The following is a 115,343-nucleotide window of genomic DNA, read 5'->3' as shown; positions in this document are numbered from 1 at the left end:
CGGAGCGTCCAGGCCCGAGCCTCCAGGTCGGGGTTGTTCAGCCCGGAGCGTCAGGGCCGGGGTTGTTCAGGCCGGGTTGTTCAGGCCGGGGTTGTTTTCAGGACAGGGTGGTCCTGGCCAGCCAAGCCGGGACGACCAGGCCGGCCTACGGACGCCTCTCCCGCAGGTGCTTGCGTGGTCGCCTGCGTGGAAGTGCCTGGCCGGGGACGACCAGGCTGCCCTGTCAAGACGACCAGGCTGGCCCGCGGACGCCTCGCCTGGAGTCGTCCCGCGCCCGCCCCACCGTCACCCCGTGGGCGCCGAGCTCCCGCCGCGCGGAAACGCCCAGCCGGGCACATCTGGATCGTCCGGCGGTAGGCGTGATCCGCCCCTCCGGGTGTCCGAGCACATGCCGGGCCGGTCGACGACGGCCGGCCCGGTCGGTCGGCCGGCCCGGTCGGCCGGTGAGCGTGCCCAGAGCCGGGAGCCGGTGAGCGTGCCCAGAGCCGGGAGTCCGACGGCCGGAAGCCCGGCCGGGTCCGATCGCCGGAGGCGTCCAGGCGGCTCCGTTTTCCGTGGCGGGGCCAAATGCAGCGGACGTCCGCCTGGGTCCGCGCGGGACGGAAGTGCGCCGGCCCGGGCCGCGGCGTGCGCCGAAAGAAACGAGCGGGCAGGTCAGAGGTCAGGCGCGGCCGCGGTCCGACGGCCGGGAGCGCCCAGCCTGGTCCGGCGTCCGCGGCAGGCCCGGTGGAGTGAACGCCTGGGGCCGAGCCGGACGGATGTCCGTCCGGCTCGGGCCGCGGCGTGCGCCGAAGAAGGGCGAAAGGTCAGGCGCGGCCGGCGAGGACGGCGTCGTTGGGTTCGCAGACGCTGCAGGGGGTGAAGCCGAGCTCGACGGCCTCGCTGATCGGCAGTGGCTCGCTCTCCCGGCCGAGCAGGTGCACGCAGCCGCGCACGTGGTAGCGGGGGCGACCGTCGATGACCAGGACCTCGTCCTGCATCGTGGCGACGCGGGCCATGTCGGCGGGTGACGACGGCTGGATCGGGGGCTCGTCCTCCGGGTCCTCGTCGTCGAACTCCTCGCCGTCGACGGACCATTCGCCGTCCGGGGAGGCCGGGTAGTCGTCGTACGGCTGCTGCGGCACGACCGGCTCGTCGCGGACGGGCGGCGTGATCGCGGTCTCGTCGACGGGCGGCACGTTGGCGTCGGTCCGCCCACTGTCCGCGAGCCGGGCGGGACCGCCTGAGCCGGAGCCGGAGCCAGCACCGGAACCAGAACCGGCGCCGCGGCCGTACGTGGTGCCGCCGGTGGACCGGGTGCCGACGCCGACGGGCTGGCGGGCCTCGCGGACGCTGTCAGCGTCCAGGCGGGACTCGAACGGGTCGTAACGCTCGTCGTTGGGCACCTGCCGGCCGGTGCGCACGGTGCGGGACGAGCGGGCGGCGGCGGCCTGGCGGCCACCGACGATGAGGGCGACCGCCGCGAGGAGGCTCGCCCCGATCGACGCCACCAGCAGGGCGTCAGCGCCTTGCAGCAGGCCCACCACGAGCAGGCCCACGGCCACGACGATCAGCAGCAGACTTCCGACGATCACGGCCTACCCCTCCGCAAGCTGAGCCCGGCAGATGCTGCGCAACGGTCCCGGGCGAGTGTCTCTCAGCCCGTACAACGAACGAGACCCCGGATAGCGACCGGCGCCCCAGCCGAATTTCGACTGGGGCGCCGCGTGTCGCATTGACCGGCGTGTCAGTGCTCTGTGCTGGTCACCCTGATGAGCCGCCGAGGTTGCCGAACTGAAAGCGGAGGGACTAGCGTCCCGCGCCCTCGTAGCCACCCGAGAGGCCCGCCGCGGCGAGACCGGTGCCACCGGTCGCGGCACGGGGCGCGGCCTCGTTGCGGGCGGCCATCTCGGCCTCGAGGCTCTGCTCGCGGCCGGTGAGGTCGCGCAGCTGGCTCTCCAGGTAGGCCTTCAGGCGGGTCCGGTACTCCCGCTCGAACTGCTTGAGCTCCTCGATGTGCTTCTGCAGCGCGGTGCGCTTGGCGTCGAGACCGCCCATCGCCTCCTGGTGGCGCTGCCGGGCGTCGCGCTCCAGCGCGTCGGCCTTCGCGCGCGCGTCGCGGGTGACCTCCTCGGCCTTGGTGCGGGCGTCGGAGAGCAGCTTGTCGGCCTCGCGGCGGGCGTCGGACACGTGGTCGTCGGCGGTGCGCTGGGCCATCATCAGGACGCGGAGCGCCTGCTGCTCGCCGTCGCCGCCGGCCGGGCCGCCCTGCGAGCGGATCTGGTCCAGCTCCTGCTGCATGCCGCGAGCGGCCTGCTCGGCGGACTGCTTCTCCCGCTGGACGCGCTCGAACTGCGTCTTGAGGTCGGCCAGCTCCGAGGCCAGGCGCGGGTCGCCGCCGCCGCTGGGACCGGCGGGGGCGCGACCGCCACCACCGCGTTCGAGCTGCGCGCGCAGCTCGTTGTTCTCCTCGATCAGACGGGCGAGCTCGCGCTCGACCTCGTCGAGGAAGGCGTCGACCTCCTCCTCGTCGTAGCCCCGTTTACCGATGGGGGGCTTCTTGAAGGCGACGTTGTGGACGTCGGCCGGGGTCAGCGGCATCGAAACTCCTCGGGTCAGTTGCGGCCGCGTGGCCGCCGATCGGGGCGAGTCACGAGAACACCTCGATCAGTTGCCTTACCACGACGTTCATCAGCACGAACAGGATAACCAGCAGCACAAGCGAAGACAGGTCCACGGCCACGGTACCAATACGCAGCGGACGGATCACCCGCCTCAACGCTTTGAGCGGCGGATCGGTGACGCTCCACACCACTTCGAGCGCTGCCGCCGCGCCCCGGCCCGGTTGCCAGCGGCGGCCGAACTGCATCACATAGCCCATGACAAAGCGAGCGAGGAGCACCACCAGGAACAGGTAGAGCAGCAGATACACGATCTGCAGGGTGATGGACACCACGGCCGTTGAGTCCTCGCATCAGCTCTGGTTGAAGAACCCGCCCTCGGCGATCTTAGCTTTGTCCTCTGCGGTGACCTGGACATTTGCCGGAGAGAGCAGGAAGACCCGGTTGGTCACCCGCTCGAAGTTACCACGCAGGCCAAACACCAGTCCTGCCGCGAAGTCGACCAGTCGCTTCGCGTCGGCCTCGTCCATTTCGGTGAGGTTCATGATCACCGGGTGGCCGTCACGGAAGTGCTCGCCGATGGTCCGGGCCTCGTTGTACGTCGTGGGGTGCAGCGTCGTGATCGCGTAGCGGCGGTCGTCGGCCTCTTCCTCGACCACTGTCCGCTCCCTCGTCACCGGCTGCGGCGCGATCGCCAGGTTGTCTCGTGTCGGGTAGCTGACGGTCGTGGGCCGCGTGATCGAGCGCACGGTGCTGCGGCTCGCGGCGGCGGCGTCGCGCTCGGCCGCGGAGAGCCGCTCGGACGCCGTCAGGCGCTCCGAGGTCGTCATCCGCTCGGCGGCGGCGAGGCGCTCGGACGCGGTGAGCCGCTCCGAGGAGGAGGTGGAGAGCCGGTCCGACACCGAGAGCCGGTCCGACACGGAGAGCCGGTCGGACGTCATGCGGGCACGCGGCGCCGGCACCTCGTCGACGTCGTCCTCGTCGTCGGCGAAGTCGTCACCGTAGCCCCGGTAGTGACGGTCGTCGTAGCCCCGCTCGTCGTCGTCCTCGACGAGCCCGAGCCATACACCCGCCCTGCGCAGAGCACCCATGCGCGCTCCTCCGTCCACCGCCATGCGGCACTTCCCCCCGTTGTCGGTGCCACCGATCACGATGGTGTGACACCGCCCCGCCGGCGCAGAACCACACCCGTGTAGTTTTTCCGTTCCCGCGGTCAGGCTACCCCAGTGGGGGTCGATTTCCGAGCAATGCGCTACCGACACGGACATGTGTCGAGCCGTGCGAAATCGCGGATTCGAGGTCGTCGCTCATGCCGGCGGAAATCCAGTCCGCGTCCGGAAAGGAGATCCGCAGGCGGGCGGATACGGCGGCGAGTCGCTCGAATGCCGCGTCCGGATCCCATCCGAGCGGCGCGACGGCCATCACACCTTTGAGTGTCAAAGCGGGGCTCGCCGCGATTGATTCGGCCACCTGTTCGATAATTCCGGTGACGGCGCCGCCGCGGTGCTCGTCGTCGTCGAGGCTCACCTGCACGAGCGCGCCCAGCGGCGTGTCGCGTCCGGCCCGCACCGCGGCGTCCGTCAGCGCGTCCACCAGCCGCAGGCTGTCCACGGAGTGCACGACCGACGCGTACGAGGCGACCGAGCGCGCCTTGTTGCGCTGCAGCTGACCGATGAAGTGCCAGCGCAGCTCGGCGGGGCACGCGGAGGCCTTGGGGGCGGCCTCCTGGTCCCGGTTCTCCCCCACGTCCAGCACGCCCAGCGAGGCCAGGCGGGTCACGTCCTCGGCGGGGTACGTCTTGGTGACCGCGACCAGGGTCACCTCGTCGGCGGGCCGCCCGGCGGCCCTGCAGGCCGACGCGACCCGGGCGCGGACCACAGCCAGGTTGTGTTCGATCTCCGCGGTCCGTGCGTCGCCCACGTGGCCCTCCGAGCATGCGAAACGAATCGGGTGGGCCCCGGAGGACCCACCCGATTCTTTCAGGCGCCGTTCTTCAGGAAGTCCGGCACGTCGACGTCGTCGAACAGCACCCGCCGGGGCGGCGGCGGGGCCTGGCGCTCGACCGGGGCCGACTCCTTCGGCTGGTGGTGGTGCTGCGGCCGCGGGGCGCGGGCCTCGACCGGCCGGTAGGCCGGCGCGCCGCCGTCGAACCCGGCCGCGATCACCGTGACGCGCACCTCGTCGCCGAGCGCGTCGTCGATGACCGCACCGAAGATGATGTTGGCGTCGGGGTGGGCCGCGTCGGTGACCAGCTGCGCCGCGTCGTTGATCTCGAACAGGCCGAGGTCGGAGCCACCGGCGATGGACAGCAGCACCCCGCGCGCGCCGTCCATGCTCTGCTCCAGCAGCGGGCTGGAGATCGCCGACTCGGCCGCCTCGACGGCCCGGTTGTCACCGCGCGCGCTGCCGATGCCCATGAGGGCACTGCCGGCTCCGCTCATGACGCTCTTCACGTCGGCGAAGTCGAGGTTGATCAGGCCGGGCGTGGTGATCAGGTCGGTGATGCCCTGGACACCGGAGAGCAGGACCTGGTCGGCCTGCCGGAAGGCGTCCATCATCGAGATGCCCCGGTCGCCGAGCGCCAGGAGCCGGTCGTTGGGGATCACGATGAGCGTGTCGCACTGGTTGCGCAGCTCCTCGATCCCGGCCTCGGCCTGGACCTGCCGGCGCTTGCCCTCGAACGAGAACGGCCGGGTGACCACGCCGATCGTCAGCGCGCCGAGCTTCCGCGCGATGTTCGCCACCACCGGCGCGCCGCCGGTGCCCGTGCCGCCGCCCTCGCCACAGGTGACGAAGACCATGTCGGCGCCCTTGAGCACCTCTTCGATCTCGTCCCGGTGGTCCTCGGCGGCGTTCTTGCCCACGTCGGGGTTGGCGCCGGCGCCGAGCCCGCGGGTCAGTTCCCGGCCGACGTCGAGCTTGACGTCGGCGTCGCTCATCAGCAGGGCCTGGGCGTCGGTGTTGATCGCGATGAACTCGACGCCCTTGAGGCCAACCTCGATCATGCGATTGACGGCGTTGACCCCGCCGCCGCCGATGCCGACGACCTTGATGACCGCGAGATAGTTGTGCGGATGTGTCATCGGACTGCCTTTCCTTTCGAGGTTGGCGAGCGCCGATCCCTTCCCGGAGCCGTCAGACTGGTGTAGCCCGGCCCCGCGACGGGCGGCGTCCGCCATGCAGACGCACTGGATGTGGGTCCCGCAAACCCTCACCCTTTACTAGAGGCTTATAGTTATGTCAACTAATGCCTTATCGCAAGGTAAGGGCCCGACTGTCGCGATCCAAGGACCGCCGCCCGGCGTGTCGGCTATTCCCCGACGACGCCGTCGACCAATTCCCTAACGGCGTCGAGGTGTCCGTTGTGACGGGCGGTCTCCTCGATCATGTGCAGAAGCACCCAGCGGACCGCGACGGGCGCGCCGCGCCGCAGTCCCGCGGCCGTCCCGTCGAGATCGACGTCGCGCATCAGGGCGCGCGAGACGTCGCATTGGCGCCGGTACCGGCCGAGGTTGCCGGCCAGGGTGGCACCGGGCGTCCGGCGCCAGTCCGCGTCGGGGTCGCCATCGCTCCACGGCACCGGCACGTCCAGCCCCGCGACGACCCGCTCGAACCAGTACGACTCGACCGCCGTGAGGTGCGACACGAGCCCGGCGGCGCTGGTCAGCGGCGACGCCGGCAGCGGGGTCCGCCAGGCGTCCTCCTCGGCGAGCCCGGCGCACTTCACGTGCACGGTCTCCCGGTGCCAGTCGAGCCACCCGAGCACCATCGACCGCTCGTCGCCGGCGAAAGGGACGTCGACACGGTTCACCGCTCCAGCGACCGCTCGTCGCCGGCGAAATGGACGTCGACACGGTTCACCGCTCCAGCACCACCCCGGGGGCGCTCACGTCGAGCGTCTTGTCCGGCAGGATCTTCGTGACCTGCAACACCCTGACCTTCGCCTCGTTCTGGGTCGCGTCGCCCCACACGACCGTGCGGCCCTCGGTGAGCTCCAGCCGCACCCGCGTCGGCGCGTCGGCGGCCAGGGCCACCATCTGCGACCGCAGCCACGGCGGCAGCGCCGCCAGGACGGTCAGCGCGGCCCGGGTGGCGGGGTCGCCGGGGGCGGGCGAGGCGAGGCGCACCACCGGCAGCCCCGCCGGCGCGGAGCCGACCGGGAGGAACGCCACGCCGTCGGCGTCCAGCAGCACGAACCCCAGCGCCGCCGGCACCACGGCGATCCCCGTCCGCTCGCGCACCGCGAGGACCAGGGTGCGCGGGTAGTCCTTGGACGCGGTGACCGTCCGGACCGGCTTCAGCGTCCGCACCCGCCGCTCCACCGCGGCGAGGTCGAGCCGGGCCAGGGGCGTGCCGGTGGCGACCCCGGCCGCGTCCCGGACGTCCTGGGCCGTCAGCGCCGACACGCCGGTGACCCGGATCCCGTGGACCCCGAACACCGGCGTGGCGTAGACGACGGCGACGGCCCCGCCGAGCAACGCGACGACGCCGAGCCCGACCAGCCAGGACAGCACGACGCGGAGGCGGTGCCGCCGGGCCCGCTGCGCGAAGCGGCGCTGCGACGAGCCGGCGGGCGCCGAGCGGGGTGCCAGGACCAGCCGCCAGCCGCGCGTGGACGTCAAGGGCGGTCAGTCCCTGGTCATTCGCCGTCGGGGCGGTTGTGCCGGCCGACGTAGCCGTCGCCGGCGTTCTTGAGCGCGGCGAGCAGCTCGTCACCCATGAGGGAGATCGGCGGCGCGCCCATCGTGACGACCACGTCGCCCTCCCGGACGCGGGCGACGACCTCGCCCGGCACGTCGTCCCACGACGGCACGAACACCTTGCGGTCCTCGGGCAGGTCGACGGCGGCGGTCAGCGCGACCCCGCCCTCCCCCGGCTCCCGGACCTCGCCCGGGCCGAACACCTCCATGATGATCGCCTCGTCGGCCAGGGACAGCGCGGCGGCGATCTCGGTCAGGTAGTCGCGGGTGCGGTACATCCGGTAGGGCTGGAACACCACGATCAGCCGCCCGTCGCCGGCGACCTCGCGCAGGGTGCGCATCGCCGCCTCGATCGGGACGTGGTGGTACGCGTACTCGTCGTAGATCCGCACGCCGGCCTCGGCGCCCTTGAACTCGAAGCGCCGCCGCACCCCGGGGAACGTCGACAGCGCCTCGATCGCCGACTCGGCCGGGATGCCGAGCCGCAGGGCGGTGAGCAGCGCCCCCGCCGAGTTGAGGCCGAGGTGCGCGCCGGGGATCGGCAGGTGCACCTCGCCGAGCGGCACGCCCTCGTGGTGCGCCACGTAGCGCACACCCTGCGCGGAGGAGCGCACCTCCGTCAGGCGCAGGTCTGCGTCGGGGGCGGTGCCGTAGGTGACGACGTCGCCGCCGGCCTCGCGGACCCGCACGATCATCCGCTGGGCGCCGGGGTCGTCGGCGCAGGTGACCACGAAGCCGCCGGGCTCGACGCGGGCGCAGAACTCGACGAACGCGTCCTCGAGGCCCTGCAGGTCGCCGTACGTGTTGAGGTGGTCGGCGTCGATGTTGGTGACGACCGCGACGTGCGGGTTGTAGAGCAGGAACGACCGGTCGCTCTCGTCGGCCTCGGCGACGAACAGCTCGCCGCTGCCGTGGTGGGCGTTGGAGCCGACCTCGGAGATCTCCCCGCCGATGACGAACGACGGATCGAGCCCGGCGTGCTGGAGCATGAGGGTGATCATCGACGTCGTGGTCGTCTTGCCGTGTGTACCGGCGACCGCGACGCTCCTGCGCCCGACCATCGTGGCGGCGAGGGCCTCGGAACGGTGCATGACCCGCAGCCCCCGCTCCCGGGCCGTGACGAGCTCGATGTGGTCCTGCGGGATCGCGGTCGAGTAGACGACCGTGTCGACCCCGTCGAGGTTCGCCGGCTGGTGCTCGCGGAAGATCGTGCCGCCGAGTGCCTTGAGCGCCGCCAGCTGCGGCCACTCGCGCAGCTCGCTGCCGGACGTGGGGATGCCCCGGGTGAGCAGGAGCCGGGCGAGCCCGCTCATGCCGACCCCGCCCACCCCGACGAGGTGCACCCTGCCGAGGTCCTCGGCGGTCAAATCCGTCATGCTCCGACCACCTTCAGCAGGTACCGGCGAAGGGCCTCGTCGCCGTCGCGGCGACCGTAACCGGCGGCGGCGCGGCTCATCGCCGCGAGCCGGGCGCCGTCGCGCACCAGGGGCACCACGGTGTCGGTGACCCACTGCGGGGAGAGGTCGCCGTCCTCGACGATGAGGCCACCGCCGGCCTCGACGACCGGCAGCGCGTTGCGGCGCTGCTCGCCGTTGCCCCACGGCAGCGGCACGTAGATGGCCGGCATGCCGACCGCGGCGGTCTCCGCGCAGGTCATCGCGCCACCCCGGCACAGCGCCAGGTCGCCGGCCGCGTAGCCGAGCTCCATCTCCGACAGGAACTTGACCTTCACGTACGGCGCGGGCAGGCCGGTGGGGACCTCGACGTCGTCGTTGCGGGCGCCGATGATGTGCAGCACCTGCACCCCGGAGCCGGTGATCTGCTTCGCCGCGCCGGACACCGCCAGGTTGATCGAGCGGGCGCCGGCCGACGCGCCGAAGACGAACAGCGTCGGCAGGTGCGGGTCGAGCCCGAAGTGGGCGCGGGCCCGCTCCCGCAGCGCGGCCCGGTCGAGGGTGGCGATGCTCTGCCGCAGCGGCACCCCGACGACCTCGGCGTGCGCCACCGACGGGATCTGCTGCGCCTGGTGGGGGAAGCCGAGCACGATGTGCTTCGTGAAGCGCATGCCCATCTTGTTGGCCACGCCCACGGGCACGTTGACCTCGTGGATGATCGTGGGGGTCTTGCGCCGCCACGCGGCGAGGTAGGCGGGGACGGAGACGTAGCCGCCGAACCCGACCACCGCGTCCGCCTCGACCTCGTCGAGGATCTCGCGGGTCGCCTTCGCGGACTTGTACATCCGGTCCGGGGTCCGGACCAGGTTCATGTTCACGGAGCGGGGCAGCTGGAAGGCCGGGACGTGGCGCAGGTCATAGCCGCGCTGCGGGATGATCTCACCCTCCATCCCACGCTCCGAGCCGATACAGGTGATCCGCAGACCCGGGTCGTGCCTGCGGAGGCAGTCGGCGAAGGCGAGCAGCGGGTAGATGTGCCCGCCGGTGCCTCCGCCGGCCAGCACCACGGAGCGCAGCGCTGCCATCAGGAGCTCCTTCCGCGGGTCCGCCCTGGGCTGCCGCCCTGCGGCGTCAGTGGACGACCCGTCGCGCGTGTCGAGGGGACGTCACCGTCACTGTCGGCGCGGGCGCGCGGCAGCGGCGGCAACGGCGCCCAGAGTAGTCGCACCCACTTTCGCGGCGGACGGGCATGCATGGCTCTGGCGCAGTCGGGCTCGGCGCGGGCCGCGGAGCTGAGCATCCCGGCCGCGCCGAGGGCCACGACCAGCGCGGTGCCGCCGTCGGAGATGAACGGCAGCGGCAGGCCGGTGATCGGCATGAGCCCGACCACGCCGCCGATGTTGATGATCGCCTGCCCGACGAACCAGATGGTGATCGCGGCGGCGGCGAGCCGGCGGAACGGGTCCTCGACCCGGCGGGCGATGCGCAGCCCCGTGTAGGTGAGCATGCCGAACAGGACGAGGACGACCAGGCAGCCGACGACGCCGAGCTCCTCGGCGACGATGGCGAAGATGAAGTCGTTGTGCGCGTTGGGCAGCCGGCCCCACTTCAGCTGGCTCTCGCCGAGCCCGACGCCGAACCAGCCGCCGTTGCCGATCGCCCACAGCCCGCGCAGGTACTGGTAGCGCCCGTTGCGCGCCTCGGGGTCGATGGACGGGTCGAAGAACACCTTGATGCGGGCCAGCCGGTAGTCCTTCTCGGCCGGCAGGAGGATCAGCGCGAGCACGCCGGTGGCGGCGAGGCCGCCGAGCCAGGCGAAGACCGGCAGCCGCGCGCCGGCCGCCCACAGCAGCCCGGTGAAGAGGACCACGAGGCAGATCATGGAGCCGAGGTCGTTGTAGCCGACGAGGAGCAGCAGCGCCACCGTCACCGGCAGCAGCGGCATGAACAGCTCCCGCCACGACAGGATCGTGCGCCCCTTGCGCACCAGCAGGTCGGCGCCCCAGACGACGAGGGCGACCTTCGCGAGCTCCGCCGGCTGGACCTGGATGCCGCCGAGGTGCAGCCACAGGTCCTCGGCCCAGATCGGGCCGAGGTGGATCGGCTTCACCTTCTCGCCGGGCGGGGTGCGGCTGGCGGAGAGCCAGCCCATCAGGTCGACGAAGGCCATGAGCACGAACGCGGAGATGAGCAGCGGCACGGCGATGGCCCGGAACGTGCGCACCGGCAGCCGCTGGCAGACCCAGAACACGACGAGCCCGACCACGGCGAAGATCGTCTGCTTGAACACCGGGCCGAACGGGTCGCCGGACTCCGCGACGCCCTCGACGCCGGTGACGGAGAACACCATGGCCAGGCCGATGAAGACCAGCAGCCCGACGCTGGACAGCAGCAGGTAGTAGGAGGCGAGGGGCCGGTCGAGCAGGCCGCGCAGCGCGTCGAACCAGCCGAGGATCCCGCTGCCGGGCGCTGCGGGCACCGCCGCCTGGTTGGCCGGCGCCGGTGGCACCGACGCGGCCGCCGCTGGTGGCACCGACGCGGCCGCCGCCGACGTGTCCTGCTCCCCATCGCCCCGCATGGGGACCATCATGCCGCCGGGACCCGCGAGGTCTGGCGACCACGGGGTCCCGGCGTGTCGGACCGGTTCGATGTCCGGCGCGCCGTGATGCCGGCCGGACGCGCGGGGTCAGCCGGAGCCGCTCATCACCCGCAGGAAGTCGGCGGCGAACAGGCCGAGCGACGCGGCCATGCCCAGGCCGGCGATGATCCAGAAGCGGACCACGATGTTGACCTCGCTCCAGCCGGCGAGCTCGAAGTGGTGCTGCAGCGGCACCATCCGGAAGATGCGCTTGCCGGTCGTGCGGTAGGAGCCGATCTGCATGATCCACGTCACGACGATGATGAAGAACAGCAGGCCCATCAGCGGCAGCAGCAGGACGGTCTTGGTCGCCACGGCGAGGCCGGCGATGAGCGAGCCGAGCGCCATGGAGCCGGTGTCGCCCATGAAGATCCGCGCCGGTGACGTGTTCCACCACAGGAAGCCGACCAGCGCGCCGACGGCCGCGCCGGCGATGAGCGCCATCTCGAGGGGGTCACGGACGTCGTAGCAGTAGCTGGCGGTGTACTCCGGGTCGGCGCACCAGTGCCGGTACTGCCAGAACGCGATCGCCATGTAGCTGCCGATCACCAGGATCGACGTGCCGGTCGCGAGGCCGTCGAGGCCGTCGGTGAGGTTCACCGCGTTGGACATCGACATGACCACGAACACGAAGAAGACGACGGCGCCGATCTTGGTGATGTCGAGCCAGTCGATGTCGTGCACCCACGACAGCTTCGGGCTGGCGACCGTGGTGACGACGGCGTCACCGGTCTGCTTCGCCGGCACGTACAGGGCGATCGCGCCGAAGATCGCGCCGATCAACGCCTGGCCGATGAGCTTGCCGCGCTTGTTGAGCCCGTCGCTGTTGCGCTTGGCGACCTTGAGGTAGTCGTCGAGGAAGCCGAGCAGGCCGGTGAAGACGAACAGGCCCAGCAGCACCACCGCGGTCGCGGTCGGGCCGCTCGGGCGCAGCTGCTGGTCCGGCAGCGTGGTCAGCGCGATGTGCCCGCCGGTGTACGCGATGAGCGTGGCGAAGATGAACACCACGCCGCCCATCGTGGGCGTGCCCTTCTTGCCCAGGTGGCCCTGCGGTCCGTCGGCGCGGATCGGCTGGTCGGCCTTGAGCCTGGTGAAGTACTTGATCGCGATGGGGGTGCCGAACAGCGAGATGAGGAACGCCACGAACGCGGCGACGAAGACGGCCCTCACCTGACGCCCGCCCGCAGGGCGTCGGCGATGTCCCACGTCCGGTACCTGGATCCCTTGACCAGAACCACGTCGCGGGGCCGCAGCTCGGCGCGCAGCAGCGCGACGGCGGCCTCCTGATCGGTCACGAGCACCGGGTCTCCTCCCCAACTCGCCACGACGGACGCACCGTGCAGGATCGGCGCGGCCTGCTCGCCCACGGCCACGAGGCGGTCGACGCCGAGCTCAGCGGCGAGACGACCGACCTCCTCATGTCCGGTTCGCTCATACTCACCGAGCTCTGCCATGGAGCCGAGCACGGCGATCATCCGCCGCCCGCCGGCCACCGCGACGAGCGCCCGGAGCGCCGCCGCCATGGACGCCGGATTGGCGTTGTACGAGTCGTCGATGACCGTGACATCGTCGGCACGGTCGAAGACATCCATCCTTCGGCTCGACAAGCCCTCTAGATCGCCGAGTGTGGCGGCGATCGTGGCCGCATCCACACCGGCGTGCGACGCCACGGCAGCGGCGAGTAACGCGTTGCCGACCTGGTGCCGTCCGGCGACGTCGAGCCGCACCTGGACCGGGCCGGTGCCCGGTAGGTGCATCGTGAAGCCGAACCGGCCGCGGCCGAGGTCCTCGACGTCGGTGGCCCGGAAATCAGACACTTCCGATTCACCCGCGAAGCGCACCGGCGCGGCGCTGCGCGACGCCATCGACCGGACCCGCTCGTCGTCGGCGTTGAGGATCGCGAGACCGCCCGGGCGCAGCGCCTCGACGAGCTCCCCCTTGGCGAGGGTGGTGCCCTCCAGGGAGCCGAACTCGGCGATGTGTGACGTGCCGACGTTGACCACCACGGACACGTCCGGCGGCGCGATGCCGCACAGGTAGGCCAGGTGCCCGCCACCGCGCGCGCCCATCTCCAGCACCAGGAACCGGGTGTCGGCGGTGACCTTCAGCACCGTGTACGGGGTGCCGAGCTCGTTGTTCTCCGACCCGATGGTCGCCACGGTCGGCCCGGCGGTGCGCAGCAGCGCCGCGATGAGGTCCTTGGTGCTCGTCTTGCCCGACGAGCCGGTGATCGCCACGACGGTGATGTCGTCGCGTCGCTCCAGGGCGGCCCGCGCGAGCAGCCCCAGGGCGGCGCGCGGGTCCTCGACGACGATCGTGGGCACGCCGTCGACGGGGCGGCTGCCGAGGACCGCGACCGCGCCGTCGGCGACGGCCTTGGCGGCGAAGTCGTGCGCGTCGACCTTCGCGCCGGCGAACGCGACGAAGAGCCCGCCTGGCTCGACCTTGCGGGAGTCGTACTCGACGGGGCCGTCGACGACCGCGGCACCGGCCGCCGAGGGGTCGGTGGCGTGCAGGGTGCCGCCGACGACGGCGGTGATCTCGGCGACGGTGAACGGGATCACGACGTCACCGCCCGCAGCGCCGCGGCGAGCTCGACCCGGTCGTCGAACGGCAGGACCTCGCCGCCGACCTCCTGGCCGCGCTCGTGGCCCTTGCCGAGGACCGCCACCACGTCGCCGGGCCGGGCCTGGGCGACCGCGTGGTCGATCGCGGCGCGCCGGCCGTCCACCTCGACGACGGTGGCGGTAGCGCCCCGGGTGCCGGCGAGCACCTCCGCCCGGATGGCCGCGGGGTCCTCGGTGCGGGGGTTGTCGTCGGTGACGACCACCAGGTCGGCGCCCTCCGCGGCGGCCCGGCCCATCAGCGGCCGCTTGCCCCGGTCGCGGTCGCCGCCGGCGCCGACGACGCAGACGACGCGGCCGCCCCGGGACGCGGCGAGGGTCCGCAGCGCGGCGAGGACCTCGACCATCGCGTCGGGCTTGTGCGCGTAGTCGACGACGCCGAGCACGTCGCCGGGGGCGTCGACCCGCTCCATCCGGCCGGGTGAGCCGGGCGCCTCCGCGACGGCCTTCGCCGCGACGGCGAGGTCGACGCCGACGGCGACGAGCGCGGCGATCGCGAGCAGCGCGTTGGCGACGTTGTGCCGGCCGGGCAGGCCCACGCCGGACGCGACGGACACGTCCCGGCGGGTGACGGTGAACCGCTGGCCGTAGCCGTCGGGTGTGATGCCGGTGGCACGGACGTCGGCGGCCGGGTCGCCGGCCGCCGAGTAGGTCCACGACGCCGGCTTGCGCAGCCGCATGACCCGCTCGTCGTCGAGGTTGAGGATCTCGGTGGCGGCGCGGCCGTCGAACAGCTTGGCCTTCGCCGCGTAGTACGCCTCGACGTCGGGGTGGAAGTCGAGGTGGTCCATGCCGAAGTTCGTGTACCCGGCGGCGGCGAACCGGACCCCGTTGACCCGGCCGAGCTCCAGGGCGTGGCTGGAGACCTCCATGACGACGGCCTCGACGCCGCGCTCGAGGCCGGCGGCGAACAGCGCGTGCAGGTCCGTCGCCTCGGGCGTGGTGCGGGCGCTGTCGATGGTGAGGTCGCCGAGGCGGGTCTCGACCGTGCCGATGAGACCGGTGACCTGACCGGCGGCCCGCAGCCCGGCCTCGACGAGGTACGCCGTGGACGTCTTGCCGGCGGTGCCGGTGATGCCGATCGTGGTCAGCTGCCGGGTCGGCTCGCCGTACACGTGCGAGGCGATGCCGCCGAGCGCCGCGCGCGGGTCGTCGACGACGATCGCGGGCAGGTCGCCGGTCAGGCCGCCGATCTGCGCGAGGCCGGCCGGGTCGGTGAGCACGGCGACCGCGCCGGCCTCCTTCGCCTGACCGGCGAACTGGGCGCCGTGCACCCGCGACCCGGGCAGGGCCGCGTACAGGTCACCGGGGCGCACCGCGGAGCTACTGTGGGTCACGCCGGTGACGGCGACCTCGCCGTCCTGCGCCACCATGGGCGCACCGGCGAGGGCCGCCAGCTCGACGGCGAGCACGGGGCGGACACTCCTCGGTCGGGGATAGCCGGGCACGGGGTCAGACCCTACCCGTCCCGCCGGGAAGCGGCAGAGTCGGTGTCACGGGTAGATCGTCAGCTTCGGCGGCTCGGTGCCCGTCGGTGCCACCCCGAAGCTACTGAGGGTGACCGCCATCATGTCCTTGAACAACGGCGCGGCGACGGAACCACCCGCACCGCCGGGCACGTGCGCGGTGACGGCGACCACGTAGCGTGGCGCCTCCGCCGGCGCCATGCCGATGAACGACACCACGTCACCTGGCGCGTAGCCGCCGTCCTTGGGCAGCTTCGACGTGCCGGTCTTGCCCGCGATCCGGTAGCCGGGGATCGCCGCCTGGTGGCCGGTCGCGTCGTCGAGCGTCGTGACGCCCTCCAGCATGGTGCGCAGCTGCTGCGCGTACACCGGATCCAGGACCCGCCGGGTCGCCTGCGCGGGCGGCCTGGTCTCCGTGCCGTCCGGCGCGATGATCTTCCGGACCAGCGTCGGCTGCACCCACAGGCCGTCGTTGGCGATCGCGCCGTAGACGGCGGCCATCTGGATCGCGGTCGTCGCCACGCCGTTGCCGATCGGGATCGAGCCGGGGCTGGAGCCGGTCCACTCGCCCGGCGGCAGGAGCTGCCCCGGCGACTCGTTCGGCAGGCCGACGCCGGTGCGCTGGCCGAGGCCGAACTTGCGCTGGTACTCGTACAGCTTGTCCTTGCCGAGCATGTCCGCGACGGCGATCGTGCCGACGTTCGACGACAGCGCGAGGATGCCCGGGATGGTCATCGGCGTGCCGTCCCGCTGCGGCGGGTGGTCGGTGTAGGTCGTGTCGCCCTTCTTCACCTTCGAGTTGACGGTGATCGTCGACGACGGCGTGATCAGCCCCTCCTGCAGCGCGGCGCCCATGACGATCGCCTTGTGGATCGAGCCGGGGTCGAAGACCGTCGCCGTGCACTGGTCCTTGAGGTCCTCGGGGTCCGACTTGCCGGGGTCGTTGGCGGCGAACGACGGGTAGCTCGCCATCGCCATGACCTCCATGGTCCGGTTGTCGAGCACGATCGCGGTGCCGAAGGACGCGCCGAGCGCCGCCATCCGGTCGCCGAGCGACTTCTGCACCAGGAACTGCAGGTCGCTGTCGATGGTCAGCTCGACCGAGCTGCCGGGGCGGGCCGGCTTCAGCTCCTGCACGCCCTGCGGCAGCGGCTTGTTGAACTCGCCCTGGCCGCGCTCGTACGTGTGCATGCCGTCGATGCCGCGCAGCTGCGCGTCGTACGCCTTCTCGATGCCGAGCTGGCCGGACAGGTCGGACCTGCTGGTGTAGCCGACCACGTTGGAGGCGAAGTCGTAGCCGGGCACGTGCCGGCGCTCGTCACGGCCGATCTCCAGCGCGCCGGCGAAGCTGAGCTTGGCGATCCGCTCGCTGTCCTCGATCGAGATCTGGTGCGCGACGTACTCGTAGCGGATGTCGGTCTTGCCGTCGGCGCCCTTGTGCGGGGTCAGCTTGCGCACCAGGTCGGAGCGCAGCACCCCGTAGTCCGCGAGGATCGCGAACAGGTCGTCGGCCGCCTTCTCCGGGTCCTTGATCACCTGCGGGTCGGCGGCGACGTAGCGCGTCTCGACCGAGTGCACGATGATCTTGCCGTTGCGGTCGAGGATCGCGCCGCGGGACGCGGGCAGGACGTCGTGCACCAGCCGGGCCTTGAGCCCCTGGGCGGCGTACGCGCTGGCGTCGGTGAGCTGCAGCTGGACGAGCCGGATGGCGATCGCGGCGAACATCAGCAGCGCCAGCACCGTGGCCAGCCGCAGCCGGCGGCGCGGCTCGGCGAGCTTCGGCGCGCGGTTGGTGCGCGGCAGGCGCGGGACCCGGACCCGGCTCTGCTTGCGGGGTTTGCGCACCGGGGTGGTTCTTCTCGCCGGTGTGCGGGCGGCGCCGGTGCGCTTCAGCGGTAGCGCGCCGGACCTGGCCTGGGCCGTCCTCGGCAGGCCCGTCCGTGCCCGCGGGTCCGTGGCCCGCTCGTCCGGCGCGGTGTGCCCGTCCCGGTCGAGCGATCGCGGGCCGGGCTGCTCCCGGTCGATGCCGATCCTCGCGGCCCGCTGGTCCGCGGCGCGCGGACCGGCCGTCCTTCGCGGATCGGCTGTCCTGCGGGCATCCGCCGCGCCGCGCCGGTCGGTCGTCCTGCGTGGGTCGGTGGTGCCGCGCGGCTCGGCGGTGCCGCGCGGGTTGGCGGTCCTGCGCGGGTCGGTCGTGCCGCGCGGGTTGGTGGTCCGCCGCGGGTCGGTCGACCGCCGCGGGTGCTGGTCCGCGGCGGTGTCGGGATCGCGCGGGCTGTCGGCGGCCCGGCCGGCGGCGCGGCGGCCGGTGTCGGCGCGGCCGCCCTGCAGCACCTCCAGTGCCGGCCGGAACGGGTCGCCCCGCCCCGTGCCGCCGTGCTCGACCGACGCGTCACGGACGGAGCGCCCCCGGGGCGTGTAGCGGCGCGCCTCGGACATCGTGCCGCGCACCGGCGGCTCGGCCCCGGAGTCGGTCCCGGGATTGGCCCTGGGATTGGCCCTGGGATTAGCCCCGGTGTCGCCGGCACGGGAACGGGCGGCCGCACCGGCACCCCCCGCGCCTGCGCGACCGCCCGTCCGCTGTCGGCCGGCGTCACTGCCGCGACCGGCCTCCCGTCCGGCGCCCCCGCGCCGCTCGGTGCTGCTCCGCCGATCAGGAGTGTCGCCAGCCATCGTCCTGCAACTTCCCGTTGTTGAGTTTGGCTTCGTCGCTGTGCCTCGGATGTGCTTCGAGCTGCTTACTTGCCGGGGCCGGGCATCTCGAGCCGGCTGCCGTCGGGCAGCTGCAGGTACGCCGGCGTGCGCGACGGCACGAGGCCCAGCCGCTTGGCCCGCGCCGCGAGCGTCACCGGCGACTCCTTGTCGGCCAGGTCGCTGCGGAGCCGCGCCTCGTCACGGTCGAGGGTGCTCTGCTTCGTCCTGAGCGCGTCGAGCCGGAATGCGTTCTCGGCGATCCGCGTGTTGAGCACGAGGATGCCGATCACGCCGAGGAGCACCAGCACGAGCACGAGCGCCACGAACGGCGCGCGCGGCGCGGTGACCGGCGCCGGTGGCGCGACGCGCAGCCTCGGCCGCTGCTCGTCCCGGACCTTCTTCTCCTGCGGCGCCCGCCGCTCCCGCGCCGGCCTGTCCTGCGGTGCAGGCTGGGTGGTCCCCCGATCCGGCTGGAGCGCGGTCGCGCCGTCGATCGGCGCGTCGCTCCGCTCGTCAACCTGGCGCGCCGTGGTCCGGCCCCCCGACCGCGATGCACCCTGCTGACTTCTGCGCGGCCGGTCGGCCGGCAGTGTCGTCACGTTCATCTCACACCTCCCCCAGAGGTTGTGCCTTTGTTGCAGTTACTTGCTGTCCGCGGGTTGCTTGCGTTCGACGGCTCTGAGCCGCACGGACGCCGCCCGCGGGTTGGCCGCCACCTCGGCCGCGTCGGGGAGCTCGGCTCCCCTGGTGAGGACTCTCAGCTCCGGCTCGCTGCCCGCCGGCACGAACGGCAGCTCGACCGGCACCGTCGACCGCGACCGCCCGGCGATCGCCTGTTTGACCAGGCGGTCCTCGAGCGAGTGGTACGACAGCACGACCATCCGGCCGCCCGGCTTCAGCGCGTCGAGCGCCGCCGGCAGCGCCCGCTCGAGCACGGCGAGCTCGCCGTTGACCTCGATCCTCAGCGCCTGGAACGTGCGTTTGGCCGGGTGCCCGCCGGTCCGCCGCGCCGGCGCCGGGATCGAGTCCCGGACCAGCTCGGCCAGCCTGGCGGACGAGTTCAGCTCCCCCTTGCCGCGCTCCCGGAGGATCGCCTGCGCGATCCGGGAGGCGAACTTCTCCTCTCCGTACACCCGCAGGACGCGGGCGAGATCGCCGTGGCTGTAGGTGTTGACCACCTCGGCCGCGGTGACGCCCCGCGTCTGGTCCATCCGCATGTCCAGCGGCGCGTCCTGGGCGTAGGCGAACCCACGGTCGGCCTCGTCGAGCTGCATCGACGACACCCCCAGGTCGAACAGCGCTCCGTCGATCCCCTCACCGTCCAGCACCTCCTCGAGCTCGTCGTAGACGGCGTGCACGAGGCGGGTCCGGTCCGCGTACGGCGCCAGCCGCTGCCCCGCGAGGCGCAGCGCCTGGGTGTCGCGGTCCAGGCCGAGCAGCCGCACCTCCGGGTGCGCCAGCAGCACGGCTTCGGCGTGCCCACCGAGGCCGAGCGTGGCGTCCAGGTGCAGCGCGCCCGCGCGGTCCAACGCCGGGGCGAGCAGCTCGAGGCAGCGCTCGAGCAGCACGGGAACGTGAATGTCCCGCTCCCCCATCGTCGACCCCCTACCGCGGCGGGTTCGCGGCCCGCCGTCGTGCTGAACGTTGCTGTTCCCTGTGCTCCGGTGAGCTGAAACGTGATTCACGTCCTGCTTCGCGGGTCGGCGGCGGCTTCCGGTGCGCTGCTGCGCATTCCGTGCGGTGCTGTGCTCCGGCGCGCTGCTGTGCCTGATCGCGCGCCGCGGTGCGTTTCGGTGCGGTAGTGCACGAGCGCCGTACCGCCAGCTCCCCATCCGCTCGCTCCGCCCTGGCGCCGGGGAAGTGGCGTCAGGACCTTGGAGCGGCTGGAGAGCTCGCGGCACGGCGTCCGACTGGGTGCCTGCAGATGGACCTCACAGCCCGCCCGGCAGCACCCCCTCCTCGATCCCGGCGAAGTCGTCTTCGCTTTCGGCAAGGTAGGTGTCCCATGCCTGGCGGTCCCAGATCTCCACCCTGGTGCTCGCGCCGATCACGACGAGCTCGCGGTCCAGCCCGGCATACTCGCGGAGATGCGGCGGGATGGTGACCCGACCCTGACGGTCGGGGACCTCGTCGTGAGCACTGGCGAAGAACACCCGGCTGTAGGCCCGGGCGGCCTTGTGGGTCATCGGTGTCGCACGAAGCTGTTCGGCGATCCGGGCGAACTCGGCGCCGGGAAACACGTAGAGACAGCGCTCCTGCCCCTTGGTGATCACGACACCTCCCGCCAGCTCATCCCGAAACTTGGCCGGCAGGATCAACCGGCCCTTGTCGTCCAGGCGGGGAGTGTGGGTGCCGAGAAACATCGACATCCACCCCTTCCCACCGCGAACGGTCCCCCCGGGGCCGGCCGAGCCCCCCGGCTCCGCCATCGCGCTCCACTGTACTCCACTTCCCTCCACCGTCAACGAGAAAACACCGGAAGTGACATCGGCGTGCGTGAAGAAATCCCACGTCAAACGGGGTGCGCCGGGGTGGAGGGCGGTTGGCCGACCGGTCACCCGTACGGTCGGTTCGGCTGATCGTAAATGTGGACAAACCGCCTATGAGGTCGAACTTCGCCGGTGCTTTATGGCTCCGTTAAGGTCCTCCGCGGCGCTGTTGCGGATTCGGTGGAGGGAAGTGGAGCGTTCTGGGACGAGCGGTGGGGTGAGCCCGCGGTCGGTTGTCGGACGGTGGACGGCGTTGGGCGAGTGATCCGTGGCAGGTAGGGTCTGCGGCATCGCCGGAAGACAGTGGAAGTGAGATGACGGACCACAAGCTCCCGATGCGGGCGAAGCTCGCCACATCGTTGTCGCGCGGCGCTGCCGCACTGTCCCGCGCCACCGGCCGGGGTGACGGCTCCGTCATCGGCGGCCGGCTCGCCCTGATGGTCGACCCCAACCTCCTCGCCGAGCTCGCGGCGGGCCGGGAGATCGCCCTGATCTCGGGCACCAACGGCAAGACCACCACCACCCGGCTCACCGCGGCCGCCATGGGCGTGCTCGGCGACGTCGCCACCAACAGCCTCGGCGCCAACATGCCCACCGGGCACACCTCGGCCCTGGCGAAGGCGGGCGCCACGCCGTATGCGGTGCTCGAGGTCGACGAGCACTACCTGAAGCAGGTCCTCGACGCGACCCGCCCGAGGGTCGTCGCGCTGCTCAACCTCAGCCGCGACCAGCTGGACCGGGCCAAGGAGGTCGCGATGATGGCGGCCCTGTGGCGCGACGCGCTGCCCGGCCGCGACCTGCACCTCGTCGCCAACGCCGACGACCCGATGGTGGTGTGGGCGGCGGGCAAGGCGGTCGCCTCCGGCACCGGTGTCACCTGGGTCGCCGCGGGCCAGCGCTTCCACGACGACTCGTGGGTGTGCCCCGAGTGCGGCGCCTCCATCTTGCGCAACGGCGACCAGTGGGCCTGCGTCGCCGGCAACCTGAGCCGGCCGGTGCCGACCTGGGCCGTCTCCGGCGACGGGGTCGTCGACAGCACCGGCGCCTATCACCACATCGAGCTGCAGCTGCCCGGCCGGGTCAACCGCGCGAACGCCGCGACCGCCCTCGCCGTCGCCGCCCACTTCGGCGTCCCCCCGGCGAAGGCCGTGCCCGAGCTGGCGAAGGTCGCCTCGATCGCCGGCCGCTACGCGGTCGTCGAGCGCGACGGCAGGGTCGTGCGCCTGCTGCTGTCGAAGAACCCGGCGGGCTGGCTCGAGGCCTTCGACATGGCCGACGACGTGCCGACACTGCTGTCCATCAACGCCCGCGACCCCGACGGCCTGGACACGTCGTGGCTCTACGACGTGGACTTCTCGCCCCTGCGCGGGCGGCGTGTCCTCGTCACCGGCGACCGGGCCATGGACCTCGCCGTCCGGCTCGAGGTCAACGAGGTGCCGTTCGAGCACGTCAAGTCGTTCTCGCAGGCGCTGACGCTGATCCCGCCGGGCCGTCTCGAGGTCATCGCCAACTACACCGCATTCCAGGACATCCGAGCGGAGCTGGACCGTGTCAACTGAGTCGCGCCTGCGCCTGATCTGGCTGTACCCGGACCTGCTGTCCACGTATGGCGACCGGGGCAACCTGCTGATCCTGGCCCGCCGCGCCGACCTGCGCGGCCTGCCGGTCGAGTGCGCCGAGGTCCGCGCCGACCAGGCCGTGCCGTCCGACGGCGACGTGTACCTCATCGGCGGCGGCGAGGACGGCCCGCAGGCCCTGGCCGCCCAGCGCCTGATCGCCGACGGCGGCCTGCGCCGGGCCGTCGACCGGGGCGCCACCGTCTTCTCCGTGTGCGCCGGCTACCAGCTGCTGGGCAACTCCTTCTACGCCAAGGGCGCCAAGTGCGCGGGCCTGGGCCTGCTCGACCTGGACTCCGACCGCGGCGAGACCCGCGCCGTCGGCGAGCTGGCCGGCGAGTGCGACCCGGCGCTGGGCCTGCCGACCCTCACCGGCTTCGAGAACCACGGCGGCCGGACCCACCTCGGGTCCGGCGTCCGCCCCCTGGCCCGGGTCACCGCCGGCATCGGCAACGACGGCCGCTCCGAGGGCGCCTGGCACGGCCGGATCCTGGGCACGTACTCCCACGGCCCGGCCCTCGCCCGCAACCCCGGCATCGCCGACCTGCTCCTGCGCTGGGCCACCGGCATGACCATGGAGCCGATCGACGACCGCTGGCCGACCCGCCTCCGCGACGAGCGCCTCGCCGCCGTCCTCAACAAGTAGTCGCCGCACACGCGAAGGGCGCCCCCGGAGAACCGGAGGCGCCCTTCGTCGTGCTCGATCTGGACGACGATCTAGACGACGACCGAGACCATGCGGCCCTGCACGACGATGACCTTCTTCGGGGTCTTGCCGGCCAGCTGCGCGGCGACCTCGGCCAGGGCGGCCTCGCGGACCGCCTCCTCCGGGGCGTCGGCGGCGATCTCGAACGTGCCGCGGACCTTGCCGTTGACCTGCACCGGGTACTTCACCGACTCGGCGACCAGGAACGCCGGGTCGGCGACCGGGAAGTCCGCGTAGGCGATCGACGACCCGTTGCCCAGGCGCTGCCACAGCTCCTCGGCCAGGTGCGGCGCGAACGGCGAGACCATCCGCACCAGCGGGTCGACGACCTCGCGGGGGGCACCGGACGGGGAGACCTGGGTGGCGCGGTTCGTCAGCTCGATCAGCTTCGCGATCGCGGTGTTGAAGCGCATCTCCTCGATGTCGACCCGGACGCCGTCGATGACGCGGTGCAGCAGGCGGCGGGTCCCGTCGTCCAGGGCCGCGTCGGTGACGCGGGTGGCGTCGGTCTGCTCGTCGACGACCAGTCGCCAGACGCGCTGCAGGAAGCGCTGCGCGCCGACGACCGCGCGGGTCTCCCACGGGCGGGACACGTCCAGCGGGCCCATGGACATCTCGTAGACGCGGAAGGTGTCGGCGCCGTACCGCTCGCACATCTCGTCGGGCGTGACGACGTTCTTCAGCGACTTGCCCATCTTGCCGTACTCGCGCCTCACCGGAGCGTCGTTGTAGAAGAACTGCCCGGGTGAGCGCTCCTCGACCTCCTCGGCGGGCACGTAGACGCCGCGCTCGTCGGTGTAGGCGTAGGCCTGGATGTAGCCCTGGTTGAACAGCTTGCGGAAGGGCTCCTCGCTGCTGATGTGGCCCAGGTCGAACAGCACCTTGTGCCAGAACCGCGCGTACAGCAGGTGCAGCACGGCGTGCTCGACGCCGCCGACGTACAGGTCCGCGCCGCCGACGTCGCCGGGCTTCTGCGGGCCCATCCAGTACTTCTCACTGTCGGCAGCCACCAGCTGGTCCTGGTTGGACGGGTCCAGGTAGCGCAGCTCGTACCAGGACGAGCCCGCCCACTGCGGCATGACGTTGGTCTCGCGGGTGTACGCCTTGGGCCCGTCGCCCAGGTCCAGCGTGACCTCGACCCATTCCTTGGCGCGCGACAGCGGCGTCTCGGGCATGCTGTCGGCGTCGTCGACGTCGAACGTCCGCGGCGAGAAGTCCTCGACCTCAGGCAGCTCGACGGGCAGCATCGAGTCGGGCAGGCCGATCGGCAGGCCGGTCTCGTCGTACACGATCGGGAACGGCTCACCCCAGTACCGCTGCCGGCTGAACAGCCAGTCCCGCAGCCGGTACGTGATGGCGCCGACGCCGTGCCCCTCGGCCTCCAGCCACTCGATGATCCTGGCCTTCGCCTCGACGACACCCAGGCCGTCCAGGAAGGAGGAGTTGATCGCCGGGCCGTCGCCGGTGAAGGCCTTCCCGTCGAAACCGTCGGTGGGCCGCACCGTCCGGATGATCGGCAGGTCGAAGACCTCGGCGAACTCCCAGTCGCGCTCGTCCTGGCCGGGCACCGCCATGATCGCGCCGGTGCCGTAGCCGGCCAGCACGTAGTCGGCGATGAAGACGGGGACGCGCGAGCCGTTGACCGGGTTCACCGCATACGCGCCGGTGAAGACGCCGGTCTTCTCCTTGGCGTCGGCCTGCCGCTCCACGTCGGACTTCCCCGCCGCGAACTCGCGGTAGGCGGCGACCGCCGCACCCGGGGTGGCGTGCCCGCCGGTCCAGACCTGCGGGATGCCGTCCGGCCAGGCGGCGGGGACCAGCGAGGAGACCAGCTCGTGCTCCGGGGCCAGCACCATGTACGTGGCGCCGAACAGCGTGTCGGGGCGGGTCGTGAACACCCGGATCGCGGCACCGGTGTCGGTGCCGAAGTCGACGTGCGCGCCCCGGGACCGGCCGATCCAGTTGCGCTGCATGGTCTTGACCTTCTCCGGCCAGTCCAGCCGCTCCAGGTCGTCCAGCAGCCGGTCGCCGTACGAGGTGATCCGCATCATCCACTGCCGCAGGCTCCGCTTGAACACGGGGAAGTTGCCCCGCTCGCTGCGCCCGTCGGGGGTGACCTCCTCGTTGGCCAGCACGGTGCCCAGCCCGGGGCACCAGTTGACCGGTGCCTCGGAGATGTACGCCAGCCGGAACCCGTCGATCACCTCGCGCCGCTCGACCGGCGTCAGGTCGGCCCACGCGCGGCCGTCCTCCAGCGCCCGCGAGCCGGATTCGAACGAGGCGATCAGCTCGTCGATCGGCCGGGCCTTCTGCGCGTCGGTGTCGAACCAGGAGTTGAAGATCCGCAGGAAGATCCACTGGGTCCAGCGGTAGAACTCGGTGTCGGTGGTGGCGACGCTGCGGCGGTCGTCGTAGGCCAGCCCCAGCCGGCGCAGCTGGCCACGGTACCGCTCGACGTTGGCCTCGGTGGTGACCCTCGGGTGCGTGCCGGTCTGCACCGCGTACTGCTCGGCGGGCAGGCCGAACGCGTCGAACCCCATCGGGTGCAGCACGTTGTAGCCGGCCATGCGGAAGTACCGCGTGTAGCAGTCGGTGCCGATGTAGCCCAGCGGGTGACCGACGTGCAGCCCCGAGCCGGACGGGTACGGGAACATGTCCATCACGTACAGCTTCGGCGCGCCCGCACGCGGGTGGCTCGGGTCGCTGAGCGGGCCGGTCGGGTTCGGCGCGTAGAAGGTGCTGTGCTCCGACCAGTAGTCCTGCCAGCACGCCTCGATGTCCGCCGCCATCCCCGCCGTGTAACGGTAGGGCGGGATGTCGACCGCTCCGTCGGTCACAGCCTCACTCATGACTTCTCGCCGCCTTCGGGTCTCGGGTGTCCAACATTGTCCGGGCATGAAAAAACCCCTCACGCAGGAGGGGTCGCCGTGCGGACGCAGTCAGTGCGTCAGCACGGCTCGCTAAGAAGCCGGACAGCCCATGTCATGCCTCGCAGTGTACCGCAGGGTCCGCGCCCGCTCGCAGCGCGTTTGGACCGGGCGCGGGCGAGCGGCGCGGTGGTTCAGTCGCGGACGGCGGCCGGTACACCACCGGCGCACCGCACCTCGAACCGCAGGCGCTGCCCGGCCAGGCTGAACTCCACCCGCGACTTGTTGCGCCGCCCCGCCTGCAGGGAGACCAGGCTGCCACCGGCGGCGGGCTCGGCGCCGGTCACGTTGACCTGGTCGCCGGCGCACGCCGCGACGACGACCCCGCCGGGCGTGCCGATCCTGACGGGCGGCCCCTCCACCGGGGTGGTCTGTCCCCTGCCGGTGTTGCCGGTGTGCCCGGGGTTTCCGTTCCCGTTCGCGGCGTCTGTACCGACTGGGCCGCCGCCGCCCGATCCGCCGGCTCCGCCGGACGTGCCGCCGCTCTGACCGCCAGCACCGGCGCTCTGGCCGGCGTCCGCCGGGGTGACGGGGGTGTCCAGGGTGTCCGGCGAGCCGGTCGCGGCCGGCGCGCCGCGGGCCGCCCCCGCTGTGACCTGCGGCTCGATGGTCGGGCGGCTCAGCGCGAACGTCACCAGCAGCGCGGCCACCGCCACCACGACCGCCGTCCCGGCGAGCACCCGCCGCCGCTCACCCGCGTCGTCACCGACCGCGCCCGTCGCGCGCTCTTCCTCGGCCGGCGCGTCCGTCGCGGGCTCTTCTTCGGCCGGCGCGGCCGGGACGGGGTCGACCGGGGCGGTGGCGTCGCCGATGGCCGTGGTGCCGTCCGTCCGGGCCGCTGCTCCGGCGGCCGTCAGCTGCGGCGGCACCGCCGGTACCAGATGCAGCTCTTCGGCATTCGGACGCGGCGACACGCCCGCCGCCTCGGCGAGCACGGCCGCCGCCTCCTCCGCGGACGGGCGGGCCGCGGGCGCCTTGACCAGGCAGCGCATGCACAGGTCCCGGACCTGCGGCGGCACGCCCGGCAGGTCGGGCAGCGGATCGGGTGCGACGGTCACGTGCGAGCGCAGCATCTGGGCGGTGGTCTCGCCGTCCCACGGCAGGCGGCCGGTGAGGCACCGGTAGAGCAGCATCCCGAACGCGTACACGTCGCTGGCGGGCACCGCCTCGTCGCCGACGAGCCGCTCCGGCGCGAGATAGGCGGGCGTGCCGAGGACCAGGCCGGCGTCGTCGAGGCCGCCGTCCGGGTCGCCGTGGACGCCGACGATGCCGAAGTCGAGGAGCTTCGCCGCACCCGGGGTGAGCACCACGTTGCCGGGTTTGACGTCGTGGTGCACGAAACCCTCGGCGTGCGCGGCGGCCAGGCCGGCGGCGACCTCGGCGCAGACCCGGATCGCCGCGGCGGGGCTGAGCGGGCCCGCGGTCAGCCGCTCGGCGAGCGTCGGCCCGCGCAGCAGCTCCATCACGACGAACGGGCTGCCGCCGGCGGTCTCGCCGTAGTCGTAGACACCGGCGACGTTCGGGTGCGAAAGGCTCGCCGTGGCCCGCGCCTCGGTCCGGATCCGCTGGCGCCAGGCGGGGTCGGCGGCGAACGGGCCGGCGAGGACCTTGACGGCGACGGCCCGTCCGAGGACCTCGTCGCGGGCGTCCCAAACGACCGACATGCCGCCTTCGCCGAGCCGGTCGGCGAGGCGGTAGCGACCGTTGAGGAGCTGCCCGACATTCTGCTCCTCGTGCATGGGTCCAGTCTGCCGGAATCGGCGCCGGCCGCATCCCGGCAGATCCGTTTGTTGGACATTTGCGGGGGTACGTGCGGCTCGCCGCGGGCCCGCGGAAAAAAACGTCGCGGACAGTCACGGCCGTGATGTCCGGAATGACGTTTTCCGGTGCGGCGCAGTGTGCGATCCCCGGCTAGCCTGAGGGGATATAAACGGCTCGGCTTGCCAACGTTTCCGTGCAACCGGGCGGTCCACCTACGGGTCTATCACCTAACGGTGGCCACAGCAGGAAACGAGGAGGCCAGTTGACCAGGCACCGCACGTTCGAGGAGCTCGGGGCCCCACTCCCCAGCCCGGAGTTCCGCGCCGCGACCGATGCGATCGTCGCCAACATCGAGCAGGTCATCGAGGGCAAGACCGCCACTGTGCGGCTCGCGCTCGCCGTGCTGCTCGCTGAGGGCCACCTCCTCATCGAAGACGTACCCGGCGTCGGCAAGACCAAGCTCGCCAAGGCCCTGGCGAAGTCGATCGACTGTTCGGTCCGGCGTATCCAGTTCACGCCCGACCTGCTGCCCAGCGACGTCACCGGCGTCAGCGTCTACAACCAGGAGACGCGCGACTTCGAGTTCAAGCCGGGCGCGGTGTTCGCCAACATCGTCGTCGGCGACGAGATCAACCGGGCCTCGCCGAAGACGCAGTCGGCGCTGCTGGAGAGCATGGAGGAGCGGCAGGTCACGGTCGACGGCGCGACCTACCCGCTGCAGGTCCCGTTCATGGTCATCGCCACGCAGAACCCGATCGAGATGGAAGGCACCTACCCGCTGCCGGAGGCGCAGCGCGACCGGTTCACCGCCCGGATCGCGATGGGCTACCCCGACATGGGTGCCGAGCTCGCGATGCTCGACGTGCACGGCCGCCACGACGCGCTCGACGACATCCTGCCCGTCTCCGACGCCACCCAGGTCCGCCGCATGATCGCCACCGTCCGTGACGTGCACGTCGCCGACGCGGTGAAGCAGTATGCGGTCAACATCGTCACCGCCACCCGCGAGTCCGGCGAGCTGCGCCTGGGCTCGTCGCCCCGCGCGACGCTGCAGCTGCTGCGCACGGCCCGCGCCGTCGCCGCCCTCGAAGGGCGCGAGTTCGTGCTCCCCGACGACCTGCAGGCCCTGGCCGTGCCGGTCCTCGCGCACCGGGTCATCCCGACCGCCGAGGCGCAGCTGTCCCGCCGCACCACCGACGCGATCATCGCCGAGCTCGTCCACCGGCTGCCGCTGCCCTCGGACCGGCAGCCGCGCTCGCCGTATGACACCCGACCGGCCGACCGCACCCAGCCGCGCGGGCAACAGTTCGGGGGTCGCTGAGCATGCGGGAGGCGCTGCGGGGGCTCACCACCCGGGGCCGTAGCTTCCTGGCCGCCGCCGCAGCGGCCCTCATCGCGTCGCTGATCCTGGGCGAGCGCGACCTGCTCCGGGTGGCGGTGCTGCTCGCGGCGCTGCCGCTGCTGTCCGCCGCGTATGTGGGCCGCACCCGATACCGGCTGTCCTGCAGCCGCACCCTGGACCCGCACCGGGTGCAGGTCGGCGCCAGCGCGCGGGTGATCCTCCGCCTGCAGAACCTGTCCCGCCTGCCCACCGGCACGATGCTGCTCGAGGACCGGCTGCCGTATGCGCTCGGCAGCCGGCCGCGGCTGGTGCTGGAGAAGCTGGGCGCGCACCAGGCGAGTTCCGTGGCCTACACGGTGCGCGCCGACGTCCGCGGCCGGTATGAGGTCGGCCCCCTGGTCGTGCGGCTCACCGACCCGTTCGGGCTGTGCGAGCTGACCAGGGCGTTCCCGTCGGTCGACCGGCTCACCGTCATCCCGCAGGTCGTGCCGCTGCCGTCGGTGCGTCTCGCCGGCGAGTTCGCCGGCTCCGGGGAGAGCCGCGCCCGGTCGGTGGCCGTGCACGGCGAGGACGACGCCGCGACCCGCGAGTACCGCTACGGCGACGACCTGCGCCGGGTCCACTGGCGCTCCACCGCCCGGACCGGCGAGCTCATGGTCCGCCGCGAGGAGCAGCCGTGGGAGAGCCGGGCGACGGTCGTGCTCGACACGCGCTCCACCGCCCACCGCGGCGAGGGACCGACCGCCAGCTTCGAGTGGGCGGTGTCCGCCGCGGCCAGCGTCGCGGTGCACCTGCGCCACGCGGGCTACAAGATGCGCCTGGTCACCGACGCCGGGGTCGACGTCGACGCGACCGAGATCGACGGCGACGGTCCTCTGCTGGATCAGCTGGCCGATGTCAGGCTGGCGCAGCGCGGCGACATCGGCACGCTCATCGAGCGGGTCCGGCGGCGCAGCGACGGCGGGCTGATCATCGGCATCTTCGGGCTCCTGTCGTCGGCGGAGGCCGAGCTCCTGGCCGGGTTCCGGTCCAACAACGCGACCTGCGTCGCCCTGTTCATCGACTCCTCGACGTGGCTCAACCTGCCGACGGCGGCCCGCGAGGAGGCCGACAAGGCCCACGGTGTCGCCTCCCTCGCGCTGCTGCGCAGCGGGTGGCGGGTCGTCGAGGTCCCGCACGGTGCGAAACTGCCGGCACTGTGGCCACAAGCCGGGCGGGGGTCGCAGGGCTTCGCCTGGCGGGCCGCGTCGGCCGAGAGCGTCGCCGGAGGCGTGCGGTGAACCAGCGCAAGCACCTGACCCTGATCGCTGCGGGGTCCGCCTACCTGTCGGCGCTGCCGCTGTTCAACGTCTTCGAGGAGATCACCTGGGCGGTCCGGGCGTTCCTCGTCGTGGCCGCCATGTGCGGCGTGGCGCTGCTGGTCCGCAGCCTGCGGGCGCCGACGTGGGCGCCGAGCGCGGCGATGGCGGTCGCCGCGCTGTTCGGGCTGACCTGGCTCTACCCGAGCTCCAGGGAGTACATCGGGATCATCCCCTCCCCCGACACGCTCAAGCACTTCGGCCAGCTGCTGAGCACCGCGTCGACCGAGATGAGCGAGTTCGCGACGCCGGTCGGTGACCGGCCCGGCTTCCTGTTCCTGGCCACGCTCGGCGTCGCGGTCGTCGCCCTCGTCGTCGACCTGTTCGCCGTCGTGCTGCGCCGCCCGGCCCTCGCCGGCCTGCCGATGCTCGCGATCTACTCGGTGCCGGTCACCGTCACCGCCGAGAGCACCAGCTGGCTGCCGTTCGCGCTCGGCGCCGTCGGGTTCCTGTGGCTGCTGGTCACCGACAACGTCGACCGGGTCCGCCGCTTCGGCCGCCGCTTCACCGGCGACGGCCGCGACGTCGACCTGTGGGAGCCCTCGCCGCTCGCCGCCGCCGGCCAGCGCCTCGGCGCGGTCGGTGTGATCGCGGCCGTGCTGCTGCCGCTCGTGCCGTTCGCGATGCCCGCCGGCGTGATCGACTCGATCGGCGCCGGCGCGGGTGGCGGCGGCGGGATCGGCCCCGGCGGCAAGAACGGCAAGCAGGTCAGCATGTTCGCCCTGCTCTCCGGGCAGCTCAACCGGGACAAGTCCTTCGACATGGTCAAGGTGACCAACGTCAGCAACGACCCCAACCCGTACTACCTGCGCTTCAACGTGCTCGAGGAGCTCACCAGCAAGGGCTTCAACGCCAAGCCGATCACCGGCGGCAAGAGCGTCAGCGCCGGCCTGGCCGCCCCGGGCTGGAACGGGTCCGTGAAGACCACCACCCACAAGGCCAGCATCGAGGTCACCAACGAGCTGGCGATCTACTTCCTGCCGATCTACACCTGGCCGACGAAGCTGGAGAAGATCGACAACAACTGGTCCTTCGACCCGAACACCGCCGTCGTGTACTCCAGCAAGCAGACGACGGCGAAGAAGAAGTACACGGTCGAGTACACCCGCCCCGAGATCAGCCCCGACGACCTGCGCAAGGCCGCGCCGATCAAGGAGAACGACCCGGCGGTGCACGGCACCCTGACCGTCCCGGCCAACAACACCGTCAAGGACAAGGTCGCCGAGCTCACCAAGGGCAAGACCACGGAGTACGACAAGGTCAAGGCGATCTACGAGTACTTCTCGCAGGCCAACGGCTTCGTCTACGACACGAGCACCGGCTCGGACACCAGCGGCTCGGCCATCGCCGACTTCCTCAAGAACAAGCGCGGCTACTGCGCCCAGTACGCGGCCGCCTTCGGCTGGCTCCTGCGCGAGGCGAAGATCCCGTCCCGGGTCGCCTTCGGCTTCGCCCGCGGCGGCACCCGCCAGGGCCAGACGATGACGCTCACCAACTTCAACCTGCACGCGTGGACCGAGGTGTACTTCCCGGGCTACGGCTGGCTGCCCTTCGACGCCACGCCCCCGCAGGCGATCGGCGGGTCGGTCTCCACGTCGTACCTGCCCAACGCCGCCAGCGAGCAGATCGACCCGGCCGACGAGAACCTCCGCAACCGCCCCGGCGGCGCCCCGAGCAGCAGCGCCGAGGCCGCCCCCGCCGGCGACAGCGGCAACAACCCCGGCAACGTCGGCGGCGTCGGCCCCGAGACGCAGGACGCCACGCTGATCTCGGTGCTCGCCGTCGGCGGCGCCTGGCTCCTGGGCAGCCTGCTCGTCGTGGCGCTGCTCCTGTCCCCGGCCCTCGTCCGCAACCGCACCCGCCGCACCCGCCTCACGGCCGCGGCCGCGGCCAAGGACGTGTCGGGCGGCCCACCCCCCGAAGGCGCCCCACCGGGCGTCATGGTCCTGCTCGCCGACGATGGCGAGGCCCGCTCCCAGGCCCACCACGCCTGGGACGAGCTGGTCGACACGATGGTCGACTACAACGTCTCCGTCGACGACGCCGAAACCCCCCGCGCCACGGTCACCCGCCTCGTCACGAAGGAACGCCTCCGCGACAAGGCCGAGCAGGGCGTCCGCCTGCTGAGCACCGTGGAGGAGCACGCCCGCTACGCCCGAACCCCCCTGACCGGCGGCCAGCTCCGCTCAGCCGTCGACGACGTCAGGACCGCGTTCGCCGCCCGCGCCACCCGCAAGACCCGCATCCTGGCAGTCCTCCTGCCCCCGTCGGTCCTGCGCCGCTGGCGCGCCACCACCACCCAACGCTCCAGCAACGCCACCCTGGCCGTAGGCCGAGCCTGGGACAAACTCATGCGCGCCATCAGCGTCCGCCGCTTCGTAGCCCGCCGCGCCGACCGCTGACCCACCCTTACCCACCAGGCGCCCCGGACTCCTCCACCCGTCCGGGGCGCCACTCTTCACCCCCACCCACCCCACCGCGACAGCAACGTGACCGGAACAGCCCCGCCTGAGCACAGCCACAGCGACGGGGACAGGGACAGCCCCGGCCAGGCAACAGCCCCCGACGACAGGGGGGCCAGCCAAAGCGACGGGGACGGGACAGCCCCCGGCCCGGCGACAGCCCCGGCCAGACGGACAGCCACGACCCAGGCAACGGAGACGGGCACGGGGCAGCGACGGCCCAGGCGACAGGGACAGCCCAGGCGATAGCCCAGGCCACGGCGACCGGGGACAGCCACAGCCCCGCGACAGCACCCACTGCGACCACGCCCGCGCACCGGCACCATTGCCCCCGCCGCCATCACCTCTGATCAACGCCCTGCTCCGGCACGGACAGCGACCGCCATGACCTGGTCCCCCGCAAGCACACCGGCAGGACACCCACCGACGCGATGATCCAAGGCCGGATCTGGCCACCCCGACAGCCAGAACCATCCTTCGATCAACCCACCAACGCCACCCAGCACCACCCTCACCGCCGCAACGCCCCTCGACACGGCGATCAGGGGACACGACCAGCCCCGCCGACTCCCGGCACCATCCTCTGATCGACCCACCACGCGACGACCAGCGCCGCGAGTGCCGCACCCCGGTCCAGCGCTCAACGGCTGATCACCCTCAATCCGGCCGCCGACGCGAAGCCACTGTCCGCGCCCCACCGTGCCACCTGCCCCGCCCCCGCGTGCCGGCCAACTCCCCCCCACCCGAACGTCACCGACACACCCAACGCCCACCCACCACCAGGCTCACTGAAACCGACCCTCGACCGAATCACAGGCCGCCGTCAGAAGAGCCTGCGGCCCGGGACAACGCGCCTGGCCAGACTGCGGCACAGGATGACCCGCGCCGTGCTGGTCCCGTGGACGAGACGTCCGGTGGGATGGTTCGGGGGCGGATAGCTCTGGGCGGGTTGCCGGGGGTGAGCTGTGGGCGAGGGGTGATCTGAAGGGTGAGCCCACAGCTCAGGCGCGACGCAGGCCAGGGCGCGACGCAGGCCAGGGCGCGACGCAGGCCAGGGCGCGACGCAGGCCAGGGCGCGACGCAGGCCAGGGCGCGACGCAGGCCAGGGCGCGACGCAGGCCAGGGCGCGACGCAGGCCAGGGCGCGACGCAGGCCAGGGCGCGACGCAGGCCAGGGCGCGACGCAGGCCAGGGCCCAACCCACACCAGACACGACGCGGCGCAGGCAAGGCGCGGCGCGGCGCAGGAGCGAGACAGCCCACCCCCGAGGTGCGGGGGCGGGCTGGGCAAGGTGGGGGGGGCGGTCGATGAAGGAGTTCTGCGCGCTGGGCAGACGGGTGGGCGCGTCGACGAGGAACCCGTGTCGACGCGCCCTTGCCTGGCCCGGTGGGGTCAGGCGTCGCCTTCAGGGCGGCGGCGCCAGCGCTCTTCCAGGCGGTCGACCAGGCCGCCCCTGCGCTGCTGCCGGGTACGGCGTGTGGCCGTGCCGCCGACGGCGTGCAGGTCGGTGCTCTGTCCGCGGCGGTACGCCTGGACGCCGAAAACGAGGGCGCCCAGCATGACGACGAAGCCGCCGACGCCGAGGGGTGGGATTGAGATGGCGACGCCATAGACCAGTAGCGCCATGCCGGCGAGTAGGAGCACCGCGGCGGCGATCATCCGACGCTTGGCATGGAACCGCGGGTCGGTGGCTCGCACCGCCGAGGCAAACTTGGGGTCCTCGGCTAGCGACCGCTCGATCTGCTCGAACAGCCGCTGCTCGTGTTCCGAGAGCGGCACGGCACTCCTCCCCGGTCGCGAAGGTCGACCCTGATGGACCGACAGTCCGGCACAGCCCGTCGGGCTGCGTACTGGCAAGTTTACGAGGGGCTCACCGGGTCGGAAAGCGGGACGATGGTCCGGCCGTGCCGATTTTCCGTCGAGTCGTGCTCTATCTGCCCCCATTGTGGCGTGTCGGCGGTCCGGAAGGTGGGTCGGGGGCGGGTGCGGCGCCGTTGCCGTCGCCGCGGAGGCCGTCGCCGCGCAGGAGGCTGGCGGGCTTGACGAGGCCCGCGCCGAAGCGGGCGGCGACCGCGTCGGCGGCGCGTTCGGCGTCGCGCCAGCCGTGGTCGCGCTCACCGAGCGTCATCTGGCGTGGCGCTCCGTCAGCGGAGGAGAGGCTCTCGACGCGGACGCCGATGAGGCGGATGCGCTCGCCAGGGCGGGCGGAGGTGAACAGGGCCCACGAGATCTCGAAGATCTCCCGGGCGACGTCGGTCGGGATGTCTACGGTCCGTGACCGACTGAGCGTCTGGAAGTCGGCGAGCCTGATCTTCACCGCGATGGTGCGGCCGGCCTGGTCGGCGTGGCGGAGGCGCTGGGCGACCTTGTTGGACAGGGCGAGCATCGTGCGTCGGATGATTGACAGGTCGCTGACGTCGACGTCGAACGTGGTCTCGGCGCCGATCGACTTCTCCACGTGGTCGGGAATCACCCGTCGGGGGTCACGCGCCCACGACAGCTCGTGCAGATGGTGGGCGGCGGCGTCGCCCACGGCGGCGCGGAGCATGCCGAGCGGGGCGGCGGCGAGGTCGCCGACGGTCTTCAGGCCGAGCCGCTGGAGAGTCTCGGCGGTCCGGTCGCCGACGCCCCACAGGGCGCTGACGGGCAGCGGGTGCAGATACCGCAGGGCCAGGGCGGTCGGGACGACGGCCATGCCGTCGGGCTTGGCGCGGGTCGAGCCGAGCTTCGCCATGAACTTCGTCGAGGCCACCCCCACGGAGCAGGTCAGCCGCTGCTCGGTGGCGACCCGGCGGCGGATCAGGGCGGCGATCTCGGCGGGGCGGCCGAGCAGCTTGCGGGCGCCGGCGACGTCGAGGAACGCCTCGTCGAGCGACAGCGGCTCGACCAGCGGCGTCACGTCGCGGAAGATCGCCATGACCGCGCGGGACGCCTCCGTGTAGGCGGCGAAGTCGGGCGGCAGGAAGACGGCATGCGGGCAGAGCCGCTGCGCCCTGCTGCCGGGCATGGCGCTGCGCACCCCGAACCGGCGGGCCTCATAGCTGGCGGCGGACACGACGCCGCGCGGCCCCGCGCCGCCGACGATGACGGCCTTGCCGCGCAACTCCGGGCGGCGGCGGATCTCGACCGACGCGTAGAACGCGTCCATGTCGACGTGCAGCACCGTGCAGCCGGTGTCGTCGGCGTCGGGACCGAACTCCCCCGCACCCGAACCGTCCCTCGGCACCACCTGGCTCCGCCCCATGTCCGCACTCTAGCCAGACCCCCCGACAAAAATCGGCAAGCCAGACCCGGCAAGAACGGCAAGCCAGATCCCGGCAGACAATCGGCAACGTTTGACGGGAAGTTAGGATTGCCTTACCTTCCTGGGATGGCCCTCCTCGCGCTGACGTCGCCGCTGGCGCCCGTCGTCGCGGCCGTGGAAGGCCTCAGGCTCCAGCATCCGGACCTCGTCCGCTGCATCGCACGGGGGTTGATGACCAGCGGCGGCGACGGCTGGCGCCCCGGCACGGACCGGTGCGCCCTCGCCGTGCTCCTGGTCGCGGGCTGGACCAGGGCGCGCAGGGTGCCGCTGCCGGCCTGCGGCGAGACGTTCCTCAACCAGGCCGGCCAGCTCGGGATCCGCCGGGCACGGGTGGCGGTCCTGTGCGACGACCCCGTCGCGGGAGCGCCCGGCGTGGTGGTCGCCGCGTCGAGGCACGAGCTGCTCCAGATCGTCCTGGAGCACGCGGTCGACGCGGGGCCGGAGCTGCGGAGCACACTCCAGAAGCTGAAGGCCTAGCTGCGCACCACCAGCAGCGGGATCTGCATCTCCGCCGCCGTGCTCGACCCGTGGAACGCCACCATCTTCGTATACCGCAGCGGCTCGTGCTCCGTGGCCATGATCGCCCACCGCTCGTGGCAGATGACGACCACGTCGCCGACGCGGGCGAGGTGCTGCTGCGGGATCGGCCCGAACCAGCCTCCCGCGACCGCCTCGTCGCGGCTGAGCACGGTGGCCCGGTCCCCGAGGACCCCCCGCCAGGTGGCGATGACATCGTCGTGCGCGCCGGGGACGGCGTGCAGATACCGCACCCGGGGCTCACCCGCGACGACCGCGACGCCGGCCCGCAGCCGGGTGTCCTGGTCGAGATCGAGGCGCCGGTCGGCGGGGATGTCGACCTGCCCGTGGTCGGCGGTCACGACCAGCGCCGAGTTGGGCGGCAGCCCGTCGACGAGGCGGGTGAGGAGCCGGTCGGCGTCAGCGACGGCCGTCCGCCACTCGCCGGTCCCGATGCCGAAGTCGTGCCCGGCGCGGTCGACGTCGGGCAGATACCCGTAGACGAGGCGGGAGGACCGCAACGCGAACAGCATCGAGGCCGCGACCTCGTCATAGGCGATCCCGGCGCCGAACCGGGCGCCGCGGTAGGCGGACACGGACAGGCCGGTCCGCTCGAACTTCGGGTTGCTGACGACGGTGGGGGCGAGCCCCGCGTTGCCGGCCCGGGTGAACGCGGTCGGCAGCGGCTGCCACTGCGCGGGGTCGGGCTGGTCCTCCCAGTGCAGGTGGTTGACGAGCTTGTCGGTGCCGGGCTGGTTGAGCACGATGCCGACGATGCCGTGGGCGCCGGGCGGGGCACCGGTGCCGAGGGTGACGAGGCTGACCGGGGTCGTCGACGGGAAGCCGGCGGTGATCGAGCGGGCGGTGCCGAGCCGGCCGCCGAGGAAGTCGGTGATCGTCGGCGCGTGGGGCGCGGCGACGCCGAGCTGGTGCCAGCCGAGCCCGTCGAGGAGCAGCACGGCGACCCGGTCGACGCCGGCGAGGGCGGCGCCGAGGCCGAGGGCGTCCCGCTCATACGGCATCCCGAGGACGCTCAGCACGCTGGGCATGACCTCGGCGAGGCTCGCCTGCCCGTAGCGGGGTGCGACGGGATCGAGCGGGCCCATCAGTGTCTCCTGCAGAGCAGGTGCAGCTGGGTGGCGATGTCCCGGTAGGGCGGGGTGCCGGCGAGGGCCAGCTCGAACGCCTGCAGCGCCTCCGGCTCGCTCTCCGCGACGCTGCCGGGCACCAGGTCGGCGATGATCCGGACGCCGTGGATCTGCTCGACCTCGAACCCGCCGCCGGTCAGCAGGGCCGTGGCGGTGCCGACGTCATAGCGCCGGCTGAGCCGGTCGCGGGTGTCGCCGCGCCCGTCGGGGCTGGCGACGAGCAGCGACGCGGCGGCGAGGTGCCCGCCGATCGCCCTGGCGAGGACGGCGGCGGCCCGGTTGGCGACGACGACGCTGGCGGCGCCGCCGGGGCGCAGGGTCGCGGCGAGCGCGGTGACGACCTTGTGCGGGTCGTCGACCACCTCGAGCATGCTGTGGCACAGCACGAGGTCGACGCTGCCGGGCGGGACGAGGTCGGCGAGGCCGTCGCCGTCGCCCTGCACTGCGGTGATCCGGTCGGCGACGCCGGCCTCGTCGGCCCGCCTGGTGAGCGCGGCGAGGGCGTCGGGGCTGGGGTCGACGACGGTGACGGCGTGCCCGGCGCGGGCCAGCGGCACGGCGAACCCACCGGTGCCGCCGCCGACGTCGAGGGCGGTCAGGGGGTGGTCGGCCGCGGCGATCTCGCGTCGCAGGACCTGCCAGACCACCGCGGTGCGTGGCGACGCCACTGAGGACTCCACCCCCCGACCTTAATACCCACCTACGACACAACCGGCAGGTATACCTGCCCGCCCGACGCGACGAACTCCTCGGACTTCGCCTGCATCTCCAGCGACAACGACTGGCTGATCTTCATGGAGCAGAACTTCGGGCCGCACATCGAGCAGAAGTGCGCCGTCTTCGCCGCCGACGCCGGGAGCGTCTCGTCGTGGTACGAGCGCGCGGTGTCGGGGTCCATCGCCAGGTTGAACTGGTCCTCCCAGCGGAACTCGAACCGCGCCTTGGACAGCGCGTCGTCCCACGCCTGCGCGCCGGGGTGGCCCTTGGCGAGGTCGGCGGCGTGCGCCGCGATCTTGTACGCGATGACGCCGGCCTTGACGTCGTCGCGGTTCGGCAGCCCGAGGTGCTCCTTCGGCGTGACGTAGCAGAGCATCGCCGTGCCGTACATGGCGATCATGGCGGCACCGATGGCGCTGGTGATGTGGTCGTAGGCGGGCGCGACGTCGGTGGTGAGCGGTCCGAGCGTGTAGAACGGCGCCTCGTGGCACCACTCCATCTGCAGGTCCACGTTCTCCTTGATCTTGTGCATGGGCACGTGGCCGGGGCCCTCGATCATGACCTGCACGTCGTGCTCCCACGCCACCTTCGTCAGCTCGCCCAGGGTGCGCAGCTCCGCGAGCTGCGCCTCGTCGTTCGCGTCGGCGATCGAGCCGGGGCGGAGCCCGTCACCGAGGGAGAAGGCGACGTCGTACCGGGCGAAGATCTCGCACAGCTCGGCGAAGTGCGTGTACAGGAAGTTCTCCTCGTGACGCGCCAGGCACCAGGCGGCCATGATCGAACCGCCCCGGGAGACGATGCCCGTGACCCGGCCGACGGTCATCGGCACGTACCGCAGCAGCACCCCGGCATGCACGGTCATGTAGTCGACGCCCTGCTCCGCCTGCTCGATGACCGTGTCGCGGTACGCCTCCCAGGTCAGCTTGAGCGGGTCGCCGCCGACCTTCTCCAGGGCCTGGTAGATCGGCACGGTCCCGATCGGCACCGGCGAGTTGCGCACGATCGCCTCGCGGGTGGCGTGGATGTGCTTGCCGGTGGACAGGTCCATGACCGTGTCCGCGCCCCACTTCGTCGCCCAGGTGAGCTTCGCGACCTCCTCCTCGACGCCGGAGGAGACCGCGGACGTGCCGATGTTGGCGTTGACCTTCACCAGGAAGCGGCTGCCGATGACCATCGGCTCGCTCTCGGGGTGGTTGACGTTGTTGGGCAGGATCGCCCGCCCGGCCGCGATCTCGTCGCGCACCAGCGACGGGTCGACACCCTCGCGGATCGCCACGAACTCCATCTCCGGCGTGATGATCCCCTGCCGCGCGTAGTACAGCTGCGTCCGCTCTCCGCCATGATCGCCGCTGCGCGCCGCGATCCACGGCGCGCGCAGCGGCGGGAGGCCCGTGGGCGGGTCGTTCAGCGGGCCGCTGGTGTCGTAGAGGCGCACCGGCGGGTTGCCGCCGCTCAGCTCGACCTCGGCGAACGGCACACGGATGTCGTCGCGGGACCCCTGGACGTGGACCTTGCGCTTCATGGCGCATCCTTTCGTGGGCTGTGGGCACGGCGAAGCGGGCACGCCATGAGGCGCACCTGTTCGCGTTTTCGGCAGATGTACTGAGCGAGCGGGCCGGACCAGAAGATCCGCGGGCCGGACCTGGTGGGTTACGGAAGCGGGCCGGAGAAGGGACCCCACGCGAGCGGACCGTGCCCGGCGCCGAGCCGCCAGCCGGACGAGGCGCTCAAGGCCGACTGCACGTACTGCTTCGCCCCGGCGAGCGCCTCGGCGAGAGGCTCCCCGAGCGCGAGCCGGGCCGCGGTCGCCGCCGCGAACGTGCACCCGGTGCCGTGGTTGTTCGCGGTGTCGACCCACGGCAGCGACAGCAGCTCGACGGTGCCGCCGACGCAGACGACGTCGACGGCGTCGCGGCTGCCGCGCAGGTGGCCGCCCTTCACCACGACACACTTCGGTCCGGTCGCGGCGAGGTCCTGGGCGGCCTTGATCGCGTCGTCGACATCGGTGACGTCCCGGCCGAGCAGCACCGACGCCTCCCGCAGGTTGGGCGTGACGACGGCGGCGTGCGGGAAGAGCAGGTCGAGGTACGCGCGCTCGGCGTCCCGGGTGAAGAGCCGGTCCCCGGACGACGCGACGAGCACCGGGTCGACGACGAGGCCGGGCAGCCGCGGCGCGTACGACGCGACGAGGGCGACGGTCTCGGGTGTGGCGAGCATGCCGGTCTTGACGGCGGCGACGGGCAGGTCGGCGAGGACCGCGTCGAGCTGCGCCCCGACGAACCCGGGGTCGACGGCGGAGATCCCCCGCACGCCGACGGTGTTCTGAGCAGTGAGTGCGGTGATCACGCTGGTGCCGAAGACCCGGTGCGCGGCGAACGTCTTCAGGTCCGCCTGGATCCCCGCACCCCCACCGGAGTCGGATCCCGCGATCGTGAGCGCGACGGCCGGGGTCACGCCGTCATCAGCTCCTTGACGAACCTCGCGGGGTCGTCGGCGCGCATGACGGCACCCATGACGGCGACGCCCGCGGCTCCCTCGTCGAGGCAGTCCCGGACCCGCGCCGGCGAGTCGACGCCGCCCAGGGCGTACACCGGCAGCGGGACGACCAGCGCCATCCTGGCGAGCGCGGCCAGGCCCAGCGGGGGGCCGTAGCCTGGCTTGGACCGGGTCGGGAAGATCGGCGACAGGGTCGCGAACCCCACCTTCGCCTCGGCCGCGGCGAAGAGCTCCGCCTGGTCGTGGCACTTGCGGTACGCGGCCGTGTCCTCCGCCAGCACGAGCCGGCCCTTGACGCCGTCGAGCATGCCGCGGAGCCGGTCGGCGAGGTCGGCGCGGGCCCCCGCGGGCAGGTCCTGCTCGCCGAGGACGACCAGCCGCGCGCCGCCGTCGATCGCCCGGTTGACGACCTCGTCGAGCGGCCGGTGCGCCTGCCGGCGGTCGGTGAACAGCACCAGCCTCGTCACCATGGCAGTCCCCCCATCGGGCTCGAGGCGGTCGCGTACAGGCGGCGCGGGATCCTCCCGGCGGTGTGCGCGAGCCGGCCGGCCTCGACGGCGAGCCGCATCGCCTCCGCCATGCGCGCGGGGTGTTCGGCGCGGGTGACCGCGGTCGCGAGCAGCACCCCGTCGCAGCCGAGCTCCATCGCCAGCGCCGCGTCGGAGGCGGTGCCGATCCCGGCGTCGAGGATGACCGGCACGGCCACCTTCTGCCGGATGAGCGCGATGTTGTGCGGGTTGCGGATGCCGAGGCCGGAGCCGATGGGCGCGCCGAGCGGCATGACCGCGGCGCATCCGGCGTCGGCGAGGCGCTGGGCGAGGACCGGGTCGTCGGTGGTGTACGGCAGGACCGTGAACCCGTCCTCGACGAGCCGCTCCGCGGCGGTGACCAGCTCGACCGCGTCGGGCAGCAGCGTCTCCTCGTCGCCGATGACCTCCAGCTTGACCCACGCCGTGTCGAACGCCTCCCTGGCCAGGTGGGCGAGCTTCACCGCCTCGGTCGCCGTGTAGCAGCCGGCGGTGTTGGGCAGCACCCGCACGCCGCACCGTTCGACGACGTCGAGCAGCGACGGCGCGCCCGGGTCGAGCCTGCGCAGCGCGACCGTGACGAGCCCGGTGCCGCTGGCCCGGATCGCGGCCTCGAGCGCGGCGTGGCTGGTCGCCCCGCCGGTGCCGAGGATGAGCCGCGACGGCAGGTCCTCCCCGGCGATGCTGAGCTTCGCGCCGTCGCCGTTGCCGGCGGCACTGCTGAGGCCGCTGATGGCGCCGTTGCCGAGGTCAGCCACCTTGGACCGCCGTGAGGACGTCGATGGTGTCGCCGTCGACCGGCCTGGTCCCGGCCCAGTCGGCTCTCGGCACGACGGACCCGTTCAACGCGACGGCGACGCCCCGCGGGTCGGCGACCCCGGCGAGGCCACGGACGACGTCGGCGACGGTCGCGGTGTCGTCCACATCGGCGGCGACCGCGTTGACCACGAGCTGCATACGGCTCACTCCTGACTCCCTGCGCCGGCATGATCCGGATCAGGTTCGACGGTCGGGGGCTGACAGCCCCCCTCTCAGCCCGGTCATACCGGACTCCCGTGGGGTACGAGCTGACCATAACCCCGCCGCGGTCCTCAGGTAAAGCGGCCCACCCCGTACGCGCTGATGTCCACATCCGTCGATCCCTTGGTGACCAGGTCGGCGACGGCGTGCGCGGTGACCGGCGCGAGGAGCACCCCGTGCCGGTAGTGACCGCCCGCGACGTACACGTTCCCGTGCGGGTGCCCTTCGAGCCGGCCGAGAATCGGGGCGTTGTCCGGGGTCCCGGGCCGCAGGCCGGCGAGGGTCTCCGCGAGCGCCAGCTCGGCGACCCCCGGCAGCAGGTCCGCGGCCGGTCGCAGCAGGTCGAGCACCCCACCGGCGGTCACCGTCGTGTCGGCACCGCGCTCCTCCTCCGTCGCCCCGACGACCAGCTCCCCGTCGGCGCGCGGCACCAGGTACACGTGGCGCCCCAGCGCGACGCCCCGCACGACGTGCGTGAGCAGCGGCTCGGCCCCCCGCAACCGGAGCAACTGTCCCTTCACCGGCCGCACCGGCAGCCCGGTCAGCCGCCCGATCCCGATCCCGTTCGCGATGATGATCACATCGTCCCGCAGGCTGGACAGATCCTCGACGTCCCGCTCCACCCACGTCACCGGCAGCCGCTCCGACCGCAGCGCCGCGAGCAGCAGCCGCGGGTCCACCTGATGGTCCCCGGCCGCCTTCGCCCCGCCGCGCACCCGCGGGCTGAGCATCGGCTCCAGCTCCCGGAGCTCCCGCCCCCGCAGCGGCTCGACCGGCAGCCCCGCCCGCAGGTAGTAGTCGACGAGCCGCCGCACCTCGGTGAGGTCGTCCTCGGTGAGCGCGACGAGCAGCGTCCCCTCCGTCCGGTACCCCAGCGGCATCCCGGTCGCCGCGCTCAGCTCGGCCGCGAACCCGGGCCACCGCCGCATCGACTCGAGCATCAGCCCCTGCAGCGCCTCCTCCCCGAAGCTCGCCTCGGCCGCCGGCGCCAGCATCCCCGCCGCGACCCGGCCCGCCCCCCGCCGCGGGTCCCGGTCGTACACGGTGACCTGCTCCCCACGCCGCGCCAGCTCCCACGCGACGCTGAGCCCGACGATCCCTCCCCCGACGATCCCGACCTTCACGCCACCCCTCCAGCCGGACCCTGCCCCGACGCCGCATGCCCACCGGCGTGGCCGGCGCCCAGCGAGCGCGGCAGACCGCCTTCCCCAGACGGACGGAGGCCGTCACCTTCGAACGGGCGGGACCCGCCGCCTCCCCCGGATAAATCCAGACGCAAGCGCCCAGATTTATCCGACATTTCGCTTTTTTCCGGCGAAGGAGTGGCGGTCGAAGCGGTCATGGAATCGGGCGGGGAAGGTGGTGTCGGGAGGGAGGCCGTTGACGGAGGGGCGGCGGCGAGGACGGCGGCGAAGGCGGCGGCCGCCGCGGCCGGGTCGGGGGCGGTGCTCATCGCGCCGACGACGGCGACGGCGTGGGCGCCCGCCGCGAACAAGGTCGCGGCGCGGGACGGGGTGACGCCGCCGATCGCGATGACCGGGACGTCGACCGCCTCGACGACGGCGCGCACGCCGGAAGGGCCGATGGCGGCGGGGAGGCCGGTCTTCGTGGTGGTCGAGTACGCGGGGCCGACGCCGAGGTAGGAGGCGCCGTCGGCGACCGCCTGGCGGGCCGAGACGGGGTTGCGGGCGGTCGCGCCGAGGATCGCGTGCGGGCCCAGGACCCGGCGGGCGGCGGACACGGGCAGGTCGTCGGCGCCGACGTGGGCGCCGTCGGCGCCGGCGGCGAGGGCGATGTGCAGGCGGTCGTTGACGAGACAGACGGCGCCCGCGGCGCGGCAGAGGGCGACGACGCGCAGGGTCAGCTCGTACGCCTCGCGGTCGGTGACGCTGTCCTCGGGCCGGACCTGGACGACGGTGAAGCCGGCGGCGAGCGCGTGCCCGACGACGCCGAGGACGTCGCGGCCGGGCCGGGTATCGGTGATGAGATGAAGTCGTCCTAGCACCGCGATAGTTTTTCAGACATGAAGCAGGTGCGACTTGGCCGGACCGGGCTGAAGGTCTCCGAGATCTGTCTCGGCATGATGAGCTACGGCGATCCCGCGTGGCGTGACTGGGTGCTCGACGAGGAGGCCGCGGACCCGTTCGTGCGGCGTGCCGTCGAGGCCGGGATCACGTTCTTCGACACCGCCGACGTCTACTCCCTCGGCGCCAGCGAGACCGTGACGGGGCGGCTGCTGGCGAAGTACTTCCCGCGCCGCGACGACTACGTGCTGGCCACCAAGGTGTACAGCGTGATGAGCGACCGGCCAAACGACTCGGGGCTGTCGCGCAAGCACATCCTCGCCGGCATCGACAACTCGCTGCGGCGGCTCGGCGTCGACCACGTCGACCTGTACCAGATCCACCGCTTCGACCCGGAGACCCCGGTCGAGGAGACCATGGCGGCGCTGCACGACGTCGTTCGGTCGGGGAAGGCCCGCTACATCGGCGCTTCCAGCATGTACGCGTGGCAGTTCGCGAAGATGCAGCACACGGCCCGGGCCAACGGCTGGACGGAGTTTGTGTCGATGCAGAACCACTACAACCTCGTCTACCGCGAGGAGGAGCGGGAGATGCTGCCGCTCTGCGCCGACCAGGGCATCGGCGTCATCCCGTGGAGCCCCCTCGCCAGGGGGATGCTGGCCGGCAACCGCGGGCGCGGCGACGAGCGGCGCACGACGAGGGCCGCGAGCGACGCGTTCAGCTCCATGTACACCGACGACGACTTCGCCGTCGTGGACGTCAACGCGGAGGTGGCCGGCGAGCGCGGGGTCGCCCCGGCGCAGGTGGCGCTCGCGTGGCTGCTGTCCAGGCCGGTCGTCACGGCGCCGATCGTGGGCGCGACGAAGCTCTCGCACCTGGAGGACGCGATCGCCGCGACCGAGCTGACCCTGGACGAGAAGGAGATCGAGCGCCTCGAGGCGCCGTACGTGCCGCACCCCGTGCTGGGCCACTGAAACGGGCCACTGAAACGGGCCACTGAAACGGCGAACGGCCGGCCCTCGGAGGGCCGGCCGTTCGTGGGCGAACTCAGTTGGAGGCGACACCCAGCGCGGCGCTGCCACCGTCTGTGTGCAGCTGCGTGGCCGAGGCGAACGAGCTGTCGAGGCGCGCCTGCAGGGCCTCGAGCTCGTTGTACTCCGACGCCGACGAGTGCTCCGAGCCCTCCGCGGCGAACGTGTGGTCGGCGCTGGCCTCGTTGTGGTCGTACGAGGTGAAGTCCGACTCCTCGTACTGCGCACCCGACGCGTCCGTGACCGACACGTGGTGACCCTGGTCGAACGACGTCGACTCGGCCGACGCGGAGTCCTGCTCGTACACGCCGAAGTTCGAGTCGTAGTTGTTGTCAGCCGCGTTCACCTCGTGCAGCTGGTTCAGCGACTCGTGGTCCTGACCGGTCTCCACGTGACCGTAGTCGGTGCCGCCGTCGTACCCGTGGTCGCCGCTGTCGCCGCTGTCCCACTCGCTCATGTCAATCCCCCAGCTCGCTGATGTCCGTGTTGCCTTGCTGTCACTCAAGACGTTAGGCGTTCTCGGAAAGCATTGAATCCCCGAAACGTGCCACCGCCCAGCACAGTGCCAGGTAGGCGACAGTCCCAGCCCGGGGCAGGCGCTCCGGGCGCGCCGGATTACGCTGTCGGCCGTGATCGGGCCTCTGGCAGTCGCCGTGTACGTGCTGTCGCTCGCCCTCGCCGCCTGGGCGTTCGTCGAGTTCTTCCGGCACCGCGAGCCGACCCGCCCGCTGTTCCAGGGGCTGGGCGTCGTCGGGCTGCTCGTGCTGGCGCAGGTCGTCGCGCTCGGCATCGGGCTCGCCCGCGGGCAAGGCCCCGAGGAGGGCGGCGAGGTCGTCACCCTCGTCGGGTACATGCTGACGGCGGTGCTCCTGCCGCCCGCCGGCGCCGTCCTCGCCAGGATGGAGCCGACCCGCTGGGGTTCCCTGCTCATCGGCAGCGCCGCCGTCATCGTGCCGGTGCTCATCCTGCGACTCGGACAGATCTGGAATGGCTGAGGACACCATCCACAAGGGGCCCGGCCGGGTCCTCGTCGCGATCTACGGCGTGTTCGCGCTCGCCGCGTCCGCCCGCGCGAGCGTGCAGATCGCGACGAAGTTCGGCGACGCGCCCCTCGCGTACACGCTGTCGGCGCTCGCCGCGGCCGTCTACATCGTCGCGACCGTCGCCCTGGCCCGCGGCGCCCGCCGGGTCGCGCTCGCCGCCTGCGGGTTCGAGCTGCTCGGCGTCCTCACCGTCGGCACGCTCAGCGTGGTGGACGGCGCGGCGTTCCCGGACGCCACCGTCTGGTCCGACTACGGCCAGGGGTACGGCTACGTCCCCCTCGTCCTGCCAATCGTCGGCCTGTGGTGGCTGTTGCGGGCCAAAGCGGGCAAACCAGCCGCATAGAACGTCACCGGAAGTCGCGGGACGCCGACCGGATCGGCAGGCTCAGCGCTGCCAGGTGGTCGGCCCGCAGGTTGAGCACGCCCTCGACCTTCTCGAGGACGCCGCGGACGACCATGGCGTTCGCGGTCCGGGCGACTCTCCGGTACCGCTGCCAGAGCCCCGGCGTGCAGGTGACGTTGAGCATCCCCGTCTCGTCCTCCAGGTTGATGAACGTGACCCCGGCCGCGGTCGCGGGGCGTTGGCGGTGCGTGACGATCCCGCCGACGGAGACCCTGCGCCCGTGCTCGACGGTGTGCAGCCGCTCCACGCAGAGCGCGCCGATCCGGTCGAGGTAGTCGCGCGCGAACTGCGCCGGGTGCGCGTCCGGCGCCAGGCCGGTCGCCCACACGTCGGCGATCATGCGTTCCACGGCGTCCATCCCGGGCAGCATCGGCGCCTCGAGGCCGCCGGTCGTGCCGGGCAGCCGCCCTTCCGTCTCCCGCGCGGCCGCGCCCGCCGCCCACAGCGCCTCCCGCCGGCTGAGCCCGAGCCCGGCGAACGCGTCCGCGGTGGCGAGGGCCTCCAGGTGCGGGGTGGTGAGGCCGGCCCGCCGGGCGAGGTCGCTCATCGACGTGAACGGCCCGCCGCCGGCGCGCTCCGCCTCGATCCGCTCGGCGACGGCGGTGCCGAGGGACCGGACCGCGGACAGCCCGAGCCGCACGACCGGGCCGCCCCGCCCCCAGCCGGCGGGCCCGTCCACAGGAACCTCCGACGGCAGGGGCGCCTCCAGGGTGGCCTGGGCGTCGCTGAGGTTGACGTCGGGGCGGCGGACGCTGACGCCGTGCCGGCGGGCGTCGTCGACGAGCGACTGCGGCGAGTAGAACCCCATCGGCTGCGCGTTGAGCAGCGCCGCGCAGAACGCCGCGGGGTGGTAGCGCTTCAGCCAGGCGCTCGCGTACACGAGATAGGCGAAGCTCATCGCGTGGCTTTCCGGGAAACCGTAGTTCGCGAACGCCGACAGCTTGTCGAACAGCTCGTCGGCGAGCGGGCCGGCGATCCCGTTGCGGGCCATTCCTTCGTACAGGCGCTGACGGATGCGACGCATGCGCTCCATCGACCGTTTCGACCCCATGGCGCGACGCAGCTCGTCGGATTCGGCGGGGGTGAACCCGGCGACGTCGATCGCCATCTGCATCAGCTGTTCCTGGAAGAGCGGCACGCCGAGGGTCTTGCGCAGCGACGGTTCCAGCAGCGGATGCGGATAGGTGACCTTCTCCTGTTTGTTCTTGCGGCGGATGTACGGGTGGACCGAACCGCCCTGGATCGGGCCGGGCCGGATCAGCGCGACCTCGACGACCAGGTCGTAGAACTCGCGGGGTTTGAGCCGTGGCAGGGTCGCCATCTGCGCGCGGCTCTCCACCTGGAACACCCCGACGGAGTCGGCCCGGCACAGCATGTCGTAGACCTCGGGGTCGTCCAGCGGCATGAGGGAGATGTCGAGCTCGCCGCCGATCATCTCGAACGCGTAGCGCAGCGCCGACAGCATGCCGAGGCCGAGCAGGTCGAACTTGACGAGCCCGGCGGCCGCGCAGTCGTCCTTGTCCCATTGCAGGACGGTGCGGCCCTCCATCCTCGCGTGTTCGACGGGGCACACCTCGATGACGGGCCGGTCGCAGATGACCATGCCGCCGGAGTGGATGCCGAGGTGCCGCGGGAAGGTCTGCAGCTCGTTGGCGTAGTCGAGGACCGGCGGCGGGATGTCGTCGACGTCGGCGGTGCTCACGTCGCCCCACCGTTCGACCTGCCGGCTCCACGCGTCCTGCTGCCCCGGCGAGTGCCCGAACGCTTTCGCCATGTCCCGGACCGCGGATTTCGGCCGGTACGAGATGACGTTCGCGACCTGGGCGGTGTAGTGCCGGCCGTACTTCTCGTACACGTGCTGGATGACTTTTTCCCGCTGATCGGACTCGATGTCGATGTCGATGTCGGGTGGCCCGTCGCGTTCCGGGGAAAGGAACCGCTCGAACAGCAGCCCCCATTTGACGGCGTCGACGTTGGTGATGCCGAGCGCGAAACAGACCGCCGAGTTCGCCGCGGATCCGCGGCCCTGGCAGTAGATGTTGTTCTCATTGCAGAACGTGACGATGTCGTACACGACGAGGAAATAGCCGGGGAAGTTCAGCTCTTCGATCAGGGCCAGCTCGTGCTCCAGCTGCTCGTGCGCTTTCGCGTTGCCGCGGTAGCGGTCGGCGGCTTTCGTCATCGTCAGGTGCCGCAGCCAGTCCATCTCCGACATGCCGGGCCGCGGCACCGGGTAGTCCGGCAGCCGCGGCGCGACGAGCTGCAGGTCGAACGGGAGCTCCCGCCCGTACGCGGCGGCCCTGGCGACGGCGCCGGGCCAGGCCGCGAACCGGGCCGCCATCTCCGCGCCGCCGCGCAGGTGGGCGGTGCCGGCGGCGGGCAGCCAGCCGTCGATGTCGTCGAGGCTGCGCCGGGCGCGGACGGCGGCGAGCGCGGTCGCCAGCCGGCGGCGGCCCGGGGTCGCGTAGTGGACGTTGTTCGTCGCGACCGTCGGCAGGTTCCTCGCGGCAGCGAGGTCGGCGAGGGCGTCGTTGCGTTCGTCGTCGTCCGGTCCGCCGTGCGACGTCAGCTCCACCGCCACCGATTCGGTGCCGAACAGCGCTACGAGCCGGTCCAGTTCCCGCGCCGCTTGTTCCGGACCGTGCTCCAGGAGCGCCGCCGGGACGTGGCCTTTCCGGCAGCCGGTGAGGACCAGCGCGTGGTCGCGGAGGGCCGCCGCGGTCTCCTCCAGGTCGTAGACCGGCCGGCCCTTCTCGCCGCCGCGGAAGTGGGCCTCGCTGATGGTGCGGGCGAGCCGCGCGTACCCCTGCGGGCCGCGCGCCAGGACGAGCAGGTGCCGGCCGAGCGGGTCGGGTTCGCCGTTCTGCGGGCCGGGCAGCCCCAGCGACAGCTCCGCGCCGAACACGGTCCGGATGTCGAGCTCCCTGGCCGCCTCCGCGAACCGGACGACGCCGTAGAAGCCGTCGTGGTCGGTGATCGCGACGGCTTCCAGGCCGAGGCGGGCCGCGGTCTCGGCGAGCTCCTCGGGGTGGCTGGCCCCGTCGAGGAAGCTGAAGTTGGTGTGGCAGTGCAGCTCGGCGTACGGGACCGCGTCGGTGGGCCGTTCCAGCGGGGGCGCCGTGTACGCCTCGCGTTTGCGGGTCCACGCCGGCGAGTCACCGCCGTCGCCGTCGTCGGCGGCGAGGACGTCGGGGTGGTAATCACCCTTCCTGCCCGTCAGTCTCCGTTCGAACTCCCGCCAGGGGATGTCGGGGTTGCTGAATCCCATCAGTCGTAGAGTCCTTCCACCCGCCAGGCGCCGTCCTCGAGGACGGCCAGGACCGCCCGCTCGTCGGCGAGCCGGAGCTGGAACCGGACGCGGCGGCTGGCTCCCTCGTCGTCCCACCAGCGTTCGTCGACCGGCCACGGCCCGGCCCACGCGATCACCTGCTGCGGTTCCCCGCCGATCTGGATGTGCGCCGGGGCGCCGCTGAGCTCCAGGCGCCCGCTGACCCGCACCGGCTGCCCGTCCTTGTCGGTGACGGCGGCGGGCGGCGGCTCCCGGTACACGGTCGCCGGCGACGGTGACGGCAGCCGCCCCGGCCACGGCGCGTCGGTGCCCCGCGCGACCCGTTCGTCGCCGAACGCCACGAGCCGGATCCGGCTGCTGTCGGCGCGCCCGCCGTCGAGGACCGCGGTGAGGACCGCGTCGGGGCCGAGGAGCCCCTGGACGCGGGTGAGGGCCCGGTGGGCGCGGTCGCGTTCGTCGCCGGCCTCGCCCCACAGCCCCGGCTGGAGCCCGAGGTGTTCCAGCACCCCTTCGGGGACGAGCCGCAGCCGCGCGATCCCCCCGGTCGGGGTGTGCCTGCTCTTGAGCCAGCCGTCGAGCTGCCAGCGGACCCGGTCGGCGATCGCGTTGACGCTCAGCAGCCCGTCGTGCCGCCATGTCCGCAGCAGCTCCTGTCCCGTGACGGTGACCGCCTCGATCCCGAGCCGCGTGCAGGCGAGCCCGTGCCGCTGGAGCCCTTCGTGCAGCCGCTCGGCGAGGCCCCGGGCCGCGAACGCGGCGGCGTCGACCCGCTCGACCGGCTCGTCGAACGTCTCCGTCACGTCCAGGTCCGGCGGCGGCTGCCGGGGCGCGAGCGGCCGCTCGTCCCGCCCGCCGGCGAGCCGGTGCGCGAGTGCCGCGTCGAACCCGAACCGCGCCAGCACGTCCGGCCCCGGCAGCGCCGCGAACTCCTCGAGCGTGTGGATCCCGAGCCGCCGCAGCAGGTCGGCCAGCTGCGGCCGGCCGAGCGCGCTGATGCTCAGGTCCGCGAGGAACCCCGGCGTCTCCCCCGGCGGCACGAGCACCCCGGCCCGCGCGGCCAGCCCCGCCGCGAACGTCCCCTCGGCGACCCCGACCTGCGCCTCCACGTCGCACCGCTGCGCGATCTGCTCCACGAGCCGCTCGGCCGCCTGGGCCTCACCTCCGTAGAACCGAGAGGGTCCCCTGGCCGCGAGCGCGCACGCCCCCGGCCGCAGCGTCTCCACCCCCGGCGCGACCTCCTCGACCGCCGCGAGCACCGGCTCGAACGCCCGCATGTCCCGCCCCGGGTCGTGCTCCAGCACGATCAGGTGCGGGCACCGCCCCTGCGCCTCCCGTTTCCGCAGGCCCCGCCGTACCCCTTCCTCCCGCGCCGCCGGCGACGTGGCCAGGACCCTGTTCGCGTGCAGCACCGCCACCGGCTGCTGCGCCGGGTACCCGTCCACGATCTCCGCCGCCACCACCGGCCAGTCGGGGCACCAGATCACCATCGTCCGCGTCGCCTGCTCCGCCGGCGCCATGTCAGCCGACCCTTCGCAGGCCGGCGGCGGGGGCGGTGCGCGGCATCTTCGCGTCGCGGACGGGCGGCAGCGGCCCTTCCAACGCCGGCAGCCACAGCGTCACCTCGCGCGCGGCGCTCGCCGCTCCCCGGCCGCGGGCCTGGATCGTCAGCTCCCGGCAGCGCAGCCGCCCCCGCCCTTCGCCGAGCCCGCCCCACGTCTGCTGGACCGGCGCCACCGTCACGTCCGCGCCGGCCCACACCCCGGCCGGCATGAGCACGCTGCCCCGCTGCCTGGCCCGCGCCGCCAGCCGCCCCGCCACCGCCGGCGCGACCGCCCCCGGCACCGCCGCCACCACGATGTCCACCCCGTCCAGCAACGCAGCGACGATGCTCGCCCACTCGGCTCCCGGGTCCGGCACCAGCGCCAGCCGCTCCAGCACCACCCCCATCTCCGCCGCCGCCACCGGATTCAGCGACGGCATCCCCACCACCGCGCACCACGACCCGGCCCGGCTCGCCGCCGCCAGCAACGCCAGCAGCACCGACGACGTCTGCACCGCGATCGTCGCCCCCCGCCGCAGCCCCCCACCCGGCAGCAACGCCCGCAGCCCCGCCAGCACCGGCAGCACCTTCCCGCTCCCGACCCCCGCCCCCACCGCGTGCTCACTGGCCGGATGCACCACCCCCGCCCCGACCAGCCCGGCCAGCCCCCGCCCGGCCGTCTCTGCGTCGCCTCGCCGCTCCCCGACCACCCGCAGCTGCCCGGCCGACCCGCCACCCCGCGCCTCGCGGACGCCATGGGCACCCTGCGCCTCCGGAGCCACCTCGACCGCGGCGTCGACGTCGGCCGCTTCGACCAGCTCCCGCCCGCTCCCGGTGGCGTGCTCACTGGCAGACCGCGCCACCCCCGTCCCGACCGACCCCCGCCCGCTCCCGGTGGCGTGCTCGCTGGCCGGACGCACCACACCCGCTCTGATCAGCCCGGCCAGCTTCCGCCCGGCTTCCTCGCCGTCGCCTCGCCGCTCTCCGACCACCCGCAGCTGCCCGGCCGACCCGCCGGCGCGCGCCTCGCGGACGCCATGGACACCCTGCGCCTCCGGAGCTGTCTCGACCGCGGCGTCGGCGTCGAGGGCGGGGACGGACTGCAGCCCCCGCCGGAGGGCAGCGTCGCTCGCGCCCGCAGCCCCGTTCACGACGTCGCCATCGACGCGTGCGTCATAGGACCCGGCGGCCGCCGAAGCCGACGTGCCAGCCACGGCACCTGCTCCCCCACTGTCGAACCGTTCTCCCCCGCCGCACCCGGCCCACCGCTCCGGCGCCCCTGACACGACGCTGTCCCCACTGCCCTGCCAGCCCCTGACCCGAGCCGGTCCCACGACCCGCTGTCCCAGGTCAGCGCACCCGCCGCGCCACAGATGTCACGCGATACATCGCCACCCTTCGGAAGATCGCGGAGCACCACTCCACGCCTCCGCTCAGCACCGACCCGGCACCGCGACCGGCACGACCCGGACAGGCGGCCCGTTCACCTTGTCCACCGCCGCCCAGTCCACCGGTCTCACCATGATCGAAGGCCAGATCCGGCGATGCCGGCAGCCAGATTCCTCCTTCGATCAAGCCGGTCCCGCAACGTTCGTCGTCCGGAGCGTCGTCCCAGCCGGTCCGGCATCCGAACCCCCTCGCCGTCCCGACCGGCGGCGCTGCGGCCCGACCGGACGCACACCCCGGCAACCCCCGACCACGCGAGGACGCAGCCCCGAACCCGCCGCCGACCGGCAACCGGCCGCGACCGCGCGGCACGGTGGCGGACCGGACCATGCCGGGCCCCGGCAACAGGGGTCCCGGGCACCACGACGGCGGACGCGACCGACCCGGCGCCCGCGGACCGAACGCCGCAGCTCAAGGGAGTCGTGGTTCAAGGCTTCACCGGGTTCTTCGACGCCGTGCCGAGCCGCCTCCACTTCGGAACCGGCTGGGCGTGGGCGTACCGAGGCCATCCGTGGCCAGTTGCAAAGGAAACGACGAAGGCGGGCGATCACCCACCGGAAACCCACCGACCGAACAGCACAACCATCCCGGCCGATCAGGCCGACCGGTCTGCCTCTTCACTCCGGCCGTTCCTGAGCAACCCGGTCAGCCCAAGTGGTCCAGGCGGTCCGGTGGTCCAGATGATCCGGGTGGTCGAAGCGGATCGGCGGGTCCAAGCGGATCGGCCGGTCCAAGCGGTCCGGGTGATCCAGGCGGTCCCGGCGGTCGAAGCGGGTCGACCGGCCTCGGCGGGCTGATCGGTCTCGGCGGAGCGACTGGTCCCGGCGGTCCGGGTGGTCCGGCTGGTCCCGCCGGGCCGGCTGATCCGACCGGGCCGGCTGATCCGCCGAGACCGGACAGGCCGGACGGTGGGCCGAGCGGTGGCTGCCTGGTCCGGCGGCGCTGTCCTGGCACGGCCGCGGGTCAGCTGGCGAGGCCCTCGAGCCTGGGCTGATACGAGAAGCCGAGGCCGACCTCGACCACGGCGATGAACTGCTCCGCGGAGCGCATGAGGTCGTCGGCCTCCCGGGCGGTGACCACCCGCGGGATGCCCGCCTCCGCGGCGGAGCGCTTGCTGGCGCCGGCGGCGAAATAGGCCGCCCAGTCGCTCAGCTCGGGCGCGACGAGCACCAGCAGCGACCAGACGCTCGTCACCTTGCTGCGGCGGCCCGGCGCGGCGGGCACGGCCCTGGCGGCGAGGACGGCGGCGGCGGCGCGGAGCGCGGCGAGGTGGGCGGTGGCATAACGCATGCCGTCGGTGCGGATCTCCGCCGCCTCTTCGAGGCCTCGGCGGGCGAGGGTCAACAGCTCCCGCGGCGTGCGGTGGGGAAGCGCGTGCGCGGGAACCGGAAGCTGCTGCCGGGACGCACCACCAGCCGCGCCGGTGACCGGAGCGGTGGCCGGAGCGGTCGGGAATCGACTGACGTTGGACGGCTGGGTCGAACGGTTCGCCGGCATGGTCTCTCCCTCTGTGGTGCGTCGGTGGGTCCCGCTCTGGGTCCCTGTGGTGCGTGCGGGCCGCCGCTGGGGGAGTAGCGGTGACACGCGGGTCGTGCGGACGTGACGGTCGAACGGCGCGACCCCGCCGGCCGGGCGTGGAGCTTCCCCACACCACCCCCGACCGGCGGGCCGGCTGGGCCGCTGCCCGCCGCCCGGGGGTCGTGGGCGGCGAGCAGCGACCCCACCTGAGGCCAGACCCGCGAAAATCCGGCCTCCGCGGTGTCGCGGACCGCGCTCGGGAAGAACGCCGCGAATCGTCTTCCCGAAGCAGTTCGAACACTCGTTCGACTGAGATAAGACTACACCCGGGTGCCGGGAAAGTCGCCACGACGCGGGCAGATTTTTCGAACATCCGTTCGCACGGTCACTCGTGCAGGTGACTGCGCTGACCGTCGTGGTCGAAGACGCAGAGGATCTCCGCCGGCCCGTCGTGGGCGCCGAACGCGTGCGGCGTCATGGTGGAGAACGCGGCCGCCTGACCCGGCTCGACCAGGATGGTCCGCTCCCCCAGCCGCAGCACGACGGTCCCCGACAGCACGGTGAACCAGTCCTTGCCCGGATGCACCCGCAGCTCCTCCGGCACCGGCCGGGTGATGCGCATCTTGGCCACGGAGACGCCGTGCGGCCCCGGCTCCCGGGTCATCATCCAGGTGGTCACGCCGTGCGCCTCGTCGCGCCGGGGGCGGATCACCACGTCCTCGTCGTCGACGGACTCCACGAGCTGGTCCAGCGTGGTCCCGAGCGCGCGGGCGATCGGGGCGAGCTGGTCCAGGGCGATCCGCCGGTGACCCGTCTCGATCCGGCTCAGCGTGGAGGGGCTCAGGTAGCAGCGCGAGGCGAGGTCGTCGAGCGACCAGCCCTTGGCCACCCGCAGCCCGCGGATCCGCTTGCGAACGAGGCCGTCGAGCTCACCGTCTTGCGTCATACGCAAGATTGTATGCCGCGAAAGCAAAGCGCGGCTATGGTCGAGCCATGCCCCAGAACCACACCCACAGCCACGCCCACAGCCACGCCCACAACCAGGCACACGGCCAGGGCCACGCCCACAACCATGCCCATCAGCACGACCACCAGGACCTCCACCAGGACCTCGCCGACATCCTCGACCTCGACGCCGAGGTGCTGCACGAGCACCTCACCGAGGTCATGGCCTGGGTCCACGAGCAGACCGGCGACGTCGCGACCGTGCTCGACCTGGGGGCCGGGACCGGCGCCGGCACCCTCGCACTGGCCCGCCGCTTCCCCGGCGCGACGGTCACCGCCGTCGACGTGTCGCCGCAGATGCTGCAGTACCTGCGGCACAAGGCCCACGCCGCGGGGCTCGCCGACCGGATCCGCACCGTGGAGGCCGACCTCGACGGCGCCGACAGTACGGGCGCTGACGGTACAAAGGCCGCAGATGCCGACCTGGTGTGGGCGGCCAACTCGCTGCACCACCTGGCCGACCCCGTCGCCAGCCTGGCCCGCATCCGCGGCGCGATCCGCCCCGGCGGCCACCTCGTGGCGTTCGAGATGGACGCGTTCCCCCGGTTCCTGCCCGGCGACGAGCTCGAGACCCGCTGCCACGAGGCCGTCACCGCGATGCGCGCCGGCGACATGCCGCACCTCGGCGCCGACTGGGGCCCGCTGCTGCGCGCCGCCGGGTTCACCGTCCAGGCGCAGCGCCGCTTCGAGATCGACCTGGAGCCGCCGCTGCCGGAGGCCACCGGCCGCTACGCGCAGACGTCCCTGCGCCGCCTCCGTCAAGGGCTCGAAGGGAAGCTGAGCCCCGAGGACCTGACCGCGCTGGAGGCGCTGGCGGAGGTCGTACCGACGCGGCCGGACCTCACCGTGCAGGCACGGCGAACCGCCTGGATCGCCACGCCGTAAGGGGCGTCATCCCCACCCGCACCTGACCTGTATCTTCTGCGGGTGACCCACCAGCCAAGGCCCGCCACCGGCGTCGCGATGGTCCTCGCCGGCAGCTTCCTGTTCGCCGTCAACGGCACCGTCGCCAAGCTCGCCGCCGGCACCGGCATCGACGCGCCGCAGCTCACGACGCTGCGGGCCGGCGGCGCGGCGCTGGGCCTGTTCGCGCTCGCGCTGGCGTTCCGGCCGTCCCGGCTGCGGATCACCGGACGGGAGGTGCCGATCCTCGTCGCGTACGGGCTGGCCGGCTTCTTCTTCGTCCCCATGCTCTATTTCGTCGGGATCGGCCGTCTTCCGGTCGGCATCAGCCTGCTCTTCGAATACACCGCGCCGGTACTGGTGGCGCTGTGGGCCCGCTTCGTCCAGGGACACCGGGTCCGCCCCCGGCTGTGGGTGGGGCTCGCCGCCAGCCTCGGCGGGCTCGCCTGCGTCGCGGAGATCTGGGGCGAGCTGCGCCTCGACGCGGTCGGGGTCGCCGCCGCGCTCGCCGCCGCCGTCCTGCTCGCCGTCTACTACCTGCTCAGCGCCCGCGGTGTCGCCAGCAGGGACACGCTGTCGCTGACCGCGTACGCGTTCGCGGTGTCGGCGCTCGCCGGCTCGGTGGTCCGGCCGTGGTGGGACTTCGACTTCGCCCGCACCACGGTCACCACCCACGGCGTGCCCGTGTGGCTGCTGCTGATCTACATCGTCGTCGGCGGGTCGATCGCGCCGTACCTGCTGCTCGCCGGCGCCATGCGGCACCTGCCGCCGACGAGCGTCGGCATCATCGGCATGTCGGAGCCGGTGATCGCCACCATCGTGGCCTGGCTGGTCCTGCACGAGCACCTGAACGCGGCGCAGATCTGCGGCGGCGTCCTGATCCTCGCCGGGGTCGCGCTCGCCGAGACCGCCCGCGTCCAGACGAAGGCGGAGCAGCGCCGATCCGAAACTGTCGGTGCCCCGAACTAGAGTCGGTCGCATGCAGCTTCATCCCAACGTGCAGGCCATCCAGGACGCTCTCGACGCCGCCGGCGCCCGTGACGCCGCCGGCGACCCGTGCCAGGTCAGGGTGCTCACCGAGCCGGTCCACACCGCCGCCGCGGCCGCGGCCGCCGTAGGGGTCGAGGTCGCCCAGATCGCCAACTCGTTGATCTTCGAGGCCGGCGGCGACCCGTTACTGGTCCTCACGTCCGGCGCGCACCGCGTCGACACCGCGAAGGTCGCCGCGCTGCTCGGCACCGGCAAGGTCAAGCGCGCCACCGCCGAGTTCGTCCGCGAGCACACCGGCCAGGTCATCGGCGGCGTGTCGCCGCTCGGGCACCCGAAGCCCGTGCGCACCCTCGTCGACGTCGACCTGGCGCGGTTCGGCGAGATCTGGGCCGCCGGCGGCATCCCCCAGGCGGTGTTCCCCATCACGTATGACGAGCTCGTCCGCATCACCGCCGGCACCCCCGCCGAGGTCGCGTGACCGTCCGGTTGCACGTGTGGCGGGTGCGGAAGCGAGCGGTGCCGCTCGCCTTCTGGGGGATGGCCGCCGACCGGCGGGCGCTGCGGCGACGGGCGGAGTTCGTGAAGCTGCTCGGCACCGGGAAGGGCAGCGACTTCGGCGCCGGCAAGGCGGACCTGACCCGCTGGGCGGCGATCGTCGTCGGCGACCCCTCGGTGGCGCCGCCGATGCGTGGCGCCACCGCGAGCTGCGCCGTCACGCTGGAGCCGATCGCGAGCCGCGGCACGTGGGCGGGGCGGGCACCGTTCGACGACGGCGGTGACGCGGCGCCACCCGTACACGCGAACAACGGCATGATCGCGGTGCTGACGCGGGCCAGGTTACGGCCCAGGAAGGCGCCCTCGTTCTGGAAGGCGATCGACCCAGTGTCCCGCGCGCTGCCCGGCGCCGACGGCATGATCTGCGCGTTCGGCGTCGGAGAGGCACCCGTAGGATTCCAGGGCACGATCAGCCTGTGGCGCAGTGCGGCGGATGTCGTGCGTTTCGCGTACCGTCAGCCCGAGCACGCCGCCGTCGTGGACCGCACGGCCCGCGAAGGCTGGTATGCGGAGGAGTTGTTCGCCCGGTTCCGTGTGCTGGACGTCACCGGCGACCGCGAGGTGATCGGTTGGAGGGACCGCCCGTGAGGCTCGTGCGGTGGCGCGGGGAAGACCTCCTCGCGCGACTCGACGACGTCATCGCCGTCTACGGGGAGGCGATGGGCTACTCGGTGCAGCTCCTGCAGACCCGCCGCGGGTATGTGGCCGGCCACACCAGGCGCGAGTCGTTCCAGGCCGTCGCGACCCTCGACGACGAGGACAACCTCCTCGGCTTCGGCTATGGCTACCGCGGCACGTCCGGCCAGTGGTGGCACGACCAGGTGCGCAACGCGCTGCGCCGGGAGCACCGCAAGTTCTGGCTCGGCAACTGCTTCGAGCTCGTCGAGCTGCACGTCCGGCCGCACGCGCAGGGGCACGGCATCGGCGCCCGGCAGCTGCACGACCTGCTCACCCAGGCCCCGCAGCAGACGGCGCTGCTGTCCACCCCCGAGGCGCCGGAGGCGACGTCCCGCGCGTGGCGGCTCTACCGGCGGTTCGGGTTCGTCGACGTCCTGCGCCACTTCAACTTCCCGGGCGACGACCGCCCGTTCGCCGTCCTCGGCCGGCAACTGCCGCTGTGAGAGCGCTCTGGGCGCTGCTCGCGGCGCTCGTCCTCACCGAGATCGCATACCCGCTCGTGCACGGCGGCACCCGGGCCGCGCTCACCGTCGCCACCGTCGTCGCCGGCTATCTGCTGTCCGTCGGCCACGCCTGGCTGTCCCGCGGCCCGCGCGCCGCCGCCGTCCTCGTCCTCGTCACCACCGGCGGCGGGTTCGCGGTCGAGGCGGCCGGCCGGTCCACCGGCTACCCCTTCGGCGACTACGACTACACCGGTTCGCTCGGGCCCAGGCTGCTGGGCGTGCCGCTGACGATCCCCCTCGCCTGGACGTGGATGGCATGGCCGGCGTGGGTCGCCGCGGCCCGCCTCACCCGGCGGCGATGGGCGCGGGCCGGGATCGCGGGGCTGGGCCTGGCGACCTGGGACCTCTTCCTCGACCCGCAGATGGTCGCCGAGGGCCACTGGCACTGGTCCTCCCCCGGCGCCGCGCTGCCCGGAGTCCCCGGCATCCCGCTCACCAACTATCTCGGTTGGCTGGTGGTCGCGTCGGTACTGGCAGCGGCGCTCACGCTCTGGTTACCCGACGCGCCCGGCACCGACGACCGGCCGATGTATGCGCTGTACCTGTGGACGTACGCCTCGAGTGTCCTCGCGCACGCGGCGTTCCTCGGTATGCCCGCGTCGGCGGCGTGGGGCGCTCTGGGGATGGGGCTGGTCGCGGTCCCCTTGGCGGTGACGCTGTGGCGGGCGCGGTCCTGACCCTGCTGGTGCTGCTCGTGTTCGCGCTGACCGCGCACACCGTGGTCAACGCGCGCCTGCTGCGCTCTCCCCGTGCGGGCTCTCGTCGTGCGCCGGGCGCCGCTGCTGGTGACGCTGCTTCTGTGGCCGGCGCTTCGGGTGCGGGCCGGGTCGCGGTACTGCTGCCGCTGCGGGACGAGGCGGCGCGGGTCGAGCCGTGTCTGCGGGCGTTGCTGGCGCTGCGCGGCGCGCCCAGGATCCTGGTCCTCGACGACGGCTCCACCGACGGCACCGCCGACCTCGTCCGGTCCGTCTGCGGCGACCGCGTCACGCTCCTGGCGGGCAGGCCGCTGCCGGAAGGCTGGCTCGGCAAGCCGCACGCGTGCCAGCAGCTCGCCGACGCGGCCGGGCTCGCCGGCGACGCCGACCTGCTGGTGTTCCTCGACGCCGACGTGATCCTGGCCCCCGACGCCGTCGAAGCGGCCGCCACGCTGCTCGGCGACGCGGGGGTGGGGCTGCTCAGCCCGTACCCACGCATCATCGCGGGCAGTCCGGGCGAGCGGCTCGTCCAGCCACTGCTGCAGTGGTCGTGGCTGACGTTCCTGCCGTTGCGCGCGATGGAACGCTCCCCCCGCCCGTCGCTCGCCGCGGCCGGCGGGCAGTTCCTGCTGGTCACCCGGGCCGCCTACGACCGCGCCGGCGGGCACGCCGCGGTCCGCGACAAGGTCCTCGAAGACATCGAGCTGGCCCGCGCCGTGAAGCGCACCGGCTGCCGGATCGCGCTCGCCGACGGCTCCGACCTGGCCACGTGCCGCATGTACACCTCATGGCGCGAGGTCGTCGACGGCTACAGCAAGTCGCTGTGGGCGTCGTTCGGCTCCCCCGCCGGCGCCACGGCCGTCGTGTCGCTGCTGCTCGGCCTGTACGTCCTGCTGCCCCTCACCGTCCTCGCCGGATGCTGGCAGGGGCTCGCCGGCTACCTCCTCGGCGTCGCCGGGCGGGTCGTCAGCGCCCGGACGACCGGCGGCCGCGCCTGGCCCGACGCCCTCGCCCATCCCGTGTCCGTGCTGCTGTTCGCGTGGCTGGTCCTGCGCTCCTACCGCCGCCGCGGCCGCGTCTCCTGGAAGGGCCGCCCGACATGGCAACCGTGACCGTCACCCGCGGCCGCGTCTCCTGGAAGAGTCGCCCGACATGGCAACCGTGACCGTCACCCGCGGCCGCGTCTCCTGGAAAGGTCGCCCGGCATGGCAACCGTGACCGTCATCGGCGCCGGCGTCGGCGGCCTCGCGACAGCGGCCCGGCTCGCCGCGGCCGGCCACAAGGTCACCGTGTTCGAGCAGGCCATCACCGCCGGCGGCAAGCTCGGCCGGCACGAACGGGTCACCGCCGCCGGCACCTTCCGCTTCGACACCGGCCCGAGCCTGTTCACCCTGCCGCAGGTCGCGGCGGAGCTGTTCGCGCAGACCGGCGGCCCCGCCCCCGAGCTGGACCTGGTCGCGCTGGATCCGCTGGTACGACACCACTTCCCCGACGGCACGACCCTCGACTCCTGCGCGGGGGCCGGATTCGAGGACCGGATCGCGGCCGCGTTCGGCGCGGACGCCGCCGCCGACTGGCGGCGCCTGTGGCAGCGCGCCGCCCGCGTCTGGGAGACCTCGTGGCGGCACGTCCTCACCGCGCCCGTCGACAGCCCGCTGCAGCTCGCCGGCCTGGCGTGGCGGCTGCGCGACCTGGCCGCGATCGCACCCGGCCAGACGCTGCGCGGCCTGGGCCGCCGGCACCTGCGCGACCCCCGCCTGCGGACGCTGCTGGACCGTTACGCCACGTACACCGGCGCCGACCCCCGCCGCGCACCCGCCGCGCTGCTCGCGATCCCCTACGCGGAGCTGGCGTTCGGCGGCTGGTACCTCCGCGGCGGCCTCGGCACGCTCGCCGACGCGCTGCTCGCCCGGTGCGCCGCGCTCGGCGTCACCGTCCACCTCGGCACCCCCGTCGAGTCCGTCCTCGTCGAAGGCCCGCGAGCCGCCGGCGTCGTCCTCACCGACGGCGCCACCGTCCGCTCCGACCTCGTCGTCGCCAACGCCGACGCCCTCCACCTCTACCGCGACCTGCTCCCCACCCCACGCCGCGCGGCCCGCCTGACCCGGCGCAGCCTCGGCGGGTTCGTCCTGCTGCTCGGCGTCCGCGGCACGACGCCACAGCTCGCGCACCACACCGTGTTCTTCCCCCGCGACTACGACGCCGAGTTCGACGCGATCTTCGGCTCGCCCGCCCACCCCCCGGCCGACCCCGCCGTCTTCGTCACCTCGGCCGACGACCCCACCGCCCGCCCCACCGGCCACGAGGCGTGGTTCGTCCTGGTCAACGCCCCGCCGCACGGCGAGTTCGACTGGCGCGCCCCCGGCGTCGCCGACAGCTACGCCGACCGCGTCCTGTCGATCCTCGCGTCCCGCGGCGCCGACCCCCGCGACCGCCTCCTCTTCCGCGACGTGCTCACCCCCGCCGACCTCGAAGCCTCGACCCGCTCCCCCGGCGGCGCCATCTACGGCACCGCCAGCCACGGCCTCACCGGCCTCCTCCGCCCCCCGACCCGCGGCACCGTCCGCGACCTGTTCCTGGTCGGCGGCTCCGTCCACCCCGGCGGCGGCCTACCCCTGGTCATGCTGTCCGCCAAGATCGTCGCCGACCGCATCGGCCCCGCCTAGCGCTCTGTTTCCGCACCTCCGCGTGGCGCCCGTTTCCGCCCCCGCCTCGCGCCTGTTTCGTGGTCCGCCTGACGCCAACCTTTCGTGGCCCGGCTGGAGCGGCGCACCCTCGGCCAGCCGCCGAAATCGCCTTCCGACGTCGTCACCGGTGGTAATACCTCGCGGTCACGGCCATGGAGCGCCGTCACCGGGTCATGACAGAGCGCGACGGACGGCAATGGCGAGTTGCGTGAAGCCGGCAGAAGTCAGGGCGGCCATCACCACCAGCACCGCGAGGACCGTCGCGGACTCCCAGCGGCCCAGGGCGGACGCGCCCGCGACGGCGAGGAGGCCGAAGATCGTGACGAGGACGCGGGTCGGGCGTTCCGCGACGGTGACGGTGCCGATGTCGGACATGCCGGCGACGGTGGCGCGGGCGCGGACGTACTCGTGCAGCCACATCACGCCGCCACAGGCCACCCCGAGCCAGGCCGGCCCGCCGAGGAGGACCAGCGCCACCAGCCAGCAGGCCTCGGCGACCCGGTCGGCGGCGGAGTCGTAGACCTGGCCGAGGCGGCTCGCCCTGCCGGTGACCACGGCCAGGACGCCGTCGACGGTGTCGGCGACCGCTGACAGCAGCACCAGGACCGCACCGGCGAACGCCCAGCCGCCTCCGCCGATGACGGTCAGCGGCACCGCGACGGACAGCAGCAGGCCCAGGACCGTGACGGCGTTCGGGCTGCGGACACCCGCGCGGACGAGGGCGGCGCCCAGCTCGTACGAGATGCGCAGCCAGCCCCGCACGAGCGGCGGTGCGGACCTCGGGTCGTAGCCGCCGTGTGCCGCCGCCCACCGCTCGGCATAACCGTCCCAGTCGCGGACGTCAGACGCGGGCGCCGACACCGAGCTGCTGCCAGACCTCCCGGGTCGCCGTCGACCGGTTGAGCGTGATGAAGTGGATCCCCGGCACGCCCTCGTCGAGGAGCCGCTGGCACATCTCGCTGGCCAGGTCGATGCCGAGGCGCCGCACCGCCTGCGGGTCGTCGGCGATCTGCTCGAACCGGGCGGCGAGATGCGGTGGGAAGGGCGCGCCGGACAGCTGCTGCGAGCGGGCGATGGTGCCGATGGCCGTGACCGGCATGACACCGGCGACGATCGGGGTGTCGCAGCCGGCGGCCGCGACCCGGTCCCGCAGGCGCAGGTAGTCGTCGGCGTCGAAGAACATCTGGGTGATCGCGAAGTCGGCGCCGGCCCGGCACTTGCGGACGAAGTTGGCCGTGTCGGATTCGATGTCCGTCGACCTCGGGTGCTTGTACGGGAACGCCGCCACCCCGACGCTGAAGTCCCCCGCCTCGCGGACGAGCCGGACGAGCTCCTCCGCGTAGAGGACACCCTCCGGGTGCTGGACCCACTCGCCCATCGGGTCGCCGGGCGGGTCGCCGCGCACCAGCAGGAAGTTGCGGATGCCGGCGCCGGCGAGCTGACCGATGACGTTGCGCAGCTCGGCCACCGAGTGGTTGACCGCCGTCAGGTGCGCCATCGGCAGCAGCGTCGTCTCCGTCGCCACCCGCTCGGTCACGGCGACGGTGGTGTCCCTGGTGGTGCCGCCCGCACCGTACGTGATGGAGACGAACGACGGCCGGAGGGGCTCCAGCTCCCGGATCGCCTGCCACAGCTGGCGCTCGCCCTCGGGGGTCTTCGGCGGGAAGAACTCGAAGGAGAACGTCGGCGCCTCTGCCGCGATCAGGTCACCGATCGCCGCGGGTCCGCCACCCATCACAGAAGGAAGTCCAGAAGCCACGCCCCGACTGTAGTGCCCCCGGCGCCGCGGCCGGGAGGTCGCATCGGCGAATCATGTCGTACCCCTGAGGTAGAAAGACGTCGGACGGTTCGACGGCCGCGGGCATCGCGAAGGCCTGCGGCGCGCCGGGCGTCCTGCTGGACCGCGAGAGGACGGGGGTCGCTGGTGCCAGGAGGTCGTGACCCATGTCCCAGAGGATCGACCCGCCCGCACATCCGGGCGAGACGCTCGGAGTGCTGCTGACCCGCCTGCGCCAGGCACAGGGCAAGTCGCAGGTGCGGCTCGCCGGGCTGCTGTGCGCCGCGTCGGGGCTGCCGACACTGACCCGCCACGAGATCTCCAGGTGGGAGCGGGAGGAGCGCATCCCGAGCCGGGTCTGGCTGTGCTGGCTCGCGCTCGTGCTCGACACCTCGCTGGACGACCTGGAGCGCGCCGCGGCCCACACCCGCCGGCGAAGGGAGCCGACCATGACCGCACCCACGATCTCGACCGTCACGGCGACCATCCGGCCTGCACCGCGTCCGCCCGGCCCCGCTCCGGCCGGTGCCTCCACGGACCGGGTCGCGCCGCCCGGCTCCGTCCCGCGCGGGCTGCCGACGCACGGCGCCGGCCCGGGCATGGGCACAGACACGGCCCGCCCGAGCGAGGTGGATGACGTGGGCGGGCGGATCGCCGGGTTGCGACGCATGGACGACCTGGTCGCGGGGCCTGAGCTGGTGGCGCTCGTGCTCGCCGGGCTGCGGTCGGCGGTGCGGGCCACCGGCGCGGGGTGCGGGCCGCCGGCGGCGGCCGCCGAGCTGGTGCAGCTGCATGCCTGGGTCGCGGCCGACGCGGGGCGGCCCGTCCCTGACGGTGCCGTGCGGGGTGGGGTGCGGGCTGCGGTCGCCGGCGGTGACCGGGCCCTCGCCGGGCACCTGCTCGGCTGTGTCGCGCAGGCCGCCGGGGAGCGTGGTGACGCCCGGGCGGCCGTCCGGGCCGCGGTCGCGGCCGAGCGGGTCGCGGGTGCGTGCGACCCGGCGACGGCGACCGTGCTGGCGCTGCGGGCCGCGTTCGCCGCCGCGGCGGCCGGTGATCGACGGTCGTGCGACGGCGCCCTCGCGGCGGCGGACCGGGCGCATGCCCGCCGGGGCTCCGCGGTCGAGCCGCCGTGGCTGTACTGGCTGGACGACGCCCACGTGGAGGCCCTGGCCGGCCTGTGCCTGACCGCGGCGGGGCGGCCCGCGGCGGCGCTGCCCCGGCTCGGTGCGGCGCTGCGGGGTCCGGGCGTCCGGTTCCGCGCCGCGGGTCTGGTCAGCGCGGCGCTGGCCCGCGCCCACCTGTCCGGCGGCGACCTCGACGCCGCCTGCACCGCGGCCGCCGAGACGCTGCTCACGTGCGCCGAGTCCGGTTCGTTCCGGGTGCTGCGCCAGCTCCGGTCCCTGGAGACCGCGCTGCACGCCGCCGCGGGGCGGGGGCGGCGACCCGCGTCGCTGGTCGTGTACACGGAGCTGGCCGAGTCTGCCGCCGGCTGCCTGCCGGGCACCGCTCCACCACCGGCGCGTCAGGGGCACGCCCGCACCGGTTCGTTCGCCGCGCCGGCCGTGGCCCGGGCGGGCGGGCCGGACCAGCTCCAGGGAAGGGTGGCCAGCTGACCTCCGCAGACGTCCCGACCACACCGACGAGACCGACCGACCTTGACAACTGAACAGCGAGGGTGCCGAAGGCGGCGGCTGTCGGACGGCCTGCGATTCGCCCCAAAGGCTCCAGGCGCCGGGGTCCGGGCACACCGACGCACCAGGGGCTGTCCACGCGCCGGTCCGCTGTATCGCCCACAACAGGCCGGCGCGAACAGGGCGAGGTGGACGGGGCGAGGTGGACGGGCAGAGCGGAGGCAAGGTGAACAAGGTGGGGCGGGGCGGACCAGCTTCAGGGAAGGGTGCCGGCTGCCGGCTGGACCTTGGACCCGCAGGCCGGGGTGTTGCCGAGCGCCGCTGCACCGTCGACGCACCAGGGCTGTGCACACGCCGGGTTCGCCGCGTCGCCCGTGACCGAGTCAGGGGGCGACGGGGCTGGGACGGGCCGAAACGTCCGCGGCAAGCCCCGGGCCGACGGGTCGTGGGGCGGGTCGAGGCCAACGGGTCGGAGCGGGGCGAGGCCAACGGGCGGGACGGGGCGAGGCGGGCCCGACGGGACAAGGGCGGGCAGACGAGGACGGGACCGGGCCGAGGCCAACGCGTCAGGGCAGGCCGACGGGTCAGGGCGGGGCTGGTCGAGGTCGAAGCCAAGTCGAAGTGGGGTGCGGTTCGGACATACGGTGGGTGAAGTAGTGGTTTCGCAGGGTGGAGCGGGTCGACCGGGTGGACGGAGTGGGGGGCGGGGTGGATGACGGGGGTGGGGACCGGAGCGGCGGTTCGCGCGGATTCGGGCTAGCGTCTCTGCCGTGACGCACCCCTTCCTCGACCGGGCCGAGCTTCGCACGCGGGTGCGGCAGGCACTCGACGACTTCCTGCGGCAGCGGCGGAGCAGGCTCGCGGAGATCGAGCTGGAAGCCCTCGCGCCGGTTGCCGACGCGATCGAGGCGCTCGTGGTGCAGGGGGGCAAGAGGCTGCGGCCGGCGTTCGCGTACTGGGGGTACCGGGGCGCGGGCGGGGCCGATGACGACGCGGTGGTGGCGGCGGTCGCGGCGCTGGAGCTGGTGCAGGCGAGTGCCCTGATCCACGACGACGTGATGGACGGGTCGGAGACGCGGCGCGGGGAGCCGGCGGTGCACCGGAGGTTCGCGACGCTGCACACGCGGGCGGGGTGGCGGGGCGATCCGGACGGGTTCGGGACGGCGGCGGCGATCCTGCTCGGGGACCTGTGCCTGGTGTGGTCCGACGAGATGCTGCACGCGAGCGGGCTCGGGGCGGACACGCTCGCCAGAGCGCGGCCGGTGTTCGACGAGATGCGGACCGAGGTGACGATCGGCCAGTACCTCGACGTGCAGACGCAGGCGACCGGGGACACGTCGACGGCGCGGGCGAGCCTGGTGGCGCGGTTCAAGTCGGCGAAGTACACGATCGAGCGGCCGCTGCTGCTGGGGGCGGCGATCGCCGGGGCGCCGGAGGAGCTGAACAAGGCGTACGAGGGATACGGCCTGCCGCTCGGCGAGGCGTTCCAGCTGCGCGACGACGTGCTGGGCGTGTTCGGCGACCCGGTCGTGACGGGCAAGCCGGCCGGCGACGACCTGCGCGAGGGCAAGCGTACGTACCTGGTCGCCGCCGCCATGGAGGACGGCGGTGCCGACGACGCGTGGAAGCTGCTCGGCGACCCGGAGCTCGACGCCGCGGGGGTCGCGCGGTTGCGGGAGGTCATCGTCGGGAGCGGCGCGCTGGACCGTACCGAACGCCGCATCGCAGACCTGACGGCCGAGGCGCTGGGAGCGTTGGACGGGGCGCACCTCACGGCGGAGGCGCGGGAGGTCCTGACGGGTCTGGCCCAGGCGGCGACGCAGCGGACAGTCTGACCCACAGCGACAGGGTCAGCACGATCAACGCGAAGCCGAACAGAAGGTCCTCGACCGGGGCGTACACGAGCCGCAGCCCCAGAATGTCGGCCGGGTTGTACAGGACGACGCCGCGGCCGGTCAGGATCCCGTTGGACAGCAGCTGGAAGCCGAAGATGATCGGGTAGGTGCACCAGAACACCTTGCCGAGCACCACCCGGCTCCGGATCGCGAAGACGTCGATGAGGACGGCGGCGACGACTCCGGTGACGGCGGCCATGGTGTACGTCATGGGCGCCGCCGCGCGGAAAGCCGCAGCAGGGTCTGCCGGGTCGCCTCGAAGCCGAGGATCGCGCAGACGGGCACGACGAGGAAGAACAGCACTTCCTCCAGCGGCAGCCCGCCGGGGAACACGACCCCGACCATCTGCGCCGGGTCGAACGTCCAGTGTCCCGAGCGGATGGCGAGCAGGTCCCAGCCGATGAAGAGGGCGGCGACCGGGGCGATGCTCAGGATGAGCCGCCGCACCTGCCGGAGCACGCCGACCTTCAGCAGCGGCTCGAGCCACAGCGCGCCGAAGAGACAGCCGGCGAGCACCAGCAGGTACGTGAAGCGGAGCACCGCTAGAAGCCCAGGGCCTGCGCGCGGCGCTTGACCTCGGTGGCCCGGTTACCGCGCAGCGCGGCCGCGGGTGTGCCCGGCAGGGTGTCGTCCGGCGTGTACAGCCACCGCAGCGCCTCATCGTCGTTGTACCCAGCGTCGTGCAACACCGTGAGGACGCCGGGCAGGTGCTTCACCACACCGTCGTCGCTGATGAAGTCGGCCGGCACGCGCAGCACACCGTCCTGGCGGACGGCGAGCAGCTTGCGCTCCCGGACGAGCTGGTGCACCCGGTTGACCGGGATGCCGATGCGTTCAGCGACGTCCGGCATGGTCAGCCACTCGGTTGGGCCCACTGGTTGTTCGGTCACAGGGAACACAGTGCCATGTCGCTGGGACGCATACCGACGGAGGGGAACGGCTGTGGGGCTCTGGCTCAAGGTCCACCATGAGGTCACCGGCGCCTGGCGTTCCGCGCGCTACGACGTCTACCGGCAGGTGAGCCGCCGGAAGCTGACGCAGCTGCTGACCGCGGAGACGGCGGAGTTCACCGGGTTCGCCCCGCGGCACCGGGCCGTCCCGCGCCGGGAGCGGCCGCGCCGGGTGGCGGCGACGAGCGGGGTGGCGCTGCTCGTCGCGGGTGGGGCGGCCGGCACGTATCTCGCGGTCGCCAGCAGCCTGACCGCGCTGCGCACCCCGCCGCCGGCGTCGTCGGTGGCGGCCGCGGCGGCGGAGCCGACGGTCACCGTCCCGGAGACCTCCGGTGGCGCGCCGGAGACCCAGAAGGCGTCGCCGCGGGCGCAGGTGCGGCGGTCCGCGCCGCCGCCGGTCCTGGCGATCCCCGCCGTGCCGCCGCCGGCGGTGGTGCCGACGACGAAGACGGTGGAGGGCACGCCGTCGTCGTCGACGAGCCCCAGCCCGAGCGTGACGGCTAGTCCGTCACCGTCCGTATCGACGCCGTCGCCAACCCGCACGACCTCAAAGACCCCGAAACAGGGACAAACCAATGGTGGTATGGCAGGAGGCTGAGGAATCCGGTTCACCAGCCGTACACTCGCAGCCAATGGATACCACGGTCGCCGATCCCCTTCTCGGTGCGCTTGTAGACGGGCGCTACCGCGTTCGCTCCCGTGTCGCCAAGGGCGGCATGGCGACGGTCTACACCGCACTCGACGAGCGGTTAGAGCGCACCGTCGCCTTGAAGATCATCCACCCTGGACAGTCGCACGATCCGAAGTTCGTCAACCGGTTCACCGACGAGGCGAAGACGATCGCGCGGCTCACCCATCCCAACGTCGTCGCGGTGTACGACCAGGGCACCCACCACGGGCTGCCGTATCTGGTCATGGAGTTCGTGCGGGGCCACACGCTGCGCGAGGTGCTCGCCGAGCGCCGCCGCCTGCAGCCGCAGGAGGCCCTCGCGATCATGGAGCAGATGCTCGCCGCGATCGCCGCCGCGCACCGCGCCGGTCTCGTCCACCGCGACGTCAAGCCGGAGAACGTGCTGGTCGCGGAGGCCCCCGGCGACTCGCACAACATCATCGACGGCGTCGTCAAGGTCGCCGACTTCGGCCTGGCGCGCGCGGTCGAGGCCAGCGCCGACGAGACCGGCTCGCACCTCATGGCCACGGTCGCCTACGTCGCGCCGGAGCTCGTCACCGACGGGCACGCCGACCCGCGCACCGACGTGTACTCCGCCGGCATCGTGCTCTTCGAGATGCTGACCGGCCGGGTGCCCTACGAGGCGGACCGCCCGGTCGAGGTCGCGTGGCAGCACGTCGACCGCGACGTGCCGTTCCCCTCGCGGTACGTGCCGGGACTCCCGCCGGCCATCGACGACCTGGTGACCCGCGCGACCCGCCGCGACCCCGGCGCCCGCCCCACCGACGCGGGCGCGATGCTCGCCGAGGTGCAGGCCGTCCGCGAGAGCATCGGCATGGAGATCGCCACCCGGTCGCGCCCGCTCGCGCAGCCGACGGTGATCGTGCCGCAGGTCGAGTCGGTGCCGCAGACGCAGAACGTGTACCGCACCGGCGCGATGGAGCCGGCCCGGCCGTCGTGGGCGAAGCTGCCCAGCCCCTCCCCCGCGCAGCCGCCCACCCGCCGGCGCCGCGCCGCCGAGCCCGAGCCGGTCGGGCCCGCCGCCCGGCTGGCGGAGCTGCTCGCCCAGATCAACGCCAACCCGCGGACCCGTCTCGCGGTGATCGCCTCGATGCTGACGCTGGGCCTGCTGGTGGCGATCGGCGGGTACTGGATCGGCGTCGGCCGTTACACGGACGCGCCCGACCTGACGACGATGTCCAGCGACATGGCCGGCCAGCAGGCCAGGGCCGCCGGGTTCAAGGTGAAGTTCGGCCCGCCGAGGTTCGACGCGAAGATCGCCAAGGACAAGGTCCTCGCCCAGGACCCGGGCGCGCACGCACGGATCCTGGACGGCGGCACGATCACGCTCACGCTGTCGCTCGGCCCCGAGATCCACAAGGTGCCCGACATCGCCGGCAAGGAGTACGACCTCGCCCTCGTCGACATCCAGGCGACCGGGCTGCAGGCGACCCGCGCCGAGAAGTACGACGACGCGGTCCCCGCCGGCTACGTGGTCGAGACCGAGCCGAAGATCGGCACCGAGGTCAAGCCCGGCCAGACGATCAAGATCTTCGTCAGCAAGGGCCCCAACCCGGTGAAGGTGCCGCTCGTCATCGGCAAGAACGTCGAGGAGGCCAAGCAGGCCCTCACCAAGGTGAAGATCGCCATCGGCAAGATCGAGCCGGTCGACAGCGACAAGCCCAAGGACGAGGTCGTCTCGCAGAGCATCGGCGACGGCAACAGCGTCACCGACGGCATGGTCATCGACCTGCAGATCTCCAAGGGTCCGGCGCTCGTCACGGTGCCCGAGGTCCGCGGCCAGCAGCTCGACCAGGCCCGCCAGCAGTTGGAGTCGATGGGGCTCAACGTCGACGTGCAGGGCTTCGGCACGGTCCGGCAGATGGACCCGCAGCCCGGCACGCAGGTGCCGCCGGGCACACGCATCCGTCTGCTCGCGTACTTCTAAGTGGCGGCCTCGGTACAGGGGACGGCTGAGACACCGGTCGGCGGGCACGCGCTCGTCGCCGGTGGCCTGGCCAAGGCGTCGCAGCGCTACGTCGAGCAGACCGGCGCGACCGCCGTGCAGATCTACGTGTCCAACCCGCGCGGCTGGGCGCTCGCCGAGGGCGACCCGGCCCAGGACGCCGCGTTCCTCGCCGGCTGCGGCGACTGGGGAGTGTCCGCGTACATCCACGCCGCGCTGCTGGTCAACCTCGGCTCCCCGACGGAGGCGACCGTCGAGCGCTCCGTCGCCACCCTCGAGCACGCCCTGCGCCGCGGCAAGGCGATCGGCGCGCGGGGCGTGGTGTTCCACGCCGGATCGGCCGTCGACGCCGTCCACGCGGAGAAGGCTTTGGATGTCGTACGAAAGGTGCTCCGGCCACTCCTCGACCGCGCCGCACTGGAGGGCTGGCCGCCGCTGCTGGTCGAGCCGAGCGCCGGAGGTGGCCGGTCGCTGGCGTCCAGGGTCGAGCACCTGGAGGCGTACCTGACCGCCGTGGACCACCACCCGCAGCTCGGCGTCTGCTTCGACACCTGCCACGCCTGGGCCGCGGGCCACGACCTGGCCTCCCCGGGTGGCATGACCGCCACGCTCGACACCCTGGTCAAGGCGGCCGGCCCGGGCCGGCTGCGCCTGATCCACGCCAACGACTCCAAGGACGCCTGCGGCTCCACCCGCGACCGCCACGAGTCACTGGGCAAGGGCACGATCGGCCCGGCGGCGTTCGCGGAGCTGGTCCGCCACCCGGCCGCGGCCGGCGTCCCCCTCATCGTCGAGACCCCCAGCGGCGACCTGTCCGCCGACCACGCCGCCGACATCGCCCTGCTCCGCGCCGCCTTCTGACCCTGCCGCCACAGCAGGCAAAATTACGGAGGGCGACCGCGCAACTCCGCGCTTGAAGGTCAATTAGTAGGCGTGATGTAGGGTGCAATAGACCGGCACGCACCGCCGACCAGGTCCGCCATCCGACGCCGTGCCCGCCGTGCGAGTCGCCGCTGCGGCCCGCAGGACCGGAAGCCTCCAGCCCGCCTCCCACGCGCGCCCGCGCGCACGGAACCCGCCTCGGCGGCAGGCCCACGGACGGCACGAGTGCGATCAGCGGGCACGACCGACGGCTGGGAATCTCCGGCAAAGGCTGCGCGGGAAAGGCTGAGCGGAGAGGTCAGGTCAGGAGCTTCGTCAGGACCGCGGCGGCGGTGGAGACGGCGTCGTCGGTGAGGTCGAGGTGGGTGGTGAGGCGGACCGTCCGCGGGCCGAACGGTGACACCAGCACGCCCTGCTCGGCGGCCGCCGCCGTCAGCTGCGCCGCGTCCAGCGGCGCCGCGCGCAGGTCCAGCATGACCAGGTTGGTCTCGACGCGGGCGGGGTCGGCGGCGCCGGTCGGGGCGAGCGCCGCCGCCAGGTGCCGCGCCTTGGCGTGGTCGTCGGCGAGGCGGTCGATGTGGTGGCGGAGGGCGTACAGACCGCCGGCGGCGAGGATGCCGGCCTGCCGCATGCCGCCGCCGAGGCGCTTGCGGATCAGGCGGGCCTCGGCGATGCGGGCGGCGGAGCCGATCACCAGCGAGCCGACGGGCGCGCCGAGGCCCTTGGAGAGGCAGACGGAGAGGGTGTCGAAGAGCTGCCCGTACGTCGCCAGGGGGACGCCGGTGGCGACGTGCGCGTGCCAGATGCGGGCGCCGTCGCAGTGCAGCAGCAGGCCCGCGTCGTCGCAGACGGTGCGCAGCGCCTGCAGGGTCTCCAGCGGGATGATGGTGCCGCCGCCGCGGTTGTGGGTCTGCTCGACGGCGATCGCGCTGGTGGCGACGGTGTAGCCGCCGGCCGGGCGGATCATTCCGGCGACCGTGGCCACATCGAGAGCACCGCCGGCGAAGGGCCATGTGCGGGTGGAGATGCCGCCGTACGCGGCGGCGGCGCCCATCTCGTAGGTGACGACGTGCGCGTCGGCGTCGCAGAGCAGCTCGCCGGCGCGCGGGACGACGAGCTGCAGGGCGATCTGGTTGGCCATGCAGCCGGACGGCGTGAAGAGGGCCGCCTCGTGGCCGAAGAGGGACGCGGCGTAGGACTGCAGCTCGTGCAGCGTCGGGTCCTCGTCGAACACGTCGTCCCCGACCGGCGCCTCGGCCATCGCAAGACGCATGGCCGGCGTCGGCCGGGTGACGGTGTCCGAACGAAGATCCGCTAACACATCAGCCACGCAGCATCTCCGCGACGAGGAACGCCAGCTCCAGGGACTGCTGCGTGTTGAGGCGCGGGTCGCAGGCGGTCTCGTACCGGCCGGGGAGGTCCTCGTCGACGATCGCCTGGGCGCCGCCGAGGCACTCGGTGACGTCCTCGCCGGTCAGCTCGACGTGCAGGCCGCCCGGGTGGGTCTCCAGCTCGCGGTGGACCTCGAAGTAGCCGAGGACCTCGTCGACGATGCGGTCGAAGTGCCGGGTCTTGTACCCGTTGGACGACTCGTGGGTGTTGCCGTGCATGGGGTCGCACTGCCAGACGACGCGGCAGCCGGCCGCGGTGACCTTCTCCACGATCGGCGGGAGCGCGTCGCGGACCTTGTTGCTGCCCATGCGGGCGACGAACGTGAGCCGGCCCGGGATGTTGTCGGGGTTGAGCTTCTCGAACAGCTCGAGGGCCTGCTCGGGGGCGGTGGTGGGGCCGAGCTTGACGCCGATCGGGTTGGCGATGCGCGACATGAAGTCGACGTGGGCGCCGTCGATCTGGCGGGTGCGCTCGCCGATCCACAGGAAGTGCCCGGACAGCCCGTACGGCCGGCCGCCGGCGATCCGGGCGAGCGGCCGCTCGTATTCCAGGGCGAGGGCCTCGTGCGAGCAGTACAGGGTGACGGTGCGCAGCGCCTCGTCGTCGTTGACGCCGCAGGCCTGCATGAACCGCAGCGCGCGGTCGATCTCGCGGGCGATCGCCTCGTAGCGCTGGCCGGCGGGCGAGGTGACGACGAAGCCCTTGTTCCAGTCGTGGACGGCGTGCAGGTCGCCCATGCCGCCGCCGAGGTACGCGCGGAGCATGTTCATGGCGCTGGACGAGTTGGCGTAGGCGCGGATCATCCGCTGCGGGTCGGCGACGCGGGCCTCAGGGTCCTGGTCCAACGAGTTGATCATGTCGCCGCGGTACGCCGGAAGCCCCAGCGAATCGAGGGCCGCGGAGCGCGGCTTGGTGAACTGGCCGGCGACCCGGCCGAGCTTGATCACGGGCAGGGACGCGCCGTAGGTGAGCACGACCGCCATCTGCAGCAGGGTGCGGGCGTTGCCCAGGACGTGCGCCTCGGTGTTGTCGGCGAACGTCTCGGCACAGTCGCCGCCCTGCAGCATGAACGCCTTGCCGTCGGCGACGAGGGCGAGCCGCTCGCGGAGCTGGTCGACCTCGTAGGGCGCGACGATCGGCGGCACCGACGCCAGCAGCTGGCCGACCTCGTCGACCGCCGCCTGGTCGGGCCACGGCGGGGTCTGCGCACGGGGCAGGGCGCGCCAGTGGTCGAGACCGAACTCGTCGTCCTCGGAGTTGCCCGCGACGGCCACTCGGGAGATCTCGGGACCGGGGTATGTGAAGTGGTGCCACTCCTGCCGCATACGCAAAAGCCTACCGACCCCTCGGCCCGGACGGGTGTCGCCATCCCGCCCGGTCCCGGAGTACGGAACGCACGGACCCGGAGCACGGAACACGCGGACCCAGCGCACGGAACACGCGGACCCAGCGCACGGAACACGTGGGCCGGGCGCACGGAACACGTGGACCGGCGCACGGAACGCGTGCGCCCGGTCCGCGGGAACTGAGACGCAGCCCACGGTGCCGGAGCCCGCGAGCTACATGTTGATCATGTGGCCGGCCAGGCCGTGGATCGCTTCCTTGACGGCCTCGCCGAGGGTCGGGTGGGCGTGGACGTTGCGGGCGACCTCGTGCACCGTCAGGTCCCACTGCTGCGCCAGGGTCAGCTCCGGCAGCAGCTCGGTGACCTCCGGCCCGATGAGGTGCGCGCCGAGCAGCTCGCCGTACTTGCCATCGCTGATGATCTTCACGAAGCCGGTCGGGTCGCCGAGGCCGTGCGCCTTGCCGTTGGCGGTGTACGGGAACTTGACGACCTTCACGTCGAAGCCCTTCTCGCGGGCCTGCGCCTCGGTCCAGCCGAAGCTGGCGATCTGCGGCTGACAGTACGTCGCGCGGGGGATCATGACGTAGTCGAGCTCCATCGTCTCCGCGCCGGCGATCGTCTCCGCGGCGATGATGCCCATCGACTCGGCGGCGTGCGCGAGCATCAGCTTCGCGGTGACGTCGCCGATGGCGTAGATGTGCGGCACGTTGGTGCGCAGCCGCCCGTCGACGGCGATCGCCCCGCGCTCGGTGAGCGCCACGCCGGTCTTCTCCAGCCCGTACCCCTCGACGCGGGGCTGGAAGCCGATCGCCTGCAGCAGCTTGTCCGCCTCGAGCACCTGCGCGGCGCCGTCCTTGCCGATGACCTCGACGCTCACGCCGTCGGCGGTCTCGGCGACGGCGGAGACCCGCGTCGAGGTCAGCACCTGGATGCCGAGGCGCTTGTACCGCTTCGCCAGCTCGGCGGACACCTCGACGTCCTCCAGCGGGACGAGCCGGTCGAGGAACTCGACGATGGTGACCTTGACCCCGTAGTTGTGCAGCACGTAGGCGAACTCGACCCCGATCGCGCCGGCCCCGGCGATGATGATCGACGACGGCAGCTCCTCGGAGAGGATCTGCTCCTCGTACGTGACGACCTTGTCGGACAGCGACGTGCCGGGCAGCAGCCGGGTGGTCGCACCGGTGGCGATGATCGCGTTGGCGAACGTCACCGTGTCGTCGCCGACCTGCAGGGTGTGGTCGTCGAGGAAGACGCCGCGGCCGTGATACTGGCGGATCTCGTTCTTCTTCATGAGGTAGTGCACGCCCTTGACCCGGCCGTCGGCGACCTTGCGGCTGCGCTGGAACGCCGCGCCGTAGTCGAAGGTCACCGAGCCCTGGATGCCGAACGTCTTGGCCTCGGCGGTGAAGATGTGCGCCAGCTCCGCGTTGCGCAGCAGCGCCTTGCTGGGGATGCAGCCGACGTTGAGGCAGACGCCGCCCCAGTACTTGTCCTCGACGATCGCGGTGCGCAGGCCGAGCTGCGCGGCGCGCACGGCGGCGGTGTAGCCACCGGGGCCCGCGCCGAGGACTACAACATCGAAGTTGTCGCTCATAACCAGTCCTTGCGTTTGAAGGTGACGTACAGCCCCACGGACAGCACCACGATCAGCACGGCGGAGGTCACGAACCCGGCGTGGTGCTCGTATCCCGGAAAAGGCAGATTCTGCCCGTAGTAACCCGTAACAGCCGTGGGTACCGCGATGATGGCCGCCCAGCTGGTGACCTTCTTCATGATGTTGTTCATCCGGTTGCCCTGGACCGCGAGGTTCGACTCCAGGATGGTCGCGACGAAGTCGCGCAGCCCCTCCGTCCACTCCGTGACCCTCAGCACATGGTCGTACAGGTCCTGGTAGTAGGGGGCGATCTCCTCGTCGACCAGCTTGGCGCGGGTCAGGCCGTTGACCACCTCGCGCATCGGCAGCACGACCTTGCGCAGGTGGCTGAGGCTGCGCCGGAGCCGGAAGCTGCGCTGCTGCACCTGCCGGACCGCCTGCGGGGTCTCCTCGAAGAGCGTGTCCTCGAGAGCCTCCAGGGCGTCGTCGAGCGCCTGCACCGCGTCGAAGTGCCCGTCGACGACGACGTCGAGCAGCCCGTGCAGGAGGTACGCCACGCCGTGCCGGGCCAGCTCGGACGTCGCGTCCCAGCGGCGCACCGCGGCGTCCATGTCGAACCCGTCGCCGTGCACGGTGATCAACGCCCGGCCGGTGATGAACGCCGACACCGGGCACACGGTCAGCTCGCCGCCGTCGCCCTCGAAGGTCGCCTGGTACGCGCTGAGGAACAGGTGCCCGTGGTAGTGGCTCAGCTTCGGCCGTTCCCGGGGCGACGACGCGTCCTCGATCGCCAGCTGATGCAGGCCGAACTCCTCCTGCACCCGCTCGTACACCTGCGGCGACGGCGACACGAGATCCAGCCATACCACCGTGTCCTCGGCGGCGAGGTGCTCCGAGATATCGTCGAGCGGGAAATCCTCGGCCACCAGGTCACCGTTGCGGTAGAGCCGCGTTCGCGCCATGCCGTCATCCAACCAGAAGGAGGCAGGCGTGGCAGCGTTCACCGAGGCGACGCAGGTCCGGCCCGCCGGCGACGGCTTCGACGCCGAGCTCGATCCACTGTGGACCGTCGGCGGCAAGCCCAACGGCGGCTACCTCCTGGCGATCCTCGCCCGCGCCGCGGTCGAGGCCGCCGGCACGCACCCCGACCCGCTGTCGGCGAGCGCGGTCTACCTGTCGCCGCCGGACCCCGGCCCGGCCACCGTCACCGTCGAGGTGCTGCGCACCGGCCGCACCGCGAGCCAGGTCCGGTCGCGGCTGTGGCAGAAGGACCGCGCGTGCGTCGAGGCGCTGTTCACCCTCGGCACCCTGGCGGCCGCCGGCGAGCCGCGCTGGGTCGACGCGCAGCCGCCACCGGTCGCCGCCGAGCAGGGCCTGTTCCCGACGCCGTCGGAGGCGCCGGGCACGGGGCTGCGCATCGACATGCTGGACCAGTTCGAGCAGCGCATCGACTGGCAGGCGGTCGGTGACCCGCCCGGCGAGCTGCGCGGCTGGCTGCGGCTGCCGGACGACGCGGCGTGGGACCCGGTGTCGCTGCTGTTCGCCGCGGACGCGTTCCCGCCGGCGACGTTCACCCTCGGCAGCCACGGCTGGACCCCGACGCTGGAGCTCACCGTGTACGTGCGGGCGGTCCCCTCCCCCGGTCCGCTGCGGGTCCGCCAGCGGGCCCGGCTGCTCACCGAGAGCCTCGTCGACCAGGTCTGCGAGATCTGGGACGCGCGGGACCGGGTCGTCGCGCAGGCGACCCAGCTCGCCGCGTACCGGATGCCGGCAGCATGAACGTCGTGCCGGCACGATGACGTCGCGCCCCGCACCGGACGGTGCGGGGCGCGACTGTGGGAGAGGAGGTTACCGCTTGACCCGTTTCCGCACGCTCTTGCTGGTGCTCCGCCACGCGTTGGTCGCAGCCTTCATGGCCCGCTGACGCGGGGTCTGCTTCCGGCGGCTCCGCATGACCGTGACCACCGCGACGACCACGGTGGCGACCCCGGCCGCGGCGGCGGTCACCAGCGGAACGGGCCGACGGCGTGCCACGTCCTTGCCCTGCTCGGCCAGCTCGGCCGCGCGCTGCTTGGTCTTGGCGGACATCGTGTCGACCGTGTTGCCAAGGTCGTCGCGAGTATCGATGGCGGGGCCACCGATCTTGCTCCCGTTCGCATGTGTGACGCTCATCGCTGCCCCTTTCTCTCTCTGAGAGCAGGTTGCCCATCCATCGCGGTGCTCAATCACCGCAATGTCGTGACGATCGGCGCATGGTCGGACGTCACTGCCGTGCCGACGCTGACCTCGGCGCAGGTCAGGCCCCTGACCAGGACGTGGTCGATCTGCTTCACGGGCTTGTCGGCGGGGAACGTGCGCACCGGCCGGAACGCCGCGAACCCGTCCGCGTAGCCTGCGTCGGCGAACGCGCGCATCGCCGCGTCACCGGGCTCGATGTTGAGGTCACCGGCGATGAACGTCGGCCGGTCGCCGCCGAACCGGGTCGCGAACGCGGCGATCTCGCCGACCTGGACGAGGGGTTCGGCGTCCGGCGGCGGCTGGATGTGCGTCGACACGACCGCGATCTCCTGGCCGCCGAACCGCACGACGACGCCGAGGGCCTGGGCGCCCGTCGGCGCGCCGACCGCCGACAGCCGCACCGTCTCGGCCGCGGCGACCGGCAGGTTCGTCAGCACCGCGTCGCCCCAGACGGCGTCGGCGGCCGGGGCGAACCAGTACCGCATCCCCAGCCGCGTCGCGAGGGTCCGCAGGTCGTCGTGGCCGCCGTTGAGCACCCACGCCCGGTCCACCTCGGACAGGACCACGACGTCAGGGTCCGACGCGGCGATCGCGCGGGCCGCCGCCGCCGGCCGGAAGGTGCCGTCGAGCCCGAAGCCCATGCGGATGTTGTACGCCACCAGCCGCAGCCCCCGATCCGCGCCGGCCGCGCCGGTCGCGTCAGACCGCTCGACCGGCGGGGTCGTGGTGGCCCCGAGCAGCGGCACGAGCAGGCACACCGCGACGGCCGCGAGACCCGTCCGCCACGGCACGCCGGTCGCGGGCGCGCCGGTGCCGGAGCGCAGCAGGATCCAGGCGGGGGCGAGCGCGACCGCGACCGGCACCCACTGGTTGGGGTAGCCGAGGTCGTAGGCGGCGTAGTAGGCGACGGCGGCGACCGCGAACACGAGCATCCCGGCGAGGGCGGCGTACCCGGACCGCGCGTTCCGGCCGGCGTCGGGCTCGGGGGGCGTGTCGGCGGCCGCGGCGCGGAACGCCCAGCCGAGCGCGCCGCAGCCGAGCAGCAGGGCGACGAACAGTCCGCCCGGGCCGCGTGACAGGCCGAAGATGACCGCCGCCGCGACGATCGTCAGCGCGGCCGCGACCCGCTCGAAGCGTCCCCTGAGCGGGCCGGTCGCCCCGGCGAGGAAACCCACCACGGCCAGGCCGAGCAGCAGCTCCGGCACGGCGGGCGGGGGTGTGGTGGCGACCGGGTCGAAGCGGTAGGACAGGGCGACGGTCGCGATCGCCGGTGACAGCGCGAACATGCCGGCGAGGAGCATCGCCGGCCCCACGAGGAACCAGGCGGCGGCGGACGTCCTACCGGGTGCCGTGCGCCGCTGGTACCAGATGAACACCAGGCACTCGGCGGCGACGAGCGGCGCGGCCCACCACCGTGACTGCCACGTCAGGTCGACGGTGCGCAACGCCGCGTGCTGCAGCGCGGCGGCGGCGAGCCCGGCCGGGACACCGACGGCCGCCGGTCCGCCCCGCACGGCGGTCGCCGCGAGCCACGACAGCCCGGCGAGCAGGCCGATCGAGGCGACGTACAGCTGTGCCTGTCCACCGTGGACGAACACCAGCGCGAACCGGGCGGCGGCGAGCCCGGCGCCCCCGGCGAGCGCGACCTTCGCCGCGTGCCTCCCGGAGCCCCACCGGGCGGCGAAGGGCACCACCGCGAACGGGACCAGGAACCACAGCAGCGCGAACGCGCCCATGAGCTCGGCCGGTGTCGAGGCGGCCTGCCCGAAGATCGTGATGATCGACGGGAGCCAGACCCGGAGCAGGTCGACCAGGAGCAGGGTCCCCGCCGCGGTGCTCACCAGCGGGGCGGGGACGCGGTGGTCAGTCCTCGCGAACGACAACCTGGACGGCGGCGTCATCGTCGAGACGATAGCCGACGCCGCGCACGGTGGCGATGATCCGTGCGGCCTCACCGAGCTTGACCCGCAGGCGCCGCACGTGGACGTCGACGGTGCGCTCGGTGCCGACCATGTCGTAGCCCCAGACCTGGCGCAGCAGCTGTGCCCGGCTGAACACGCGACGCGGGTGCTCGCACAGGAACAGGAACAGGTCGTATTCGCGGCGGGTCAGTGGCACGGGCGCGCCGTCGCGCAGGACGAGCCGGGACCCGGTGCACAGGAAGAGCGACGGGGCGTCGGGTGCGGCCGCGCCGATCCGCTTGACCTTCGCGGCGTCGACGCCGCCGATGACGGTGTCGGGGGTCTCGACCAGCCGCAGGTTGCGGCCGGTGTGCTGGGACGGCCCGTGCTGCAGGGTGTGCGCCGGCGCGGCGGCGCGCTGCAACGGGGGCTGGGGCTGCTGGGTGCGCTGGATCTGCTGCTTGGCCTGGCTGGCGGCGAGCGCCTCGAGGTCGCTGATCAGGCGGGACGCCTCCGGTGGGAGCTCGTCACCGCCGTTGAGGGTGATGTGCACGGTGATGGTGACCACCGAGGGCGCCACCTCTGGCGCGCCGACGACCGAAATGGCCATTTTCAATTCCTCTCGAAAAGCCTTTGCAATGACGCCGAATCAACGAACCGTCACTCGACAAAGGCCGTCGAAATGGTGTGCACGTCGCGAGACCCACGCCGGGTCAACGTGTACCTCAAGGCACATGGGACCGACCTTACCAGCATCGTCACCCATAGCGACAGAGCTGTAACCTGCCGCACAGAATTGATCGATGACAATTCGTCTGATGTTTTCGGCCGACATTCACCGGCCATTCACGACACGTCTACGAGTCCAGCCTGGTCACCGTACGGCGATGGGTCAATCCCTTCCCGCATGTTGAGACCGCCCGGTTGTCGCCGATCACCGGAACCATGCCGAAGTGCGCACATGTTGACGACAAATCCTATCCACTAGATAGAATCTCGTCGTCCACCATATGGGATCGAGGCGCGCAACTCGCCAGGGCTGACAATACTCGCACCGAGCTCGCGCACCCGTTCGCGGAGCTCCCGGTCGGCGGTGACCACCACGACCGGCCGGTGACCGACATTGTCGGCGACGAGCGCGACGATGTGGTCGTCCCCGGATCGCGGCGCGTCTTCCACGTGCACGCCCGCGACCGGCGGCACGCCGCGGGCGGCGCCCTCCACCACCAGGGTCACCGCGCCGAGCAGCGGCGGGGGCAGCGCGGCGGCGTCCCGCGCGGCCAGGGCGTCCCGGAGCCGGGTGGCCGCTCCACGCCGGTCCCGCCACCAGCCGTCGGGCACGGATCCGACGACGTTGGCGCCGTCGACCACGATCAGCGGCTCGTCCCGCCCGCCGTCCACGTCCTCCACCCGCCCACCATGCACGTTCGCCGGCCGCTCGTTGCGCTCGTTCGCCGGCCGCTCGTCACCCACGTTCGTCGGCCGTTCATTACGCTCGTTCGCCGGCCGCTCGCCATCCATGTGAGCAGTCTTACCCAGTCCTCGCGGGGAACGCCTCAGCCGCACCCGCACCGCGCCGATGTCGAGCACCGGAGGCGCCATGGAACAGATCCGCGAGACGGCCGGTGTCACCCTGCGCACCATCATGCGGTACGTGCGCGCCAGGGGCGGCGACACCGCGGTCACGCACGTGCTCAACCTCGCCGGCGAACACGAGCCGCCCGAGGCGTACGACGACGCCCGCCGCTGGTGGTCCTACGAGACGAAGATCAACGTCTTCGCGGCGGCCGCGCAGGCCCTCGGCGACGAGTCCGTCGGGCTGCGCGTGGGGCAGAGCATCCTGTCGTACTCCGTCAACACCCCGCTGCGGCTCGGCCTGCTGCTGCTCGGCGGCCCCACCCAGCTCATCCGGCTCATCGCGACCACCAGCGCCAAGTTCAACGCCGCCGCCGACATGTCCACGCTGTCCACCGGGCACGGCACGGCCAGCGTCCAGTACCGGCTGCGCAACGGCTACCAGCCCAGCCGCTACGACTGCGACTACACCCGCGGGCTGCTCACCCAGCTGCCGGCGCTCTTCGGCCTGCCCGCCGCCACCGTCACCCACGACGTGTGCCAGGTCCGCGGCGCCGAGGCATGCGTCTACACCGTCCGCTGGCGGCAGCGCCGACTGTTCTCCTGGCTGTGGCGGGGCCGCCACCGCGACGACGCCGCCGACGACATCCTCGCCGGCAGGATGGAGCTGCTGCAGCGCACGGTCGCCGAGCTGGTCGCCGCAGAGCAGCCGGAGCGGGCCCTCGCGCTCGTCGCCGACCGGGCCGGCTACGCGGTGAACGCCCAGGCGTTCCTGCTGGTCGCCTCCCCCGCGCCGGACCAGCCGCGGCAGGTGCACGGCTACGGGCTCACCGACGCCGAGATCGCCGTGCTCACCGACGCGCCGCCGACCAGCTTCGCCGGCACGATCGTCGCCGACATCGCCTCACCCAACCGCTACTACGGCTACCTCGTCGCGTACTGCGAGGACTTCTTCGACGCCGAGCGCCGCATGCTCGACGCCTACGCGAACCTCGCGGCCGTCGCCCTCGACGCGCTGTCGGCGCTGGAGACGGCGGCCGAGCGGCAACGGACCGCGGAGAGCCTCCTGGCGCTCGCCCGCCAGCTCACCCTGGCCCGGACCTCGACCGAGGTCGCCGAGTTCACCGCCGACGCCGTCAGGTCCGTCATGGGTGCCGACTCCGCCACGGTACTGCTGCACCAGCGCGGCAAGCTCCGCATGGTCGCCAACGCGGGCGCCGGCGACGGCCGGCTCCGCAAGGCACACAACCTCACCGTGTCCCCGCAGGACACCGCCCTCTTCGACCGCTTCCGCGACGGCACCGGCCAGCCCCGCGTCTACGACAGCACCAGCGACGAGCCGTTCATCCGCGCGATGCTCGACACCTTCGGCCACGACATGATGATCATCGTGGACATCGCGCTGCCGGACCACCCGTACGGCATCCTCGTCGCCGCCTACGACACCCCACAGGGCACCGCCCGGGCCCGCGAGATCACCAACCGGATGACCGGCGTCGCCGACCAGGCCGCCACGGTCCTGCGCACCTGCGAGCTGCTCGACGAGACCTGGCGCCTGGCCCACGTCGACGCCCTCACCGGCCTGGCGAACCGCCGCGCGTTCATGTCCGCGCTCGACGCCGCCCTCAGCGCCGGCGAGGGCGCCGTGCTCTTCATCGACCTCGACGGCTTCAAGTCCGTCAACGACACCCTCGGCCACGCCGCCGGCGACGAGCTGCTCACCGCCGTAGCCGGCCGCCTGGGCGCCTGCGTCCGCACCGGCGACCTGGTCGCCCGCCTCGGCGGCGACGAGTTCGTCGTGCTCACCCACGGCACGCTGGGCGCCTCCGGCGTACCGGACCTGGCGGAGCGGATCCGGGCCGCCTTCACCGAACCGATCGCCGTGCGCGGCTCCTCGTCGGTCACCGCCCGCGCCAGCGTCGGCGGCACCCGCTTCCACCTCGCCGAGGAACCCCAGCACGTCCTGCACCGCGCCGACACCGCCATGTACGAAGCAAAACGCCTGCTCACCACCGTCTACAACTAACCCCGACCCATTCCGTCACCGCCATCTCACGGCGAGCAACATCGCCCAGATCAATTAGATCACCCGTGCTACGGTGCAGAAGCGGTCCAGCACCACCGGCCGTGCCCCCGTTTCCGCCACCACGCCGACCCGATCGGACTCCGAACCCCGGTGACACCACATCTCGCGGACGCAGTAACAGGTTCGTGGTCAGGTCGACGGGCGGCGTCCGCGCGGTCGTCGCCGGCGTGTCGGGCGGCGATCGCAGCACGGACCTGGGGCAGGCGGGTCGCCTCGCGCAGATGCCGCACGTCGGCGCACAGATGTTGGTCAATGCCCTACTTTGCCCCCTTTGCGCGATAGACAGTGCGCGATCCACCTACAGTTCGATCTTTGTTTTGGGGGTGGATCGCGCAACGTCCATCCCGAAGAAGGGGCAATTCGGGGCATTGATCAATGTCTGTGAAAAGGGTGGTGCTCCGGACCGGGGACGCGCAGCGGATGCTCGAGTGGCGGGGACCCGCACGGAATCCGTCGCGAAAGAGAATCCGGCAACCGCCGGTTCACGGACCGCAAGCCGTCGTCAGTGGCTGTCCTGCAGGTGGGCGAGCATGGCCTGGTTGGCCTCCCAGCCGTCGGGGAAGCGGACCGGGACGTTCAGGTGGACGGGTTCGGCGGACGGGTGGGTGTCGAGGAGCTCGGCGATGCCGGCCCGGGCGACGACGACGCAGGCGTGGCGGTGGCGGGAGGCGAGCACGCACAGGCGGCCGGCCTCCAGGTGGAAGGCGCTCGCGTCGCGGCGGCCGGAGAGGGGGTGCAGGATGACGGTGACGTCGTACTCGCGGCCCTGGAGGCGGTTCGCGGTGTCGACCGTGACGTCGGTGGCGGCGGTGCCGGCCAGGGCCTGGCGGATCGCGGCGACCTGGTCGCGGTGGGCGGCGCCGACGGCGATCCGGTCGACGGTGACGGGCCGGCCGTCCGGGGCGTGCTCGGAGTAGGCGACGGGGCCGCGCTGCAGCAGCCGGTTCGCCAGGGCGGCGATCGCGGCGACCGCCTCCCGGTCGGTGCGCACCGTGTGCCGGGCCGGGAGTTCGTGCAGCGCCCAGCCGGTCCGGCGGGCGGTCTCCAGGGTCGCATCGAGACCGTGATCGCCCCCGAGGGCACGGGCCGCGAACTCCAGGCGGCGGTCCAGCGGTTTCGTGCCGGCCTCGAACGGCGTGAACGGGTAGAACGCCGAGGACACCACCGACGCGGCCGACGGCGGGAGGCGCCACGACACGGGCAGGCGGTGGACGGGCAGTTCGGGGTTGTGCCGCAGCAGGACCGCGACCGCGCTCTGCATCGGGTCCCAGGACAGGCCCGCCCAGCGTTCCACGGCGACGACGGAGAAGGGGTCCAGCTGGCCGGGGTCGCCGACGAAGAGCGCGCGGGAGAAGCGGCCGGCGACGCGTAACAGCATGTCGGAGCGCATCTGGTACGCCTCGTCGACGATCGCCCGCTCCCAGCTGCCGTCGGTGACGGTGGCCCACTTCGCGGCGGTGCCGATCGTGACGGCGCTGGCGTTCATGTCGCTGACGGCGCCGCTGACGGTGACGGTGCCGTGCCTGATGACGCGCTGGGCGGGGACGTAGGTCGACGCGGACAGCCGGCCGATGGCGAGGGTCGGCGCGGCGGTGGCGAGCCGGTCGATGAGGTCGTCGACCTGCTCGTTGGTCTGGGCGACCACCATCAGCCGTTCGCCGGATTCCGCCAATGTACGAGCGGCGCGCACCACCAGCGTCGACTTCCCGGCACCGGGCGGGGAGTCGACCACGACGCCACGCCCGGCGGCCGAACCGAAGTCACGCAGGATGTCCTCGATGACGCCGGTCACGACCGACCCTCCACAACGTCGGGCAGAAACCTCATGACCAGTCCTCCACGGCGTCGTTCTCGCTGGGGCCGTACTCGACCGCCGGTGGCGGGCCGCCGTGCGTCCACGGGGTGTCGTCGCGGCTCGGGAAGCGGCCCGGCGGCTGGTACGCGTCGGTGACCGGCCCGTACGTGACGCGCTCCCCCACTGCCGGCACCGACCCCGGCGCCGGCTGCTTCGTGGAGCGGCCCATGCCCTTCGACAGCTCCAGGGTGACGTCCACGCTGGACACCTCCACGACCATCGCCTGCTGGGCGAGGCGCGCCGGGGAGACCAGCAGCGCGCCCGGCTCGAGCCGCACCGGGTCGTCCGTCTGGACGGTGATGTGCGGGCGCAGCGCCGCCTTCTTGCCCGACGTGTCGACCCGGTTCGGTGACGCGGCGACGACGGTACCGGTGAAGGCCTCCCCGGACAGCCGGAACTCGGCCATGACGAGCGGGTCGTCGAGGGCCCGCTGCGCGTCGAACCGGGCCTGCTCGCGTTCGAGCCGGTCGAGGCGGCCGGCGGCGGCGACCGCGCTGTCCCGCCGGGGCTGCGGCAGCGCGGTCCCTTCGGCGAGGCCCATGTGGTACATGGTGAAGACGTCACGGTCCATGGCCCAGCGGGTCTCGACGGACGCGCCGGCGGGCCGGGCCCGCAGGAGCCGGACGGCCTGCCAGGTGAGGTCCCACGTGGGCTGCATCTGGTCGGCGACGGCCGCGGTCAGCGCCGCGAGGGCCCGCTCCCGGGCGAAGTCGTCGCCGTCGGACCGGGCGACGGCGGCGAGCGCCGGCGCGAGGATCTCGTTGTCGAACGTCGGGTCGGTGCTCGGCCCGGCCGGCGGTGAGCGCAGCGGGTCCTCGGCGAGCGCGGCGGCGGCGGCGCCGTCCAGGCCGCCGGGCGGGTCGATCCAGCCGAGCAGGGCGGCGAGGTTGGCGTCCTCCAGGCCGCTCTGCCCGGTCGCCCAGTGGTTGCCGAGGACCTCGGTCATGGCCAGGAGCATCGACGAGCCGGGGTGGTCGGCGCGTTCCCGCAGGAACGTCAGCCACTGCCCGAGGATCGGCACGGTCCGGTGCACGGGGTACGGCCCGAACGGCCGGCGGAACCGGGTCGAGCGGCCCAGCAGGCGCACGAACTCGATCCCGCCCCGGTTGGGGACGATGACCTGCGGGGCCTCGGCGTACCGCAGCTTCGTGCCGGACGCGGCCGAGTCGACGCTGCGCGCGCAGCCGTCCACGTAGGACAGCACGACGCGGGCGAGCTCGGCGACGAAGTCGAAGCGCTGTGTGCGGTCGCGGGGGTTGGCGACGACGAGCACCCGCGGCTCGGCCGGGTCGGTGCCGACGATCGCGGCGAGGGGCGCAGCCGCCTCGCCGGCGAGGCTGAGCGGCACGAGGACGAGGGGGTTCGCGGCGATGTGCGTGTGCCGGACCGTGGTCAGTGGCTGCGCCTTGCCGGACTCGACCGCCTCCGCCCTGGCGAGGGCCGTAAGGATGCTCACGTCGCCGGCTCACACAGCACGCGCGGCTCGGGAAGGTTGCTCACGGGGGTCAGCCGATGCCGTCGAGGCACTCGGTGCGCAGCTTGTGCGCGAAGCGCAGCAGGCCGGCGATCTCCTCCTGGCCGGCGCCCGGCGTCAGCGTCCCGCGGGCCAGGCCGAGGACCGTGCCGATGCTCTCCACCCCGCCGAGGTCGTCGCGGACCGAGCGGCCCAGCGCGGACGTCGACCCGGCCGACTCGTCGCGGCAGAAGAACGCCATCTCGCACGTGCCGAGGCAGTCCGGGCTGTACCGGGCGTCGATCGTGCTGACGGCCTTGCGCAGCTCGTCGGCGGGGCGGGTGGCCTGCTGCTCGCTGTCGTAGGCGAGGTCGAAGGTGAGCCCGGCCGGCAGCGCGTCGAGGATCGCATCCAGGCGGGTCAGCCGGGACAGCTGCCGCCGCAGCACGGTCAGCTGCTTGCGCACGTCGACGAGGGTGGCGGTCGGCCGGTTCGCGAAGTTCTCCGGGCAGACGAGGACGACGTTGTGCGACACCGTGTCCTCCGGGTGGCCGAGCTCGGCGAGCAGCTCGCGCATGGCCATCACGTACACCGCGGACTGGGTCGCCGCGGCGGCGGTCTTCCCCGGGTCGGCCTGGCCGTCGATGACCGCGAACGACTTGATCTCGACCACGTGGAACTTCCCGCCGGCCCGGAACGCGATGAGGTCCGGTTCGAGGTACGCGTAGTAGCCGGCGATCTCCAGCCGCAGCATCGGGTGGTCGAACAGCGTCCCGGCGTCGTCGCGGTCGGCGGCGGCCCGCGCGAGCAGCGCCTTCGTCCGCGCGTACCGCACCTCGCGGCTGGCGTTGCCGCCGACGTTGGACAGGTCGTCGTAGGCGACCTCGGGGATCGCCAGGCCGAGCCGCTCGCGGAGCAGCTGCAGCAGCTCGGCGGCGCCGTCGGCCTTCACCTGCGCCTCGAACGCGTTGCCGCGGGCGATCGCGAACCTGGACTGGCCGAAGCCGGCGGGGAAGCCGAGCTGCCCGGCGACGGCGCCCTTGTTGACCCCGGCGGCGTCCATCAGTCCACGGCGGCCGCACCCCGGGTTGCTGGTGAGCGCCGCGATGGTCCGCGCGTTGTGGTTGCGCGGCGCCACCGTGCCACGGATGCGGTCCAACCGGTCGACCAGTGGGTCCATGAGCGGTCTTCTTTCGGGGAAGCAGTTCGCGGTTTCATGCCTTGCTCGCGGTACGACGGAGACGCTGCAACCGGGCGCCGAACAGCGCCTCGGATCCGTCCAGGCGTTCCTGTGCCCTGATTGCCGCCGCGGCGCGGTCCGCGGTGTCGGCGTCCAGGTGCACGTCCAGCTCGGCCTGGGCCAGTTCGGCGACTGACTCAGGGGTGATCCCGGCGCCACCCGCGCCGGGGATGCTCGCGGCGAACCGCCACAGCAGCCGGCGGGCGTCGTGGGCGTCCTCGGGCAGCTGCGCCACCCGCTGGGCGACCTTGATCGCGCCGATGAGGAAGTCGACGCGGGCGCTGAGCGGCCCGACCACCCGGGTCTCGAGGGGCCAGGTGGACAGCGCGAGGAGCCCGCGCGCCGGTGACAGCAGGTCCGCGGTCAGCGCCGGGCAGAGGTAGTACGGCCGGCCGAACGGCTGGACGCGGAACGAGCGTTCCTCGTCGCGCCGCAGGCTGGTGAGGCGCGCCGCGACGAGTTCGCCCGGGAAGAAGGCGTCGTGGACGGCGATGATGAGCTTCGGCGCCGCCGGCACCGTGAGCAGGGTCAGCGCGTGATGCACCTGTTCCCGGATCGACAGCATCGGCTTGTGTACCGGCTGCGGCGCCGGCCTGGCCTGGTCCTCCAGGTCGGCGAGGGCGTCGTCCCAGGCGTGCTCCGCCTGGCGCAGCTCGGCCCGCAGGGCACGGGCCTGCATCCGGTCACCGGTGGTGGCGGCCCTTCGCAGCTCGCCACGCAACCGGTCGATCCGCCGCTCGAGCATCTCGATGGTGATCGGTTCGGACACGAACGGCACGGTAGCTGGTTCCAGCAAGTTCCAGCAAAGACCAGTGTCGGCGTGTCGCCTTGCAATTTCTGGTTCGTCCGGTTCGCCACCCGGCGGGTGGCCTACGCCGGCACCGGTTGCCGCTGGTCCTCCAGCCGGCCGGCCGGGGCCCGGCTGGGCAGTGGGATGAGCTTCGGTTTGCGCCTGGCGGCGAGGTCCTCGACCCAGCCGAGCCCCAGGACCACGAGCGTGACCAGGGCGAACACGAGCACGATCTGGAGCAGCCCGCCGTACGGGCCGAGCAGCGACACGCCGGCCGCGACCGCCGCGAGCCGGACGGCGGTGATGACCGCCTCGTGCCACAGGTAGATGGTCAGCGCCCGCCGGTTGATCGCCTCGACGGCCGGCTCGGCGGCGCCCAGGCTCAGCGCGGCCGGTGCGGCGTTCAGCATCACCAGCAGGAACGCGGTCGACCACAGCACGTCGGCGACCGGGAGGTCGTTCATGTCGTACCCGCGCGGGCCGGGGTTGGTGTAGAGCATGAACAGGCCGATGCCGCCCATGACCAGGCACGCCGGCCAGAGGATCTTCTTCGAGATCCGCTGGAGGGTGCCGTCGTGGTGGGCGAACCCGAGCATCCACATCGGCGCGTACATGAAGAAGTCGCGGACCATGCCGCCGCTGCCGTGCCCGGTCTCCCACAGCGCGACCAGGACGCCGAACGGCACGAGCACCGCCGGGATGGGCGCCTTGCGGTACAGCCACAGCAGTACCGGCGACGCGATGATGAACCAGAGGTAGGACCGGACGTACCAGATCTGGCTGAACCAGACGCCGCCCTTCTCCGACGTGGGCGGATCGTCGAGGGGCACGAACCACAGCACCAGGCGCCACGTGTGTTCGAGCCCGCCCATGAACGACATGAGGACGACTGCGAACGCGCCGAGCACCCAGAACGGCACGACGATGCGGCGCATGCGGCGCCCGATCGCCTTCAGCCCGAAGCCTTCGGATCGGTCGAGGGAGGCGGCCATGAGGGAGCCGCCGAGCGCGAACATCAGGCCCATGGCCGGGAACGCGACGGTCAGCCACGCGAAGCCGAGTGTGTGATAGGTCACCACCCGGACGATCGCGACGGCTCGCAGGAGGTCTACGTACCGGTTCCGCATCCCCTACAGGTTGCCCTGACGGTCTTAGCGGCAACCTTGGTTCAGCTCAAAATTGGCTGTGTTTATTCTCAAAGATCCTAGGGAGGACAACCCGTAACTCTTCCGGCAATCGACGCTGTTCACCCGGATCTCACCCGTTTACCCCTTCTCGACGGCCTTTTCGGTCGCCTGTACGGCCGCCTGCTCGATCGCCGTGACCAGCGAACCGAAGTCGAACCCGCCCTCGTGCGGGACGCCGTTGACGAAGAACGCCGGCGTCCGGGTCACCCCCGCGGCGCGCCCGGCGGCCAGGTCGGCGTCGACGCGTTCGTAGTGCACGCGGGTGCCGCCGGTGCCGGGGAGGCCGAACTGCTCCGCGTACCGGGACAGATCGGGGTCCTCGAGGCTGTTCTGGTGCGACAGGAGCAGCGCGTGCATGCCCCAGAACGACCCGGCGTCGGCGGCCGCCTCCGCGAGCAGCGCCGCCGGCATCGCCCGCGGGTGCTGGTCGACCATCGGGAAGTGCCGGAACACGAAGCGCAACCGCTCGGCGAAGTGCAGCTGGAGGCGCTCCACGACGCCGAACGCCCGGCCCGTGGACGGGCACTGGTAGTCCCCGTACTCGAGCAGGGTGAGCGGTGCGTCGGCCGGGCCCTGCGCGTGGTCGTTGTCCATGCCGACGCACCTGCCCACCGCGGCATGCTCTAGTCGACCCGATCCGCTCCCAACCCCGGCGCCGCGCCCGCTTCACACCGCCCGCTCACATCTCCCGAACGGCGCCCGTCTCCCCCGCCCACGCCCGCATCTGCCGCCCGCGCGGCTCCCCCGAGCGCCACGCCCGTGCGCCTCGGCGTCGTCGACCACGTCTCCCGCCCGCGCGGCTCCCGGCACCTCGGCATTGTTGACCAATCTCTTGCCCGCGCGGCGCCCCACACCCTCGGCGTCGTCGACCACATCTCCCGCCCGCGCAGCCCCCACTCCACCCGACAAATCCGAAATGTCGGATAAGTCCGGGCGCTTGCGCCTGGACTTATCCGGGCAGCGGCCGTCCGGGGTCGCGTCAGGACTTCGGGCAGCGGCCGTCCGGATGTCTGCGGCCAGGACTTCTGGCAGCTGTCGTCCGGGTGCTTGCGGCAGTTCCGGGTGGCTACTGCTTGGGCAGGCGGAGGGCGATGGTGGGGGCGTCGGCCATGACCGAGTTGGGGGCGCCGCCCTTGGCGACGGAGGCCGGCGGGCGGTCCGCGCGGCCGACGGTGACCTCCGGGTACAGCTCGACCTCGTCCCACTCCCCCATCGCCTTGGGCTCGCCGCGGTGGAGGTCGACCTCGCGGGGCGGGACCGAGGAGCCGGTGCGGGCGAGCAGGCCGGCGCCGTTGGTGCTGACGTCGGTGACGAGGACCATGCCGTCGCGGAGCTCCAGGCGGACGTGGTTGCGGCTGACGCGGCGGGTGGACTCGTCGGTGAGCCAGTTGCCGATGGTGATGCCGCCGGGCTCGTCGGGGGCGCGGCCGACGACGACGGGGCGGGCGGAGGTGAGGGGGAAGCGGGCGCGGACGGTGCCGTCGATGCGGACCGCCATGGTCATGGCGACGGGGCGGGGGCCCGCGTCGATGAGGCGCTCGCCGTGGCGCGGGCAGACGGGGGCGCCGCTCGGCAGGGCCGGGGGTGGCTGGCCGGCGCCGGCCGCGGGCTGGCGGCCGAAGGTCGGGCAGTCGGTGGCGCCGCAGCGCCAGTACCGGCTGAGCACGGGATGCGGCCGCGGCGACGACCCCGTGGACGGGGCGAGGGTGAGCTCCATCCCGCCGGACGCGCCGGTGGTGAGGTACACCGGGCCGGGGTGGCCGGGCAGCGGCGTGCGGCTGATCAGCGGCAGGCCGGTCAGCGCGGCGACCTCCCGCGCCCTGGCGGCCGGCCGGGCGCCCGGCGGCAGCATCTCGATCAGCCCGTCGTCGGACCAGCGGCGCAGGACCATGCGCTCGTTGGACGTGAAGTCGGTGTCGGACATGGCGCCGCGTTCGGCCACGGCGTACAGGCCGACGCCGCCGTCGCCGAGCTGCCGGCTCAGGGCGTCGACGAACAAGCCGAGGCGCAGCAGGGCGGCCGGCCGGCCGCCGTCGAGGTCGACGCTGCGGGCAGCCTCCACCAGGTCGATGACCCCGCCGGCTGCGAGGGGGTCGACGCTCAGTCTCCGCTCGACCGCGTCGAGCGCGCGGCTGGTTTCGAATCGCACCCGGTTATCATGCCGCAAAGCCGCCGTCGACCACCTCTGCGGCCGACGGCGGGCTTCACGCCGCGCTCGTCGGCTGGGGAAGTGCACCGAGCGCGGGGCGCGCGACCGGAGGGGGGCCACCCGGTCGCGGCATACATCAGCTTCACTGCATGTAACGGTACGGGCACGGGATCGCCCCTGATACGGGTGAATGCCTGAATGAACGAACTGTCAGCCGCCGCAGGCTGCCGCGACCGCCGGCAGCTCGTGCGCGGGGATGCCGTCGCGCTGCCACACCGCGAGGGGGTGGTCGTGGTCGCGGATCTCGACGAGGGGCCGCAGGCCGGGCGGGCGGGTGTGGACCCGCACCCGCAGCCGGAGCGTCTCGGGGTGGCCGGGGATGCGGTTGGCGAGCTGGCCGAAGAACGGCGGCTCGGCGGCGCGGTCGGGGTCCTCCCACTGCTCGACGGCGCGGGCGAAGCCGGCCGGGCTGAGGCTGACCCAGACGCTGTACGTGAGCGCGCCCGGCTCCGACGGGGAGCTGCCGCCGCGGACCGGGACCTCGATCAGTGCCCGGAGGAAGAAGTGCTGTTCATCGAGGTCGGGCAGCTCCACGAAGCAGAGCTCCTCCTCCAGGAACGACGCTCCCCCGACGCCCGGGACGCCCCAGGTGTCAGGGGCGGAGAACGACCACATGCTCGGCACGTCGCCGAGCTCCGTGCCGCAGCACGTACAGGTGACGGTCACCGGCAGATTCAACCACTCCGCGCGGCGATCTCCCGGGCGGGCTTTCAACCGCTCTGCGCGGCGAGCTCCCGGGCGCGGTCGCGGGCGGCTTTCAACCGCTCTGCGCGGCGAGCTCCCGGGCGCGGTCGCGGGCGGCTTTCAACCGCTCTGCGCGGCGAGCTCCCGGGCGCGGTCGCGGGCGGCTTTCAACCGCTCTGCGCGGCGAGCTCCCGGGCGCGGTCGCGGGCGGCTTCGAGGGCGGCGAGGAACGCTGCCCGCACGCCATGGTTTTCCAGCTCACGGATGGCGTTGATGGTGGTGCCGGCCGGGGAGGTCACGGCCTCGCGGAGCTTGACGGGGTGCTCGCCCGACTCGCGCAGCATCACCGCCGAGCCGATCGCGGTCTGCACGATGAGGTCGTGCGCGACCTGGCGCGGCAGGCCGAGGAGGATGCCGGCGTCGGTCATCGCCTCGACGAGGAAGTAGAAGTACGCGGGGCCGGAGCCGGACAGGGCGGTGACGGCGTCCTGCTGCGACTCGGGGACGCGGATGGTGCGGCCGAGGGGGCGGAACATCTCCTCGGTGAGCGCGAGGTGCTCGGCGGTGGCGTGCGGGCCGGCCGAGATCGCGGTCATCGCCTCGTCGACGAGGGCGGGCGTGTTGGTCATCACGCGCACGACCGGGGTGCCGTCGGGCAGGTGCCTGGCGAAGAACGAGGTGGGCAGGCCGGCGCAGAGCGACACGACGAGCTTGCCCGGGGGCAACTTGGGGCCGAGCTCCGCCAGCAGCGCGCCGGCGTCCTGCGGCTTCACCGCGACGGTGAGCACGTCGGCGGTCTGCAGCGCGGTGACGCTGTCCACGACCTGGATGCCGTAGCGCTCCTGCAGCTCCTTGGCCCGTTCGGGCCGGCGGGCGGTGGCCAGGAGCCGGTCGGCGGGCCAGCCGGCCCGCAGCAACCCGGACAGCAGCACCTCACCGAGCTTGCCCGCACCGAGAACGGCGATGGTCCGCACGTACCCCACTCCTCAGTTCGACGAAAGTCCGACGAGAGTTCGACGAGAGTTCGACGAGAGTTCTCGACGAGAGATCGAAGACGGACATGGCGCGGGCCCGGTCATTGACGACCGGGCCCGCGACGGGCTCAGGAGCCGAAGAAGACCTCGGCCTCGGTGTAGCGCTCGACCGGGACGGTCTTGAGCTCACGGGTCGCGTCGGCGAGGGGCACGCGGACGATGTCGGTGGACTGCAGCGCCACCATCTTGCCGAAGTCGCCCTCGTGGACGGCGTCGATCGCGCCCAGGCCGAAGCGGGTGGCGAGGACCCGGTCGAACGCGGTCGGCGTGCCACCGCGCTGGATGTGGCCGAGCACGACGGTGCGGGCCTCCTTGCCGGTCTTCGCCTCCAGCTGCTCGGCGAGCCACTGGCCGATGCCGCCGAGGCGGACGTGGCCGAACGCGTCGAGCTCCTGGTTGTGCAGCACCATCTGGCCGTCGAGCGGCTGGGCGCCCTCGGCGACGACGACGATCGGCGAGTACTGCGTCTGGAAGCGCTTCTCGACGTAGCCGGCGACCTGGTCGACGTCGAACTGCCGCTCCGGCAGGAGGATGACGTTGGCGCCACCGGCGAGGCCGGCGTGCAGCGCGATCCAGCCGGCGTGGCGGCCCATGACCTCGACGACGAGGGTGCGGTGGTGCGACTCGGCGGTGGTGTGCAGCCGGTCGATCGCCTCCATCGCGATGTTGACCGCGGTGTCGAAGCCGAACGTGTAGTCGGTCGCGCCGAGGTCGTTGTCGATCGTCTTCGGCACGCCGACGACGTTGACGCCCAGGTCGGTCAGCTTCGCCGCGACGCCGAGGGTGTCCTCGCCGCCGATCGCGACGAGCGCGTCGATGCCGAGGTCGGCCAGGTTCGACTTGATCTTCTCAACGCCGCCGTCGATCTTGAACGGGTTGGTCCGGGAGGAGCCGAGGATGGTGCCGCCGCGCGGCAGGATGCCACGGACCTGAGCGATGCCCAGCTCACGGGTGTTGCCCTCAAGGGGGCCACGCCAGCCGTCGCGGAAGCCCACGAACTCGTGACCGTAGGTGGCGATGCCCTTGCGGACCACGGCCCGGATGACCGCGTTGAGGCCGGGGCAGTCGCCGCCCCCGGTCAGTACGCCGATACGCATGCTAGATCTTGCCTTCCTGGTTGCGGTGCTGCTCGACCGCCCTGACGGGCACGACCGAGCCGGAGGGTCCCACTCGTTGGCGACGCTGCCGATTCACAGCGCACTGTAGTCGCTCCTCCTGAACATGCCGACGTCGCACCAGTCGGCACATCCGTCCTAACAGCTGTCGTCACAGCTCTCATCTCGGATGCCGAACATCTTGGCCGACTCGTGCTCCTGCGCCATCCGCCGCAGGGCGGCGAGCAGGGAATCCCCGAGGATCGAGCCGACGACGGCGGCGTGCAGCTTGCCCTCGTTGCCCTCCGCCCGGGCGACGAAGCGCAGGTCGTGCACGGCGATCCGCTCGGCGAGGTCCGCGTACTGCTCCAGCAGGTGCTCGACATCGGCGCCGACCTGCTGAAACGCGGCGACGACCTCGGCCGCGGCCTGCCGGGTGCGGGCGTTGTCCGACAGCAGCCAGCCGCGCTCCTTGATCAAGGTTCTCACCCGATCGTGCGCCGCGGCGAGCATCGCCGGGTCGCTGGTCTCGCGGGTGCCGACGGAGGCCGGCAGGGCCCGGCCGAGCACCTCGTGCACGTCGGGGTCGGGCTGGTCGAGCTCGGTGAGCAGGTCGCGGATGGTGGCGATCGGCAACCGTCCGATGTCGAGCAGGACCCGCACCAGCCGCAGCCGCTGAACGTGTCGATCGTCATACCTGGCCTGGTTGGGGCTGGTCAGCTCGCCGGCGGGGAGCAACCCCTCCCGTAGGTAGTACTTGATCGTCGGCACGGGCACGCCGGTCTTCTGGCTCAGCTCAGCGATGCGCATCAGGGTCCTCTCAGGGTTGACACGGATAGTGTAACTCTCCAATAGTGGAAAGCGCCGCTATCGATAGTTCGACTATCCATTCTGCTGGGAGCTTCTGATGCGACTCGCACAGCCGCACCGCCCCCTCGTCGTCAGCGCCGCGGCGCTGACCGTCCTCGCGGTCCTGACCGGCGCGGGCGTCCTCCTCGACGACCGCGAGCTGGTCGGCGCGCCGCTCTGGCTGAAGCCGTTCAAGTTCTCGGTCTCCATCGCCGTCTACTCCGTCACCATCGCCTGGATGCTGTCGCTGCTGGACCGGCGGCAGCGGCTCGGCTGGTGGCTGGGCACCGTATCGGTCGCCGCCCTCACCACCGAGATCGTGATCATCGTCGGGCAGGCGGCGCGGGGCCGGCAGAGCCACTTCAACAACCAGACGCCGTTCGACTCGACGCTGTACAGCGTCATGGGCGCCACGATCGCGATCGCCTGGGTGTGCACGCTGATCCTCGCGGTGCTGCTGCTGATCCAGCGGCTGCCGGACCGGGCGGACGCCCTGGCGGTCCGCTTCGGGCTGATCGTCGGCCTCGCCGGCATGATGGTCGGCTTCCTCATGACCATGCCGACCAAGGCGCAGCTCGACCTGCCGGCGGACGAGTCGCCCACGATCGTCGGCGCGCACAGCGTCGGCGTGGCCGACGGCGGCCCCGGCCTGCCCCTGGTCGGCTGGAGCACCACCGGCGGCGACCTGCGTGCCGGGCACTTCATCGGCATGCACGCCCTGCAGGCGCTGCCGCTGCTCGGGTTCCTGCTGGCGCTCGCCTCGCGGCGCTTCGCGCGGCTGCGCCCCGACCGGGTCCGGGCCCGCCTCGTGATGGTCGCCGGCCTCGCGTACGCCGCCCTCACCGGCCTGATCGTCTGGCAGGCGCTGCGCGGCCAGTCGATCGTGGACCCCGACGCGCTGACCCTCGCCGCGGCGGGCGTCGTACTTCTGACCACCGTCGCGGGCACGATGTGGGCGCTGGGCGGCCCCCGTACCGTGGAGCCCACCGCCGCCGAGGCACGGATGCTGAGCGAGGTCCACTGATGGCTGACACCCTGTTCCAGCTCGCGTTCCTGGTCGTCGCGCCGTTCTGGGTGCTGATGATCTTCGCGCCGGGGTGGCGCTGGTCGGAGCGGATCGCCGGGTCGGTGTTCATCGCCCTGCCGGCGCTGGTCGTGTGGGCGTTCGCGATCGCACCGGTGCTGCCGGAGTTCGCCGCGGAGATGCTCAACCCCGACCTGGCCGGCGTGCGGTCGCTGTTCGCCGACGACGACGTGGTCGCCGCCGTGTGGGCACAGGTCCTCGCCTGGGACCTGCTCGTCGGCCGCTGGATCTACCTGGACAGCCGGGAGCGGCGGGTCCACCCGCTGATCATGGCGCCGCTGCTGGTGCTGACGATCCTGCTCTCGCCGATCGGCCTGCCCCTGTATCTCGCGTTACGGATCCCACTGACGAGGCGGCCCGTCACGCCGGGCGCAGGACCCGCCCGGCGTGACGAGGACGTGCTTACGCGGGGTGCATGACCTGCCACCTGGCGAGGTTGTGCTTGGCGTCGACGAGCGCGTCGTGCCGTCCCTCCGCCGCCGGCAGGGGCGGCCGGCCCGTCTCGTCCCACAGCTGGCGCAGGTCCTTGGTGAAGCGCGGGATCTCCCGGGGCAGCGTCGGCATCGGCCCCCACAGCTGGGCGAGGGCGACGTGGTCGTAGGCGGCGTACCACGCCCACAGCTCCAGCTCGTCGGCCTCGCCGGCGCGCAGCGGCTCGACGAGGAACTCGAGCAGCTCCTCGCGGATCCGCTCGCGGGAGCGCCACGCCTTGTCGGCCGGCGACGGCAGCTTGTCCAGGACGTTGCGGCGCACCCACGGCACGGCCCGCGACCCGTCGAACTCCGTGGAGACCGCGTAGTACTCGCGGCCGTGCTCGTCCACCACCCCGATGGAGACCAGGTCGATCAGGCGACCGTCCTCGATGAACTCACAGTCGTAGAAGTAGCGATATGCCGACACCGCTCCCATCCTGCACCGTCGCCGCCCGGCGGTGCGGCGGCAGGGTAGGGCCGCAAGGTCGGCTCACAGCAGCAGCGCGGCCATCCTGGTCAGCTCGGCGTGGTCGCGGGGCGTGCCGCCGTCGGCGTGGATCTTCTCGGCGACGGCGGCGGCGCGGGCGGCGGTGCGCAGCGCGAGCATCGCGGGCAGGACCGCGGCGCACTCGTCGGACGGGACCGGCCCGGCCCGCACGTACGCCTCGACCAGGGCCTCCGCCGCGGTGCCGCCCGCGCAGAGGACGGCGTGGGCGAGGTCGTACAGCAGCGGACCGGTGCCGGCGGCGGCCCAGCCGACCAGTCCGACCCGCCCGGTGCTGGAGTCGAGGCGGAAGCGGGCGGCGTCCGGCGCGCCGTGCCGGACCCCGTAGGTGAGCTGGTCGGTGACCATGATGCGGCGCACCACGGCGGCGGTCTCGGTCACGGCCGGGCCGAGCCACGGCTCCATCGCCAGGTGGGGCGCCGCCGCCGGCACCGCCGCGACCTGGAACTTCGCCAGGTCGGGGTGCACGAACCGGCGCAGGCTGCGGTGCGCGGCGCCGAGCGCGCCACCCCACCACGACTGGTCGAGCGGGTCGTCGGCGTGCAGCGGGCGGCCGGGGACCAGGCACATCAGGGCGATGACGCCGTCACCCGCGCGCGTGGGGAGCGCGGTGGTGAGCGCGCCGTCGGCGGCCCGGACCGGGCGCCCGGCGCAGACGCCCGACGCGTCGAGGTGCTCGGCGGCGCACAGGCCGGCCTCGAAGCCGCGCCGCGCGGCCACCGGAGCCCATTTCACCACGAAGTGGGCCGCATCACGCGGATTGGGTTCGAATTGGCCATTGTCGATCTCGACCCGCCAGGCGTCTTCACCGAGAGGAATGCACGGGCCGGGGTCGCACTGCCAACTCCTGCGCAGTGTCGTGTGCACCTGGTCGGCAGCGGGGGCCACGCTGCGCATTATGCGCCAACAACGGCGTCCATGCCCGGTGAACAGGCAGATGCCCGGGAAGCGGTGCTCGCACCACCGGCCCCCCGGGCATCTGACACCAACCCCGCCCCCCAGCGGTTCGCGTGCTGGCACTAGCCTGCCTGCGGGCTCATGCGCGGGCTGTCGGTGAGCCGATGCGGGGGATGTACAGACTCCGACACGCGCGTCATGATCTGGTAGAAGTTCCGTACTGTGCTCGTGATCACCTACGGTGATCATGGGACCGAATCAACGCTGCACCGGGAGGGGTTTGACCGTGGAGGGTCGGCTGCCAGATCCCGGCGACGCGCTGACCGGTGTGGATATGTTCAGTGGCCTGGATCCCGATGTTCGTCAGCGGGTCATCCAGGCGGCGGTGCCACGGACATACCGCAAGGGCCAGCTGCTGTTCGTCGAAAACGATCCGGGCGAGTCACTCATCGTGCTCAAGCGCGGTGCCGTGATGGTGTTCCGGACCGCGCCGACCGGCGAGCGCGCGGTCCTGTCGGTCGTCCGCCCACCCGACACGCTCGGCGAGGTGTCGCTGCTGGACGGCGCGGCCCGGTCCGCGTCCGCTGAGGCGATCGAGGACTGCCAGGCCCTGGCACTGTCCCGGCACGCGTTCATCGAGCTCGTCCACGCCAACCCGCGCATCCTGGACGCGGTCATGCGCTCGCTCGGCGCGCTCATCCGGCGCCTCACCGAGCAGAACGCCGACCACGTCTTCCTCGACCTGCCCGGCCGCGTCGCCAAGACCCTCGTCCGGCTCGCCGGCGAGACCAACGCGCCGATGGTGACCATCGAGCTCAACCAGAGCCAGCTGGCGGAGATGGCCGGTGGCTCGCGGCAGAGCGTCAACCAGGCCATCGGGTCGTTCGCCAGCCGTGGCTGGCTGCGCACCGAGGGCCGGCGGATCGTCGTGACCGACCTCAGCGCCCTGCGCCGCCGCGCCGGGATGACCGACCGCTGACCTGCCTGTCGCACCACCGCGTTGCGTGCCGCAACGCGGTGGTCGATCGGGTCCCCGGCGTGTGAGGATGTGCGGGGATCCGAATCAGGGAGTGTCGGCGATTTCCAGTCAGTGCGCACGCTGCGGCCGCCAGTCAGGCGATGGTGACCGGTTCTGCGGTGGATGCGGCGCCGAGCTGAGTCCTGCCTGCGCGACATGCGGCCGATCGCTGAGTCCGGACGCGTCGTTCTGCACCGGCTGCGGCACCCCACGCGCCACCACCGGCGCGGGCGGCGGCACGGCGAGCCGCGCCGACCGTGGCGGTGGCCACATCGGCCGGGCCACGGTGCCGATCCCCGCCACCCGCAGCGAGGACCGCCGGCGGATCAGCGTCCTGTTCGTCGACCTGATCGACTTCACGCCCTATGTCGAGCGCGCCGACCCCGAGCTGGTCCGCGAGCTGCAGAAGGGCTTCTTCTCCACCGCCCGCGAGGTCATCGGCCAGTACGGCGGGGTCGTCGAGAAGTACATCGGCGACGCCGTCATGGCGCTCTTCGGCGCGCCCGTGGCCACCGAGACCGACGCCGTGCGCTGCGTGCGCGCCGGCCTGGAGCTGCAGCGGGTGCTCGCGCGGTACGCCAGCACCGGCGACGGCGAGCGGGCGCTGCGCTTCCGCGTCGGGGTCGCGACCGGCGAGGCCCTCGTCGACGTGGCCGCGGCCCGCGACGGCGGCCAGGCGATCGTCGCCGGCGACGTCGTCAACACCGCCTCCCGGCTGCAGTCCCTCGCCCCGCCCGGCGGGGTCCTCGTCTGCGGCAGCACGTATGCGCTGACCAAGTCCTCGATCCGCTACGAGGCGCAGCCTCCCGCCACGCTGCGTGGACGCTCCACCCCGACCGAGGTGTGGCTGGCCCTCGCGCCGCTGCGGCGCAACCACCCCGACCGGGAGGCCGGCTCCACGCCCCTGGTCAACCGCACCCACGAGCTCAGCCTGCTGGTCAACGCCCTGCACCGGGGCCTGCGCGAGCGCACCCCGCAGCTGGTCACCGTCATCGGGCACGCCGGGATCGGCAAGAGCCGGCTCGTGCACGAGCTGTTCCTGCACGCCGAGCGGCTCTTCGACGCGCCCGTCGCGTGGCGCACCGGCCGCTGTCCCCCGTTCGGGGAGAACGTGACCTACGCGGCGCTCGCCGACATCGTCAAGGCGCAGGCGGGCATCCTCGACACCGACAGCGCCGAGACCGCCCGTGAGCGGCTCGACACGGCGCTCAGCGTGATCGTCACCCCGTCGGAGGCCGAGCGGCTCGCCGACGCGCTCAGCCCGCTCGTCGGCCTGCCCGGGCCGAAGCTCGCCCCCGACGAGACCGAGTCCGCCTGGCGGCGCTTCGTGGTCGCGCTGGCCGCGCACCGGCCGACGGTCCTGGTGTTCGAGGACCTGCACTGGGCCGACGAGTCGATGGTGCGGTTCGTGGAGCGTCTGGGCGCGTCCGTACGGGACGTGCCCCTGCTCCTGCTGTCGACGGCCCGGCCGGAGTTCCTGGAGCGCAACGCCAGCTGGGCCGGTGCCATCGCCGGCTCCGTCACCATCATGCTGCCACCGCTGCGCGACGCCGAGATCGCCACCATGTACGCGCACCTGCTCGGGCAGGCCGCGTTCCCCGGCCACTCGCTCAACTCACTCGTCGAGCTCGCCGACGGCAACCCGCTGTACGCGCTCGAGTACACCCGCATGCTCGCCGAGCAGGGCAACGTCCGCACCTCCGACACCCTCAGCCGGGTGCTGCCGATGCCCGACAGCGTCCACGCGGTCATCGCCAACCGGGTCGACCTCCTCGAGGCCGCCGACCGGGCGGTGCTGCAGGCCGCCTCCGTCGTCGGCATGAACTTCTGGCCCGGCGCGGTCGCGGCCGCGATGAGCCGCCCCGCCGACGGCATCGAACGCTCCCTGCGCCGCCTCGAGCAGCGCGACCTCATCCACGAGCAGGCCGCCTCGACGATGGAGGGGCAGACGGAGTACCGCTTCGGCCATGTCCTCGTCCGCGACGTCTGCTACCAGCGGCTCCCCCGCACCGAGCGGGTCGCCCGGCACGAGCTGACCGCCGCCTGGCTCGACAGCGTCGCCGCCGACCGCGACACCGACCTCGCCGAGGTCGTCGCCAACCACCGGTACACCGCCTACGAGATCGCCGGTTCGCTCGGCCTCGACGCGCCCCGGTACAGCGCGCCGGCGCGGGACGCGCTGCACCGGGCGGCCCGCCGCGCGTACGCGCTGCACGCCCTCGACGCCGCCGCCGCCCACGCCGGCAAGGCCCTCGCCCTCTGCGACGACAGCACCGACCAGGGCGAGCGGCTGCGGATCGAGCTCCTGGCCACGGAGATCGCCTTCTACGCGGACCCGGAGTCCTTCCTCGGCACCGCCGGCTCCGGTCCGGCGGGCGCTGCCCGTACCGGCGGATCCGGCGGAACCGGAAGCACCGACGCGGCCATGGCGGGCACGGACCAGCTGGCGAGCCTCGCCGATCGGCTCTACGCGGCCGGTGAGCAGGCCAGCGCCGCCCGGGCCTGGACGATCCGCGGGCAGGCCGCGTGGCTGCGCGCCGACCGGCTCGGTGCCCTGTCGTGCCTGGACCGGGCCGTGGAGCTGTTCGACGAGCTGCCGGACGCGCCGGAGAAGGCCGACGCGTACGCCGAGCTCGGCCGCCTGCACATGTCCAACTTCGAGGTCGAGCCCGCCGTCGCCGCGGCCAGCGCCGCCGCGGAGATCGCCGACCGGCTCGGCCTCATCGAGGTCGCGACCAGCGCCCGGATCACCATCGGCACCGCGCTCTTCCAGGCCGGCGACCGGTCCGGCCTGGTCGAGCTGCAGGCCGCGCTCGAGGTGTGCCGGGAGCGGCGGCTGCTGTCGGAGCACCGGGCGATGCGCAACGTCGCGTGGGCGCTGCTGGAGGACGGCGACTGGACCGCGTCCGCGGCGATGTACGAGAGCACCCGCAACACCGTGCCCGGCAGCCACACCCTCGCCACCGGCTACTCCAACGTCGCGCAGGTCGCGTACTTCACCGGCGACTGGGCCACCCTCATCGGCGTCGCCGAACGCGCCCCCGCCTCCGAGTGGGACCTGCAGGTCCGCGGCGCGCACGCGTGGATGAAGATCCTGCGCGGCGAGCCGTTCATCAACGCCGACGAGGTCGAGGACCTCGTCGCCGCCGGCCGGCGCAGCGGCTTCTACCGCCTGCAGTGGACCGTCCTCGGCCATGGCGCCCTCTGCCTGGCGCTGCAGGGCCGCTCACGTGACGCCGAGGCGCTGATCGTCGAGCTCGCCAAGACCTGGCGGGAGGTGCGGGCGATCGCCAGCGGCGAGTGGATCGACGCGACCGCCCACGCCGCCGTCCCCGCCGGCCGGGTCGCGATGATGGCGATCCGCGACATGCTCGCCGACGTGCCGCACCGCACGCCGTGGGTCGAGGCGGCGCTGCGGACGATCACCGGGGCGATCGCGTTCGTCGACGGGGACTTCGCCCGGGCCGCCGACATGCACCTCGCCGCCGCGGAGCTGTACGGCGAGATCCCCAACGCCTCCGCCCGCATGCTGTCGCTCACCTGGGCCGTGCAGGCGCTCGGGCGGCTCGGGCCGTCCGCCGCCGAGCGCCTCGAGCCGTGGCGCAGCGAGCTGATCGCCTTCGCCACCCAGGCCGGCGCGCCGATGCTGCTGACGCTCGCCGAGCTGCCGCCTACGCCGTTGTAGGCGGCCTTTGTACGTCGCTGTGCGGCCTACGCCGCCACGGGCTGCTTCTGCGGCTCCGGGGTGCTCTTCACCTTCTGCGCGTACATGTCGATGTACTCGCGGCCGGAGAGGGTCATCAGCTCGTACATGATCTCGTCGGTGACGGCGCGCTCGATGAACCGGTCGCCGGCCATCCCCGCGTACCGGGAGAAGTCCAGCGCCGGCCCGAAGCGGATGTGCACGCGCTTCAGGTTCGGCAGGATCTGCCCGATCGGCTGCACCTTGTCCATGTTCATCATCGCCACCGGCACGACCACGGCACCGGACTCCAGCGCCAGCCGGGCCACCCCGGTCTTGCCCCGGTAGAGCCGGCCGTCCGGCGAGCGGGTGCCCTCCGGGTAGATGCCGAAGATGCCGCCCTCCCGCAGGATCTTGAGGCCGACCTCCAGCGCGGCCCGGGCCGCCTTCCCGCCGGAACGGTCGATCGGCACCTGCCCCGTGCCGGCGAAGAACAGCTTGATCAGGCGGCCCTTGATGCCCTTGCCGGTGAAATACTCGGCTTTGGCCGGAAACGTGACCCGCCGTTTGACGCTCAGCGGCATGAAGATCGAGTCCGCGAACGACAGGTGGTTGCTGGCGATGATCACGGGCCCCTCGGCAGGGACGTGCTCCAGCCCCTCCACCCTGGGGCGGAAGATGAGCTTCAGCACAGGCCCGAGGACGATGTACTTGAGGAACCAGTAGAGCACCGCTCAACCTTCCAAGATCTGCCAACAATCGGTGATGACCGTCGCAAAGAGCCTACGAACCAGTTCGGCACACCACAACGCACTCCCGGAACCGCCCGTGCACGTGTCAGGATTTCGGTCAGCGGTTTTTTCGCGGCGGACCCGGTCGTCGCGGTGTCGGCCGCGGGGAGGGGCAGGCGGTGCCAGGGGGTGGGGCGCGGCGCGGCCGGCGCGACAACGGCCTGGTAGCGCAGGAATACGCGGTGGTCGGAGACGTCGACCCGCGGGTCGGCGAGCATCTGCTGGACGTGCTGGCGGCCGGTGGCATCGCCGCCTATCTGCAGCCCGCCACCGACCTGCACCCGGTGACGCGCACCACGACCCTGCCCGCCAGACCCACCGACCGGCTCTACGCTGATCGTGACCACCTCGCCACGGCGCGCGACTATTTCACCCAGCTTACCGCCGTGCCCGAGCAGCACACCCCACCCGCCGAGGCCCCCCAGCCCGCCACGGCGCCCTCACCCCAGTCATCCCCGTCATCCCAGTCATCCCAGGAGGCCAAGACGAGCCGCAAGTCGGACGACGAGACGTTCGCCAGCATCATCGCCGGCTTCCACACCACCGTCGATCCGACCAGCGCCCCCTGGCCCGCCGCCGAGGACCTCGACTCATCGGGCTCCGCCGCCGCCGACATGGACACCGAGCCGGCCCCCCGCACCCCGCTGCGCCGCGCCTCCGACGCCGTCGACCGCTCCCTGCTGGACAGCCTCGACTCCTTCGGCGCCGACCTGCCCGACGACGAGGACGACGACGCCGGCTACACCCCGCCTCCCCCTCCCCCGCTGCCACGGATCGCCCCGTCGACCGTCCTGGCGGTCCTGGCCCTGATCGGCGGCCTGGTCCTGCTGATCTGGCCCGACCTCCTGCCGGTCTTCGGCCCCCAGTCCACCCTGTTCCTGGGCTTCGCCCTGCTGCTGAGCGGCTTCGTCACCCTGATCCTGCGCCTACGCCCCGGCGACGAAGAGGACGACGACCCCGACAACGGCGCCCGCGTCTGACCCACCCCCGACGACGGCATCCCCGCGCCCGCCCCTCGCCCGCACCCCGCCGACGACGACCCCCGACCGCGGTACGTCGCGGCGAGGACGGGCTCGGTGCCGGTGACGGGCCTACTTCCACACCGTACATCCATCGATCTAATCGACCTTGCGGAAATCACGCTCCGCGCGCATGCCGATACAGCGTGAAGCGTGAGCGGTCAGGCGGGTTTCTCCAGCCAGTCGAGGATGGCGTCGATGGGTTCCTGCCAGCGGGCGTCGAGCATCAGGTCGTGGCCCATGCCTGGGAAGAGGAGCGGGGAGCCGCCGTACCTGCGGGCGACCCACTCCAGCGCCGACGCGGAGACCACGCGGTCGTCGGGGCTGCCGGCGACGAGGACCGGCGGGGTGCCGACCGGGGGTTCGGGCTCCTGGCGGCGGATGAGCTGACGCTGCGCGCCGGCGGGGACGCGCTGGAGGCGGGCGGCGAACGACTGGGCCGCCGAGGCCGGCAGCGAGCGGCTGAACAGCTGCGTGGAGCGCAGGCTGACGTGGCCGCCGAAGAGGCCGGGGAGCGTGCCGGCGGGGTTGCGGCGCAGCAGGCCGAGCGCGGTGGCCAGGCCGCCGAAGACGGGGGCGACGAGGACGCCGGCGCGGGCCGGGTACCGGGCGAGCGCCATCGCCACGACGAGGGCGCCGGTGCCGTGGCCGACGAGGATCGCCTGCTTCGGCAGGCCTGCGGCGACCTGGGTGACGTCGTGGACGTAGTCGCGCAGGCGGGCGTCGGGGTCGGGGCCGCTGCCGCCGTGGCCGCGCAGGCTCATCGCGGCGGCGGGGAAGCCCCGGCCAGCGGTGTGCTCCAGCCAGTGCTGGGCGAAGGCCCAGGCGCCGTGGCCGTACCCGGGGACGAACAGCACCGGCGGGCGGTCATCAGAAGCCGAAGCCGAAGACAAAGACGAAGCAATAGCCGAAGACGAGGTGGGCTGCTCGGTGAGCACCTCGCGCCGCACCGGCTTCGGCGGCGACGACCACTCGTCGGAGCGCATGACGCGGGTCGTGGCGGACGGGGCACGGGTGGTCAACGGACCGCCTCCAGCTCGTGCAGGGACTTCTCCAGCTCCTGCAGGTACACGAAGTGGCTCACCTCGAACCAGTGCCGGGTCGAGTCGGTGACCTTGCCGGCGGTGAAGCGCCGGTCGCCTTCCTGGCGCAGCTTCGCCCACAGGGCCTGCGCGCGGGTCGGCGACGCGTCGAGGACGCGCAGCCACTGGGCGATGAACACCGCCTGCCAGTGCGCCAGCGTGAACACCCCCGAGTCGGGCTGCAACAGGCCGGCGACGGCAAGGGTCGGGTGGGTGCGCGACAGCATCTGCAGCGCCAGTCGCGGGCGGCCGGCCGAGTCCGTCGAGAGCAGCTCCGGGGCGAGGAAGTCGAAGCTCGGCCGGTACCCCGTGGCGAAGACCACCAGGTCGGGGTCGATCGTGCGACCGTCGGTGAGGACGACGTCCGTGCGGTCGAAGCGCTTGACGTCGGGCAGCGGCGTGATCCCGCCGTGTCCGAGGTAGTACGGCAGCTGGCTGTTGACGAGCGGGTGCATCTCGAGCAGGCCGTGGTCGGGTTTCGGCAGGCCGAAGCGGGTCAGGTCGCCGACGGTCATGTTGATCGTGCGCTGCAGCAGCCACTGGCGCAGCCGGAACGGCAGCCGCATCGCGAGGATCCGGTCGTTGACCTGGTCGGCGGGTTTGCCGAGGGCGTACTTCGGCGCGTACCAGTAGCCGCGGCGGGTCGAGTGCCAGCACTTCGCCGCCTGCTGGGCCGCCTCGACCGCGATGTCGCACCCGGTGTTGCCGGCGCCGACGACCAGCACCTTGCGCCCGCGCAGCTGGGAGGCGTCCTTGTACTGACTGGCGTGGATGACCTTGCCGCGGAAGTCCTCGAGCCCCTCGTACTCGGGCATCTTCGGCGACCAGTTGTGCCCGTTGGCGACCACGACGGCGGCGTAGCGCATGGTGCGCGGCGCCCCACCCCGCGAGCCGCGCACGGTGACGTCCCACCGCGGCGGGCCGCCGGCCGGGTCGTCGGCGGGTTCGACCCGGGCGACCTCGGTGCCGAACCAGATGTGCTCCCGCAGCGAGAAGTGGTCGGCGTACCGCTCGAAGTAGGCGAGCAGCTGCGAGTGGTGCGGGTAGTCGGGCCAGTCGTCGGGCATCGGGAAGTCGGGGAACTGCGTGAACGGCTTCGACGAGATCAGGTGCGTGCTGGAGTACACGGGGCTGCGGTCGTGCCGCCAGTTCCACCCGCCGCCGACGCCGGTCTCGCGCTCGTAGCAGTCGACGCCGAAGCCCGCCTCGCGGAGGTTCTTGATCGCGGTGAGGCCGGTCCCGCCGGCGCCGATGACGCAGACGGTGTCGCCGCGGTCGTAGACGGGCTCGCCGTCGCGCCAGTGGGTCGCGCCGCCGGCCAGTTCGTCGAAGCTCGTCACCCGCGTCGTCTCCCCACTGCACCGCGTCCCACTGCACCGTGCGCCCCGGTCGCCGCGCACGCCTTGTCGCGGGCAGATCCTCGTCCGCTCGGCGCTGGTTTGTCCAGTCCCGCACGTCACGCACCCGAACCCGGCACCCATGATCCGGAAGAGTTCGGGCAGCCCTGGGTGCACAAAGTCTTCCGGATCACGGGAAGCCGCAGCGGGGGCGGGAGGGGCGGGCTACTCGGGCAGGTCGAGCTCGACGACGACCGGGAAGTGGTCGCTGGCCTGGCGGGCGGCGGGGGTGTCGACGACCTCGTAGGACAGGACGGTGATGCGGGGGTCGACGAAGACGACGTCGAGGCGTTCGCGTGGGGCCGAGCACGGGTACGTGTGGCGGGCGTCGGTGCCGGCGCTGTCGACGAGGCCGTCGGCGAGGGTGCGCCAGGCGGCGCCGCCGGAGTTCTCGTTGAGGTCGGCGGCGAAGACGACCGGCTCGGCCAGCTCGGACAGGTGCTGTTTGAGCAGCGTGGCCTGGCCGGGGCGTTCGGTGGCGTCGGTGGACAGGTGGGAGCCGGCGACCGCGAACGCCGACCGCCCGACGCGGCAGCGGACGAACGCGGCGCCGCGCATGTGCCGGCCGGGGGTCAGCGGGTAGCGGATGTCGAAGGCGTCGATCGGGCGGACGCGCAGGTTGAGCAGGACGAGGTTGCCCAGGGACGGCAGGCCGCCGCCGCCGATGACGAGCTCGAAGTCGCGGGCGAGGGCCGCCGACTTCTGCCGCCACCGGAAGCGGCGGGGCGCCTCCTGCAGGATCGCCACGTCGGGCGCGATCTCCCGTACGACCTGCGAGAGGGCGCGGCGGTCGTCCCGCAGGCTGTGCAGGTTGTAGGAGAGGACCCTGAGTTTGCTCATACGCGCGCCAGGTCGGCGGCTCCGACCACTCCCGCGAGGTTGCCCATGAGGGCGGGGCGGACCTCGGCGACGGGAAGCCGGCCGCGCTGGGCGAGCTGCTCCTCGTAGCTGGCCCGGGCGGGCTTCATGAGCAGGTCGCCGGCGTCGATGACACCGCCGCCGACGACGATGACCTGCGGGTCGAGGATCTGCACGATGTCGGCGAGGGCGACGCCGAGCCAGCGGCCGATCTGCTCGAAGGCGCCGGTCGCGACGGTGTCGCCGAGGCGGGCGGCCTGCGTCACGAAGTGGCCCCGGATGGCGTCGACGTCGCCGCCGACCAGGGCGAGGAGCTGTTCGGCGAGCTCCGGGCGTTCGCGGGCGTCGGCCTTGGCGAAGCGGACGAGGGCGTTTCCGCTGGCGTACTGCTCGAGGCAGCCGTTGCGCCCGCAGCCGCAGGGGTGGCCGCCGGGGACCATCGTCATGTGGCCGAGCTCGGCGGCGATGCCGTTGGTGCCTCGGATGAGGCCGCCGTTGATGACGATGCCGCCGCCGATGCCGGTGCCGACGGTGAAGAGGACCATCGAGCTGTCGGCGTCGTGGCCGGCGCCGAACTGGAACTCCGCCCAGGTGGCGGCGTTGCCGTCGTTCTCCACGACGACGGGCAGGCCGACCGCGGCGGTGATCTTCTCGCGCAGCGGCTCGTTGCGCCAGGCGAGGTTGGGGGCGAACTGGACGGTCGAGCGGGTCGCGTCGATCCAGCCCGCCGCGCCGATGCCGACGGCGTCGACGGGGTGCGCGGCGGCCAGCTCCTGGATCACCTCGATGATCCGGTCGGCCGTCTGCGACGAGTCCTGCGCCGGCGTGTCGCGCCGGGTCTGCGCGAGGACGTCACCCGCCGAGTCGACGACTCCGCCGAGGACCTTGGTTCCGCCGATGTCGACTCCGATGGTCAATCCCACCGCGTCTGTCTCCTCTCGCACAGGCGCTATGCCTCGGGATCAATCTTGGGTTTGACGGCCTTCTTGGCCATCGGTTTCGGCGACTTCGGTGTCTCCGTCGTGGCGTGCTGCCACACGTCTTCGGGTGTTTCGGGGGTTTCCGGTGTACCGGTGGATCCTGGCGAGCTGTCGCGACGCGCTCCGGTCGCGCTGTCGCCGCCGAAGGCTCGCAGGACGCCCGCCAGGCCGACGGCCAGGTCGCCGACGCCGGTGGCGAGGCGCTCGGCGAACTCGGGGTCGGGGTCGCGGGCGGCGGCGATGGCCTTGCAGACCGGGCAGACGCAGCACTCGGCGGAGCCGGTGGCGAAGCCGGCGGTGCTGTTCGCGGCGACCGACAGGGCGGCGAGGGCGGTCGCGACGAGGCGTTCAGCCTCCTCGCGCGCGTCCCGGCTCATGCCGCCCCCTCCGCTGCGCTCCGGGCCGCTCATGCGGCGCCCCCGGACAGGCCCTCGACCCGCCGCTTGAGCTCCTTGAGCGCGGTGTCCATGATCATCTTCTCGGCCTTGCGCTTGAACATGCCGAGCATGCCGATCGCGAGCTCCACGGCGAGGGAGTACGTGACCGTGGAGGTGCCGTCGCCGTTGGCGGTGATGTCGTAGGAGCCGTCCTGCTGCTTCTGCATCTTCGACGGCGCGACCAGGCTCCACTCGATCCGGGTCAGGTCCTCGGCATACTCGTACTGCAGCGTGTACTCGTCCGACACCGGGCCGGAGTCCAGCGCGAAGCGCACCTGACTGGCGTAGCCGTCCTCGTACTCCTCGACCACCTCGACCGATTTCACCGCGGCGACCCACTCGGGGTATCGGGCGAAGTCGGCGATGACCTCGGCGATGCGCTCCGGGGGCGCGTCAATGACGATCGACTGCGTCGAAGTGTCGGCCATGCGTGGCAGGCTACCTCTGCGGTGCGCCTGACGATCCGTCGGCAGGGTAGGTTCCCGAATACGGGTTGAAACGAAGGAGTCGGAACGTGCGCGAGTTCACCGTGCCCTCAGCGGTCACTGTCGGCGACCACGCCACGCTGACCGACCCCGTGTGGGACAACGCGGTCACCGCGCCGGACGCGGTGCAGTTCCAGCGCCAGCAAGCTGGCGGGTGGCAGGATGTCACCTGCGCGCAGTTCCACGACCAGGTGCTGACGCTCGCCCGGGGGCTGCTCGCCGCCGGCGTCGAGCCCGGTGAGCGGGTCGCGCTGATGAGCAAGACGCGCTACGAGTGGACCCTCATCGACTACGCGATCTGGTCGGTCGGCGCGGTCACCGTGCCGATCTACGAGACGTCCAGCGCGGAGCAGGTCGCCTGGATCCTCGAGGACTCCGGCGCGGTCGCCTGCTTCGTCGAGACCGACACGCACCGCGACACGGTCGCCGCGATCCGCGACCGGCTGCCGGCGGTCGAGCACGTGTGGCAGATCGACGGCGCGCCCGGCGCGCCCGGCGCGATCGATGTCCTCGGCGCCGACGGCGCGGCCGTGCCCCGCGAGGACGTCGAGCGGCGGCGGGCCGACACCAGGGCCGACGACCTCGCCACGATCATCTACACCAGCGGGACCACCGGCCGCCCCAAGGGCTGCATGATCACCCACCGCAACATGCTGTCGGACATCGTCAACGCGATCCCCGAGCTGCAGTCGCTGTTCCACCAGGGTGCCCGGACGCTGCTGTTCCTGCCCCTGGCGCACTCGTTCGCCCGGCTGATCCAGATCGGCGTCGTGCAGGCCCGGGCCACGATGGGCCACACCGCCGACACGAAGAACCTGGCGGCGACCCTGCAGAGCTTCCGGCCGACGTTCGTGCTGTCGGTGCCGCGCGTGTTCGAGAAGGTGTACAACACGGCGAAGCAGCGCGCCCACGCCGATGGCAAGGGCGCCATCTTCGACCGGGCGGAGCGGGTGGCGATCGCGTTCAGCTCCGCGGAGCGGCCCGGTCCGCTGCTGCGCGCGCAGCACGCGTTGTTCGACCGTCTCGTGTACGGGAAGCTGCGGGCCGCGCTCGGCGGGCAGTGCTCCCGGGCGATCTCCGGCGGCGCGCCCCTCGGCGAGCGGCTCGCGCACTTCTACCGCGGCATCGGCGTCACCATCTTCGAGGGGTACGGGCTGACCGAGACCTCCCCCGCCACCAACGCCAACCGTGACACCGGCGCGCGCATGGGCACCGTCGGGCGCCCGCTGCCCGGCGTCACGATCCGCATCGACGACGACGGCGAGATCCTCGTCCAGGGCGACATCGTCTTCAAGGGGTACTGGAACAACCCTGCCGCGACGGCGGAGGCGATCGACGCGGACGGCTGGTTCCACACCGGCGACATCGGCGAGCTCGACGACGACGGGTACCTGCGCATCACCGGCCGCAAGAAGGAGCTCATCGTCACCGCCGGCGGCAAGAACGTCGCCCCGGCCGTCCTGGAGGACCGGGTCCGCGCGCACCCGCTCGTCAGCCAGTGCATGGTCGTCGGCGACCGGCAGCCGTTCATCGCCGCCCTCGTCACCATCGACCCCGACGCACTGCCGGCCTGGGCCTCCGCGCACGGCAAGCCCGCCGGCGCCGACGCGGCCGCGCTCACCGACGACCCCGAGCTGCGCGCCGAGATCCAGACCGCGATCGACGACGCCAACACCACCGTGTCGAAGGCCGAGGCGATCAAGGTGTTCCGGATCCTGCCGCAGGACTTCACCGAGGCGACCGGCACGCTCACTCCGTCGTTGAAGGTGAAGCGGAACGTCGTCCTGAAGGAGTACGCCGGCGAGATCGCCGCCATCTACGAGCGCTGATGCATTCACCTACGGTAGGGAGGACCATTCGTTGACCGAGCTGACGGTGCTGGGCGACCGTCCCAGAGGCGCCGTGATCGCGGTTCGTGTCCTGATGCTCGCGCTCGTCGCGGCGCTGCTGTTCATCGACGGCACGCGTGCCGAGGAGCTGCTCTGGCTCGCGCTGCTGCTGATCGCGGTCGCGATCGCCACGGTCGCGCCGCCGGCGCACCGGATCGCGCACTTCGGGCGCGCCGCCGAGGTGCTCGTCGTCGCGCTCGCCGCCTCCGGCGTGGACACCGGCTTCCTCGTGTACCTGCCGGTGCCGGTCGTCGGCACGGCCCTCGCCTCTGGGATGGTCGTCGCCGGCGGGTACCTCGCGGCCGCGGTGGCGCTCCTCGTGGCCGGTGGCGCCGCCGACGGGGTGCTCGACGAGCGCCGGCACCTCGCCGCCTGCCTGACCTGGGTGGTCGTCGCCGGGGTCAGCGCGTATCAGGCGGGGGTCCTGCAGCGGGCGTTCCTCGCCCGGCGCACCGACGAGACGCCGCAGCCGTACGTGGAGGCGACCCGCCTGCTCACCCAGCTGCGCAGCGTCGCCCGGCAGCTGCCCGGCGCGACCCTCGACCCCGGCGGCCTCGCCGAGCACCTCCTCGACGAGGTCCGGGCGATGGTCCCGTCGTCCCGCGGCGCCGTCCTGTCCGGCAGCGGCGGTGGCCGGCTCGTCGTGCTCGCCCAGGCCGGCGTGGAGCGCCTCGACTGGGAGACCGCGCTGGACACCGAGAGCTCCGTCGCCGACTCGTGGGCGACCCAGCAGCCGGTCGTGTCGGGCCGCTCGCAGGCCCGGTCGGTCGCGCCCAGCCGCGACATCTCCTCGATGGTCGTGCCGCTCGTCGCCGGCGTCCGCACCGTCGGGCTCATCATCCTGGAGAGTGACACCGCCGGGGCGTACCCGCCGGCGATCCTCGCCCGCGTGACCGGCCTGACCGGTGCGGCCGCGCTGCGCCTCGAGGCGGCGCTGCTCTTCGACGAGGTCCGGTCCCTCGCCACCACCGAGGAGCGGCAGCGGCTCGCCCGCGAGATCCACGACGGTGTCGCCCAGGAGCTCGTCATGGTCGGCTACGGCATCGACAACGCGGTCGCCGCGCTGCCCGACGCCGCCGCCGCCGAGGAGGAGCTGCGCATCCTGCGCGCCGAGGTCACCCGCGTCATCACCGAGCTGCGGCTGTCGCTGTTCGAGCTGCGCAGCGAGGTCGACCGGTACGGCGGCCTCACCGCGGCGATCGCCGACTACGCCCGCACCGTCGGCGCCTCCGCCGGGCTCCGCGTGCACCTCTCGCTCGACGAAACCACCGCCCGGCTGCCCGCCGCAGTCGAGGCGGAACTGCTGCGCATTGCCCAGGAAGCCATCACGAACGCGCGGAAACACGCCGGGGCGGAGAATCTTTGGGTAACGTGCGCGGTCGATCCACCGTTCGCACAGGTAGAAATCTCCGACGATGGAAGCGGCATCGGTGAGAACCGCCCAGACGGACGCTATGGTCTTGCGATCATGGCCGAGAGAGCGGAACGTATCCGAGGCCGGTTGGAGATCACGCCGCGCGTGCCGAATGGGACAACAGTGGCGGTTGTGCTCGGAACCGCACCGCGTGCGCGGTAGCGTGAAGGCACCAGAGGGAGAGAGCACCGGGAATGTCGACTACCGCGACGCCGACG

The 115,343-nt window shown here is 72.7% G+C and carries 102 protein-coding genes, 1 pseudogene and 1 riboswitch (1 of these 104 running past the window's edge); of the genes and pseudogenes, 32 read left to right on the top strand and 71 right to left on the bottom strand.

Features of this window, described 5'->3' with window-relative positions:
• Window positions 1-806: 806 nt before the first annotated feature.
• The 18 genes from ACQEVZ_RS36130 to mraZ all read right to left on the bottom strand — a co-directional run bounded on the left by ACQEVZ_RS36130 (window position 807) and on the right by mraZ (window position 20,479).
• Window positions 807-1,574, bottom strand: a complete 768-nt coding sequence (locus ACQEVZ_RS36130) for a hypothetical protein (RefSeq protein WP_433377304.1) — start codon at window positions 1,572-1,574, stop codon at window positions 807-809.
• 214 nt (window positions 1,575-1,788) lie between these two features.
• Window positions 1,789-2,580 (bottom strand): DivIVA domain-containing protein, encoded by a 792-nt coding sequence (locus ACQEVZ_RS36125; protein ID WP_344503931.1) that lies wholly within the window; start codon window positions 2,578-2,580, stop codon window positions 1,789-1,791.
• Between the two features lie 49 nt (window positions 2,581-2,629).
• Entirely contained in the window at window positions 2,630-2,935 is a 306-nt protein-coding gene (locus ACQEVZ_RS36120; RefSeq protein ID WP_344503930.1) for a YggT family protein, read from the bottom strand.
• Window positions 2,936-2,953: 18 nt separating this feature from the next.
• Entirely contained in the window at window positions 2,954-3,691 is a 738-nt protein-coding gene (locus ACQEVZ_RS36115) for a cell division protein SepF (protein ID WP_360558681.1), read from the bottom strand.
• Window positions 3,692-3,818: 127 nt separating this feature from the next.
• Complete coding sequence (locus ACQEVZ_RS36110; protein ID WP_433374887.1) at window positions 3,819-4,520, bottom strand: YggS family pyridoxal phosphate-dependent enzyme; 702 nt, start codon at window positions 4,518-4,520, stop codon at window positions 3,819-3,821.
• 59 nt (window positions 4,521-4,579) lie between these two features.
• Entirely contained in the window at window positions 4,580-5,683 is a 1,104-nt protein-coding gene (ftsZ, locus tag ACQEVZ_RS36105) for a cell division protein FtsZ (RefSeq protein ID WP_433374884.1), read from the bottom strand.
• A 227-nt stretch (window positions 5,684-5,910) separates the two neighbouring features.
• Window positions 5,911-6,411, bottom strand: a complete 501-nt coding sequence (locus ACQEVZ_RS36100; RefSeq protein ID WP_433374881.1) for a DinB family protein — start codon at window positions 6,409-6,411, stop codon at window positions 5,911-5,913.
• Between the two features lie 46 nt (window positions 6,412-6,457).
• Complete coding sequence (locus ACQEVZ_RS36095) at window positions 6,458-7,222, bottom strand: cell division protein FtsQ/DivIB (RefSeq protein WP_433374878.1); 765 nt, start codon at window positions 7,220-7,222, stop codon at window positions 6,458-6,460.
• Window positions 7,223-7,239: 17 nt separating this feature from the next.
• A complete protein-coding gene (gene murC, locus ACQEVZ_RS36090; RefSeq protein WP_433374875.1) occupies window positions 7,240-8,676 on the bottom strand; it encodes a UDP-N-acetylmuramate--L-alanine ligase in 1,437 nt (478 codons plus the stop codon).
• The gene (locus tag ACQEVZ_RS36085) at window positions 8,673-9,779 is read right to left on the bottom strand and encodes a UDP-N-acetylglucosamine--N-acetylmuramyl-(pentapeptide) pyrophosphoryl-undecaprenol N-acetylglucosamine transferase (RefSeq protein ID WP_344503923.1); all 1,107 of its coding nucleotides are present in this window, start codon (window positions 9,777-9,779) and stop codon (window positions 8,673-8,675) included. Before ACQEVZ_RS36085 ends, murC begins: the two co-directional genes overlap by 4 nt.
• Window positions 9,779-11,272, bottom strand: coding sequence for an FtsW/RodA/SpoVE family cell cycle protein (locus tag ACQEVZ_RS36080; RefSeq protein ID WP_344503922.1), 1,494 nt, complete (start codon window positions 11,270-11,272; stop codon window positions 9,779-9,781). The genes ACQEVZ_RS36085 and ACQEVZ_RS36080 overlap by 1 nt, the downstream gene beginning before the upstream one ends.
• 108 nt (window positions 11,273-11,380) lie before the next feature.
• Complete coding sequence (mraY, locus tag ACQEVZ_RS36075; protein ID WP_360558609.1) at window positions 11,381-12,502, bottom strand: phospho-N-acetylmuramoyl-pentapeptide-transferase; 1,122 nt, start codon at window positions 12,500-12,502, stop codon at window positions 11,381-11,383.
• Window positions 12,499-13,896, bottom strand: coding sequence for a UDP-N-acetylmuramoyl-tripeptide--D-alanyl-D-alanine ligase (locus ACQEVZ_RS36070; protein ID WP_433374870.1), 1,398 nt, complete (start codon window positions 13,894-13,896; stop codon window positions 12,499-12,501). Before ACQEVZ_RS36070 ends, mraY begins: the two co-directional genes overlap by 4 nt.
• Window positions 13,893-15,404 carry a UDP-N-acetylmuramoyl-L-alanyl-D-glutamate--2,6-diaminopimelate ligase gene (locus ACQEVZ_RS36065; RefSeq protein WP_433374867.1) on the bottom strand — a complete coding sequence of 504 codons (1,512 nt, stop codon included), beginning with the start codon at window positions 15,402-15,404 and terminating at the stop codon, window positions 13,893-13,895. The genes ACQEVZ_RS36070 and ACQEVZ_RS36065 overlap by 4 nt, the downstream gene beginning before the upstream one ends.
• A gap of 45 nt (window positions 15,405-15,449) precedes the next feature.
• Window positions 15,450-17,861 carry a penicillin-binding transpeptidase domain-containing protein gene (locus ACQEVZ_RS36060; protein WP_433374864.1) on the bottom strand — a complete coding sequence of 804 codons (2,412 nt, stop codon included), beginning with the start codon at window positions 17,859-17,861 and terminating at the stop codon, window positions 15,450-15,452.
• Between the two features lie 299 nt (window positions 17,862-18,160).
• Window positions 18,161-18,721, bottom strand: a complete 561-nt coding sequence (locus tag ACQEVZ_RS36055; RefSeq protein ID WP_344503916.1) for a hypothetical protein — start codon at window positions 18,719-18,721, stop codon at window positions 18,161-18,163.
• Window positions 18,722-18,757: 36 nt separating this feature from the next.
• A complete protein-coding gene (gene rsmH, locus ACQEVZ_RS36050; protein WP_354898078.1) occupies window positions 18,758-19,711 on the bottom strand; it encodes a 16S rRNA (cytosine(1402)-N(4))-methyltransferase RsmH in 954 nt (317 codons plus the stop codon).
• Between the two features lie 336 nt (window positions 19,712-20,047).
• Window positions 20,048-20,479 carry a division/cell wall cluster transcriptional repressor MraZ gene (gene mraZ / locus ACQEVZ_RS36045; RefSeq protein WP_344504031.1) on the bottom strand — a complete coding sequence of 144 codons (432 nt, stop codon included), beginning with the start codon at window positions 20,477-20,479 and terminating at the stop codon, window positions 20,048-20,050.
• A gap of 440 nt (window positions 20,480-20,919) precedes the next feature.
• On the opposite strand from mraZ, the gene ACQEVZ_RS36040 reads away from it, so the two are divergent.
• Entirely contained in the window at window positions 20,920-22,164 is a 1,245-nt protein-coding gene (locus ACQEVZ_RS36040) for a Mur ligase family protein (RefSeq protein WP_344503914.1), read from the top strand.
• Window positions 22,154-22,867: a type 1 glutamine amidotransferase gene (locus tag ACQEVZ_RS36035; protein WP_433374858.1), complete on the top strand. Its 714-nt coding sequence runs from the start codon at window positions 22,154-22,156 to the stop codon at window positions 22,865-22,867. The genes ACQEVZ_RS36040 and ACQEVZ_RS36035 overlap by 11 nt, the downstream gene beginning before the upstream one ends.
• A gap of 71 nt (window positions 22,868-22,938) precedes the next feature.
• Here the strand turns inward: ACQEVZ_RS36035 and leuS are convergent, their stop codons facing one another.
• Together leuS and ACQEVZ_RS36025 are read right to left on the bottom strand one after the other, a co-directional pair.
• Window positions 22,939-25,776: a leucine--tRNA ligase gene (gene leuS / locus ACQEVZ_RS36030; RefSeq protein ID WP_433374855.1), complete on the bottom strand. Its 2,838-nt coding sequence runs from the start codon at window positions 25,774-25,776 to the stop codon at window positions 22,939-22,941.
• Between the two features lie 212 nt (window positions 25,777-25,988).
• Complete coding sequence (locus ACQEVZ_RS36025) at window positions 25,989-27,593, bottom strand: serine/threonine-protein kinase (protein ID WP_433374852.1); 1,605 nt, start codon at window positions 27,591-27,593, stop codon at window positions 25,989-25,991.
• Between the two features lie 284 nt (window positions 27,594-27,877).
• Between ACQEVZ_RS36025 and ACQEVZ_RS36020 the strand changes: the two genes are divergently transcribed.
• From ACQEVZ_RS36020 to ACQEVZ_RS36010, 3 genes are read left to right on the top strand one after another with little or no spacing between them, the layout of a single operon-like run.
• Complete coding sequence (locus ACQEVZ_RS36020) at window positions 27,878-28,936, top strand: AAA family ATPase (protein WP_344503910.1); 1,059 nt, start codon at window positions 27,878-27,880, stop codon at window positions 28,934-28,936.
• A gap of 2 nt (window positions 28,937-28,938) precedes the next feature.
• Window positions 28,939-30,237 (top strand): DUF58 domain-containing protein, encoded by a 1,299-nt coding sequence (locus tag ACQEVZ_RS36015; protein WP_344503909.1) that lies wholly within the window; start codon window positions 28,939-28,941, stop codon window positions 30,235-30,237.
• Window positions 30,234-32,717 (top strand): transglutaminaseTgpA domain-containing protein, encoded by a 2,484-nt coding sequence (locus tag ACQEVZ_RS36010; protein ID WP_433374847.1) that lies wholly within the window; start codon window positions 30,234-30,236, stop codon window positions 32,715-32,717. Before ACQEVZ_RS36015 ends, ACQEVZ_RS36010 begins: the two co-directional genes overlap by 4 nt.
• Window positions 32,718-34,168: 1,451 nt before the next feature.
• On the opposite strand, the gene ACQEVZ_RS36005 is transcribed toward ACQEVZ_RS36010, so the two are convergent.
• Together ACQEVZ_RS36005 and ACQEVZ_RS36000 are read right to left on the bottom strand one after the other, a co-directional pair.
• Complete coding sequence (locus tag ACQEVZ_RS36005) at window positions 34,169-34,555, bottom strand: DUF3040 domain-containing protein (RefSeq protein ID WP_344503907.1); 387 nt, start codon at window positions 34,553-34,555, stop codon at window positions 34,169-34,171.
• Window positions 34,556-34,706: 151 nt separating this feature from the next.
• Complete coding sequence (locus ACQEVZ_RS36000) at window positions 34,707-36,020, bottom strand: DNA polymerase IV (RefSeq protein ID WP_344503906.1); 1,314 nt, start codon at window positions 36,018-36,020, stop codon at window positions 34,707-34,709.
• Between the two features lie 126 nt (window positions 36,021-36,146).
• On the opposite strand from ACQEVZ_RS36000, the gene ACQEVZ_RS35995 reads away from it, so the two are divergent.
• The gene (locus ACQEVZ_RS35995) at window positions 36,147-36,557 is read left to right on the top strand and encodes a hypothetical protein (RefSeq protein WP_344503905.1); all 411 of its coding nucleotides are present in this window, start codon (window positions 36,147-36,149) and stop codon (window positions 36,555-36,557) included.
• Here ACQEVZ_RS35995 and ACQEVZ_RS35990 read toward each other — a convergent pair.
• The 9 genes and pseudogenes from ACQEVZ_RS35990 to thiE all read right to left on the bottom strand — a co-directional run.
• Window positions 36,554-37,702, bottom strand: coding sequence for an alkaline phosphatase family protein (locus tag ACQEVZ_RS35990; RefSeq protein ID WP_344503904.1), 1,149 nt, complete (start codon window positions 37,700-37,702; stop codon window positions 36,554-36,556). The two genes, ACQEVZ_RS35995 and ACQEVZ_RS35990, sit on opposite strands and share 4 nt — an antisense overlap.
• Window positions 37,702-38,424 carry a class I SAM-dependent methyltransferase gene (locus ACQEVZ_RS35985; protein WP_344503903.1) on the bottom strand — a complete coding sequence of 241 codons (723 nt, stop codon included), beginning with the start codon at window positions 38,422-38,424 and terminating at the stop codon, window positions 37,702-37,704. Before ACQEVZ_RS35985 ends, ACQEVZ_RS35990 begins: the two co-directional genes overlap by 1 nt.
• A 20-nt stretch (window positions 38,425-38,444) precedes the next feature.
• The gene (gene thiC / locus ACQEVZ_RS35980) at window positions 38,445-39,983 is read right to left on the bottom strand and encodes a phosphomethylpyrimidine synthase ThiC (protein WP_344503902.1); all 1,539 of its coding nucleotides are present in this window, start codon (window positions 39,981-39,983) and stop codon (window positions 38,445-38,447) included.
• A gap of 128 nt (window positions 39,984-40,111) precedes the next feature.
• Window positions 40,112-40,915: a bifunctional hydroxymethylpyrimidine kinase/phosphomethylpyrimidine kinase gene (gene thiD / locus ACQEVZ_RS35975; RefSeq protein ID WP_433374840.1), complete on the bottom strand. Its 804-nt coding sequence runs from the start codon at window positions 40,913-40,915 to the stop codon at window positions 40,112-40,114.
• A complete protein-coding gene (locus ACQEVZ_RS35970) occupies window positions 40,912-41,427 on the bottom strand; it encodes a thiamine phosphate synthase (protein WP_433374837.1) in 516 nt (171 codons plus the stop codon). Before ACQEVZ_RS35970 ends, thiD begins: the two co-directional genes overlap by 4 nt.
• Window positions 41,421-42,167 carry a thiazole synthase gene (locus ACQEVZ_RS35965; RefSeq protein WP_344504030.1) on the bottom strand — a complete coding sequence of 249 codons (747 nt, stop codon included), beginning with the start codon at window positions 42,165-42,167 and terminating at the stop codon, window positions 41,421-41,423. Before ACQEVZ_RS35965 ends, ACQEVZ_RS35970 begins: the two co-directional genes overlap by 7 nt.
• A gap of 67 nt (window positions 42,168-42,234) precedes the next feature.
• Window positions 42,235-42,441 (bottom strand): sulfur carrier protein ThiS, encoded by a 207-nt coding sequence (gene thiS / locus ACQEVZ_RS35960; RefSeq protein WP_344504029.1) that lies wholly within the window; start codon window positions 42,439-42,441, stop codon window positions 42,235-42,237.
• Window positions 42,440-42,550, bottom strand: a riboswitch (TPP riboswitch). It overlaps the preceding gene by 2 nt.
• 25 nt (window positions 42,551-42,575) lie before the next feature.
• A complete protein-coding gene (gene thiO / locus ACQEVZ_RS35955; protein ID WP_433374834.1) occupies window positions 42,576-43,628 on the bottom strand; it encodes a glycine oxidase ThiO in 1,053 nt (350 codons plus the stop codon).
• 269 nt (window positions 43,629-43,897) lie between these two features.
• Window positions 43,898-44,515 (bottom strand): annotated as a pseudogene (thiE, locus tag ACQEVZ_RS35950) (thiamine phosphate synthase); the annotation flags it as partial.
• A gap of 12 nt (window positions 44,516-44,527) precedes the next feature.
• Here thiE and ACQEVZ_RS35945 point away from each other — a divergent pair.
• Window positions 44,528-45,502, top strand: a complete 975-nt coding sequence (locus ACQEVZ_RS35945) for an aldo/keto reductase (protein WP_344503898.1) — start codon at window positions 44,528-44,530, stop codon at window positions 45,500-45,502.
• Between the two features lie 73 nt (window positions 45,503-45,575).
• Here ACQEVZ_RS35945 and ACQEVZ_RS35940 read toward each other — a convergent pair whose 3' ends face one another.
• Window positions 45,576-46,016 carry a hypothetical protein gene (locus ACQEVZ_RS35940; protein WP_433374830.1) on the bottom strand — a complete coding sequence of 147 codons (441 nt, stop codon included), beginning with the start codon at window positions 46,014-46,016 and terminating at the stop codon, window positions 45,576-45,578.
• Window positions 46,017-46,188: 172 nt separating this feature from the next.
• On the opposite strand from ACQEVZ_RS35940, the gene ACQEVZ_RS35935 reads away from it, so the two are divergent.
• Both ACQEVZ_RS35935 and ACQEVZ_RS35930 read left to right on the top strand, forming a co-directional pair.
• A complete protein-coding gene (locus tag ACQEVZ_RS35935; protein ID WP_344506333.1) occupies window positions 46,189-46,554 on the top strand; it encodes a hypothetical protein in 366 nt (121 codons plus the stop codon).
• The gene (locus ACQEVZ_RS35930; RefSeq protein ID WP_344506332.1) at window positions 46,547-46,945 is read left to right on the top strand and encodes a hypothetical protein; all 399 of its coding nucleotides are present in this window, start codon (window positions 46,547-46,549) and stop codon (window positions 46,943-46,945) included. The genes ACQEVZ_RS35935 and ACQEVZ_RS35930 overlap by 8 nt, the downstream gene beginning before the upstream one ends.
• Before the next feature lie 4 nt (window positions 46,946-46,949).
• Here the strand turns inward: ACQEVZ_RS35930 and ACQEVZ_RS35925 are convergent, their stop codons facing one another.
• The 4 genes from ACQEVZ_RS35925 to ACQEVZ_RS35910 all read right to left on the bottom strand — a co-directional run bounded on the left by ACQEVZ_RS35925 (window position 46,950) and on the right by ACQEVZ_RS35910 (window position 54,777).
• Window positions 46,950-50,273, bottom strand: a complete 3,324-nt coding sequence (locus ACQEVZ_RS35925; protein ID WP_433374826.1) for an error-prone DNA polymerase — start codon at window positions 50,271-50,273, stop codon at window positions 46,950-46,952.
• Window positions 50,273-51,811, bottom strand: coding sequence for a DNA polymerase Y family protein (locus tag ACQEVZ_RS35920; protein ID WP_433374823.1), 1,539 nt, complete (start codon window positions 51,809-51,811; stop codon window positions 50,273-50,275). Before ACQEVZ_RS35920 ends, ACQEVZ_RS35925 begins: the two co-directional genes overlap by 1 nt.
• 1 nt (window position 51,812) lies before the next feature.
• Window positions 51,813-52,499, bottom strand: a complete 687-nt coding sequence (locus ACQEVZ_RS35915; protein WP_433377160.1) for a hypothetical protein — start codon at window positions 52,497-52,499, stop codon at window positions 51,813-51,815.
• 1,744 nt (window positions 52,500-54,243) lie between these two features.
• Window positions 54,244-54,777: an SAV_6107 family HEPN domain-containing protein gene (locus ACQEVZ_RS35910; protein WP_433374820.1), complete on the bottom strand. Its 534-nt coding sequence runs from the start codon at window positions 54,775-54,777 to the stop codon at window positions 54,244-54,246.
• 102 nt (window positions 54,778-54,879) lie between these two features.
• Between ACQEVZ_RS35910 and ACQEVZ_RS35905 the strand changes: the two genes are divergently transcribed.
• Window positions 54,880-55,008, top strand: coding sequence for a hypothetical protein (locus ACQEVZ_RS35905; RefSeq protein ID WP_344506328.1), 129 nt, complete (start codon window positions 54,880-54,882; stop codon window positions 55,006-55,008).
• A gap of 175 nt (window positions 55,009-55,183) precedes the next feature.
• On the opposite strand, the gene ACQEVZ_RS35900 is transcribed toward ACQEVZ_RS35905, so the two are convergent.
• Window positions 55,184-55,744: a helix-turn-helix domain-containing protein gene (locus ACQEVZ_RS35900; RefSeq protein ID WP_344506327.1), complete on the bottom strand. Its 561-nt coding sequence runs from the start codon at window positions 55,742-55,744 to the stop codon at window positions 55,184-55,186.
• A gap of 47 nt (window positions 55,745-55,791) precedes the next feature.
• Between ACQEVZ_RS35900 and ACQEVZ_RS35895 the strand changes: the two genes are divergently transcribed.
• The 8 genes from ACQEVZ_RS35895 (at window position 55,792) to ACQEVZ_RS35860 (ending at window position 62,793) form a co-directional block, all read left to right on the top strand.
• Entirely contained in the window at window positions 55,792-56,688 is an 897-nt protein-coding gene (locus ACQEVZ_RS35895; protein WP_433374816.1) for a class I SAM-dependent methyltransferase, read from the top strand.
• Between the two features lie 42 nt (window positions 56,689-56,730).
• Window positions 56,731-57,675, top strand: coding sequence for an EamA family transporter (locus ACQEVZ_RS35890; RefSeq protein ID WP_433374813.1), 945 nt, complete (start codon window positions 56,731-56,733; stop codon window positions 57,673-57,675).
• Window positions 57,676-57,685: 10 nt separating this feature from the next.
• Window positions 57,686-58,174, top strand: a complete 489-nt coding sequence (locus ACQEVZ_RS35885) for a YbaK/EbsC family protein (protein WP_344506324.1) — start codon at window positions 57,686-57,688, stop codon at window positions 58,172-58,174.
• Complete coding sequence (locus ACQEVZ_RS35880) at window positions 58,171-58,839, top strand: monooxygenase (RefSeq protein ID WP_354903460.1); 669 nt, start codon at window positions 58,171-58,173, stop codon at window positions 58,837-58,839. The genes ACQEVZ_RS35885 and ACQEVZ_RS35880 overlap by 4 nt, the downstream gene beginning before the upstream one ends.
• Complete coding sequence (locus ACQEVZ_RS35875; RefSeq protein WP_433374808.1) at window positions 58,836-59,372, top strand: GNAT family N-acetyltransferase; 537 nt, start codon at window positions 58,836-58,838, stop codon at window positions 59,370-59,372. The genes ACQEVZ_RS35880 and ACQEVZ_RS35875 overlap by 4 nt, the downstream gene beginning before the upstream one ends.
• Complete coding sequence (locus ACQEVZ_RS35870; protein ID WP_344506321.1) at window positions 59,369-60,109, top strand: carotenoid biosynthesis protein; 741 nt, start codon at window positions 59,369-59,371, stop codon at window positions 60,107-60,109. Before ACQEVZ_RS35875 ends, ACQEVZ_RS35870 begins: the two co-directional genes overlap by 4 nt.
• Window positions 60,091-61,239 (top strand): glycosyltransferase, encoded by a 1,149-nt coding sequence (locus ACQEVZ_RS35865; RefSeq protein ID WP_433374804.1) that lies wholly within the window; start codon window positions 60,091-60,093, stop codon window positions 61,237-61,239. Before ACQEVZ_RS35870 ends, ACQEVZ_RS35865 begins: the two co-directional genes overlap by 19 nt.
• A gap of 93 nt (window positions 61,240-61,332) precedes the next feature.
• Window positions 61,333-62,793, top strand: coding sequence for a phytoene desaturase family protein (locus ACQEVZ_RS35860; RefSeq protein ID WP_433374801.1), 1,461 nt, complete (start codon window positions 61,333-61,335; stop codon window positions 62,791-62,793).
• Window positions 62,794-62,985: 192 nt separating this feature from the next.
• On the opposite strand, the gene ACQEVZ_RS35855 is transcribed toward ACQEVZ_RS35860, so the two are convergent.
• Both ACQEVZ_RS35855 and metF read right to left on the bottom strand, forming a co-directional pair.
• The gene (locus ACQEVZ_RS35855; protein ID WP_433374798.1) at window positions 62,986-63,675 is read right to left on the bottom strand and encodes a CDP-alcohol phosphatidyltransferase family protein; all 690 of its coding nucleotides are present in this window, start codon (window positions 63,673-63,675) and stop codon (window positions 62,986-62,988) included.
• Window positions 63,656-64,573: a methylenetetrahydrofolate reductase [NAD(P)H] gene (metF, locus tag ACQEVZ_RS35850; RefSeq protein WP_344506317.1), complete on the bottom strand. Its 918-nt coding sequence runs from the start codon at window positions 64,571-64,573 to the stop codon at window positions 63,656-63,658. The genes ACQEVZ_RS35855 and metF overlap by 20 nt, the downstream gene beginning before the upstream one ends.
• A gap of 185 nt (window positions 64,574-64,758) precedes the next feature.
• On the opposite strand from metF, the gene ACQEVZ_RS35845 reads away from it, so the two are divergent.
• Window positions 64,759-66,204, top strand: a complete 1,446-nt coding sequence (locus ACQEVZ_RS35845) for a hypothetical protein (protein ID WP_433374794.1) — start codon at window positions 64,759-64,761, stop codon at window positions 66,202-66,204.
• Window positions 66,205-66,992: 788 nt separating this feature from the next.
• Window positions 66,993-68,057 carry a polyprenyl synthetase family protein gene (locus tag ACQEVZ_RS35840; RefSeq protein ID WP_433374791.1) on the top strand — a complete coding sequence of 355 codons (1,065 nt, stop codon included), beginning with the start codon at window positions 66,993-66,995 and terminating at the stop codon, window positions 68,055-68,057.
• On the opposite strand, the gene ACQEVZ_RS35835 is transcribed toward ACQEVZ_RS35840, so the two are convergent.
• The 4 genes from ACQEVZ_RS35835 to ACQEVZ_RS35820 all read right to left on the bottom strand — a co-directional run bounded on the left by ACQEVZ_RS35835 (window position 67,993) and on the right by ACQEVZ_RS35820 (window position 69,610).
• Window positions 67,993-68,328 (bottom strand): lycopene cyclase domain-containing protein, encoded by a 336-nt coding sequence (locus ACQEVZ_RS35835; protein ID WP_344506314.1) that lies wholly within the window; start codon window positions 68,326-68,328, stop codon window positions 67,993-67,995. The two genes, ACQEVZ_RS35840 and ACQEVZ_RS35835, sit on opposite strands and share 65 nt — an antisense overlap.
• Window positions 68,325-68,657, bottom strand: coding sequence for a lycopene cyclase domain-containing protein (locus tag ACQEVZ_RS35830; protein ID WP_433374787.1), 333 nt, complete (start codon window positions 68,655-68,657; stop codon window positions 68,325-68,327). The genes ACQEVZ_RS35835 and ACQEVZ_RS35830 overlap by 4 nt, the downstream gene beginning before the upstream one ends.
• Before the next feature lie 2 nt (window positions 68,658-68,659).
• A complete protein-coding gene (locus ACQEVZ_RS35825; protein ID WP_344506312.1) occupies window positions 68,660-69,016 on the bottom strand; it encodes an Rv2175c family DNA-binding protein in 357 nt (118 codons plus the stop codon).
• 108 nt (window positions 69,017-69,124) lie between these two features.
• Window positions 69,125-69,610, bottom strand: coding sequence for a hypothetical protein (locus ACQEVZ_RS35820; RefSeq protein WP_433374783.1), 486 nt, complete (start codon window positions 69,608-69,610; stop codon window positions 69,125-69,127).
• Between the two features lie 89 nt (window positions 69,611-69,699).
• On the opposite strand from ACQEVZ_RS35820, the gene ACQEVZ_RS35815 reads away from it, so the two are divergent.
• Both ACQEVZ_RS35815 and ACQEVZ_RS35810 read left to right on the top strand, forming a co-directional pair.
• A complete protein-coding gene (locus ACQEVZ_RS35815) occupies window positions 69,700-71,685 on the top strand; it encodes a PASTA domain-containing protein (protein ID WP_433374780.1) in 1,986 nt (661 codons plus the stop codon).
• Window positions 71,686-72,564 (top strand): deoxyribonuclease IV, encoded by an 879-nt coding sequence (locus ACQEVZ_RS35810; protein ID WP_433374777.1) that lies wholly within the window; start codon window positions 71,686-71,688, stop codon window positions 72,562-72,564. It begins immediately after the preceding gene.
• Between the two features lie 319 nt (window positions 72,565-72,883).
• Here ACQEVZ_RS35810 and ACQEVZ_RS35805 read toward each other — a convergent pair whose 3' ends face one another.
• The 4 genes from ACQEVZ_RS35805 to ACQEVZ_RS35790 all read right to left on the bottom strand — a co-directional run bounded on the left by ACQEVZ_RS35805 (window position 72,884) and on the right by ACQEVZ_RS35790 (window position 77,881).
• Entirely contained in the window at window positions 72,884-73,915 is a 1,032-nt protein-coding gene (locus tag ACQEVZ_RS35805; RefSeq protein ID WP_433374774.1) for a threonine aldolase family protein, read from the bottom strand.
• The gene (locus ACQEVZ_RS35800) at window positions 73,908-75,302 is read right to left on the bottom strand and encodes a class II 3-deoxy-7-phosphoheptulonate synthase (RefSeq protein ID WP_433374771.1); all 1,395 of its coding nucleotides are present in this window, start codon (window positions 75,300-75,302) and stop codon (window positions 73,908-73,910) included. The genes ACQEVZ_RS35805 and ACQEVZ_RS35800 overlap by 8 nt, the downstream gene beginning before the upstream one ends.
• 234 nt (window positions 75,303-75,536) lie before the next feature.
• On the bottom strand, window positions 75,537-76,919 hold the full coding sequence (gene lpdA / locus ACQEVZ_RS35795) for a dihydrolipoyl dehydrogenase (RefSeq protein ID WP_433374768.1): 1,383 nt from the start codon (window positions 76,917-76,919) through the stop codon (window positions 75,537-75,539).
• Window positions 76,916-77,881 (bottom strand): magnesium transporter CorA family protein, encoded by a 966-nt coding sequence (locus ACQEVZ_RS35790; RefSeq protein WP_433374765.1) that lies wholly within the window; start codon window positions 77,879-77,881, stop codon window positions 76,916-76,918. The genes lpdA and ACQEVZ_RS35790 overlap by 4 nt, the downstream gene beginning before the upstream one ends.
• Window positions 77,882-77,909: 28 nt before the next feature.
• Here ACQEVZ_RS35790 and ACQEVZ_RS35785 point away from each other — a divergent pair, with 28 nt between their 5' ends.
• Window positions 77,910-78,698, top strand: coding sequence for a thioesterase family protein (locus tag ACQEVZ_RS35785; protein WP_433374762.1), 789 nt, complete (start codon window positions 77,910-77,912; stop codon window positions 78,696-78,698).
• A gap of 69 nt (window positions 78,699-78,767) precedes the next feature.
• On the opposite strand, the gene ACQEVZ_RS35780 is transcribed toward ACQEVZ_RS35785, so the two are convergent.
• The 4 genes from ACQEVZ_RS35780 to ACQEVZ_RS35765 all read right to left on the bottom strand — a co-directional run bounded on the left by ACQEVZ_RS35780 (window position 78,768) and on the right by ACQEVZ_RS35765 (window position 82,459).
• Window positions 78,768-79,091 (bottom strand): hypothetical protein, encoded by a 324-nt coding sequence (locus ACQEVZ_RS35780; RefSeq protein WP_344506303.1) that lies wholly within the window; start codon window positions 79,089-79,091, stop codon window positions 78,768-78,770.
• A gap of 53 nt (window positions 79,092-79,144) precedes the next feature.
• A complete protein-coding gene (locus tag ACQEVZ_RS35775) occupies window positions 79,145-81,058 on the bottom strand; it encodes an endonuclease/exonuclease/phosphatase family protein (protein WP_433374758.1) in 1,914 nt (637 codons plus the stop codon).
• Window positions 81,021-81,668 (bottom strand): winged helix-turn-helix domain-containing protein, encoded by a 648-nt coding sequence (locus ACQEVZ_RS35770; RefSeq protein WP_344506301.1) that lies wholly within the window; start codon window positions 81,666-81,668, stop codon window positions 81,021-81,023. The genes ACQEVZ_RS35775 and ACQEVZ_RS35770 overlap by 38 nt, the downstream gene beginning before the upstream one ends.
• A gap of 374 nt (window positions 81,669-82,042) precedes the next feature.
• Entirely contained in the window at window positions 82,043-82,459 is a 417-nt protein-coding gene (locus ACQEVZ_RS35765) for a hypothetical protein (RefSeq protein ID WP_354903496.1), read from the bottom strand.
• Between the two features lie 199 nt (window positions 82,460-82,658).
• Between ACQEVZ_RS35765 and ACQEVZ_RS35760 the strand changes: the two genes are divergently transcribed.
• The gene (locus tag ACQEVZ_RS35760; RefSeq protein ID WP_433374754.1) at window positions 82,659-84,659 is read left to right on the top strand and encodes a diguanylate cyclase domain-containing protein; all 2,001 of its coding nucleotides are present in this window, start codon (window positions 82,659-82,661) and stop codon (window positions 84,657-84,659) included.
• Between the two features lie 562 nt (window positions 84,660-85,221).
• On the opposite strand, the gene ACQEVZ_RS35755 is transcribed toward ACQEVZ_RS35760, so the two are convergent.
• From ACQEVZ_RS35755 to ACQEVZ_RS35705, 11 genes are all read right to left on the bottom strand, one after another.
• Window positions 85,222-86,511 (bottom strand): AAA domain-containing protein, encoded by a 1,290-nt coding sequence (locus ACQEVZ_RS35755; protein WP_433374751.1) that lies wholly within the window; start codon window positions 86,509-86,511, stop codon window positions 85,222-85,224.
• A gap of 31 nt (window positions 86,512-86,542) precedes the next feature.
• Window positions 86,543-88,030, bottom strand: coding sequence for a hypothetical protein (locus ACQEVZ_RS35750; protein WP_433374748.1), 1,488 nt, complete (start codon window positions 88,028-88,030; stop codon window positions 86,543-86,545).
• 49 nt (window positions 88,031-88,079) lie between these two features.
• On the bottom strand, window positions 88,080-89,207 hold the full coding sequence (locus ACQEVZ_RS35745; RefSeq protein ID WP_433374745.1) for a hypothetical protein: 1,128 nt from the start codon (window positions 89,205-89,207) through the stop codon (window positions 88,080-88,082).
• A gap of 34 nt (window positions 89,208-89,241) precedes the next feature.
• Window positions 89,242-90,036, bottom strand: coding sequence for a hypothetical protein (locus ACQEVZ_RS35740; RefSeq protein ID WP_344506296.1), 795 nt, complete (start codon window positions 90,034-90,036; stop codon window positions 89,242-89,244).
• A gap of 101 nt (window positions 90,037-90,137) precedes the next feature.
• On the bottom strand, window positions 90,138-91,184 hold the full coding sequence (locus tag ACQEVZ_RS35735; protein ID WP_344506295.1) for an acyltransferase family protein: 1,047 nt from the start codon (window positions 91,182-91,184) through the stop codon (window positions 90,138-90,140).
• Window positions 91,185-91,322: 138 nt separating this feature from the next.
• The gene (locus ACQEVZ_RS35730; protein ID WP_344506294.1) at window positions 91,323-91,838 is read right to left on the bottom strand and encodes a DsbA family protein; all 516 of its coding nucleotides are present in this window, start codon (window positions 91,836-91,838) and stop codon (window positions 91,323-91,325) included.
• A 472-nt stretch (window positions 91,839-92,310) separates the two neighbouring features.
• Window positions 92,311-93,393, bottom strand: a complete 1,083-nt coding sequence (locus tag ACQEVZ_RS35725) for an FHA domain-containing protein (RefSeq protein ID WP_344506293.1) — start codon at window positions 93,391-93,393, stop codon at window positions 92,311-92,313.
• A 210-nt stretch (window positions 93,394-93,603) separates the two neighbouring features.
• Entirely contained in the window at window positions 93,604-94,119 is a 516-nt protein-coding gene (locus tag ACQEVZ_RS35720; RefSeq protein WP_433374739.1) for a DUF2199 domain-containing protein, read from the bottom strand.
• Between the two features lie 185 nt (window positions 94,120-94,304).
• Entirely contained in the window at window positions 94,305-95,120 is an 816-nt protein-coding gene (proC, locus tag ACQEVZ_RS35715; RefSeq protein ID WP_425552328.1) for a pyrroline-5-carboxylate reductase, read from the bottom strand.
• A gap of 119 nt (window positions 95,121-95,239) precedes the next feature.
• A complete protein-coding gene (locus ACQEVZ_RS35710; protein WP_360570710.1) occupies window positions 95,240-96,268 on the bottom strand; it encodes a 6-phosphofructokinase in 1,029 nt (342 codons plus the stop codon).
• Between the two features lie 156 nt (window positions 96,269-96,424).
• Window positions 96,425-97,075, bottom strand: a complete 651-nt coding sequence (locus ACQEVZ_RS35705) for a MerR family transcriptional regulator (protein WP_433374734.1) — start codon at window positions 97,073-97,075, stop codon at window positions 96,425-96,427.
• 97 nt (window positions 97,076-97,172) lie between these two features.
• Here ACQEVZ_RS35705 and ACQEVZ_RS35700 point away from each other — a divergent pair, with 97 nt between their 5' ends.
• Both ACQEVZ_RS35700 and ACQEVZ_RS35695 read left to right on the top strand, forming a co-directional pair.
• Window positions 97,173-98,138, top strand: coding sequence for a hypothetical protein (locus ACQEVZ_RS35700; RefSeq protein WP_433374731.1), 966 nt, complete (start codon window positions 97,173-97,175; stop codon window positions 98,136-98,138).
• On the top strand, window positions 98,138-98,617 hold the full coding sequence (locus ACQEVZ_RS35695; RefSeq protein ID WP_433374728.1) for an ABA4-like family protein: 480 nt from the start codon (window positions 98,138-98,140) through the stop codon (window positions 98,615-98,617). Before ACQEVZ_RS35700 ends, ACQEVZ_RS35695 begins: the two co-directional genes overlap by 1 nt.
• On the opposite strand, the gene ACQEVZ_RS35690 is transcribed toward ACQEVZ_RS35695, so the two are convergent.
• Both ACQEVZ_RS35690 and ACQEVZ_RS35685 read right to left on the bottom strand, forming a co-directional pair.
• Window positions 98,601-99,098, bottom strand: coding sequence for a polyadenylate-specific 3'-exoribonuclease AS (locus ACQEVZ_RS35690; protein ID WP_344506286.1), 498 nt, complete (start codon window positions 99,096-99,098; stop codon window positions 98,601-98,603). The genes ACQEVZ_RS35695 and ACQEVZ_RS35690 overlap by 17 nt on opposite strands.
• A 63-nt stretch (window positions 99,099-99,161) precedes the next feature.
• Entirely contained in the window at window positions 99,162-99,896 is a 735-nt protein-coding gene (locus ACQEVZ_RS35685; RefSeq protein WP_433374725.1) for a phosphotransferase enzyme family protein, read from the bottom strand.
• Window positions 99,897-100,359: 463 nt separating this feature from the next.
• Here ACQEVZ_RS35685 and ACQEVZ_RS35680 point away from each other — a divergent pair, with 463 nt between their 5' ends.
• Complete coding sequence (locus ACQEVZ_RS35680) at window positions 100,360-101,052, top strand: Crp/Fnr family transcriptional regulator (protein ID WP_344506284.1); 693 nt, start codon at window positions 100,360-100,362, stop codon at window positions 101,050-101,052.
• A 67-nt stretch (window positions 101,053-101,119) separates the two neighbouring features.
• A complete protein-coding gene (locus ACQEVZ_RS35675; protein WP_433374721.1) occupies window positions 101,120-104,776 on the top strand; it encodes an AAA family ATPase in 3,657 nt (1,218 codons plus the stop codon).
• A gap of 26 nt (window positions 104,777-104,802) precedes the next feature.
• Here the strand turns inward: ACQEVZ_RS35675 and ACQEVZ_RS35670 are convergent, their stop codons facing one another.
• Window positions 104,803-105,504 (bottom strand): lysophospholipid acyltransferase family protein, encoded by a 702-nt coding sequence (locus ACQEVZ_RS35670; protein WP_360570723.1) that lies wholly within the window; start codon window positions 105,502-105,504, stop codon window positions 104,803-104,805.
• Window positions 105,505-105,683: 179 nt separating this feature from the next.
• Between ACQEVZ_RS35670 and ACQEVZ_RS35665 the strand changes: the two genes are divergently transcribed.
• Entirely contained in the window at window positions 105,684-106,544 is an 861-nt protein-coding gene (locus ACQEVZ_RS35665) for a DUF308 domain-containing protein (protein ID WP_354903485.1), read from the top strand.
• 200 nt (window positions 106,545-106,744) lie between these two features.
• Here the strand turns inward: ACQEVZ_RS35665 and ACQEVZ_RS35660 are convergent, their stop codons facing one another.
• The 6 genes from ACQEVZ_RS35660 to ACQEVZ_RS35635 form a co-directional block, all read right to left on the bottom strand.
• Entirely contained in the window at window positions 106,745-107,569 is an 825-nt protein-coding gene (locus ACQEVZ_RS35660; protein ID WP_433377157.1) for an alpha/beta hydrolase, read from the bottom strand.
• Window positions 107,570-107,601: 32 nt separating this feature from the next.
• Window positions 107,602-109,005, bottom strand: coding sequence for a flavin-containing monooxygenase (locus tag ACQEVZ_RS35655; RefSeq protein WP_344506280.1), 1,404 nt, complete (start codon window positions 109,003-109,005; stop codon window positions 107,602-107,604).
• A 222-nt stretch (window positions 109,006-109,227) separates the two neighbouring features.
• Window positions 109,228-109,902: an endonuclease/exonuclease/phosphatase family protein gene (locus ACQEVZ_RS35650; protein ID WP_344506279.1), complete on the bottom strand. Its 675-nt coding sequence runs from the start codon at window positions 109,900-109,902 to the stop codon at window positions 109,228-109,230.
• The gene (locus ACQEVZ_RS35645; protein ID WP_360570731.1) at window positions 109,899-110,843 is read right to left on the bottom strand and encodes an ROK family glucokinase; all 945 of its coding nucleotides are present in this window, start codon (window positions 110,841-110,843) and stop codon (window positions 109,899-109,901) included. The genes ACQEVZ_RS35650 and ACQEVZ_RS35645 overlap by 4 nt, the downstream gene beginning before the upstream one ends.
• A 26-nt stretch (window positions 110,844-110,869) precedes the next feature.
• Window positions 110,870-111,277, bottom strand: a complete 408-nt coding sequence (locus tag ACQEVZ_RS35640) for a hypothetical protein (RefSeq protein WP_425552327.1) — start codon at window positions 111,275-111,277, stop codon at window positions 110,870-110,872.
• 29 nt (window positions 111,278-111,306) lie between these two features.
• Window positions 111,307-111,765, bottom strand: coding sequence for an SRPBCC family protein (locus tag ACQEVZ_RS35635; protein ID WP_344506277.1), 459 nt, complete (start codon window positions 111,763-111,765; stop codon window positions 111,307-111,309).
• A gap of 86 nt (window positions 111,766-111,851) precedes the next feature.
• Between ACQEVZ_RS35635 and ACQEVZ_RS35630 the strand changes: the two genes are divergently transcribed.
• The 3 genes from ACQEVZ_RS35630 to ACQEVZ_RS35620 all read left to right on the top strand — a co-directional run.
• Complete coding sequence (locus tag ACQEVZ_RS35630) at window positions 111,852-113,651, top strand: AMP-dependent synthetase/ligase (protein WP_433374714.1); 1,800 nt, start codon at window positions 111,852-111,854, stop codon at window positions 113,649-113,651.
• Between the two features lie 94 nt (window positions 113,652-113,745).
• Entirely contained in the window at window positions 113,746-115,287 is a 1,542-nt protein-coding gene (locus ACQEVZ_RS35625; RefSeq protein ID WP_433377154.1) for a sensor histidine kinase, read from the top strand.
• A gap of 32 nt (window positions 115,288-115,319) precedes the next feature.
• Window positions 115,320-115,343, top strand: the 5' portion of a protein-coding gene (locus tag ACQEVZ_RS35620) for a response regulator transcription factor (RefSeq protein WP_033362529.1). It continues 645 nt past the right edge of the window; only the first 24 of its 669 coding nucleotides appear in the window; its start codon is at window positions 115,320-115,322; the stop codon falls past the right edge of the window.

Origin of the sequence: Dactylosporangium sp. CA-152071 (assembly GCF_050936335.1) — a bacterium.
Lineage (GTDB): Bacteria > Actinomycetota > Actinomycetes > Mycobacteriales > Micromonosporaceae > Dactylosporangium > Dactylosporangium maewongense.
Note: the sequence above shows the minus strand (reverse complement) of the source record. Positions and strands in the feature narration are given on the sequence as shown.

Coding starts and splice junctions, on each gene's coding strand:
- ACQEVZ_RS35790 (WP_433374765.1), bottom strand. CDS start 77,881: ATGGCGCGAACGCGGCTCTACCGCAACGGTGACCTGGTGGCCGAGGAT.
- murC (WP_433374875.1), bottom strand. CDS start 8,676: ATGACGGATTTGACCGCCGAGGACCTCGGCAGGGTGCACCTCGTCGGG.
- ACQEVZ_RS36040 (WP_344503914.1), top strand. CDS start 20,920: ATGACGGACCACAAGCTCCCGATGCGGGCGAAGCTCGCCACATCGTTG.
- ACQEVZ_RS35800 (WP_433374771.1), bottom strand. CDS start 75,302: ATGCGGCAGGAGTGGCACCACTTCACATACCCCGGTCCCGAGATCTCC.
- ACQEVZ_RS35745 (WP_433374745.1), bottom strand. CDS start 89,207: ATGGACCCACTGGTCGACCGGTTGGACCGCATCCGTGGCACGGTGGCG.
- ACQEVZ_RS35845 (WP_433374794.1), top strand. CDS start 64,759: ATGTCCCAGAGGATCGACCCGCCCGCACATCCGGGCGAGACGCTCGGA.
- ACQEVZ_RS35885 (WP_344506324.1), top strand. CDS start 57,686: ATGCAGCTTCATCCCAACGTGCAGGCCATCCAGGACGCTCTCGACGCC.
- ACQEVZ_RS35695 (WP_433374728.1), top strand. CDS start 98,138: ATGGCTGACACCCTGTTCCAGCTCGCGTTCCTGGTCGTCGCGCCGTTC.
- ACQEVZ_RS35940 (WP_433374830.1), bottom strand. CDS start 46,016: ATGAGCGAGTGGGACAGCGGCGACAGCGGCGACCACGGGTACGACGGC.
- ACQEVZ_RS35770 (WP_344506301.1), bottom strand. CDS start 81,668: ATGGCCATTTCGGTCGTCGGCGCGCCAGAGGTGGCGCCCTCGGTGGTC.
- rsmH (WP_354898078.1), bottom strand. CDS start 19,711: ATGGGGGAGCGGGACATTCACGTTCCCGTGCTGCTCGAGCGCTGCCTC.
- ACQEVZ_RS35650 (WP_344506279.1), bottom strand. CDS start 109,902: ATGAGCAAACTCAGGGTCCTCTCCTACAACCTGCACAGCCTGCGGGAC.
- ACQEVZ_RS35900 (WP_344506327.1), bottom strand. CDS start 55,744: ATGACGCAAGACGGTGAGCTCGACGGCCTCGTTCGCAAGCGGATCCGC.
- ACQEVZ_RS35660 (WP_433377157.1), bottom strand. CDS start 107,569: ATGCGCTCCGACGAGTGGTCGTCGCCGCCGAAGCCGGTGCGGCGCGAG.
- lpdA (WP_433374768.1), bottom strand. CDS start 76,919: ATGAGCGACAACTTCGATGTTGTAGTCCTCGGCGCGGGCCCCGGTGGC.
- ACQEVZ_RS35815 (WP_433374780.1), top strand. CDS start 69,700: ATGGATACCACGGTCGCCGATCCCCTTCTCGGTGCGCTTGTAGACGGG.
- ACQEVZ_RS36085 (WP_344503923.1), bottom strand. CDS start 9,779: ATGGCAGCGCTGCGCTCCGTGGTGCTGGCCGGCGGAGGCACCGGCGGG.
- ACQEVZ_RS36055 (WP_344503916.1), bottom strand. CDS start 18,721: ATGAACGTGACGACACTGCCGGCCGACCGGCCGCGCAGAAGTCAGCAG.
- ACQEVZ_RS35945 (WP_344503898.1), top strand. CDS start 44,528: ATGAAGCAGGTGCGACTTGGCCGGACCGGGCTGAAGGTCTCCGAGATC.
- ACQEVZ_RS35640 (WP_425552327.1), bottom strand. CDS start 111,277: ATGAGCCGGGACGCGCGCGAGGAGGCTGAACGCCTCGTCGCGACCGCC.
- ftsZ (WP_433374884.1), bottom strand. CDS start 5,683: ATGACACATCCGCACAACTATCTCGCGGTCATCAAGGTCGTCGGCATC.
- ACQEVZ_RS35775 (WP_433374758.1), bottom strand. CDS start 81,058: ATGACGCCGCCGTCCAGGTTGTCGTTCGCGAGGACTGACCACCGCGTC.
- ACQEVZ_RS35930 (WP_344506332.1), top strand. CDS start 46,547: ATGGCTGAGGACACCATCCACAAGGGGCCCGGCCGGGTCCTCGTCGCG.
- ACQEVZ_RS36125 (WP_344503931.1), bottom strand. CDS start 2,580: ATGCCGCTGACCCCGGCCGACGTCCACAACGTCGCCTTCAAGAAGCCC.
- ACQEVZ_RS35990 (WP_344503904.1), bottom strand. CDS start 37,702: ATGGGCCCGCTCGATCCCGTCGCACCCCGCTACGGGCAGGCGAGCCTC.
- leuS (WP_433374855.1), bottom strand. CDS start 25,776: ATGAGTGAGGCTGTGACCGACGGAGCGGTCGACATCCCGCCCTACCGT.
- ACQEVZ_RS36060 (WP_433374864.1), bottom strand. CDS start 17,861: ATGTCCGAGGCGCGCCGCTACACGCCCCGGGGGCGCTCCGTCCGTGAC.
- thiS (WP_344504029.1), bottom strand. CDS start 42,441: ATGCAGCTCGTGGTCAACGCGGTCGCCGCCGATGTGGACGACACCGCG.
- ACQEVZ_RS35635 (WP_344506277.1), bottom strand. CDS start 111,765: ATGGCCGACACTTCGACGCAGTCGATCGTCATTGACGCGCCCCCGGAG.
- ACQEVZ_RS35910 (WP_433374820.1), bottom strand. CDS start 54,777: ATGCCGGCGAACCGTTCGACCCAGCCGTCCAACGTCAGTCGATTCCCG.
- ACQEVZ_RS35730 (WP_344506294.1), bottom strand. CDS start 91,838: ATGGACAACGACCACGCGCAGGGCCCGGCCGACGCACCGCTCACCCTG.
- ACQEVZ_RS35710 (WP_360570710.1), bottom strand. CDS start 96,268: ATGCGTATCGGCGTACTGACCGGGGGCGGCGACTGCCCCGGCCTCAAC.
- ACQEVZ_RS36025 (WP_433374852.1), bottom strand. CDS start 27,593: ATGCACGAGGAGCAGAATGTCGGGCAGCTCCTCAACGGTCGCTACCGC.
- ACQEVZ_RS35920 (WP_433374823.1), bottom strand. CDS start 51,811: ATGGCGCCGGCGGAGCAGGCGACGCGGACGATGGTGATCTGGTGCCCC.
- ACQEVZ_RS36015 (WP_344503909.1), top strand. CDS start 28,939: ATGCGGGAGGCGCTGCGGGGGCTCACCACCCGGGGCCGTAGCTTCCTG.
- ACQEVZ_RS35675 (WP_433374721.1), top strand. CDS start 101,120: ATGTGCGGGGATCCGAATCAGGGAGTGTCGGCGATTTCCAGTCAGTGC.
- ACQEVZ_RS35995 (WP_344503905.1), top strand. CDS start 36,147: ATGGCCCTCCTCGCGCTGACGTCGCCGCTGGCGCCCGTCGTCGCGGCC.
- ACQEVZ_RS36115 (WP_360558681.1), bottom strand. CDS start 3,691: ATGGGTGCTCTGCGCAGGGCGGGTGTATGGCTCGGGCTCGTCGAGGAC.
- ACQEVZ_RS35895 (WP_433374816.1), top strand. CDS start 55,792: ATGCCCCAGAACCACACCCACAGCCACGCCCACAGCCACGCCCACAAC.
- ACQEVZ_RS35625 (WP_433377154.1), top strand. CDS start 113,746: ATGCTCGCGCTCGTCGCGGCGCTGCTGTTCATCGACGGCACGCGTGCC.
- ACQEVZ_RS36080 (WP_344503922.1), bottom strand. CDS start 11,272: ATGCGGGGCGATGGGGAGCAGGACACGTCGGCGGCGGCCGCGTCGGTG.
- thiC (WP_344503902.1), bottom strand. CDS start 39,983: ATGAAGCGCAAGGTCCACGTCCAGGGGTCCCGCGACGACATCCGTGTG.
- ACQEVZ_RS35760 (WP_433374754.1), top strand. CDS start 82,659: ATGGAACAGATCCGCGAGACGGCCGGTGTCACCCTGCGCACCATCATG.
- ACQEVZ_RS35970 (WP_433374837.1), bottom strand. CDS start 41,427: ATGGTGACGAGGCTGGTGCTGTTCACCGACCGCCGGCAGGCGCACCGG.
- ACQEVZ_RS35735 (WP_344506295.1), bottom strand. CDS start 91,184: ATGCGGAACCGGTACGTAGACCTCCTGCGAGCCGTCGCGATCGTCCGG.
- ACQEVZ_RS35925 (WP_433374826.1), bottom strand. CDS start 50,273: ATGGGATTCAGCAACCCCGACATCCCCTGGCGGGAGTTCGAACGGAGA.
- mraZ (WP_344504031.1), bottom strand. CDS start 20,479: ATGTTTCTCGGCACCCACACTCCCCGCCTGGACGACAAGGGCCGGTTG.
- ACQEVZ_RS36000 (WP_344503906.1), bottom strand. CDS start 36,020: ATGGGGCGGAGCCAGGTGGTGCCGAGGGACGGTTCGGGTGCGGGGGAG.
- ACQEVZ_RS35860 (WP_433374801.1), top strand. CDS start 61,333: ATGGCAACCGTGACCGTCATCGGCGCCGGCGTCGGCGGCCTCGCGACA.
- ACQEVZ_RS35835 (WP_344506314.1), bottom strand. CDS start 68,328: ATGACGTACACCATGGCCGCCGTCACCGGAGTCGTCGCCGCCGTCCTC.
- ACQEVZ_RS35700 (WP_433374731.1), top strand. CDS start 97,173: ATGCGACTCGCACAGCCGCACCGCCCCCTCGTCGTCAGCGCCGCGGCG.
- ACQEVZ_RS35780 (WP_344506303.1), bottom strand. CDS start 79,091: ATGAGCGTCACACATGCGAACGGGAGCAAGATCGGTGGCCCCGCCATC.
- ACQEVZ_RS35705 (WP_433374734.1), bottom strand. CDS start 97,075: ATGCGCATCGCTGAGCTGAGCCAGAAGACCGGCGTGCCCGTGCCGACG.